This is a genomic window from Paraburkholderia atlantica (genome assembly GCF_009362785.1).
Taxonomy (GTDB): Bacteria; Pseudomonadota; Gammaproteobacteria; order Burkholderiales; family Burkholderiaceae; genus Paraburkholderia; species Paraburkholderia atlantica.
Genome location: NZ_WHNQ01000011.1, coordinates 114,400 through 229,742, shown reverse-complemented (window position 1 = coordinate 229,742; position 115,343 = coordinate 114,400). Strand labels below are relative to the sequence as shown.

Genomic DNA, 115,343 nt, shown 5'->3' with positions numbered 1-115,343 from the left:
TTTGCGGCCGGGCTTCTGACTCGAGGTGCCGGTACTCCACTCGACCTGCACCGACACCATGCGGCGCAGGTGCTCCTTGACGAGCGCGGTGTCATTGGAATCGAACGCGGAATTGGCGACGATGTCGGACAGCAGCGCCCGATAGGTGTCGCCCGATTCGTCCGCTTGCTGGGCCACCGCGAGCAATACGTTAAAGAGCTTACGCGTGAGCAACGTGATCTTGCCGCTCTTGGGCTGGATCGCGATTGCCTCGACGGCTTTGCGCAGCTCGGCCGAGCTCGGGCTGACAACATCGGTCTTTTTCGCGCGCTTCGTGGCCATGCGTCGGGATGAGGGAGGGGATTTCGCGAGAGCATACCGGCTGTGGTGATACGCGTCTATAGCGCCCATCTCACCATTGCCGGTGAAGCGAGTTTACGAAGCGCACCTCACCTCGAGCAAGTCCCGAAAACCCTCACCTCGGCTGCAGTCACCAGGATCGGCCTATCCTTGCCGGTCGCGGCGTTTGCGAATCCGGCCCGTTTCGGTGCGTACGGGAATGGGGAGCAGTTGATCCCGAATCTTCTCACCTCAAAAATTTTCGCGGATTTTTTCGGGACGTCGTGTAAACGGACGGTGTCTGAGGGGACGACTTCGTCGCGCGGCCTCTTCACGGTTTCGTCGATCGTCGCTTGGTGCCGGGTGACGCAAAGTCCGGATCAGTAAATGGAACGCCCGCACGGTATTGGACTCGCGGCGCGGAGCGGGCCATCAGGCTTCAATTACGGGCCTGCCGTTCGACTGGGTTGTGTCGCTACTGACGAGTCAACCTTCACCGCAGAGGACCTGCCCGTCAACCAGCGCTTGCGACTTCGAGCTTCGACCGAACTGCCGTAAAAGGGGAGATCGAGCTCCAGGCAGATCCTCACCACTCCGATGCTCCCGAAAACGCTCACCATAGCACCGCCGAACGGGACAACACGGCACGCGCGCATGCCGCGCCAGTACCGCATTTCCCCAATGTGACCTCCTGAAAAGCCTCACCTTTGTGGTTTCTGGAAGCGCCAACGCTCCCGTCGATAGAGCTCCTGAAAAGCCTCACCTTTGCTGTTAGAAAAACAAAATCGCCATAATTTCAATGACTTGCGACAATCCCACGAAACGTTCGAAGCACGGTTGGCCCCGTAAAATCTCACCTTAAGCCTGTTTTTTCGCAGCGCAGCACTTTCATTGCGTCGCCACGGATTTCCCGAAAAACCTCACCTTTGCGATCCGCGAGGCGGTTTACAGACTCCCGCCAATCGCCATCAGCCGGGCGTCTCCGGCCCGCAGCCTCCATTTTGGTCCCGAATTTCCTCACCTTTCCGGTCAGAACCCTAGCTAGAGCGTCCCGAAAAGCCTCACCTTTGACCGAATCGCCGGCCAAACCACCTCTCGGATCTGGCTCACCGGCCGGCGCCCCGAATCCCCTCACATCTCCCAGCACCAGGGTTCAGGCCGGGGCATTCTTTCGGGTGATCGAGGCGTCGCAATCCTCTTCGCTCCCGTAAAACCTCACCTCAGCGGTGTGGAGGCTCAAAAAGAAAGCAAAATTGGCCGGCGTGCCCCGAAAAATCTCACCTTCGTTTTTCGTTTTCTCCCGCCATGGCTCACCAAAGCGGTTAACCACCCTAAAAAACCCCCAGAAAACCTCGCTCGCGAGCTTCCCGAAAACCCTCACCTTGGCGCAGCCCAAGCCGAACGGGCACTTTCTAGGACTATCGGGCGCTCCGCCGCCACTAGGTCCCGCAAAACCTCACCTTTGCCCGCATCCCACGTATACGTCGTTTCCTGAACCCGCTCACGTTCCTTCCCGGACCCGCTCACCGAGCTCCCCGAACCTCATCACTCGAGTTCCCCGCAGATCCTCACCAAGTCTCCCGTAAAACTTCACCTTGCCAAGCTGGAAGCCCCGTCAGACAAGGGTTTGCCGAGTCGTTAACGTTTTTAACAAGGGTTCAAAGGTGTTTACTTTTATTACTCTCAAGCCTCACACCCCGCGAGTCCCGTGAAACAGGGGTCCTACAACCCGCAGCCATGAGCCATCACTCGTGAAACAGTGCGCGATCGTGTGAAAGTCAAACAAAGCGCTTCTAATACAATGGCTTATTGGCTATTCTTCGTTTTGTTTCACGGAAAAACCCTGCATGGACGTGTTTACGATCACAACTTGGCCACAAAAGCCCCTCTGTAAACGTCAATTCGCTCGCCACTGATAAATCGGTAGCAAACACTACGTAAATTGTTATGATCCATCCAATTCGAGCCATATCGAGGTAAACATGAATCTGGATCAGGAGCGGCAAGCCATTCGCAATGAGCTTGAATCAATGCGTGCGCAGGGCGTGCGCCGCCAGGATCTGTCACTGCATGCATGCAAACGGCTCTTTTTCGATCTCGGCATCCGGCCATCGATGGCGGCCGTGCGAGATCTCACGCAAACCGGCAGCGCGAGCGATATCCCAAAAGACATCGATCATTTCTGGGAGCGCATCCGCAACGTCTCGCGGGTCAAGGTTGGAGCAGGCGCGATACCCAAGGCACTCGAAGATCGCGCCGGCGAACTTCTGGGCGCGCTATTCGAAGAAGCAGTGGTGCAAGCCAAAGCGTCGCTCGATGCCGAACGTGAAGAAATCCGCGCGCAGATCAGCGCCGCCGAACTTCGCGTACGCGACGCCGAAATCCGTCGGGATGCGGCCGACGACTCCATCAGGCGCAGCGAAGCGCGCGCCGAAGCCGCGTGGGAGCGGGTTCGCACGCTTGAAGCTCAATTATCGAGCGCCACTACGCACGGCAGCGTTCACCTCGAAGGTATGCAGGCAACCATGCGCCGGCTCGACCAGGAAAACGAGGCGCTGCGGCAACGGCTCGAAAACGAACAGACCACCAATGCTGCATTGCGCGACCGGATCGACGCATTGCACGTCGAATTGCGGCAAAGCACCGAGCACTATGCGCAGCAGATCAAGGATGCGGTGGCCGAAGCAGAGCGGCGCGTCAAGCCGATGCTCGTCGAACTCGATTCGCTGCGCAGCATGGCCGCGACGTACCAGTCCGGCGTGCGCGACGCGAGCCGCAAGGAATTCGAGTTCATCCAGCAGATCGCCGCGGCCAAGGCGCGCGGCGACCGGCTCGACGCGCAACTGCGCGAGCAGTCCGACGAAGTCGATGCGCTGACTAAAGAAGTCGCCGCCCTGCGTGGCCAGCAGGGCATCGATCCGGCCATCGCCGTCCTGCTGTGCTCGCTGGTCACCGAGGGGCGGCTCACGACCAAAGAGTTGAGCATGATCGGCACCGCTGCCGACGGCCACGTGACGCTGCCCGCGCGATGCCCGAAATGCGAGGAAGGTGAGCCGGAGCTGTCGCAGGTCGATCACCGCTTTGAACTGCTGTGCCCGGAATGTGAGCACTCTTCCGGCCTCGGCGAATCGAGACTCGCGGCGGTGAACCAGTTTTTGTCGAACGATGGGTCCACCGCTCCGTCGTCCCGCTCCGTGCAGACGATGCGCTAACCAGAAGCCGCCAATCGAACGGAAAAAACCTCAAAGGTGAGGAAATTCGGGAGCATGACGGTGAGGTTCTTCAGGACTCGCCGGCGCCCGTTTTCCTCGTCAAACGTCCGTCACGCCGGGGCTCGGCCAACGGCGGCGCCGCCGGATCGGGCTCCTCCGTCGCGGGCGAATCCTGCTGATCGATCCACGTTTGCCACGCGCGATACAGTCGGTTCGCGGACACCGCCTGCACGAAACCGAGCCATTGACCGACCTGTTCGGCCTCCACCCCGCTTTCAAAAAGGTCCGCCGCAAACGTGTTGCGCAAGGTCTGCGGACTCGCGCGCGATTGGCGCGAGGCGGCAATTCCCGCTGCGTCGACGAGCGCATCCACCGCGCGCAGCATCGTCGCCTTGTGCATCGGCCTGCCGGAAGGCGACGCTGGAAACACAAGGTTGCCCGCCAGCTCCGTTAGCCGACGCTCGGCGAGCCAGGCGTCGAGAATCGCCGTTGCGAACGGTGCGAGCCGTGTGCGCCGCGTCAGCATCGGATTCGGCGATTCGATCGTGACCCACGGCGAGCCCTCTCTCACGCAACTAACCGTAAGCGCTCCCGCTTCGCCCGTCTTCAGTCCTCCGCCCAGAAACACCGCGATCAGCGCGCGATCGCGTCGCTCTCTCCAGCGTTGCGCGGTCGACAATGCCGGCAACGGCGCGAACAGCCGCGCGATCAACGCAGTGCGTTCCGCATGCGTGAGAAACCCGGTCGGCTCATTGTCGCGCGCATTGCGCCACGCGGCTTCTCCGTCCTGAGCAATGAAACGAGCCGGGTTGGTCGACGCCGATTCGATCTCGCGCACGTGATCGAGCACGCGCTCGATAAGCCGTAAATAGCGGACCCGTTGCGTTCTGCGGATCTCGAGGCTGGCGACGAATTCGGCGATTGCGGGCGTGTCGACCGTCGCGAGGCTTTGTTGCCGCGCGCCGAGCCAATCGAGAAACTGCCCCCACTGCGCCTGATAGACCAACGCCGAAGAGCGGCGGAATTGCTGCCTCGCGAGCCACGCATCGAACGCGACCTGCGGGTCGCGACGCCAGTCTTCGCGTTGCTGATCGAATAGATCGGTAGAGGGTGCCGGGCGCGGAACGGGGTCGGACAGATGAGGGGGCGACATGAGCATTTCTTCCGTTAGTTGCAGCGTTTGATCCCCGCTATTGTAGGCGCTAACCGGAGCAAGACCGACTTGGACGAACGGATGAGAATCCGGGCGATGCCCACGTGGCGCCCCCCATCAGCCGCCCCACGCGCGGGCGCGCTTCAAAGGCGCATCGACCGGCCTTGGCAGCGCTGCCCGGCGCGCGGCTTCCTCGTACGCATTGACGGCAAACGCAAAAGCGGCGGGCAACGCATTGGACGTGCCGAAATCCACGCCGTCATCGGTTTCGGGATAAGGCAGATCGGACGGGCGCTGGAACAGCCCGAGCATCAGCGCGTCGTGCCGGCTGGCAAAACCGAGGTCGGCCAGCGCCTCGGCTTCGATGGCATGGAGCAGACGCCACGTGAGCGGCACCTGCTTGACGATGTAGCGCGCGGCGATGCTGCGCACGATATGTTCGAGATCGCGCGCGGCGGTCTGATAGCGCAGCGCGGCGAGGGTTTGATCGGTAGGGTCGGTTTTCAGGTTGTTCATTCTCGGCTCCAAACGACACTTGATACTGTACAAACATACAGTATCAAGCGCAACCTGGCCGAACGGCCTAGCCGTGAATCACCACCAGCAGCGCTTTCGCCTCGCTCTTGCCGACGTTGCGGATCGCGTGAGGTTCATCCGCGACGTAGCGCGCGGTGTCCGCGACCTTGAGGCGCTTCGACGCGCCGGCCGCCTCGATTTCGATCGAGCCATGCAGCACGGTCAGGTGCTCGCGCGTGCCAGGCTCGTGCGCGTTCGACACCAGCGCCCCGCCAGGCTGCAACGTCAATTCGTACCACTCGAACTTGCCGGCCAGCTCGATCGGTCCCCACACGCGCAACTGGTATTTCGCTTCATGACCGCTTAGCGTAGGAATATCGTGCGGTCCGGAAACGGCGATCGCCTCGGGCGACTTCGGCGGCGCAAACAGCGAATCGAGGCTCACGCCGAGCGCGTTGGTCAGCCGCCAGGCAACCGCGATCGTCGGATTGGCCTTGTCGCGCTCGATTTCCGACAGCATCGATTTCGACACGCCGGCCGCGCGCGACAGATCGTCGAGCGTCATGCGCCGCTCGGCGCGCAGCCGCTGAATCTGCTCGCCGACGCGCGGCGGCGCCGCAATCGCCGCATTCGGCGGTAATGCCGCGTTAGCGGAGGTGGGCGCCGCAGTGGCCGCGGCGCGGCGGGTACCCGAACTTGCCATTTCCTGACCCATCGTTTAGAGTTGTTCGATATATCGGATTTTAGTTCGGAAAAACGAAATTGTCCGATAAAGCTGACAACCGACTATAACAGGCCGCCCTTCCCGCGCCCATGCGAACGCGGGCGCCGTCACCCTCAGGAGTCCCGTTCATGCGTGACCAATACCTTGCCCATCTGCGCGGCACCCTCGACCAGATCCGCGCCGACGGCTTCTACAAGAGCGAGCGCGTGATCGCGAGCCCGCAGTCGGCCGACGTGCGTCTCGCCGATGGCAGCGATGTGCTGAACTTCTGCGCGAACAACTATCTCGGTCTAGCCGATGACGCGCGGCTGATCGAAGCCGCCAAGCAGGGTCTCGATAACGACGGTTTCGGCATGGCGTCGGTGCGCTTCATCTGCGGCACGCAAACCGTGCACAAGCAACTCGAGGCGGCGCTCGCCGCGTTCCTGCAAACCGACGACTGCATTCTCTACTCGAGCTGCTTCGACGCGAACGGCGGCCTGTTCGAAACGCTGCTCGATGAAAACGACGCGATCATCAGCGACGAGCTGAATCACGCGAGCATCATCGACGGCGTGCGGCTGTCGAAGGCGAAGCGCTTTCGCTACAAGAACAACGACCTCGCCGATCTCGAAGCGCGTCTGCAGGAAGCCGATGCGGCTGGCGCGCGCTTCAAACTGATCGCGACCGACGGCGTGTTCTCGATGGACGGCATCATCGCGAACCTCGCCGGCATCTGCGACCTGGCCGACCGGTACGGCGCACTGGTGATGGTCGACGATTCGCACGCGGTCGGCTTCATCGGCGAACACGGCCGCGGCACGCCCGAGCATTGCGGGGTGCTGGCGCGCATCGACATCATTACCGGCACGCTCGGCAAGGCGCTCGGCGGCGCATCGGGCGGCTATGTCGCAGCGCGCAAGGAGATCGTCGAGCTGTTGCGTCAGCGCTCGCGCCCGTACCTGTTTTCTAACACGCTGACGCCGAGCATCGCCGCGGCGTCACTCAAGGTACTCGAATTGCTCGCCAGTGATGAAGGCGCGCAGCTGCGCGCACGCGTGCGCGAAAACGGCGCGCATTTCCGCCGTGCGATGAGCGCGCTCGGCTTCACGCTCGTGCCGGGCGAACATCCGATCATTCCGGTGATGCTAGGCGACGCGCAACTCGCGGGAAAAATGGCCGATGCGCTGCTCAAGCAAGGCGTCTACGTGATCGGTTTTTCGTTTCCGGTGGTGCCGCGAGGCCGCGCGCGCATCCGCACGCAGATGAGCGCCGCGCATACGCCGGAGCAGATCGATCGCGCCGTCGACGCATTCGCGCGCGTCGGCCGCGAGCTCGGCGTGATCCAGGCATAGTCGCCGCGTGATTGGAACGGAGAAGCAGATGAAAGCATTGGCAAAACTCGAACGGGGGCCGGGCCTCACGCTGACCGACGTGAAGAAGCCGGAAGTCGGCCATAACGACGTGATGATCCGCATCACGCGCACCGCGATCTGCGGCACCGACATTCATATCTGGAAGTGGGACGACTGGGCGCAAAAGACGATTCCGGTGCCGATGCATGTGGGCCATGAATACGTCGGCGAAATCGTCGAGATGGGGCAGGAAGTGCGCGGCTTTGCGATCGGCGATCGCGTGTCGGGCGAAGGACACATCACCTGCGGCTTCTGCCGCAACTGCCGCGCGGGCCGCCGGCATTTGTGCCGCAATACGATCGGCGTCGGGGTGAATCGCGAGGGCGCGTTCGCCGAATACCTGGTGATTCCGGCCTTCAACGCATTCAAGATTCCGCCCGAAATCTCCGACGATCTGGCCGCGATCTTCGATCCGTTCGGCAACGCGACGCATACGGCGCTGTCGTTCAACCTCGTCGGCGAGGACGTGCTGATTACGGGCGCGGGGCCGATCGGCATCATGGCGGTCGCGATCGCGAAGCACGTCGGCGCGCGCAACGTCGTGATCACCGACGTCAACGACTATCGCCTCGACCTCGCGCGCAAGATGGGCGCGACGCGCGCGGTGAATGTGTCGCGCGAATCGTTGCGCGACGTGATGCACGATCTGCACATGGCAGAGGGCTTCGACGTCGGCCTCGAAATGTCGGGCGTGCCGAGCGCGTTTACCGGCATGCTCGAAGCGATGAACCACGGTGGCAAGATTGCGCTGCTCGGCATTCCGCCCGCGCAAACCGCGATCGACTGGACTCAGGTGATTTTCAAGGGGCTCGAAATCAAGGGCATTTATGGGCGCGAGATGTTCGAGACCTGGTACAAGATGGTCGCAATGTTGCAAAGCGGCCTCGATCTGTCGCCGATCCTCACGCACCATTTCAAGGTCGACGACTATCAGGAAGCCTTCGCGACGATGCTCTCCGGCGAAAGCGGCAAGGTGATTCTCGACTGGACCGCTGCCTGAGTCGGCACTTCACCGGCTGAACGCCGACGCCCGCAGCGCGCTTAAGCGCCTGCGGGCGTTTTCACGAACTCGGCCTGGATGCGCACGTGAATATCGTCGCCGACGGCCGGATACCAGGTCGTCAGACCGAACTTCGCGCGGCTGAAATGACCATCGGCGGAAAAACCGAGCGTGTCTTTCTTCGTCAGCGGATCTGGCGCAAAGCCGTTGAACGTGACGTCGAGCGTGACCGGCTGCGTGACGCCGCGGATCGTCAACTCGCCGCTCAGCGTGCCGCGCGCTTCGCCGGTGCGCTCGAAACGCGTGCTCGCGAAGCGGATCTGCGGATAACGCGCGACATCGAGCATGCTGTCGCTTTTCACCATCTTGTCGAGCAGCGGCACGTTCGTGTCGATGCTCGCCGCGTCGATCGCGACTGACGCCGTACTGCGGTCGAGGCCGCCGTCGTTCCAGTCGAGTTCCCCCTGCTTGCGATTGAAACGCATCGTAAAGCGCGTGTATTTGAAGTGATCGATATCGAACGTGATGCTCGTATGGTCCTGATCGATGTCGTAGCGCCCGGGCGGCACGCGCGCCTCGTTCTGACTGACCGAATGCGTGAGCACCTGGATCGGCGTGCAGGCCATCGCGCCCAGCAGCATTGCGCCGAGCAGCGCACGTAGCCATGCGGTGCGAACGGAAGATGATTTCATCGAAGCGATTCCGGTTGAGCGGTGGTCAAGCGATCTCCATCAAGATAGCAGCAAGCGCACCCATCGCGCGGAAGCTCGAAGAAAAACTTGACGAGGGAGAATGATCGTTCTACCTTTTGTCGATGACACGCGATACGAATCCGACTGCGCAAAACGACGCGGCCCAGCCCGGCACGGCTCGCGAGCGGCTGCTCGATGCCGCCGAGGCGCTGATTTACGCCGGCGGCATCCATGCAACCGGCGTCGATGCGATCGTGCGGCAGTCCGGCACCGCGCGCAAAAGCTTCTACACGCATTTCGAATCGAAAGACGCGCTGATCGCGGCCGCGCTCGAACGGCGCGACGAGCGCTGGATGAACTGGTTTATCGCCGGCACGCAACGGCGCGGCAAGGGTGCGCGCAAACGCCTGCTCGGCATGTTCGACGTGCTGCGCGAGTGGTTCGCATCGGCTGACTTTCATGGCTGCGCGTTTCTGAATGCGGCCGGCGAAATCGAATCCGCCGACGATCCGATCCGCGTCGTCGCGCGCAAACACAAGGCACGTCTGCTCGATTTCGTGCGCGCCGAATGCGAAGAGTTCGCGGCGCAAGCGCAAATCGATGCGCGTCGCGCGGCGCCGCTCGCGCGGCAATGGCTCGTGCTGCTCGACGGCGCGATCGCGGTGGCGCTCGTCAGCGGCGAAGCCGCTGCGGCGCTCGACGCGCAGGCGGTCGGCAAGACCTTGCTCGATGCGGCGGCGAAACCCGCCGCCATCAAACGGCCGCCATCCCGGCGCACCGTACAACCTGACTGAGGAACCATCATGGCCGATACGATCGAAACCCGCCCGCCGCTGCCGCCGTTCACGCGCGAAACCGCGATCCAGAAAGTGCGCGCCGCGGAAGACGCGTGGAACACACGCGAACCCGAGCGTGTCTCGCTCGCGTACACGACGGATAGCGTGTGGCGCAACCGCGCCGAATTCGTGCATGGACGCGCGGAGATCGTCGGCTTTCTGCGCCGCAAGTGGGCGAAGGAACTCGACTATCGGTTGATCAAGGAACTGTGGGCGTTCACCGACAACCGCATCGCGGTGCGCTTCGCGTACGAATGGCACGACGATTCGAACAACTGGTTCCGCTCGTACGGCAACGAGAACTGGGAGTTCAACGAGCATGGTCTGATGGCGCGTCGTCACGCAAGCATCAATGACCTGCCGATCCGCGAAGCCGACCGCTTGTATCGCTGGCCGCTCGGCCGGCGGCCCGACGATCATCCCAGCCTGTCCGATCTCGGTCTGTAGACGGTCCCACCAGGTTCATCGCCGCCGGCGCGCCCGCTGCGCGCCGCGAACTTCTTCACGCTTGTTCATCAGGACGCCATCGGTTCTCCGTTATCCTGGCGGTTCGCGCTGCGGGGGCACGTCGCGTGCCCGGCCGGGCCGAGCGAGTCCTCAACATCGACCGCGCGGCTTCAGGTACAGTGCGCGTCGGGCGGCACGCGGATCGCCAGAACACCAAGACACCGGCGCTCGACCGGTGACGGAGAAGAAATGCACTTCAGGCAGATGAACAAGAATATCCGGCGCGCCGCGGTGGCGCTTTTCGCAAGCTTCGCGGCGGTCTCCACGGCACACGCGAGCTGGTGTGACGGCGGCGTATGGGTCGACGCGATGCTCGGCTCGTATCACATCAATCCCGATCCCGATACGCACTTCGAGCAGTTCAACCCCGGGCTTGGCGTCGAATGCTGGTTGAACAACCAGTGGGCGCTGACGGCCGGCGGCTTTCGCAACTCGCTGCGTCGGCCGTCCTACTATGGCGGCGCCGTGTGGGCGCCGGAGTTCGCGCATTGGGGCATCGTGCGGATCGCGGCGATCGGCGGGATCATCTCCGGCTATAACTACGGCAATTGGGGGCTCGGCAGCAATCACACGATCGGCCCGGTGGTCGCGCCGATCGTGATGCTCGAATACAAGCGCGTCGGCGCGAACTTCATCGTCGTTCCGCCGATTCCCTCGGATAATCTGCCCTTTACGATTGGTTTTCAGGTGAAGGTGAAGTTCTGACGGAGTTGTGCGTTGTCAAAAAAGTTGCGACTTTTGGGAAATCACCTAAATCGGACAACAAAGTTGCGACCTTCCGTCTCACACTACGAAAATCTGCTCGCTCTGTCTTACGGGGCGCTGATGTGTGCGATTGGGTGTCAGCGCTCCAACCGCGATCAACTCGGCGAATTTCTTTCTTGCGGCGGCATGTTTTAATTCGTTGTACGCAACTAAAAGTTGCGACCTTGCTTGTCGCATAAATCTCCCGAGGTGATTCGTACGTGACGTTTGGGAGCTCAACCCGACTGCACGTTCGTCTCCATTTCGGTTGGGCGGTCCGGCCGGGATCTATATCGGTAGCCGCACGCCACCCGAAATCGCGCTATCGATTCTCGCTGAAGTGACGGCGGCGAAGAACAGCGTGTTGCTACCGGCAATCCTCAGGGTCGAGCGTGGGAAGACGGAAAAAGAAGTCACGAATGACACAGCAATAACTGCGGGGCATCTCACATGGTTGGATGATGCCTGACTTCCCCGTGTACAGATACGAGGCGGCCGAGCGCAGCTTCCCTGCATGATTTCACGCAGTTCGGAAAGGTCGGTCTGGGAATGGCCAGCCGCTGTCACCGCGGACAGGTCGCATCTTTTTTGTGCTGGGATAGGAGTCGGAAGCAATGAGGGCAATGGCCCTAAGGTGAGGTTTTTCGGGAGCAAAAGGCTCCCGCCTCACCCGGACCGAGCAATTGCCGCGAGCATGAAGCCTCAAATGCGGGGTTGATCTCCTGGAATTCCTCACCTTTGCGAACCCGTGCCGTTCTCCTGACCCCTGGAAATCCTCACCACCTCTGGAAGATCTCACCTTAGCAGGCTCGGTTCGACTTTTAGCCCAGCATTCCAGCGTACTTTTCTCGCACTGAACACCGACGCGCTCCGCGCTGGCTGCTCCGAAACGCCGCTATTCACCACAATGCTGAAGCCAGCGAAGCACGTTTTTGCGCGCTTCGACGCGTCTCCTCTCCATCGCCATTCCGACGCACACGGCGCGAGCCGTCGCACATCCCGCCAGCCGCTCCCGTAAATCCTCACCATAGCGCCACCTCCTGGAACTCCTCACCGTTCGCGAGTCGCCCGATGCGGCCGTGGCCCATGCACGCCGTTCATATCGACCATTTTTGGCCCGAATATGACCGCGTTTATCGTCGCTCATATCGTGCAGCCATGTCGTCCGGATGTGATTCCGGGCACGCCGGGCACATTTTGCGGGCATGACCAGTCTTTCGATGGAGGAGCGCCTCAAGCTGCCCGTGTGGGATCAGGGCGAAAGCGACGTGCCGGTGCTGCGCGGCGCGCTCGGGAGCTTGCAGGGGAAGATCGTGGAAGCGAAGGAAGTCGGTTCGCACTCGGTCATGTTCGTGGAGACCACGCAGATTCGCGTGCGCGCCGACGGCGACAGTCTGATTTACTTCGATCGGAATTTTCACCGGGTGCCGAGGGCGTGGAAGCGGCAATGGGTTATTCGAAGCGCTGCCGGCCATGTCAGGCTCCGGCAGCGCTTGCGTTGTCGACCCGGACATGGCTCCCGTAAACCCTCACCATTGCCAGGACCTCCTGGAACTACTCACCTTTCGCACTACTTCAGCAGCGCCATCTGCACGACCTTGACGATCACGAGCGCGATCGCGAGCAGCAGATAGCCGCGCAGCACGCCCATCCATACGCGTTTGGCCAGCGTCAGACGCGGCGGCGGCAGTTCGTCGAGCGGCGGCATGCGCCACGTGTTGCGCGATTCTTTCGTATAGCGCGGAGCCGCTTCCGCTGCGGACTCGCCGCGCAGCCTGCGAAGCCCGGTGCTCGCCACGTAGCCGACGACCGCGAGCAACGTGCCGCCCGCCAGTACTTCGATGATCGTTTCCGCCGCGATGTCCGGATAGATCACCGACGCGGTCAGGATGATCGACAGCATCACGAGGAGCCAGATCACCGCGCCGGTAAACAGATTGAGCTTCTTCGAATTGGCCCACGGACCAAGCACTGCACGGTCGTTGCACAGCAGCAGCAGGAACACGGTCGCGCTCGGCAGCAGCACGCCGGCGAGCGTTTGCACCGCTTCGGTCAGGAGACCGAGCGGGCTGCCCGGAATCAGCACCAATGCCGCGGCGGCCGCGACGATCGCGAAGTACACGACGTAGAAGCCCTTCGCATCCGACACGCTACGGTGCAGCGAATGGCGAATCTTGAACACGTCGCCGATCGCATAGGCGGTCGATAGCGACACGGCCGCCGCGCCGATCACGCACGCATCGAACAACGCGATCGCGAACAGCACGGCCGAGGTGCGTCCCGCGTATCTCTCGAGACCGGCGATCACACCGCCCGCGTCCGTGAAGTTGCCGAAGCCGGACCGGCCGTCGAACAGCGCCGCGCTGAACGAGATCATCGCGACCGCGCCGATCAGCACGAACACGATGCCGATCCACAGGTCGGCTTTTTCGTAGTTCATGAAGCGGGGCGTGATGCGCTTATCGACCACGTAGCTCTGCTGGAAGAACAGCTGCCACGGAGCGACCGTCGTGCCGACGATGCCGATCACGAGCAGCATCACGTCGGACAGCTTCGAATGCGCGGGCCAGTTCGGAATGAAGAAGTCGCGCGCGATCTGGCCGACTGGCGGATGGATCGACACGAGCACGGGTACGAGCAACAGGCTCAGCACGCACAGCGCCACCGCGAAGCGCTCGAAACGGCGGAAGTCGCCGGTGCTGACGGCGGCCATCGTCAGCGCAGCGGCGATGCACACGCCCGCGATCTTTGAGACGCCGAAGAAGTCGAGCACGAACGTGATGCCGATGAATTCCGTCACGATGGTCAGCGCGTTCAGCAGGAATAGATCGACGACGCTGAACGCGCCCCAGAACTTGCCGAACCGCTCGAAAATGAGCCGTGCGTGGCCCACACCCGTGACCGCGCCGAGCCGCAGCACCATTTCCTGATTGACGAACAACACCGGCACCAGCAACAGCATGGTCCACAACAAGGTGGTGCCGTAGTTCTGGCCGGCCTGCGTGTAGATGCCGAATGCGCCCGCGTCGTTGTCGCCGACCATCACGATCAGACCGGGGCCGAGGATCGCGAGCAGCGTGCGCACGCGCGCCCACCAGCTGGTGCGCGGTGCGATGTCATGGTGAGCGATCGTGCCGAGCGCGCCCTTGATATCGCCTACGTGTGCCGAATCGAGCACGGCGCTGCGCGCGGAGGAAATGTTCGTCGGAGTAGACATGTCGTTCTCTCCTGGTTGTAGTTGTCGGAGGTCGGGTCGCGAAACGCTATGCCAGGCGCGACATCACGCGACGGCAGAAGGCGATGAACGGACGCGATTCGCGCGGGTGCAGCACCAGCAGAGCGTCGTAAAACGCGCGCGATTCCTGTACGCGCGGGAACTTCGAAAGAAGGAGGCCGAATTGCATTGGGTATCTCCGTGCGTCGGTTTCGACGCGCTGGGGGAAAGCCAGCAGACACGGAGGCCGCGAATGTCCGGGCGCGGCGATGGAGGTCTACTCGCTTTCCTCAGTTAATAGAACAGGGAAGCGGCATAAGGGATAACTTTCACTGTCAGGCATGACGGCTCCTTGTTGGTGGGTAGCGGGCACTGCGTACGAGCGCTTGATGCGCTCGCTCCGCACGTTCGCGACGCACGTGTTTATCCACGCGTTCGCGCGCATTGCGTTGAACTGGCTGCGTTGATCGACAACGCGCGCGCAAACGCGACCGCAAGCGCGAGGCTCGCGATGCGACGCCGTATCAGCGCAGGGACGCGTTTGAACGCGGCGTTCCTGTCATGCGGATACGACGTTACGTTAGGTGCACGGGAATAGACTGCGGCGCGCACCGTCTGCCTGCTGGCAAGACGGCGGCTGATGAAGAGAGCGCGGACGTCCTGCCGGTCAGGCAGCGAAACTGTTCGAAAGTCGGCTACTGCAGGTGTCCAAGGCGTGAGCCCCATTGGTGATGATTCTTGAATTCTAGGGTTCGCTTTCCGCCGAGGTCAACCTGTTTCTTAAGCAGAGCGGAGAAAATGTGCGGCGCGCAACGCTTCGCACTGTGAACGACGTGCGGGTCGAGGCTGATAGAGAGGGGAAGTCGAACAGGCGGCATCGATCCATCCGGCCGATGCCACCACGCGTGCTTACTGATTGGCGCGCCGTCGCACGGTCAGCCGGTTATGTACGCTTCTGACGCCGCGAACCGATCGCGCGGCGTTGCCGGCTTGCGCGATTTGCGATTGCCGCGGCACCGTGCCGCTCAGCGTAACGATGCCGTGGCGCGATTCGACACGGATGTTCGCCGAATTGAGGTTGGTGGTGCGCGTGAAAGCGCGGCGGACGTCGCGGACAATCGCGCTGTCGGACCGGTTGGCGTTCCGGTTCGAAGCCGCTTGGGCCGGCTGGCTTTGCATCGACGCGTCGTTCGGCATCTCGCGCGTCTGTGCGTTGGCATAGGTCGCGCAAGTCGCGATGGCTACCGCGAACATTGCGCCGACGATTCTTCTCGCGCCGTTTCTTTTCATTCTTCCTCCTTTGCCGGTTTGTCAGGAACTGCCGTTCGAGCCGCGTGCTGCCAGCGGGGAAGAGGCGGCGCAACGCACTGCCGCCTCGCGACGAGTAATCGACCGTCGGCTCCGATTATATTCTGCGGCGCACGCGTCGATATCGATAGGTGAGAAGATTCGGGAGCCGCGGAGGTGAGAATATGCGCACCTGTACGCGCACTTCAAAACCGAAGGTGAGGGTATTCGGGAGTGGCGTCGATGGTGCGACAAGTTGCGAATGGTTTCTTGGGAAGCATGGTTCCGGTCAGAAGCGCAACGCGGTGAGGCCGTCTCGCAGGAAGCCGGCGGGGGCGCACGTCGGTTACTGGTTGCGCCTGATCGAAGATCGCGGCGCGTGCGGCACGCGAAAGGTGAGAACTTTCGGGAGTCGCGCGCGGGCTCGCTCTTTCGCAACTAACCGGCTGTGCCAGAAGCGAAATAAACCGTGCGGCAAGCGGCGAGCCGGCCATGCACGCATTTGCCAGTCAGCGATAGGTGAGGATTTTCGGGACCCGTCGATGCCGTATCGGTAGGCCGGACGCGTTGTCGACGTGCAAAACAGGCTTCATGCAGTCGCCGATCATCGCATCCATCGCGTTGACCGCTCGGCGGCTGTGTAACGTAAGTCGTTGAATGTCCAGGCGATCTGCCGCTTACAAGGCCGGCATCGGCGACGTGAACCGACTGCGTTCGATCAAAGGTGAGGATTTTCGGGAGCGATGTGTCAGAGCCACGCCGCGCTCGCTGAAATGCCCCCTGGAGCCCTCGCTTCGCCGCAAAGGTGAGGCTTTTCGGGAGCAATGGCGACGCTAGCTGACGCCGATTCACCGCCGCTCCGTGCCAAAGGTGAGGCTTTTCGGGAGCGGCAGCAATCGGCAGCGATCGCTCGTTCAAGCCGATTTCGCGATCTCGCGAATGTCCGCGACCGGCGTCTGCCCGAAAGCATCGCTAAGCGCGTAGTCGATCAGCCGCGCCGCGGATTGCTCGGGCGTCGACAGTTGGCCGTTGCGCTTCAGATCTTCGAAGCGCTGGCGCATCGGGAATTGCTCTTCGCCGCTACCCCGAATTTGCGCCTGCATATCCGTATCGATCACGCCCGGCGCGAGGCTGCAAATGCGCAGCGCGCGAGTCGCGTCGAGCGCGACGGCGCGCGCGTGATGATCGAGCGCGGCCTTGGTCGCGCAGTAGATGCTCCAGCCCGGATACGCGTTGCGCGCCGCGCCGCTCGAAATGTGCACGATGCGCCGGTCGGTTGCGTCGACAGCCGCGGCGGCGAGTGCGCTCGCGAGCATCAGCGGCGTCGCGACGTTCAGGCTCACTGCGTCCGCGACGTTCGCCACGTCCTGAGCTTCGATGGGCCCAATCGGTTCCACCGTGCCCGCATTGTTGATCAGCAGCACCGTCTGCGCGCCGCGCACGAAGTTGCTCAGCGCGTCGGTGGCGATCCATTGCGCGACGCGTGCAGGCTCGGCGAGCGGCAGCTCGATTTCTTCGAGCTGCGCGGCAAAGCGCGCCTTCAGCGCCGCATTGCGCGAGCGCGACAGACCCAGCACCGTGACGTTGCGCGCGAGCAGTTGTTCGGCGAGCGCCGCGCCCAGGCCGCGCGTATGGCCGGTGACGATCGCGCGGATCGGAGAAGAGGAGGGCATGTCGTTTCCTTGTGATCGTTGTCTTGCAGAATCGACGATTTTCTCACGCCGTATTCAGACCGACCGAAAGCGCTCGCGATACTGCATCGGCGTTACGCCGAGCCGCTTCGTAAACACGATGCGCATGCGGTCCGCGGTGCCGAAGCCGCAATCGTACGCGATCGTCTTCAGCGCCGCGGCGCTGCTTTCGAGCAGCTTGCGCGCCGCATCCACGCGTGCGCGTTCGACGAATTCATGCGGCGTCACGCCGGTTTCCTGCACGAACACGCGCGCGAAGTTACGCGCGCTCATGCCGGCGACGTCGGCGAGCTGCTTGACGGTGAAGCTGTCATGGAGACGCGCCATCACGTGCGCCTGCACTTTCGCGGCGGGCGAGGTGTCGTCGGCGGGCGCGGTCAAATACGGGCTGAATTGCGACTGGCCGCCTTGCCGCTGCGCGAACACGACGAGCCGTTTGGCGACCGCGAGCGCAGTATGCGGACCGTGATCCTCGGCCACCAGCGCGAGCGACAGATCGATGCCGGCCGTCACGCCCGCCGACGTGACCAGCGGCCCCTCGCGCAGATAGATGCGATCGAAGTCGACCCGCGCGTGCGGAAACTGCGCGGCGAGTTGCGCCGCGTGCTGCCAGTGCGTGGTCACATGCCGCCCATCGAGCAGGCCCGCGTGACCGAGCGCGAATGCGCCGGTGCAGATCGATCCGTAGCGGGCGCAGCGTGTCGCGACGTTAGCGAGCCAGTCGAGCAGGCGCGCGTCGGGCACTTCGTTGTGTGGCAGAGCGGGGCCGCCGGCGATGAGCGCGAGATCGAACGGTTCGCGCGCCTGCTCGAAGGTCGCGTCCGCCACCAGCGTCATGCCGTTCGACGCGCGCAACGGTGCCGGGTCCGCGGCCAGCAACTTGACCTCGTAGCGCTGCGCGGGCGCGACGAAGCCGTTCGCTTCGGAGAACACGTCGACGGGACCGGCGACGTCGAGTGCCTGCACACCTGGGAACATCGCGATCGCGACGGTGGGCATCGAATGACTTCCTTTGACGGTGGAATATGAAGGACGTGCCGCGGCAGTCAACGCTGTGCGTTTGGCAGTGTTCAACGGCTCGCAGCGATTGTTCACCGCGCCGCGCTAGCCAATACTGGCTTGGCCGGACGCGCGGTCTCACACACAGGCAACAGGCATCCACATCACGGCGCGGCCCAGCATACCAAAACGCGCTTTGAAGCCGCGGCGCGCGTCCTGTTGATCACATTCACTTTCGCATTCGAAGGAGTACGTCGCATGACTACGACGATCGCAGGTATTCAGATTCCAGACAGCATGATGGCGCGCGAAGCCACCGAACTCGTGCGCGACACTGAAACGGAGCTTCTCTATCACCATTCGCGGCGCGTGTTTCTGTTCGGCGCGCTGGCCGGGCAGCGCAAGCAGCTGAAGTACGACCCTGAGCTGCTGTACATCGGCGCGATGTTCCACGACATGGGGCTCGTTGCGCCGTACAGCAGCGAGCACGAGCGTTTCGAAGTGGACGGCGCGAACGCCGCGCGCGAATTTCTGCGGCGGCATCGGATCGGGGAGGATGAGATCGAGCAGGTATGGACCGCAATCGCGCTGCACACGACCCCGGGCATTCCGCAGCATATGAAGCCGGTGATCGCGCTCGTCACCGCGGGCGTCGAAATGGATGTGCTCGGCCTCGCCTACGACGAATTCAGCGAGCAGCAGCGCGAGGAAGTTACGCATGCGCATCCGCGCGGCTCGCACTTCAAGGAAGGCATCATCGATGCGTTCGCGCATGGCACGATCCACAAGCCGCATACGACGTTCGGCAACGTGAAGGCCGACGTGCTCGCGCTGAAAGATCCGCACTATCATCGCGAGAATTTCTGCACGATGATTCTGGGTTCGGCGTGGAAGTCGTGAGCGACCGATTGGCCAACTGAGCGGGCGCGGCCCCCCGTTTCGCGCGACTCGCGTCAAAATAGGCGCATCGCACTTCTGCGTCGCCGCCCCATGGTCATCAAAAACCTTCTCCGCAAACTCGACCTCACCACGCTGCAACTCTTTCTCGCCGTCTTCGAAGAGGGCACGCTCACGCGTGCCGCCGAGCGCGAGGCAATCGCCGTGTCCGCCGCCAGCAAGCGGCTGGTCGAACTCGAACAGGCGGTCGGCGCGTCGCTATTCCAGCGCAACGCGCGCGGCATGACGCTGACGCCGGCCGGCGAAACGCTGCTGCATCACGCGCGCCGGGTGCTGCGCGACATCGAGAGCATCGGCATCGAGCTGGCCGGCCATGCCAGCGGCGTGCTCGGCTATGTGCGGATGATGGCGAACCTGTCGGCGATCGTCGAATTTCTGCCCGAAGATCTGCGCGCGTTCCAGTCGTTGCACGAACGCGTGAAGGTCGATCTCGAGGAGCGGCCGAGCGGCGGCGTCGTCAAGGCCGTCGACGAAAGTCTCGCCGATCTCGGCATCTGTTCCGGCGACGCCGACACGCGCGAGCTGCACGTCGAACACTACCGGCGCGATTCGCTCGTGATCGTGATGCGCGACGATCATCCGCTCGCGGCACGCACCAGCATTGCGTTCGCCGAAACGCTCGACGGCGATCACGTCGGCCTGCATTCGGCGAGCTCGATCAACGCGCGCACGCACCTCGCGGCGCGCCAGGCCGGCAAGCCGCTGCGGCTGCGCATCCACGTGCCGGGTTTCGATGCTGTCTGCCGGATGGTGCAGGCCGGCATGGGCGTCGGCGTGCTGCCGCAAAAGGTGTATCAGCTGATGGGCCGCCCGCTCGGCCTCGTCGGCACGCCGCTCGATGACGAATGGGCCGAGCGCAGCCTCGTGCTCGTCGTGCGTGACGTCGATGCGTTGTCACCGGTGAGCCGGCTGCTGTTCGACCATCTGCGCACGGTCGAGGCACGGGAAACTGCAGCAGAGGTGCAGACCGAACCCGCTCCGACGGCCACCCAACCTGCGCGCCGAGTCCGCAGCCGCCGCTGAGCGTTCGCCGTTCGCGAACGGTCGTTGGCGAATTGCGGTTGGACGCCGCCACCGCGCCGCTTCTAAGCTGTCTCCCAATACGAAACGAGTTCGGAGACAGCAACATGGGTGGACCACTGCAGGGTATTCGCGTCGTCGAGATCGGCACCCTCATCGCCGCGCCGTTCGCCGCGCGCCTGATGGCCGAGTTCGGCGCCGACGTGATCAAGATCGAAGCGCCCGAAACCGGCGACCCCCTTCGCAAATGGCGCAAGCTGCATGAAGGCACGTCGCTGTGGTGGTATCTGCAGTCGCGCAACAAGAAGTCCGTCTGCGTGAATCTGAAATCGGCCGATGGCGTCGAGGTCGTCAAGCGCCTCGCCGCCGATGCCGACGTCGTCATCGAAAATCTGCGCCCCGGTGCGCTCGAAAAGCTCGGCCTCGGCTGGGACGTGCTGCACGCGCTGAACCCGAAACTGACGATGGTGCGCATTTCCGGCTACGGCCAGTCCGGCCCGTATCGCGAACGGCCGGGCTTCGGCGCGATCGGCGAGGCGATGGGTGGCATCCGCTACACGACCGGCGAGGTGGACGGCGCGCCGGCGCGCGTCGGCGTGAGTCTCGGCGATTCGCTCGCGTCGCTGCACGGCGTGATCGGCGCGCTGATGTCGCTGCTGCGCGTGAAGACCGGCCAGGGCGAAGGCCAGGTGGTCGACGTGTCGCTGGTCGAGAGCGTGTTCAATCTGATGGAAAGCCTCGTGCCCGAATACGACCTGCTCGGCCATGTGCGCGAGCGCAGCGGCGGCGCGCTGCCGGGCATCGCGCCGTCGAACACGTATCGCACCGAGGACGACGGCTATGTCGTGATCGCAGGCAACAGCGATCCGATCTTCAAGCGGCTGATGCATCTGATCGGCCGCCCCGATCTCGCCGACGATCCCGCGCTCGCGCACAACGACGGCCGCGTGAAGCAGGTCGCGATGCTCGATCAGGCGATCACGGAGTGGACCTCGCATCACGCGACCGAAGACGTGCTGGCCGGGCTGGAACGGGCCGAAGTGCCGGCGGGGCGCATCTATTCGGTGGCCGACATCGTCGCCGATCCACACTACCAGGCGCGCGACATGTTGCTGCAGGCGCAATTGCCGGGCGGCGCGTCGGTGAAGATGCCGGGCATCGTGCCGAAGCTGTCGGACACGCCGGGCGAAGTGCGCTGGCAAGGACCGACGCTCGGTGAACACACCGGCAGCGTGCTCAGCGAGCTTGGATTCGCGAGCGAAGACATCGAGCGGCTTCGTCGCGAGGGAGCGGTGCAATGAATTCCACGATCTTTTCCACGCGCGAGGCCGCGTCATTCGACCCACTGATCGTGCAGGAAGTCGCCCCGCGCGATGGCCTGCAGATCGAACCTACTTGGGTCGAAACCGCCGACAAGATCGCGCTGATCAACGGGCTATCCACATGCGGATTCACGCGTATCGAAGCGGGCTCGTTCGTGTCGCCGAAAGCGATTCCGGCGTTGCGCGACGGCGAAGCCGTGTTCCAGCAGATCGAGCGCCAAGCCGGCGTGATCTATGTCGCGCTGGTGCCGAACCTGAAGGGCGCCGAGCGCGCTTTGTCCGCGCGCGCCGACGAACTGAACCTCGTGATGTCCGCGAGCCAGACGCATAACCGCGCGAACATGCGCATGAGCTGCGAGTCGTCGCTCGCGGCGTTCGACGACATCGTGCGTCGCGCGTTGGCCGCGGGCGTGCGGCTCAACGCGACCGTGGCGACCGCGTTCGGCTGTCCGTTCGAAGGCCGCATCGACGAAGACCGCGTGATCGGCATCGTCGACGCGTATCGCGAGATGGGCATCGAGGGCATCACGCTCGCCGACACGACCGGCATGGCGAATCCGCGTCAGGTCGCGCGGCTCGTCGCACGCGTGCTCGAAGCCCTGCCGGCCGCGGCGCTCACGCTGCACTTCCATAACACGCGCGGCCTCGGTCTCGCCAACGTGCTCGCCGCGTATGAATCCGGCGCGCGCCGCTTCGATGCGGCGCTCGGCGGCCTCGGCGGCTGCCCGTTCGCGCCGGGCGCCTCGGGCAACATCTGCACCGAAGACCTCGTGAACCTGTGCGACGAAATGGGCATCCCGACCGGGATCGATCTGCCGAAGCTGCTCGCGCTGTCGCGCGGCTTGCCTGCATTGCTCGGCCACGACGTGCCGGGGCAAGTCGCCAAGGCGGGCCGCAATTGCGATTTGCATCCGGTGCCCGACTACGTTCGACAGATCTGAACCGCACCCCGACAAACAACCCCTCAACCGATCAAACGACCGGACGGCACCGCCGAATCCGGCATTGGAGACAAGCATGAGTGACCTGGGCGTAGTGGCGGGCAGTACCCGCGAACATGGCGCGGATGATCTCGCGGCGATCGTCCGCAAAGTCGCGTGGCGGCTGATGCCGCTGATCATGATCTGCTATCTGTTCGCGTTCTTCGACCGCATCAATATCAGCTTCGCGAAGTTCCAGCTGCAAAGTGATCTGGGCTTGTCGGATACCGCGTACGGTCTCGGCGCGAGTCTGTTCGTGATCGGCTACGTGCTGTTCGAGGTGCCCAGCAATCTGTTCCTGTACAAGGTCGGCGCTCGACGCTGGATCGCGCGGATCATGATTTCGTGGGGACTCGCGACCGCGGCGATGGTGTTCGTCAACAACGAATGGCAGTTCTACGGCCTGCGCTTCGTGATCGGCGCAATGGAAGCGGGCTTCGCGCCCGGCGTGCTGTACTACCTGACGCTGTGGTTTCCGACCGAATATCGCGGCCGCATCACGTCGATGCTGTTTCTCGCGTCGGCGTTTTCGGGGCTGGTCGGTGCGCCGCTCGCGGGGCTCGTGATCGGTCATATGGACGGCGTGGCCGGCATGCCGGGTTGGCACTGGCTGTTCCTGGTCGGCGGCTTGCCGTGTGTGGTGCTAGGTTTGCTGGTGCTGAAGCTGCTGAAGGATCGCATCGACGATGCGGGGTGGCTGTCATCGGCGGAGAAGAGCTTGCTCGCCGGGCAGATCGCCCAGCAAAGCCGCCCGGCACCGACCGGCCATTCGCTGCTGGGCGCGCTGAAGACGCCGGGCTTCCTGACGCTCGGGCTCGTGTATTTCCTGATTCAGATCGCGTCCTACGGTCTGAATTTCTGGGCACCGCATCTGATTCACGTGGCGGGCACGAAGAATCCCACCGTGGTCGGCCTGCTGACGGCGGTGCCGTATGTGTGCGGCGCAATCTGCATGGTGGTGGTCGGGCGCTTGTCCGACGCGAGCGGCGAGCGGCGCAAGTTCGTGTTCGGGCTGCTGTTGATGTCCGCGCTCGGCTTCTTCGCAGCGGGCTACTTCGACAAACAGACCGCGTTGCTGGTGGTCGCGCTTGCGGTGATGGGCGCGGGCGTGGTCGCATCGATTCCGGCATTCTGGGCGCTGCCGCCCAAGCTGCTGACGGGCGCGGGCGCCGCGGGCGGTATCGCGTTGATCAACACGCTCGGGCAACTCGGCGGGATCGTGAGCCCGGTGATGGTGGGGCGTGTGAAGGATCTGACCGGCAGCACGACGCCGGCGCTGTATGTGATCGGCGCGATGAGCGTGGTGTGCGCGCTGATCGTGCTGTATGGGTTGCCGGAGTCGCTGCGCAGTCGTGAAACGGCGCGGTGAAATAGAGGTGGACGGCGCGGTCGTTCGCTTGCATCACACGACGTGCCGCGCCGCTGCCCGCTAGCGCATCCGCGAACGATAGGCCTGCCGCATCAATCACTTGGCAGGCCTGTGCGCAGGTTGTCCACAAGCTTGTTCCCAAATTATGTGGACAACTGGACTTCGAGGTGGGTCCGACTGATACGGCGTCCTTGCCAAGCCCGCTCGCCGGTAGCACGCACTCCGTAGCGACGCTCGCTGCCTACGCGTGCACCGCGCGCGGATAGTTCTCACGCTTCAAGCACTTAAGCTCGCTGTGCGAGGGTTGTCCACAGGCTTGCCAACAATTTAGGTGGACAAGTTTTGTTTGCCGACAGGGTACCGTGCCGAAGCGACCACTTCCTCCTGCACTTGCACCTGCAAAACCGCATCCCGTTTATCGAGCAGATGCTGCCGCAAAATCGCGCTGAGCTTCTTGCCGTCGCGAGCCTCGAGCGCCTTCAGCATTTCATCGTGATCGTGAATCGCGCGGTCCCATTTCGGCGTCTGATAGTTCGAGCGAAAGCGCAGCGCCTGCAGCCGCCGGTTGACCGACACATAGGTCTGCCGCAGCGCTGAATTTCTCGCCGCCTCGTTGATCTTGTCGTGAATCGCCTGGTTGCGGCTGTAGTAGCCCGGCAGATCGTTCTGCGCGCGGCACGCGAGCATCGCGTAGTGCAGTGCTTTGATCTCGGCGAGTTCGGCCGCCGTGATGCGCTCGGCCGCGAGTTCGCCCGAGAACGCTTCGAGGCCGCTCATCAATTCGAAGGTTTCGCGCACTTCCGCCTCCGACATTTTCGACACCGATGCGCCCCGGTTCGGCGAAATCTCGATCAAACCTTCGGCGGCCAGCACCTTCAGCGCCTCGCGCAGCGGCGTGCGCGAAATGCCGAGCGTTTCGCACAACTCGCGCTCGTTCAGTTTCTTGCCGGGCTCCAGCACCCCCTCGACGATAAAGCGGCGGATGTGCTCCACCACCGTGTCATGCAGGCGCTGACGCTCGACCTTCGGCATCAGCGGGGCAGCGGTCACACCCGCGTCGACATGCGAATTTTGCATACAAAAACCCCCAGCTTCACATGATTTGGGATTTTATCCGAACCATATCGATTAGTTATCAGCGCGCAAACGCGGGTAAACACGGTGCTCAACGAGCATATTTCGTCTTGGGAACGTCACGATTCTTCTGATACAGTTTTTTGAATGCAAAATTCAATTGGAGGAGTCCGATGCTGAAGCTAGATTTTCATCCCGCCGGCCGTCACTTCCTGCAGATTCCGGGGCCGAGTCCGGTGCCCGATCGCATCCTCCGCGCGATGAGCTATCCGACCATCGACCACCGCGGTCCCGAGTTCGGCGAACTGGGTCTCAAGGTGCTCGACGGCATCAAGAAGATCTTCAAGACGCAGCAACCGGTCGTCATCTATCCGGCGTCCGGCACGGGCGCATGGGAAGCCGCGTTGTCGAATACGCTGAGCCCCGGCGATCACGTGCTGATGTTCGAGACGGGCCACTTCGCGACGCTATGGAAAAAGATGGCCGAGAAGCTCGGCCTGAAGCCCGAGTTCCTGGGTTTGCCAGGCATCGAAGGCTGGCGGCGCGGCGTGCAGCCGCAGATGATCGAAGAGCGTCTGCGCGCCGACACGCAGCATGCGATCAAGGCGGTCTGCGTGGTGCACAACGAAACCTCGACCGGCGTCACGTCCGACATCGCCGCCGTGCGCCGCGCGATCGACGCCGCCGGCCATCCGGCGCTGCTGCTCGTCGACACGATCTCCGGTCTCGCGTGCGCTGACTACCGTCACGACGAATGGGGTGTCGACGTGACCGTGTCGGGCTCGCAAAAGGGCTTGATGCTGCCGCCGGGCATCAGCTTCAACGCGATCTCGCCGAAGGCGATGGCCGCCAACCAGCACGCGAAGCTGCCGCGCAGCTTCTGGGACTGGTCGGAAATCGTCGAAATGAACAAGACCGGTTACTGGCCGTACACGCCGAACACGAACCTGCTGTATGGCCTGCACGAAGCGATCGAGATGATTCTCGGCGAAGGGCTCGACAACGTGTTCGCGCGTCACGAGCGGCTCGCCGAAGCGACGCGCCGCGCGGTGCGCGCGTGGGGGCGCGAAATCCAGTGCGCCGATCCCGCCGTGTATAGCCCGGTGCTGACGGGCGTGATGATGCCCGACGGCGTCGATGCCGACGCGGTGCGCAAGCTGATCTACGAACGCTTCGATATGTCGCTCGGGACGGGCCTCGGCAAGATGAAAGGCCGCATGTTCCGCATCGGTCATCTCGGCGATTGCAACGACCTGACGCTGCTCGCGACCCTGGCCGGCTGCGAAATGGGTCTGCGGCTTGCTGGCGTGCCCCTTAAGGAAAGCGGCATGCCTGCCGCTATGGAGTGGTTGAGCCACGCACCGAAGACGCCGGGTTTGAAGGCCGCGGCATAAGCGCCAACAACAGGAAACAAGCCGTAACACCAGGGAGCGCATTTCTCATCGAGCCGCGCGCAGAACGCGGCCATCACAACATGCAATGCGTCCATAACGGCTATCGCGGCCGACGGGCGACGACGCAGCGCGCCACTTCAGGCGCGCCGTCGACACATGCCACGGAGAGAGAGGATGAAACGGTTTCGTTTGACCAGTGCGACCAGTATCGTTCTAGTGATGCTCTGCATCATGTACTTCATCACGTACCTCGATCGCGTGAACGTCAGCACCGCGGCCGCGGGTTTCGGCAAGGAATTCAATCTCACCCATACGCAGGTCGGCCTCGTGTTCTCGGCCTTCGCGTATCCGTATCTGCTGTTTCAGGTGATCGGCGGCTGGGTCAGCGATCGCTTCGGCGCGCGACGCACGCTGTTGTTCTGCGGCGCGGTCTGGGGTCTCGCGACGGTGTTTACGGGCCTCGCGGGCGGACTCGCTTCGTTGCTCGCCGCGCGGCTCGTGCTCGGTTTCGGTGAAGGCGCGACCTTCCCGGCGGCAACGTCGGCGATGTCGCGCTGGGTCGCGAAAGAAAAACGCGGCTTCGCGCAGGGCATCACGCACGCGGCGTCACGAGTCGGCAATGCGGTCGCGCCGGCCCTCATCGTGCTGGTGATGACCACCTGGGGCTGGCGCGAATCGTTCTATATCTGCGGCGCGCTGAGCCTGGTGTGGGTCGGCCTGTGGGCGATCACGTTCACCGAGCATCCGAAAGATCATCCGCGCATCACGCCCGAGGAACTCGCGGTGCTGCCCGCGGTGAAGCCGAAAGTCGCAGGCCTGCCGTGGGGCAAACTGTTTCGCCGCATGACACCGGTCACGATCGTCTACTTCTGCTACGGCTGGACGCTGTGGCTGTTCCTGAGCTGGATTCCGCTGTACTTCCTGCACAACCATCATCTGCAATTGCAGAAGTCGGCGATCTTCGCGTCGGTCGTGTTTTTTGCCGGCGTGATCGGCGATACGCTCGGCGGCCTCGTCACCGATGCGATCTTCAAGCGCACCGGCAGCCTCAAACGCGCGCGCAGCTGGATGGTGTCGGTGTGCATGCTGTTTTGCCTGCTGTCGCTGATTCCGTTGATGTTCACGCATGACCTGACGCTGTCGATCGCCTGTCTGGCGTCGGGCTTCTTCTTCGCCGAAATGACGATCGGCCCGATGTGGGCGATCCCGATGGACATCGCGCCGGAATTCTCCGGCACCGCGAGCGGCATGATGAACACGGGCTCGGCGCTGGCCGCGATCATCTCGCCGGTGATGGGCGGCTTTCTGATCGACCACTTCGGCAACTGGGATCTGCCGTTCGTCGGCAGCATGTTGCTGATGGGCATCGGCGTCGTGCTCGCGTTCCGCATGCAGCCGGAGAGCCGCTTCGAAGCTGGCGCGTCGGAGAAGGCGCAGGCTTCCAGCCGGGTGGGCGTGTAAAACATGACTTCATCACTGAGCCAGCTTCTTGCCGATGGGCGCCGCAGTCGCACGGTGCTCGATACGTTGCCGCCGGAACAGCTTCCTTCTACTGCTGACGCCGCCTACGCAATCCAGCACGAAATCCTGAGCGCGTGCGGCGCGCGAATCGGCGGCTGGAAGATCGGCGCGAAATCGGCGAGCGGACCGATTCAAGGCGCGCCATTGCCCGACACGGATCTGCACGCCGATGGCGCGCGTCTGTCGCGCGAAGGTCTCGCGCCGCTCGGGCTCGAACTCGAAGTCGCGTTTCGTTTCGGCCGGCGTTTCGAGCCTTCCGCGACACCGTACGGCGAAGATGAAGTGCTTGCGGGCATCGGCTCGATCGGCGCGACCATCGAGATCGTCGCGAGCCGCTATGCCGCGTGGCCCGCCATCGACAAACTCGCGCAGCTCGCGGACCTGCAGAATCACGGCGCGCTGATCGTCGGTGAATTCACGCGGTATCGCGAGGATTTTCCATACGTCGCGCCGTCGCTGCGTTTCGAGTTCAACGGACGCAATGTCGTCGCAACGACGCCCGCGAATCCTGCCGGCGATCCGCGACGGCTGTTGACGTGGCTCGTCAATCACGCGAGTGCGCGCGGCATTGCGGTCACCCCGGAGATGGTGATCACCGCCGGTTCATACACCGGCATGTTCTTTCCGCGCGAGGCGGGCAACGTGAGCGGGCATATCGAAGGACTCGCGCCGGTGCATCTGACGCTGTACTAGGTAATTCGAGCCGCGCGGCTCAGGCGCGCTCCTCACAGGCCGACGAAATGACGAATCCCACTGCGGGCTTGCTCGTCAAGCCGATTCATCTGGTCCCCTCCGCCGCGCGCGCAACGAGTCCGCTCGCGCAGCATCTGCGCAAAGCGCTGCGCGGCGACGTGCTGTTCGATCTCGCGAGCCGCGGCCGCTACTCGACCGATGCGTCGATCTATCAGATCACGCCGGTCGGCGTCGTGGTGCCGCGCGATCAGGACGATCTGCGCATCGCGCTCGAGATCGCGCGCAGCGAGAAGGTACCGCTGCTCGCGCGCGGCGCGGGCACGAGCCAGTGCGGGCAGACGGTCGGCGAAGCGCTGGTGGTCGATACGAGCAAGTGGCTGAACAACATCGTCGCGTTCGATGCCGATGCGCGCACCGTCACGGTCGAGCCCGGCGTCGTGCTCGATCATCTGAATGCGTGGCTGAAGCCGCATGGACTGTGGTTCCCGGTCGATGTTTCGACGGCCGCGCAGTGCACGATCGGCGGCATGGCCGGCAACAACTCGTGCGGCTCACGCTCGATCGAATACGGCAACATGGTTCACAACGTCGACGCGATCGACGCGATTCTCGCCGACGGCAGCGAAGCGCGCTTCGCGTCGCTGCGCGAGGCGCCGCAAGGCGAGCGCTTGCAGCAGATCGTCGCTGGTGTCACGCGGATCGCGCAGCGTGAGCGTGATGAAATCGTCGCGCGCGTGCCGAGGGTGCTGCGCCGCGTGGCGGGCTACAACATCGATCTGTTCGACTGCCAGAATCCGCGCGCCTATACCGATGACGGCAGCGCGAACCTCGCGCATCTGCTGGTCGGCTCGGAAGGCACGCTCGCATTCAGCCGGCAGATCACGCTGAAGCTCGCGCCGCTGCCCGCTCATAAAACGCTTGGCGTGGTCAACTTTCCTACCTTCCGGCAGTCGATGGCGCTCACGCAGCACATCGTCAAGCTGAAGCCGGTCGCGGTCGAACTCGTCGATCGCACGATGATCGATCTCGCGTTGAGCAATCCCGCATTTCGTCCGGTGATCGAGAAGGCGCTGGTCGGCGAGCCCGAGGCGATTCTGCTCGTCGAGTTCGCGGGCGAGGATCGCGACGCGCAGCTTGCGTCGCTGAAGCAGCTGACCGAATTGATGGGCGAGCTGGGCTTGCCCGATGCGGTCGTCGAGATGCCGGACGCGAACGCGCAAAAAGCACTGTGGGAAGTGCGCAAGGCCGGGCTCAACATCATGATGAGCATGAAGGGCGACGGCAAGCCGGTGTCTTTCATCGAAGATTGCGCGGTGCCGCTCGAACATCTGGCCGACTACACGAGCCGGCTGACCGAAGTGTTTCATCGCCACGGCACCGAGGGCACCTGGTACGCGCATGCGAGCGTCGGCACGCTGCACGTGCGGCCCATTCTCGACATGCGCCGCGACGGCGCAACGAAGATGCGCGCGATCGCCGAAGAAGCGGCCGCGCTGGTGCGCGAGTACAAGGGCGCGTATTCCGGCGAGCATGGCGACGGTCTGTGCCGCGGCGAATGGGTCGCGTGGCAATACGGGCCGCGGCTTAACGAAGCGTTCAGCGAGATCAAGGCGCTGTTCGATCCGGACAATCGCTTCAATCCCGACAAGATCGTGCGTCCGCCTAAGATGGACGACACGCGTAATTTCCGCTTCGCGCCGGGCTATCGCGAACAACGCATCGAAACGGTGCTCGACTGGTCGACGTGGAACGTGAAGCGCGATCCGCTGACGGGAGAAGAAAGCGCGCCTGGCAGCGGCGACGATCTGAGCGGCGGCCTCGCGAAAGCGGTCGAGATGTGCAACAACAACGGCCACTGTCGCAAGTTCGACGCGGGCACGATGTGCCCGAGCTATCGCGTGACGAAGGACGAGCAGCATCTGACGCGCGGGCGGGCCAACACCTTGCGGCTCGCGATTTCAGGCCAGCTCGGCGAAAGCGGGCTCGCGAGCGATGACGTGAAGGAAACGCTCGACCTGTGCGTATCGTGCAAGGGCTGCAAGCGCGATTGCCCGACCGGCGTCGATATGGCGAAGTTCAAGATCGAGGCGCGGGCGGCGCGGGTGAAGACGCATGGACTGCGGCTGCGCGACAGGCTCGTCGCGTTCATGCCGCGCTATGCGGGCGCGGCGAGCCGCATGCCGGGACTGATGGCGCTCGCGGACAATGTGCCGGTGCTGTCGGCGTGGTTCAAGCGTTCTGTCGGGTTCGCTGCCGAGCGGAGTCTGCCGCGGTTCAAGAGGGCGTTTCTGGCCGATGCGGTGTCCGCGAAGCCTGCACGCAATGCTGCGCAGCCGTCCGCGCTGAAAGAAGTGCTGCTGTTCGTCGATACCTTCAATAACCACCTGGAGCCAGACAACGCGCGTGCCGCGCAACAGGTGCTCGAAGCGGCGGGATATACGGTCCACTTCAACGCACGGCCGGAAGAGCGCCCCGTGTGTTGCGGCCGCACGTTTCTCGCGGCGGGTCTCGTCGATGAAGCGAAACATGAAGCGCGGCGCATGCTCGATCTGTTCGGGCCGTTCGTCGAACGCGGCGTGCCGGTGGTGGGGCTGGAGCCATCGTGTCTGCTGTCGTTGCGCGACGAATTCCTGCAGTACGGTTTCGGCGACGAAGCGCGGCGCCTCGCGCAGCAAGCGTTTCTATTCGAGGAATTCCTCGTGCGCGAACAAAAGGCCGGGCGTTTGCAGCTCAAATTGAAACCGCTGCCGATGCAACAGGCGCTCGTGCACGGCCATTGCCACCAGAAAGCGTTCGATGCATTCACGCCGGTGCAGACCGTGCTGAAGTGGATTCCCGAATTGAAGGTATCGACGGTCGAATCGTCGTGCTGCGGCATGGCCGGCAGCTTCGGCTATGAAGCGGAGCACTACGCGACGTCGCAGGCGATGGCGGAGCTATCGCTGCTACCCGCGGTGCGCAAACTCGACGCCGCCACCGTGATGGTCGCCGATGGCACCAGCTGCCGGCATCAGATTCACGATGGGGCGGGCGTCGACGCGATTCACGTCGCGCGCGTGCTGGCGATGGCACTGCAATGACGCGGAGCTAACCGGAAGGCGAGACTCAAACCCCGATAGCCTGCCGAAACCCACTCGGCGTCACCCCGACAGCCTCGCGAAACCGGTGGCTAAAGTGACTCGCGTTCGCATAGCCGCATTGCCCGGCGATCTGCGCGAGCGGCAACGTGGTCGTGCGCAGCAGCGTACGCGCGCGATCGAGCCTTTGCCGCGCGATCCAGGCGGCGGGCGGCAACCCGAACGACTCGCGAAACATGCGCGCAAGATGAAACTCCGACATCGCCGCGACACCCGACAACTCACCGAGCGTCAACGGCTGCGCGAGATGACTGTCGATATAGTCGCGCAGCCGGCGCCGCGTCGCGGCCGACAGCCCGCCTTTCAGCGCCACGTTCGCGCGCCGAACGCCTTGTCCGCGCAACAGCAGGCTCAGCACTTCGTGCGCGGTCTCGTTGGTGCGCAGCAGACCGTCGGGACTTTCCCACTCCTCGTTGACGAGCGACTGGCACAGACTCGCAATGCGCGGGTCCTCGAAGTAGGTGCGATCGGCGAGCGTCAATTCGCGTGGCTCGCGGTCGAGCTCCTGTACCGCGCGTCGCGTGAAGTGCTCGGGCAGAAAGTACAGGTGCATGAAGTGCATATGGCCGCGCACCCACCAGCGCGATTCGTGATCGCCGGGCAGTGCGCACAGCCGCGACGGCGCGCCGTAGTGGCCCGGCATTTTCTGGCGCTCGGTGCGATAGCCGCCGTCCAGATAGCACGACAGCGTGTGATGGCCGGGCCGCTCGTAGATGGTCTCGGCTTCCTTCGTGTCGCGGGTCCATAGCGCGATCGCGAGTCCGTCGCCGAGCCACGCGAAGCGGTCCAGATGCGCGTTCGCACTGGCGAGCGTGTGACAGACCGACTGCAGGCCAAAAGGCAAGCCTGCGGTGGATGGCACGGGGACGGACGGGCTGGCGGTCACGGCGGCGAGCGGTGGTTTTCCGGTGATGCGTAGGGTTGAGCGGCCAGTATACGGCGCGGCCCCGCTGGCCGCTCCTTGCCACGAAAAAATGCGCAATTCTGGACAATTGCGGGCGGCGGCGCGGTTCCATAGTCGAGCTATCGTCAATGCTGCGCGTGATGGCAGCCTGTCATTGCAGTCCGAGGCCCGACCATGAATCTTTTGCTCTATGCCGTCACCGTGCTGATCTGGGGCACCACGTGGATCGCGATCAAATGGCAACTCGGCGCGGTGCCGCCGCCGGTATCGATTGCGTGGCGTTTCTGGATCGCCGCGCTGCTGCTGTTCGCGCTGCTGCGCATCATGCGCCGGCCGATCTGGCCGCCGCGCGGCGCCTGGCGCTACCTCGCCGCGCAGGGTCTCGCGCTGTTCTGCCTGAATTTCCTGTGCTTCTACTACGCCGAACAGATCGTGCCGAGCGGGCTCGTCGCGGTGGTGTTCTCGACCGCGCCGCTGCTGAACTCGATCAATGGGCGGCTGTTCATGGGCCGGCCGCTGCAGCCGAGCGCGATTGCGGGCGCCTTGCTCGGGCTCGTCGGCATCGTCTGTTTGTTCGTGCAGCAGATGGCCGGGCATCTCGGCGATCACACCGCGTGGCTCGGACTCGGCATCGCGTTTCTCGGCACGTTGTGCTTCTCGGCCGGCAACCTGCTGTCGAGCCGCATGCAGTCGATGGGCCTGCACCCGTTCGCGACCAATAGCTGGGCGATGCTGATCGGCGCGGCCGTCCTGACGCTCGGTAGTCTGTTCGCCGGCTATTCGTTCGCGGTGGAGCCGTCGGTACGCTATCTCGGCGCGCTCGCGTATCTCGCGGTGTTCGGCTCGGTGATCGGCTTCACGGCGTACCTGATGCTGGTCGGCCGTATGGGCCCGGAGCGCGCCGCCTACTGCACGGTGCTGTTCCCGATCGTCGCGCTCGCGGCGTCGACGCTGTTCGAGGGTTACCGGTGGTCCGCGCTCGCGGTGGTCGGTCTGCTGCTCGTCCTGGCCGGCAATCTGGTCGCGTTCGATCTGACGCGACGGATTTTCGTACGTCGCCGACCGGCTTGAACCTGATGCGCATAGCGCTCAAGGTGAGGATTTACAGGAGCAGAAAAAGCGCCCTGAATCTCTGACCGGTGAGGTTTTACGGGAACCGGTTTTTACCGGGTTCGTGAAGGGAGGATTTTGTTGGAAACGTAAATCGATGCAAATGGAATGAATTGGATGGGTCGGCATTCAATTATCATTTTTTTATCAATAAGTTTGCTATTTTTATATGAGAGCATAAAACACCAACTTTGATGTGCGCGCATCGCCTAGCAAGGATCGACCCCCGTGAAGCTTCTTCCCCGCCTTGGCTTGGCCGTGGTTCTAATCTATAGCCTGATCTCGCCGAATGTCTCCGCGCAATCCCAATTGAATTACACGACCTCATGGATCGGTAATAGTTTCGGATTTGGCGACGGTAAATGGATGCAGCAGGATATTCAGGCCATTAGCGTCGATGCTAATGGCACCGTTTATACGAATGCGCCGTGGGACGAAAGCGGCAGCGAAATCGCCGCCTATCGCGCCGGCGACAAGCTCGCGATCGCCGGTTCGACGCACGGCTGGGGCGCGGCCGGCGGCGACGCGGTGGCGGTGAATCACACGTACCTGTACGCGGCGATGTCGATCGGCAACGAGAACAATGCGCTGGTCGGCGCCGACTATCCGCCGGCCAATCAGACCTGGTACGGCATCACGCGACGCACGCTCGCGAATCTCGCGACCGGCGCGCCGTTTTCCGGCGGCATCGGCAATAGCGCGAATGCGACGAAGAACAGTTTCGTCGCGGTACAAACGGTGAAGACCGGCATCGACGCGGGCATTCGCGGCCTCGCCGCGACCGACAGCGAGCTCTATGTGGCCGACACGTACGGCAACCGGATCGTCGTGCACGACGCGCAATCCATGCAGCCGCTGCGTTCGTGGAGCGTCGCATCGCCCGCGCGCATCGCGATCGACACCGACTCGACGCTGTGGATCATCAGCGGCTTCGGCGCAGGCAGCCTGAGCATCCTGCATTACCGTGCAGACGGCACCGCGCTCGCCGGTCCATTGACTCTACCCGCGGGCACCGTGCCGACCGACCTCACGGTCACGCCATCCGGCCAGCTGCTGGTCGCCGACAACGGCGTTTCACAGCAGATTCTCGTGTTCAACAAAGGCGCGGGCGGCCAGATGCAGGCCGGCACGTCGATCGGCACGCGCAACGGCACCTTCCATCCGGTGCGCGGCGTGCCGGGTGATACGCGTTTCAACGGCATCACTGGCATCGGCGTCGATGCGGCTGGCAATCTGTACGTCGCGCAAAACGGCGAAGGACCGCGTGCGCCGGGCTCGGCATCGGTAGGGCAAGGCGCGGTGCTGGAGAGCTACGTGTACGGCACGCGCGTGCTCAACTGGCGGCTCTACGGCCTGACTTTCGTCGATAGCGGCGCGTTCGATCCGGCCACGCCCGCTTCGATCTACACGGGCTCGAAGCGCTTCACGCTCGATTACAGGCAGCCGGCCGGTCACGAATGGTCATACGCGGCGTTCACGCTCGATCGCTTCGATTACCCCGACGACCCCGCGTTTCACCAGCCGCGCGGCGTGCGCGGCGAACCGATGGTGCGCAGATTCAATGGCCAGCGTTTTCTCTATACGCTCGATCCGGGCGCGCACTATCTGAACGTCTATCGCTTCGGTGCCGCGCACGGCGAGATCGCGATTCCGTCGGGAATGCTCGCGCAGAATCCGCTGCCGGGCACCTGGCCCGCCGCGCAACCGACGTACGGCGAATGGCTGTGGCGCGACGGCAATGGCAATGGCACCGTCGACGCGAGCGAGATCAGCGGCAATCCGTCGACCGGCAGCACGGTCGGCAACGGCTTCTGGTGGGTCGACGAACCCGGCAACGTATGGCTCGCCACGCCATTGAGCGGCGTGCGCGAGATGCCGCTGCAAGGTCTCGACTCCGCCGGCAATCCGAACTACACGTACGCGAGTTCGAGGATGTTCGCGATGCCCGCGCCGTTCACGCGGCTAGCGCGGCTCATCTACGTCGCAGCGACCGACACGATGTATCTGTCCGGTTTCACCAGCGCGATTCCGTGGGACCCGACGCACTGGAAGGAAGCGGGCCCGGTGCTTGCGCGCTACGACAACTGGAGCAGCGGCACGCCGACCCTGACTTATACGATCTCGCTGCCGTGGAACACGCAGAGCGATCCGCAGACCACCACGGTCGGCGTCGCGATGGCGGGCAACTATATCTTCGTCGCCGAGTTGTACACCGATCGCATCGACGTCTACGACGCGCGCAACGGCACGGCAGTCGGTTATATGACGCCGGGCGCGAGCGTCGGCGGTACGAGCGGCTGGGTCGACGTCTATCTCGGCATCAGCGCGGCGCAGCGCGAAAACGGCGAGTACGTGGTGCTGGTCGAAGACGACGCGCGCGCGAAGCTGCTGATGTATCGCTGGACACCTTGACGTGCGTCGCTGTCGCGCCGAACACGAATAGACGGCGGCGCACGATCGGTATATAACAACTTTACCGATGCACTTAAAGGAGCGATGTTCGATCATGACGCAAGACGTTTCTCCCAAGCCGCCCTCCGACGATCGTCCCGAAATCGAGCAGCTCGACGCGGCGCTCAGTCACGTCGATCAGCAGATGTCGTCGGGTGGCATTGCGTCGGGCGCGGCGAAAGGCATTGTGTACAGTCTGATTGAAACGCTCGGCGCGCTGGTCGGTGATCCCGATCTGCCGGAGCACGCGCGTTCGGGGTACGAAGGGCTGCTGGAGGCCGCACGCGAGTTACGCGCGAAGCTGGAGCGCTGAGCGATGCGCTGAGTGGAACAGCTGAACCCGCGGGTCCTGTCCGCTTCGGCGTAGCCATCGTGCTGTCTGTGCTACAAAAGCGCACTGTGTAACTCACCGTGCGCTTTTTTTATGCTCTCTGCGACCGAGATCGCGTTGCTGGCCACCGGCATCATCGTGGTACTGGTGACGCCCGGACCCACCAACACGCTACTGGCGGCGGCCGGTTTGCGCGCCGGATTGCGCCGCGCGCTGCCGCTGATCGCTGCGGAACTGACGGGCTATCTGGTGTCGATCTCCGCGTGGGGACGCTTCTTCGCGCACGCGGCGCAAGCGTGGCCGTGGCTGCCGTCGCTGCTGCGCGTGGCCGCGAGTGTCTATATCGCGTGGCTTGCGCTCGAGATGTGGCGCGCGGCGGTGGCACTGCCCGGCTCGACGCAACGCGCTGGCAACGTGCGCGCGCTGTTCGTCGCGACCTTGCTCAATCCGAAAGGGCTGCTGTTCGGCGGCACGATCTTTCCGGCCGCCGCGTTCATGCATTTGCCCGCTTATCTGCTCGCGATGGGGATGTTCGCGTGCCTCGCCGCGCCGATCGCGCTCGCGTGGATCGGGTTCGGCGCCGCACTCGGCAGCGGGCGGCTCGGCTGGCTTGAACCGGCGAAGGTGCAGCGCGGCGCGTCGATCGTGCTCGGCGTGTTTTCGGTGTCGCTCGCGTGGGCCGCGTTGCACTGAAGACGCATGCGTTAGAGACCGCACCGAGACTCACGCACCGAGCGCCATCTCTTCCCCGTTCATCTGCGCCAGCAACTGGTGAATCTGCGCGACCACGGCCGCGCCTTCGCCGACCGCCGCGGCCACGCGTTTCGTCGACCCGGCGCGCGCATCGCCGATCGCATAGACCCCTTCGACCGTAGTCCCGAGATCGCATGCGGTGGCCGAGCCGTCCGCGCTGATGCCGGTCAGCACGAAGCCTTTCGCGTCGAGTTGCACGCCGCAGGTGCGCAGCCATTCGGTGTTCGGGTCCGCGCCTGTGAAGAGGAACAGATGACGCGTGTCGAAGTGATCGACGCCGTCGGGCAGCGGTCGCTTCAGCGCTACCGATACAAGCCCGTCCTCGTCGCCGTCGAGCCGGCCGACTTCCGAACCCGGATGCACGAACACGTTCGGCAGCGAGCGGATGCGGTCGATCAGATAGCGCGACATCGTCGCCTCGAAACCGCTGCGGCGGATCAGCACGTGAACCTTGGCCGCGTGCGTCGCCAGATAGACGATCGCCTGACCGGCCGAATTGCCGCCGCCCACCAGCACGACCTCCTGGCGCTTGCACAGCTTCGCCTCGACAGGCGACGCCCAGTAGTAGACGCCACGTCCGTCGAAGCGCTCGAGCCCGTCGAGCGCCGGGCGTCGGTACACGGCGCCGCTCGCGATCACGATCGCCCGCGCGCTGATGTGGCCGCCGCATTTCAGCTCCAGCCGATACGGCGACTCTCCGCAATGCAGCGCCTTCACGTTGACCGGGATCGCGACGTGCGCGCCGAACTTCTGCGCCTGCACGAATGCCCGGCCGGCGAGCGCCTGGCCCGAGATGCCGGTCGGAAAGCCGAGGTAGTTTTCGATGCGCGAGCTTGCGCCTGCCTGGCCGCCCGGCGCGCGGCTGTCGAGCACGATCACCGACAGGCCTTCGGAGGCCGCGTACACGGCCGCGGCAAGTCCCGCCGGCCCCGCGCCGACGATCGCGACGTCGTACACGTACGCGTCGTCGAGATCGGGCAGCAGGCCTAAGCGAGTGGCAAGCTCCGGCATGCTCGGATGACGCAGCACCGAGCCGTCCGGGCAGATCACGAGCGGCATGTCCTCGCGCTGCGCGGCGAACTGCTCGATCAGCCGCAGCGCATCTTCGTCTCGTTCGTCGAGCACTGAATGCGGATGGCCGTTGCGCGACAGGAAGCCCTGCAGCATCACGAGCCGCGCGTCATTGCTGTTGCCGACGAGGATCGGCCCGCCCGCGCCCTTTTCGATCAGCGACACGCGCCGCAGAATCAGAGCGCGCATGATGCGCTCGCCGAGTTCCGCTTCGGCAACGATCAGCGCGCGCAGCCGGTCGGGCGGAATCAGCAGCGCTTCGACGTCGCTGGTCGCGAGGCCGTTCACTAGCGAGGGCTTGCCCGACAACTGCCCGACCTCGGCCAGGAAATGTCCGGCGCCGCGCTCGCTGATCACATGCTCGCGGCCGATGCCGTCACGCTGATAAACCTTCACGCGCCCTTCGAGCAGCACGAACATGCCGGGGCCGGTGTGGCCGGTCTCGAACAGCAACTCGCCGGACTTCCAGCGACCAATTTCACCGAAGCGGCGTAGCCGGTCGATCTCGGCGCCAGTGAGCTCCGGAAACATCTGATGCATCCGTGTCGACAGCGACGAAAACGGCGCGTCGGCAATGACTCCCTGCTGTCCTGCTACCTCTTGAGTCGAAACGTCTTGAGTCGAAAGCATTGAACCGCTCCTTCGATGTTCATCGCACGATTGAACGCAAGGCAACGCAATGCGCGCTCGCACGCCGGGACGAGCCGTGCCGCCCGCGTGAGGGGGACGATGCCGCCGCTAATTTCTACTAGACGGCTTTGGGCGCGATATCGTCGACCGTGACTTCCGGCGGCGGCATTTCGGGCAGCGAGTCGACCGGCTTGCCCGAGTCGCGCCAGGCTTCCATGCCGCCGCGCAGCGGCAGCACGTCGGAGAAACCGGCTTCGGTGAGCTGCTTGGCCATCCATGCCGCGGAAATCTCGTTCGGGCAGGAGCAGTAGATCACGAGCTTCTGATCGCGTGGATAGGAGGCGACGATGCCGTCGAGTTGCCGTTCGTCGGCGAATTGCGCGCCTGGAATCACGAACGGATCGAGTTTGCGCTTCTCCTGCGAACGGATGTCGAACACGACCGGTGCCTGACCAGCCTTGAACAGCGTCGCGAGTTCGTCGACTTCGATGCGCGCGGACGCGAGCTTCGCAATCAACTGACGGCGGCGGACCCACCGGTACGCAGCGTACAGCGCCAGTAACGCGACGACGACCACCGCCGCCGTGCGCCCGAGCCGCCCGGCGATTGCGAACAGCATGTCGATCTGCCGCGCGAACAGCGCGCCGATGATCAGGCCGGTGCCGGACCACAGCGCGGCGCCGACGCCGTCGTAGGTGAGGAAGGTGCGGTAGCGCGTGCCCATCGCGCCGGCCATCGGGATCGACACGATCGACAGCCCCGGCACGAACTTCGCGACCGCGAGCACGCGCACGCCCCAGCGGCCGAAGAAGCGCTCGGTCTTTTTCACGCAGGTGTCGCGCGACAGCGACAGCCGGCAGATCGTCTTCAGCGTATTGCCGCCGTAGATGCGGCCCGCGAGGTACCAGGCGCTGTCGCCGATCAGCGTCGCGAAGATCGACAGCACGAGGACCGGCAGCAGCTGCGAGCCGACCGAGCCGGGGTGCATTGCGGCCATCGCGCCGAACAGCACGAGCGACGGCATTGCGGGCACCGGCAGCCCGAGCGCGGCGGCTAGCACGTTCGCGAAGACGAGCGCTGGTCCATATTGCGCGACGAGGTCATGTAGCATCGGTTTAACATCCGCGGCCCTTGCGGGCGCAGCGCGGTAAGGAACGCAAAGGGGAATGCAAGGATTATGGACGTATTTTCAAGACGTGCAACCGACCCGGAAACCGGCAGGCCTTCTGGCTGCGATCAGGTCTGCATATATGGCCGCATGCCCCGATACACAAGCGTGACGACCGCTTGTGACAAGTGGTTGAAGGCCGGGTAAGCATGCTCGACGAGGCGCGCGGAAGCGTTTGCAGAAACCCGTAGGAAAGCGGGGATTGGCGGTTCGAGCGGAACAGACGGAGGCATGGCGACGCGCGCGGGCGCGCCCAATGCGAATCATCCCGCGCTGACGCGTAAAAGGCGCGACGCAACCGGCGCGCGAGGCTGACGAGTCACGCGACGACGGTGATACGCCGCGTGCCTGCTTCACTGACGATGGTTGTGCTGTTCGCCCGGCAACTCGGCGCCATGCGCGCGGATCGCGGCGATCAGCTCCGCAGGCGTGATTTCGTAGCGCACTTCACGGTGTATGCCCGGCTTGCGCTCATCGACCTCGATCAGCAGGATGCCTTTGCCGTCTTCGGTCGATTCGAGGCGCAGCGAGCGAAGTTCGCGCGCCGTTGCGTCGTCGTATTCGGTGAGCAGGGCCATTGACCCGGAAGACCCGGTAATGCGCATCGAAGTTGTCCTTGTTGCGTTGGTGATGGAAACATTGTACGGGGCGGATGGCGTGCCGTCTGCCGCGTCGTCGTGCCGTGTTGCGTCTGCCTCCGTCTCTATCTCGCCCGGGTTTTAGTCGAGTGTGATCGCGCCGCTAGCGCATTCGCGGTTGCGGAGCGAGCAACCAGTTTAACGCGACTCCTCGTTGCGACGGATGCATTTTTCATGCCCCTCGGCGGCGCGACTTGCGTTCCGGTTTTGTCATCCGGGTGACGCGGGCGCGGGCTAGGCGGCGTCCGGCGACAATCTCGCCGTTGTTGGCGTCGCTCCCGGATTCCCTCACCTTTCGCGCACGAATCGCGCGCTGAAAAAAATAGCCCGTCCGGATAAGGACGGGCCGTTAAACGCCGTTGTTACTCGGGTCAGCCTGCCCTTGCAACATTGGGCGCTGACAACTCCATCCTCGTGCTTCGTAGGCGGACTGTCGAGGTGGGACTAATGCGGATCTATCAGATCAAAGTGCTGCTTTCCGGTTCGACGTTCACACGAGGCCGGTCGTGTAATAGACCAGGATCACGAAGAACACGGCGAGCGTCTTGATCACCGTGACCGCGAAGATGTCGCGATACGACTGCCGGTGCGTGAGACCCGTCACCGCTAGCAGCGTAATCACCGCGCCGTTGTGCGGCAGCGTATCCATGCCGCCGCTCGCCATCGCGACCACGCGATGCAGTACTTCGAGCGGAATGTTCGCGGCCTGCGCGCCCTTGATGAACGTATCGGACATCGCGGCGAGCGCAATGCTCATACCGCCCGATGCCGAACCCGTGATACCCGCCAGCGTGCTGACCGACACCGCGGCGTTGACAAGCGGATTCGGAATGCTTTTCAGCGCATTGCTGACAACGAGAAAGCCCGGCAGCGCGGCGATCACACCGCCGAAGCCGTATTCCGACGCGGTATTGAGCGACGCCAGCAGCGCGCCCGCCACCGCTGCCTTCGTGCCGACCGCAAAGCGGTGGCTGACGCGGCGGAACGCCGTCAAGATGACCATGATGATGCCGAGCAGCAGCGCGCCCAGCACGGCCCAGATCCCAACGAGGGCTTTGACGCTCGTTTCGACCGGTGCATGCAGGCCCGGCAGGATCTCCGGCGTGACCGTGAAGGACGGGCCGTACCAGGTCGGAATCCAGCGCGTCAGGAAGAAGTTCGCGACGCCGACCACGATGAGCGGCGCGATCGCCAGCAGCGGATGCGGCAGCTCTTTCGATTCGACGCGCTCCGGCTCGTTGACGAGTTCGGTGCCGTAACCCTCGCCGGTCGCCATCGCGCTGCGGCGCCGCCATTCCAGATATGTCAGACCCACCACGATGATGAACAGCGAGCCGAGCACGCCGAGCGTCGGCGCGGCCCACGAGGTGGTCTTGAAGAACGTCGTCGGGATGATGTTCTGGATCTGCGGCGTGCCGGGCAGCGAGTCCATCGTGAACGAGAACGCGCCGAGGGCGATCGCGCCGGGCATCAGCCGCTTCGGAATGTTGCTCTGGCGATACAGCTCGGCCGCGAACGGATAGACCGCGAACACGACGACGAACAGCGACACGCCGCCGTAGGTAAGCAGCGCGCACACCGCGACGATCACCGCGTTCGCGCGCGAGCGGCCGATATAGCGGATCGCGGCCGCGACGATCGACTCGGAGAAGCCCGAAAGCTCGATCACCTTGCCGAACACGGCGCCGAGTAGAAACACGGGGAAGTACAGCTTCACGAAGCCGACCATCTTGTCCATGAAGATGCTCGTGAAGACCGGCGCGACGGCGGCGGGCTCGGTGAGCAGGACGGCGGCGAGCGCCGCGATCGGCGCGAACAGGATTACGCTGTAGCCGCGATACGCGGCCAACATCAGAAACGCCAGCGCGGCGATAACGATGAGAAAGGTCATTGAGTCTCCATAGCCTGGTTGTTCTACCTTTTTGCCGTCCTGATCAAGCGACGGCGCGGCGCGGTCGATTTGCAGATTCCATGCCATGCCCGGCGTTTTGTCGCTGAAGCGCTGTGGCGCCTGGCGCGGGCGTGCAGCGGTGGCCCGAGGCATCGTTGGCGGATTGTACCCAGGTGTCTCCAAAACGGGACTTCAATCCGGTGAAGATCGCCAGAAACCAGGGTAAGTCATGATGCATAAGGGCTGTCGCCTGTCTCTATTTGGAGATAAATTCGTCTAGCAATTGAGATTGATTAGAAACAAAACGGTAAGCGGAGACAGCGACAGCATGATGACCGACTGGACGGGCCTGCCCGCCACCTATGACGACGTGCTTCGTCGCGCGATGGAATCGCTGTTTCGCACGTTCGAAAACTTCAGTGAAGGCACCTTCATCGTAGACGGGCAAGCGCGCGTTGTCTGGATCAATAAGCGGTATGCGGCGCGCTTCGGCTTTTCGGACCCGCAACAGGCGATCGGCCGCGATTGCGAAGCGGTGATCCCTAACAGTCTGATGCGCGAGGTCGTCAACACCGGCAAGCCGATCCTGCTCGACATCATGGAGACCGATCGCGAGCCGCTGGTCGTCACGCGCCTGCCGCTGAAGGACGATGCCGGCGCGACGATCGGCGCGGTCGGCTTCGCGCTGTTCGACGAGCTGAAAGCGCTGTCGCCGCTGTTTTCGCAGTACTCGCGGCTGCAGCAGGAGCTGATCGCGACGCGCCAGTCGCTCGCGCAGGCGCGCCGCGCGCGCTATACGTTCGGCAGCTTCGTCGGCACGAGCGCGGCATCGCTCGAAGTGAAGCGCCAGGCGCGGCGCGCCGCGCAACTCGAAGCGCCGGTGCTGCTGCTCGGCGAAACCGGCACTGGCAAGGAGCTGCTCGCGCATGCGATTCACGGCGGCTCGGCGCGCGCGCATAGGCCGCTCGTCAGCGTCAACGTAGCGGCGATTCCCGACACGCTGCTCGAAGTCGAATTCTTCGGCGCCGCACCCGGCGCGTACACCGGCGCCGATCGCAAGGGGCGGGTCGGCAAGTTCGAGCTCGCCAACGGCGGCACGCTGTTTCTCGACGAAATCGGCGACATGCCGCTGCCATTGCAGGGCAAGCTGCTGCGGGTGCTGCAGGACAAGGAGTTCGAGCCGCTCGGCTCGAACCGCGTCGTGCGTGCGGATGTGCGGATCATCGCGGCGACCTCGGCCGATCTGCCCGCGCTCGTCGCGGCCGGGCGTTTTCGCGCGGACCTGTTCTACCGGCTCAACGTGCTGACGATCCTTGCGCCCGCGTTGCGCGAGCGTCCGTCCGACATCGAGGCGCTCGCCTACGCGATGCTCGAAGATCTGGCCGCGCAGGCCGGCGGCGGCAGCCACTTCGAATTGCACGACGACGCGTTGCGGCTGCTATGCGCATACGACTGGCCCGGCAACGTGCGCGAACTGCGCAACACGTTGGAGCGCGCCGTGATGCTGTCCGACAGCGAACGCATCGATGCGCGCATCCTCGCGCCGTTCATCGGCTCGGGGCAGGGCGGTGCGGTGCCGCCGACGCGGACCCCGTCTGCCGCGGCCGCCAGCGTGGACGTGGCAGCCACCGCCGAAGCCACTTCGTGGAGCGACGCGATGGCCGCGTTCGAAAAGCGCTTTCTGTGCGACGCGTTGCGCGCGAACGGCGGCCGCGTGATCGACACTGCGAAACAGATCGGCATGGGCCGCGCGACGCTGTACAAGAAGATCGCCGCGCACGGCATCGACGTTTGACGCGCCGACCGCCGGCCGCGCCGCGCGAACTGACGCAGCACGAGGGCAGCGTGGCACAATCGCGAGATCGAAAAACAAGACGTGACCGGGGTCTCCATGAAACGCCTTTCCTTCTTCGCGCGCCGCTCGAGCGTCATGCTGGCCGCCGGCGCGATCGTCGTGCTTGGCGGTTGCAGCAGCAGTGCGCCGCTGTTCCTGCCGGACGGCCGCTCAACCACGCTCGTGCAATGCCCGGTCGGTTCCGACTCGTGCTCGCAACAGGCGGCCGCCAGTTGCAATGGCGCGTTCGACGTCGTGCGCCAGTCGAGCCAGGGCGGCACGTTGAGCCTGATCTACGCCTGCCGCGCGACCGCGAAGTAAGCACCTGGAGCAGCGCCAGTGCAACACCGGCGCACGCGGCTGACCGATTCGTAAGCCGCATTGGTTTTTTTCACCTGTTCCCAGTCATTCCCTGCCAATTCCCGATACGCTCGCGGTTAGCACATGGCTGTCATAAATTCATGCGCCTAATGTGTGTCCGATCCACGATTAGCATGCGAATTGGGTTAAGTAAGCCGCGCGCGGCATTTTTACAACGTTGAGTCGCCGCGCAGCGATTATCCTTTGCGCCCCGACAACGATTTATCTTTACCGTCGGGCTGTCGAACGAAGTTCAGTGCGGCAGGCAACGGAACGTGAAATTTGACGGCAGTATCCTGTTTAAATCGTTGGGAATTTAACTGCAGCGAGAAGAAAATGCCGGTTTTTTCCGGCACAGAAAAAGAAGAGGAAGGTTTTCCCGCCACTGGCGGACATTAGTTCGGGCCGCGCGGGCCAACGCGGCTTCATGCTTTCGATTTTTTTGCTTCAACACTAATTCAATAGAATCCGGGGAAAGCAATGAATCATCAGCAACTCGAAAAAGACATCGAGCATCTCGAACAGATAATTTCCCATATTTCGGCAGAAGACCGTATTCCGTTGTCTTACTGGCGAAACCGCCTCCAGCACGTTTCCGGCGCGGTTATCGTGCCGGCGCAGGCAACCCGCGTCAAACGCCTCGATGCCGCGCTTTGCGCATTGGAAAAACGGCAGAAAGCCTGAATGTCGTCACTGAGTCCGCCAACCGGAATTCGCAATTAGGAAAGCCGTCGTGTGCGCTCTCGCGGGACCGGTTATATCTTGCGGTTTGATCGCCAAAGCGACATGAGCGCGCGCACGCTTCCTTTCACCGACACGGGGCGAACATGCAGATAGCAGGACTTGCCGCGACCCGGCTCGCGATGCTGACCACCGCGATGCAGGGCTACGTGGAGCGCGGCGAAGTGGCGGGGGTGGTGTCGCTCGTATGGCGGCGCGGCGAAATCGGCTACTTCGAACCGATAGGTCTACGCGACGAAGCCGCGCAATTGCCGATGGAGCGCGACACGCTGTTTCGCATCGCGTCGATGACGAAGCCGGTGACGAGTGCCGCGATCATGATGCTGATCGAGGAAGACCGCCTCGCGCTCGATGCGCCCATTTCGCGGTGGCTGCCCGAGCTTGCGGCGCCGCGCGTGCTGCGAGATCCGAGCGGCCCGCTCCACCAGACCGATCCGATTCGCGCGCCGATTACGGTGCTCGACCTGCTCACGCATCGCGCGGGCTTCGCGTATCACTTCACGGCGACGGGTCCGCTTGCCGAAGCCTACACAGCCGCTTTCAACGGCTTCGAGGCGAGCGGCGGCAACAGCGCTTGGCTCGCGCGCATCGCCGCACTGCCGCTGATGTTCCAGCCCGGCTCGCGCTGGCACTACGGCGTGGCGACCGACCTGCTCGGCGTGCTGATCGAACGCGTGAGCGGCATGCCGCTCGGCGAGTTTTTCCGCACGCGCATTTTCGAGCCGCTCGGCATGCGCGACACCGCGTTCTGGGTGCCCGACGCGCAACTCGCACGCCTCGCCACCGCGTACAACATCGATCCGGGAACGCGGCGTCGCGTGGTCGAGGATCATCCGGCGGCGAGCCGCTGGGCCAATCCGCGGCGCTTTCAGAGTGGCGGCGGCGGGTTGATCTCGACCGCCGAGGACTATCTGCAATTCGCGCGACTGCTGCTCGGGCGCGGCCGCGTCGGCGATACGCGGCTGCTGTCGCATCGCTCGGTCGACCTGATGCGCAGCAATTTCCTGAGCCGCGACCAGCGCCGCTTGCCCGCCTTCGGTCACGTGATCTGGGCGGGGCAGGGTTTCGGCCTAGGCCTGTCGATCGTCGATGATCCGGCGCAGCAATTGCCGCTCGGCTATCGCTCGCTCGGCTCGTTCGGTTGGCCCGGCGCGTACGGCACGAGCTGGTTCGCCGATCCGGTCGAGAAGATGATCGGCCTGATGCTGATCCAGCGCCGCTCGATCGACCCGTTCCCGATGGCCATCGACTTCGAACGCCGCGTCTACGATGCGATCGACGATTGAGCGCGGCCGCCGCGCCTGCGCTCGGCCGCCCGATTCACTATCCTGTGGTTTATTCGTCTGATAGTGTCCGCCAAACATTCATCGCGATTCATCGCAGTGCGTCTAATCGAGGGGGAACACCGGCATGGCCTCTTACAAACAGTTGACTGCGCAACTCGAAAAACTCCATAAGGAAGTCGCAGCCGCGCGCGACAAAGAAGTCGCGCAAGCTATCGCCGATATCAAGCAGAAGATTGCCGAATACGACCTGACCGCCGAAGAACTCGGCTTCACGAGCGCCGCAGCGAAGCCGCGCCGCAAGTCGTCGGCGTCGGCGGTCGCCAAGTACCGCAATCCGAAGACCGGCGAAACCTGGAGCGGCCGTGGGCGCTCGCCGGCCTGGCTGGTCGGGAAAAATCGCGAACGGTTTCTGATCGAGGGTTGACTTCCGCCGTGGATGCCAATGCGTCCTTGTTCTCTGAAGTGATGCGTCGTTTGATTCGTTCCGCACCGTTGCGAAGGTCCCGAAAACGCTCACCTTTGCGTGACGCCTGAACGTGTACAGCGAGATTCATCGACGTATTCGCACTTCGCGGCTTGCTTCGGTGAGCCAGGCTTTGCCGAGCAGCGCACCGCGGCGGGTGCGAATCGTCATCGTGTCGCGTCGCCGCGCACCGCTCGCCGAAAACCCGCGCCAGCCTTTGCTGGCGGGCCTTTCCAGGCGTCGAGCCTGAGCCTGTTCGCAGCATTGCGACGCTTTACCGCAGTGTTCCCGCATATCGCGATTGTGGTGCGTGCGCCGCAGCAGGTGCGCGCGTGCGCTTCGCGATCCTCACCTTTGACCGTGAATCGATATCCGCGGCCGCAAGTCCCGAAAACGCTCACCTTTGCCAGCGAGCATGCGCGGCGCGCGCACGCTCGCGCCGTCGCCCTGTCCGACGCCGCAGCCCTTTCCCCCGGCCGTCGCGCCAGACGTGTATCATTCGCACCTTGCGCCGTTTTTGCGCCAGCGATTCCCGCATTGTCGAACGCTGGGTCGTGACCCGTTCGCCACCCGTTTTCGGACGCGGTGCCAGCACCGGCCGATTCCGGCCCGCGCCCGACTCCCGCAACTCGACGCCGCCGCGCCACGCGCGGCATAACCGGCCCGCCCAAAGCCGCCGGGAACCGCCCGAACCCCTTTCCGTGACCGCCAGACCCGATGTCAGTCTCCGAACTCAAACGCCGCCGCACGTTCGCGGTCATTTCCCACCCGGACGCGGGTAAAACCACGCTGACCGAAAAGCTGCTGCTGTTTTCGGGCGCGATCCAGATCGCCGGTACGGTGAAGGGCCGCAAGAGCAACCGCTACGCGACGTCCGACTGGATGGAGATCGAAAAGCAACGCGGCATTTCGGTCGCGAGTTCGGTGATGCAGTTCGAGTACGGCGACTGTGTGATCAACCTGCTCGACACGCCGGGCCACGAGGACTTCTCCGAGGACACCTACCGCGTGCTGACCGCGGTCGACGCCGCCGTGATGGTGATCGACGGCGCGAACGGCGTCGAAGCGCAGACGCTGAAGCTGCTCGAAGTCTGCCGCAGCCGCAAGACGCCGATCGTCACGTTCATCAACAAGCTCGACCGCGAAGTGCGCGAGCCGCTCGAACTGCTCGACGAAATCGAGCAGCACCTAGGCGTGGCGGCGGTGCCGTTCACGTGGCCGATCGGCATGGGCAAGGATTTTCAAGGCGTCTACGACGTACAGCGCGATCAGGTGCGCGTATTCCGTGCCGGTCAGGACACGGCCGGCGGCGCGGTCGAAACGCTGCAGGCACTGAGCAACGAGGAAGGCGAGCGCCGTTTCGGCCACGCGTGGGTCCGTGCGAAGGAAGAAATCGATCTGATCAGCGGCGCGACGCCCGAATTCGACCGTGAGCAGTTCCTCGCCGGGCAGCAGTCGCCGGTGCTGTTCGGCTCGGCGATCAACAACTTCGGTGTTAAGGAAATTCTCGACGCGCTGGTCGACCTCGCGCCGCCGCCGTCGATGCGCATGACCGTGCAGCGTCCGGTGCAGCCGGAAGAGTCGAAGTTCACCGGCGTCGTGTTCAAGGTGCAGGCGAACATGGACCTCGCGCACCGCGACCGCGTCGCGTTCATCCGCGTGTGCTCGGGACGTTTCGAGCGCGGCATGGCGGTGAAGGTCACGCGCTCGAACAAGACGTTCCGTGCGAACAACGTGGTCACGTTCCTGTCGCAGCGTCGCGAGACGGTGAGCGAGGCGTATCCGGGCGACATCATCGGTATTCCGAACCACGGCACGCTGAGTCTCGGCGATACGCTGACAGAAGGCGAGCAGCTTCAGTTCGTCGGCCTGCCGTTCTTCGCGCCGGAAATTTTCCAGACCGTCGAAGTGGTCGATCCGATGCGCGCGAAGCAGCTCGGCGAAGCGCTGAAGCAGCTCGGCGAGGAAGGCGCGATCCAGGTGTTCCGTCCCGAAGCGGGCGGTCTGATGATTCTCGGCGCGGTCGGGCAGCTGCAGTTCGAAGTGGTGTCGCACCGTCTGTCGACTGAATACAAGGTCGACGTGCGGATGGCGCCGGCGCGTTACCGGCTGTCACGCTGGGTGACCTGCGACGATGCGGCCGAGCTGCGCCGCTTCACCGATTCGTACTCGGCGCGGATCGCGCTCGATGCGTCCGATGCGCCGACCTATCTGGCCTCGCACGTGTCGGAGATCGAGGTCGCGCAGAAGGCGTGGCCGAAGATCGTGTTCAACGAGTTGCGCGAGCACTCGGGGGCGCCGTTCAGGAAGGCGATGTAAAGCCGCGAGTCCGCTGGCTTCGAAGCTAAAAAGCCGCGTCGTTCGACGCGGCTTTTTCTTTTCCGTCGCAACAACGTTCCGCGCCGGCGCGCGACTTCGCCTATGCTGACGGAACCACCCGCCCCGCCGCGAAGCCGGCTCCAATTCCTGTCCAACCGCATGGAGCGCCCGTGACCGTTCGCAACCTCGACGCGTTGTTTCGCCCGAAATCCGTCGCCGTGATCGGCGCGTCCGAGCGGCCGGGCAGCATCGGCGCGATGGTCTGGGCGCGTGTGCTCGAAGGCGGCTTCGACGGGCCGCTGTGGCCCGTTAATCCGAAGCACGCGACGCTCGGCGTCCACCCGGTGATTTCCGACGTCAGCGATCTGCCGCAGGCGCCCACCGTCGCGGTGATCTGCACGCCGCCCGCGACGTGGCCCTCGTTGATCCACAAGCTCGGCGGCATGGGCACGCGCGCCGTGATCATCGTCGGCGAGGTGCGCAGCGATGAAGACCGGCTCGAGCTGCGGCACGCGCTATCGGCTGCGCGGCCGCATCTGTTGCGCATCGTCGGGCCCGGTAGTCTCGGCGTGGTGTCGCCGGCGCTGGGCGCGCATCTGGGCGCGCCGTCTTGCACGGTCAAGGCGGGCGGCGTCGCGTGGGTGTCGCAGTCGAATGCGCTGACCAACGCCGTGCTCGGCTGGGCACGCGCGCGCGGGCTCGGTTTTTCGCACGCGGTGGCGCTCGGAGCGGAGGCCGACGTCGACGCCGGCGACGTGCTCGATTACCTCGCGAGCGACCCCGGCACCCGCGCGATCCTGATCGAACTCGACAGCGTGCGGGCGGCGCGCAAGTTCATGTCGGCCGCGCGAGCGGCGGCACGCAACAAGCCGGTGCTCGCGCTGCGCTCCGGCCGCGACGATCCCGCCGACGGTCTCTATACAGCGGCGTTCCGGCGCGCGGGCCTCGTGCGCGTCGACGCGCTCGACGATCTGCTCGACGAAATCGAAACGCTCGGCGTCGGCCGCGTGGCGGCGGGCGCAATCGCTACGCTGATCACCAGCGACCGCGGTCTCGCGACGCTCGCGCGCGATGCGTTCAGCGCCGCCGGCGGACTGCTCGCGCCGTGGCCGGCCGCGGCGTCGGACGCGCTGCGCGAGGCGCTGCCGCTGGCGGTCGGCGGCAATCCGCTACTGCTCGGCGACGGCGCGCGCCCTGAGCACTTCGGCGCCGCGCTGAAGCTGCTCGGCGAGTATCGCGAGACCGGCACCGCCGTCGTGGTGCACGCATCGACGCATGGCGCGCCCGTCGACGACGTCGCGCAGGCGCTGATCGAGCATCAGCGCTTTGCGTATCGCGGGCTGCTCGCGTGCTTCTTCGGCGGCGTGGATGCAGCGAGGCGCGACGCGCTGCATGCGCAGGGCATCCCGGTGCACACGACGCCGCAGCGGCTCGCGCGCGCGTTCGCCCGGCTGGTCGATTACCGGCTGGGCCGCGAACTGCTGATGCAAACGCCGGAAGGCCTGCCAGCGCAGATTCCCGACTCGATCGACGCCGCCCAAGCGCAGGCTCGCGAGGCGTTGGCGGCGGGCGAAAGCGAACTCGCCGGGGACGCGGCGGCGCGGTTCCTGGCGCGATTCGGGTTGCAGGTGGAGGGTGTGGAAGAAGGGGACGCCGCTGCGTCGGGCGCCGCTGCGCCGGACGCCGCTGCGCCGGACGCCGCTGCGCCGGACGCCGACACGCCGTGCGCCGATGCCGACAGCGCGACAAAACCCGTCGTCGACGTCGCCGTCGAACTGCACGACGACGACAACTTCGGCCCCGTGTTCCGCTTCGCCGCGCCGTCGATCGACGGCGTTTCCAGCGGGTTGCACGTGTATGGCCTGCCGCCGCTCAATCCGATGCTCGCGCGCGATATCGTCACGCGTTCGCAATACGCAAGGCTGGTCGCGCCGGAGCCGACGCTCGCCGCGTTGACGGCGTTGTCGCAAGCGGTTTGCGACGTGCGCGAGATCGTCGGCCTGTCGCTGAAGCTCAGGGTCTACCGGGACCGCGTGACGGTGGTCGACCCCGTGTTGCGGGTTGGCGGAAAGCGCAGCCGTCTCGCGATCGTGCCGTATCCGCGCCGCTTCGAGGAAACGATCGACTGGCAAGGTATGCGCATAACGGTGCGGCCGATTCGCCCGGAAGACGAAAACGCGCATCGCGAGTTCGTGAACGCGATGACGCCGGAAGATTTGCGGCTGCGTTTTTTTGGCGCGGTCGGCAGTTTCGAGCACTCGCAACTCGCGCGCATGACGCAGATCGATTACGACCGGGAAATGGCGCTGATCGCGACGGTCGACAACGAAGACGGCGTCGCACAGACGCTCGGCGTTGTGCGCGCGGTGGCCGATCCCGACAACGAGACGGCCGAATTCGCGGTGACCGTGCGCTCGGACCAGAAGGGGCGCCGCCTCGGCCAGTTGCTGATGCAGCGGATCATCGCGTACGCGCGGGCGCGCGATACCCACTGGCTGATCGGTGAAGCGCTGCGCGAGAACACCGCGATGATCGCGCTGGCGAAGGCCAGCGGCTTCACGATCACGCGGACCGAGGACCCCGGCGTGGTCGGCTTCCGGATGGCGCTCGACGAACCGGCGGGGGCGGACCCGAAGTCCGCCGCGAAGAATCAGCCGGGGCATTGAGCGCTGACGTCGCGAGCCGCCCAACGCACGGTTTCATCACATCACGCCGCCAGCTTTTGCGCCGCCTCATCGACCTGCGCGCGCGTGACCGACAGCTCATCGAGCCACGCCTGTGCATACACCGCGCCGGTTTCGCGTTCGAGCCGCGCGATCGTCGCCGCGCAGCGGTTCGCGTCCTTCAGCGTCGAAATGAACGATTTCACCGACTCGCCGCCCTTGAACGCGTCGAACAGCGGCACGCGAATTTCATCGGGCAGCGGGCGGGTGGTCCATTGGTACGGCTTGCCGTTGAACGTCAGCGACGGCGGCAGCATGCGCTCCTTGCGCGCGGCCGGGATCAGGCCATAGGTGCGCGCCGCTTCGCCGATCTGCTCGGGCGAAAACAGCTCGTCGGGCGTGATGTCGAATTGCTGGATGAAGGTCTCGATGCTTTGCATCGCGGCGGCGCGGTCGTCGCGGCGCTTCTGCGCGTGAGCGACGATGTCGCGCAGTTCATCGGCTTCTGCGGCGGTGATCATGAAGCTCGACTGCTTCTGCTGGAGTTCGGAAAAACGCTGGAATTCGGAATCGGTCAGAAGTTTGGCCATTGCTCAATCGATGCGCGCGCATGAGCCCGTCATGCGGCGTTATTTTGGAAGGGCCGCCATTCTAAACCATGTGCGAATGCGTGCCGCCGCGCGAGCCGTCGCCGCGCAAAATACCGCGCGCCTTGCCGATCAGGCGGCTTGCTCGCGGAACATCGACAGCGCCTGCACCGTGTCACGCAGCAGCGTGGTGGCCGCTTCGAGCGTCGGCGCGACGTACTCGTCGATCCGCCGCAGATACGGACAGGTGAGCACCGCGATCGCCTGTCCCGACGGCGCGAGGATCGGGAACGTCACGTCGGTGACGCCGAAGGTCTGCTGGCTGTCCTTCTGCCAGAAACCCGCCGCGCGGATGCGCTCACAGGCCTCCTCCAGCGCGTCGCGATCGAGCGTTACTTCGCCCTTCACCTTGGTGTGCTCGGCAAGCATCTGCTGACGCTGCTCGACGCTCTGGAACGCGAGCATCACGCGCCCCGAGCCGGTGTCGATCAGACCGACCCGCGAGCCGAGCCGCACAGACATACCCCACGAGCCCGGTCCGTCGACCTGGGCGATCACCAGCAAGTTGCCGCGGTCGTAGACGACGAGGTGGCACGACTGCTCGGCCGCGTCGGCGAAGCGCTGCATCAGCGGCAACGCTTCGGCGATCAGCCGGTTCATCGGCGGATGCCGGTGCGCGAGCGCGAACAGCTTCAGGCTCAGCGAGTAGCGGTCGCCGGCCGCCGAGCGCACCACGTATTGACGCGCGACGAGGCGTTCGAGCATCCGGTACATCTCGCTCGCGTTGCGGCCCAGCTGCCGCGTGATTTCGGCGCGCGTGAGTCCTTCCTTCTGCTCGGACAGCAGCTCGAGAATGTCGAGGCCCTTGTCGAGCGCGGGGGCGCGGTAGCGGTCGTCGTCTTTGTCTTCGGCGTCCATCGTGAGGGTCGGGGTCTCGTCCGGAGTTCTTATTATCTGGTGCGAGCGCAGCGTTTCGCGAACTGAATGTCTGCTGTCCAGGGAAAACCCCGGGCATCCGCGTCGCGCAGTTTTCTTGACTTGTAAAAATTCGAATATGAATAATACGTTCATTGGTGAATGAATGCACGCGTGAGCAAGACGCGCCCCTTGCGGCTGCGCGTTGGACCCGGCGCATGGTAAAAACACCACAAATAGGGAGACACGCTCATGTCGGCATCGATCGGATCGAAGATCGGGCAGCGGCGCCGTATCGGCCGGGGCTCGTTGCAGGTGAGCGGACTGGGGCTCGGCACGGCGCCGCTCGGCGGCCTGTACCGCGACCTGTCCGACGAGGAGGCCCATGCGACCATCGCCGCCGCGTGGAACGCGGGCGTGCGCTACTTCGACACCGCGCCGCACTACGGCAACACCAAGGCCGAGCATCGGCTCGGCGCCGCGTTGCGTCACTATCCGCGCAGCGAATATGTGCTGTCGACCAAGGTCGGCCGCCGCTTCGTGCCGCGCACGTCGCCATTCGACGACCGCGAAGGCTGGCAGAATCCGCTGCCGTTCGAAGCGATCTACGACTACACGCACGACGGCATTCTGCGTTCGTTCGAGGACAGCCAGCAGCGCCTCGGCATCATCGATATCGACATCCTGCTCGTGCATGACATCGGCCGCGTCACGCATGGCGACCAGCATCCGCACTACTGGCGGCAACTGACCGAAGGCGGCGGCTTCCGCGCGCTGGAGCGCCTGCGCTCGACGGGCGCGATCAAGGCGGTCGGCCTCGGCGTCAACGAAGGCGCGGTGATCCTCGACGCGATGGCCGAGTGCGATATCGATTGCGCGTTGCTCGCGGGGCGTTATACGCTGCTCGAGCAGACCACCCTCGACGACCTGCTGCCCGCCTGCGAGGCGCGCGGCGTCAGTATTCTGCTCGGCGGCGCGTTCAATTCGGGCATTCTGGCGCGCGGCGTCGAAGGCGATCTGAAGTTCAATTACGGCGCGGCGCCGCCCGAGGTGATCGAGCGCGTCGCGCGTCTGGAGGCGGTATGCCGCGCGCACAATGTGCCGCTCGCCGCCGCCGCATTGCAGTTTCCGTATGCGCATCCGGCGGTCGCCACCGTGCTGACCGGCGCGCGCAGTGCCGACGAATTGCGCGAGAACGTCGCGTCGTTCGAGCAGCCGATCCCCGCGGCCTTGTGGTCCGCATTGCGCGACGCGGGCCTGCTCGACCCCCGCGCGCCCGCGCCCGAGGACTGAACCGACCATGCCGATCGATGCTCACCAGCACTACTGGGACCCCGCGCGGGGTGACTACGAGTGGCTGACGCCGGAGCTGAAAATCCTCTATCGGCCATTCGGTCCTGATGATCTGAAGCCGTTGCGCGAACAGGCCGGCATCGAGCGGACCATGGTCGTGCAGGCCGCGCCGACGCTCGACGAGACCCGCTACCTGCTCGATATCGCGCGACACGAGCCGTCGATCGCGGGCGTGGTCGGCTGGGTGCCGCTGCTGTTGCCGAACGCGCCCGATCTGATCGAGGCGCTCGCGCGCGAGCCGAAGTTCAAGGGCGTGCGGCCGATGCTGCAGGACCTGCCCGACGACGGCTGGATCGCGAACCCCGACCTCACGCCGGCAATCGACGCGCTGATCGCCCACGACCTCGCGTTCGATGCGCTGATCTACGCGCGTCACGTGCAGTACGTCGAGATCTTCGCGCAGCGTTTTCCGGCGTTGCGCATGGTGGTCGATCATGGCGCGAAGCCGCCGATCCGCTTCGGCCAGGCGGGCTACGAGGTATGGCGCGATGCGATTACCCGGCTCGCCGCATTCCCGCAGGTGCATTGCAAGCTGTCGGGTCTCGCGACCGAGGCGTCGCCGGGCTGGACCGAGGACACGCTGCGGCCCTACGTCGAGCATCTGCTGAACACGTTCGGCCCCGCGCGGCTCATGTGGGGCAGCGACTGGCCCGTGCTCGAACTGAACGGCGACTATCTGCTGTGGCATTCGGTGGCGACCACGCTGCTCGCGTCGTTGAGCGATGCCGAGCGCGACGCCGTGTTCGGCGACAACGCCGCCGCGTTTTACCGGCTTTGATTTCGTTAGCAGCCCATTCAACTGGAGTCGTAGATGACACAAAGACTGGCCGGCAAAACGGCCCTGATCACCGCGGCGGGACAAGGTATCGGTCTCGCCACCGCCGAACTTTTCGCGCGCGAAGGCGCGCGCGTGATCGCCACCGATATCCGCATCGACGGACTCGCCGGCAAGCCGGTCGAGGCGCGCAAGCTCGACGTGCTCGACGGCGCGGCGATCAAGGCGCTCGCCGCGGAAGTCGGCACCGTCGACGTGCTGTTCAACTGCGCGGGCTATGTGCATGCGGGCAATATCCTCGAATGCAGCGAGGAGGACTGGGATTTCGCGTTCGATCTCAACGCGAAGGCGATGTACCGTATGATCCGCGCGTTCTTGCCGGCCATGCTGGAACGGGGCGGCGGCTCGATCATCAACATGTCGTCGGCGGCGTCGAGCGTGAAGGGTGTGCCGAACCGCTTCGCGTACGGCGCGTCGAAGGCGGCGGTGGTCGGGTTGACGAAGTCCGTCGCCGCGGATTTCGTCACGCGTGGTGTACGCTGTAACGCGATTTGCCCGGGCACGGTGTCTTCGCCGTCGCTCGAACAGCGAATCGCCGCGCAGGCGCAGGCGCAGGGCGCATCGGTCGATGCGGTGCAGGCCGCGTTCGTCGCGCGTCAGCCGATGGGCCGCATCGGCAAGCCGGAGGAAATCGCCGCGCTCGCGCTGTATCTCGCGTCCGACGAGTCGTCGTTCACGACGGGCCAGCTCCATGTGATCGACGGCGGATGGTCGAACTGATTCTGATTGATTGACGAACCGAACACTACTGAACGTAAAGGAAAGTGCAACGATGAAACTGCTTCGTTATGGGCCGAAGGGCCAGGAAAAGCCGGGCCTGCTGGACGCGCAAGGCAAGATTCGCGATCTGTCGAAGGTGGTGGGCGATATCGACGGCGCTGTGCTCGGCGATGAAAGCCTCGCGAAACTGCGTGCACTCGATCCGGCAACGCTGCCGGTCGTCGAAGGCAATCCGCGCGTGGGCCCGTGCGTCGGCAAGGTCGGCAAGTTCATCTGCATTGGCCTGAACTACGCGGATCACGCGGCGGAATCGAATCTGCCGGTGCCGGCCGAACCGGTCATCTTCAACAAGTGGACGAGCGCGATCAGCGGCCCGAACGACGACATCGAAATCCCGCGCGGTTCGAAGAAGACCGACTGGGAAGTGGAACTCGGCGTCGTGATCGGCAAGGCGGCGAAATACGTCGACGAAGCGAACGCGCTCGAGCACGTGGCCGGCTACTGCGTCGTCAACGACGTGTCGGAGCGCGAATGGCAGATCGAGCGCGGCGGCACGTGGGACAAGGGCAAGGGCTTCGACACGTTCGGCCCGATCGGCCCGTGGGTCGTCACGCGCGATGAAGTCGCCGATCCGCAGAACCTGAGCCTGTGGCTCGAAGTGGACGGCCATCGCTACCAGAACGGCAGCACGAAGACGATGATCTTCAGTGTCGCGAAGCTGGTGTCGTATGTGTCGCAGTGCATGAGCCTGCAGCCGGGCGACGTGATCTCGACCGGCACGCCGCCGGGCGTCGGGATGGGCGTGAAGCCGAACCCGGTATTCCTGAAGCCGGGGCAGACGGTGCGTCTGGGTATCGAAGGGCTGGGCGAGCAGACGCAGAAGACTAACGCGGCTGAGTAACGCGCTTTCTCTTTCTGTCGTATCGCTGTGAAATGAAAGGCCGTTCCTGTTACGCGCAGGAGCGGCCTTTTTCATACCGCGCGGCTTTAATTCCCCGCCTCCTGCTCCCCATTCTCCCCGATCCGATTCACGGTCCCCTGCGCAACCGCCACCAGCTTTTCGCGATTCCCCTCCATCACGAACACGCTGCACTGGCAGGTGGCCTGATGCCGGCCCGCATAGACGACGCTAGCGCGCGCGATCAGCGTGCCCTTCACTGCCGGGCGCAGATAGTTGATCTTGTATTCACCGGTCACGACTCTCGGACCCAGCGACAGCGCGCCCGCGAACGTCAACGCATTGTCGGCGAGATAGCTGATGACGCCGCCATGCACGAAACCATGCTGCTGCCGCAGTTCATCGCGAATCGGCAGACACAGGGTGAGCTCTTCGCTGCTGGCGTGCATCAACTCCGCGCCCAGCAGCATGCTGAACGGCTGGGCGTGCAGTGCGCCGCGCGCCCGGTCGAGTAGGTCTGTCATCGTGGTTCCTTCATGCAGGGTCGGGGTGGTGCATCGGTGCAACGGAGCATCCGCGCGGCGAGCGCCAGGCGGTCCCTACCCACTCTAGGAAGTGCCGCTGCGCTGCGCAAGGTGAATCCTCGCGATGAGCGACGCATTGTTGCGCAAAACAACGTCAATCGCGACGATCGCCGATGAAACCTGCACGTAGAGCGCTTTTTGCGTGAATTGGCCTCAAGCCGTCATTCACCCTGCCGTTAACCCTGGGTGTAGCCCTCGTCATTCTTTGTTCCCAGGTGTCCCCGATGTTTAGCAAGATCAAGGTCGCATCCGGCCTGCTATGTGTTCTGGCCGCGTTCTGCGTCTTCCAGCTCGTCACGGTAGGGTTGGGCTTCTGGTCGCTGACGCGCACGCACGACGACGTCGGCGATCTGTCGAGCATCGCACTGAAGCAGGTCGACGCGGTCAACCAGACGACGCAGCGCCTGATGGATGCGCGCATCAACCTGTCGCGCGCCGGCACGCGCATGGTGCGTGGGGGCACCGAGCCCACGGACATCGTGCAGCACGCTCGCGAACAGCTCGTTGCCGCCGATCAGTCTTTCGCGGCCTTCATGAGCGCCCGGAAGACCAGCGACGAAAACAGCGCGCGCGCCACGGCGCTCGCCGAACGCTACAAGGCGCTGCACGGTGCGCTCGCGGAGCTCGTGCAGTATCTCGACTCGAACAATATCCAGGCCTTCCTCGATCAACCCACGCAATCGTTTCAGGATGCGTATCTGGCGGAAGTGCACAACTTCGAGCAATTCGGCGACGCCGCGAGCCGCGCGTCGCTCGATTCGATCGATGCGCGCATGGCGGCGTTTCGCACAGTCAGCGTGGTGATTCTGCTCGCGCTCGTGGCCGGCACGCTCGCCGTCTATACGGCGCTGCGCCGCGGCGTCGTGGCACCGCTCGAGGAGGCGGGCCGCCACTTCGAGCGCATCGCGCAAGGCCGTCTCGATCAACCGATCGCCGCGCGAGGCAGCAACGAAATTGGCCGCCTGTTCTCGGGCCTCGCCACGATGCAGGCGAGCGTCGCACGCACCGTCAGCAGCGTGCGCGAATCGGCCGACTCGATCCATCTGGGCGCCAACGAAATCGCGACCGGCAACGCCGACCTGTCCGCGCGCACCGAAAACCAGGCGGCATCGCTCGAGGAAACGGCGTCGAGCATGGAAGAACTGACGGCGACCGTGCGCCAGAACGCCGATCGCGCGCGCGAAGCCAACGCGCTCGCCGAGACCGCGCTCGACGCGACGTCGCGCGGCAGCGAAGTCGTCAACCAGGTGGTCGACAAGATGCACGGCATCGCGCAAAGCTCGGACAAGATCGCCGAGATCATCTCAGTGATCGACGGCATCGCGTTCCAGACCAATATCCTCGCGCTCAATGCCGCCGTCGAGGCGGCACGTGCTGGCGAGCAGGGCCGCGGTTTCGCGGTCGTGGCCGGCGAAGTGCGCGGCCTCGCGCAACGCAGCGCGCAATCGGCGAAGGAAATCAAGACGCTGATCAGCGAATCGGTTGCGGAGATTCAGGGCGGCTCGACGCTCGTCGAGCGCGCCGGCGAAGCGATGAACCATGTGTCGGCGTCGATCTCGCGCGTCACGCAGATGATGGCCGAAATCAGCGCGTCGTCGCTCGAGCAGAGCACAGGTATCGAGCAGGTGAACCAGGCGGTCGTGCAGATGGATGAGATGACGCAACAGAACGCGGCGCTCGTCGAGCAGGCCGCGGCTGCTGCGGCTTCGCTGCATCAGCAAACCGAGCAATTGAAACAGGCAGTTTCGGTATTCGAAATTTCTGAAAGTGTGTTGCGCACGCAACAGCGTGGAGCAATCTCCGCGGCAAATACTGAATACGCATTAACCGTGGCACATGACCTTTAAGGCGGCCACGCTTGAAAGCGATGCAGAAATAGAAAATGGCTCGCATATTGCGAGCCATTTGCATTAGACGCGAGGGCCTGTAGAGGCGCCTATCGTGACGTCCAAGTCTGTCTCAAAGTACCTGAGGTACTTAGATCGACTGGATGTTTGCAGCCTGCTTGCCCTTCGGGCCTTGCTTGACTTCGAACGACACTTTCTGGTTTTCCTGCAGGGACTTGAAGCCCGATGCCTGGATTTCCGAGAAGTGTGCAAACAGGTCTTCGCCGCCGTCGTCCGGGGTGATGAAGCCAAAGCCCTTTGCATCGTTAAACCACTTAACAGTACCTGTTGCCATTTTTGATCCAAATAAATGTTGTGTATTGCATCGCGACCGCCATTGCTCGAATGCAACAGCGAGCGCGAGGGGAGAGTTGTATCACGTCTTTGTGACAGACGCCAATCAACATGCATCCGGGTATTCCCCGGTTTTGATGTTTTTTCGCGCTTGCAGAACGTCTGACGAGAACTTTTTTGCGCCAGGGTTTACCAGCGGCATTAAATTTCCTCGCGACGCGGCCGCGGACATTCGTCCATCCGTGCCGCTCGTTATTGAGACGATCGAGCGCCGAATTTCATCTATCGATGTGCAAATTCAGCTAAGTTCCAGCGCCCGATTCGGCAGTCACGGGCAGCGCCGCATAGGCGGTAGCCAGGTGATAGGGCGTGGTTGACGGCATGTCGGCGCGCGCAACTTCACCGCTCGAGGTCTTGCATTCGAACCAGCCTTGGTCATGCAAAAAGCATCGCTGAAAACGCGCGATCTGTTGCGGCAACGCCGCGCGCACGGCCGGATCGTCGTGACAGGCGAGTGCGCGCAGGTATTCCGTCTGCGCCCAGATCCGCTGGGTCGCGTCACTGACGTTGCCGCCCTCGTCTAACGATGCGCACACCCCGCCGTTGTTCGAGTCCACGCCATGCTGCTGCGCGAAGGCGAAAGCGCGCGCCAGCGTTTCGGTTAGCCCCGTGCCGTCGAACAGCGCGCCTGCCTGCCCGACCAGCCAGTACCACTCGAACTGATGTCCCGGCTCCAGGCGATTGCCGCTCGCCCCGATCGGCAATTCGGCGATGCAGCCGCTCGGCGCATGCACGAAGTGCCGCGCGACCGCCTCAGCGAGGCGGCGCAACGCGGCGCCGAAGACGTTATCGCGCGTCGCCTGGCAGGCGGCGAGCCACGCTTCGGTCAGGTGCATCAGCGGATTCTGCAGCGGCGTAGCGGTGACCTTCGAAAAGTCGACGTTCAGCGCGGCGTTGAACAGATCGCCGTCGGCCGCGAAGTTCGACTGGATCAGCGCGGTCGTGCTGTGCACGAGCTTCAGCGCGTCGAGGTTGTCGGAGCGCCGCGCGTATTCCGCGCAAGCGAACACGACGAACGCGTGCGTGTAGAGGTCTTTGGTCGTGTCGAGCGGCGCGCCGAGCGCGTCGACGCTGTAAAACCATCCACCGTGGTCGGTGTCCCGAAAGGTTCGTGTTAGAGAATCGAAAAGCACTTGTGCGTGTTCCATGTCGCCCGCTTGCGCAAACGTGAACAACTGCCGCGCGCAGGCCATCGCTCGATAGCGTTGCGCGGGTAGCGGCTCGCCTCCGGTGGCGTCGAGCGCTTCGTAGGGCAGCTGCAACGCGTGGTTGAAGCCGGGCCCGCGCCACATCGGCAGCACCACGTTCGCGAAGTGCTCGCGCAGCGCGTTCGCGACGGTGATCGTCGAAGCAGGGGGAGGGGTCGTGCTTGGCATGGTCGGTTGGTTCGGGCGCGTAGCGTGCGCAGTGTATCGAGGCGGCGTTCAGGGTGGCGGTTCAGGGTTCCGCTCGGCCAGGTCGCTGTGGTCTGCGGCCTAGCATAAAGCAAACGCCTCGCGCTGACACCTCGAGTCAAGCGTCCGAAATGCTCTGCGAACGAGTGCGACGAAGTGATCATCACGCTGCATCGCGTGTCGAATGCGGAATACGAGTCGATCTGCGCGCGCCTTCGGCAATTGCAGCGCGTGCGGGAATTCCGGGGCGACGACGCGAGGTCGTGAAAGGCGCGAGGGGTCCGAAAGCGCGCAAATCGTCGGGGAATGGCTTCGGCGCGGGCGGAGCGCCATGCGACAATGCTGGCTCTAAATATTCCAACGGCAATGACGAGCGGCATCCGGCGCCCCGTTCCTGGCGACGACCGCTTTTTCCTCTATGGCAGATTCCGTAGCATCCCCGCAGTCCAGGCCCCGGCGCGTCGCTTCGAAGAAGCAGCGGCAGGGCGCCGTCTCCACTGAAACCGAAAACAAGCTGGCGCGCGCGGCGCGCTCGGCGCAACGCCTTGCGCAACTGAGCGGCGTCGGGCGCGACGACAGCACACTCGATCTGTTCCCCGACGATCCAACCCGCGCGACGCTCGAGGCAATGAACATCGACGTCCGCCAGGGCACGCTGCACGGGTTCGAATTGCCCGATGTGGTGCTGCAGGCAGTCGGCGCATTCGATGAACCCACGTCGCTCGACAAGGCCGCGCGTCGCACACCGCGAGCGACGAAGCTGGATGCACCGATGCCGGTGAACGAGCAGTTGAGCGGGTTTGACGTCGAGCCGCTGATGGCGACTGCGGACGCGCCCGCGAGCAAGCCCGCGCACGGCGCGCCCGACGATGCAACGCCGAACGCCGAAGCAGTCACCGACGACAAACCCACTCCGCCTTCGCGCGAATCATCCGCGCCGCTGAGTTCGGCGATGGCCGCAGCGACCGTCGCGCGCAGCGTGACCGCGTTGCGCCAGGCGGCCGAAGCGGAGTCGGCAGCGACGGCGGGCGCTGGCAAGCCGCAGCAGCGTTTCGCCGCGACCTTCGCGAAAGCCGCGACGGCATCGCGCGATGCGTCCGCGGCGGCGGTTCCAGCTTCGTCCGCGACGTCCGCCGCGACCGAAAGCAGCAGCGCGAGCACGCAGCCCACCTCGTCAGAGGCTGTAACGGCGAAACAGGACGACAAGCCCTCGACCACCGCGTCCTCGACGACACCCCGGCCCGCGTCCGCAGACAACCACGCCGGATTCGCCACGTCATGGCGTGACGCGCGCCGCACCGACGCGGCCGCCGCCGCGCTACGCTCGGAACCGGAACTCGACCGCGCGCGTGCCACCGCGTTCGCCGATACAGTCGATGCGCTCTACGGTGTGATCGCCGATCAACGCCGCGCCGCGACCGATCATTCGCGGCGCGTGAAATGGATGCTGTCGATCGTGGTCGGTGCGCTGCTGGTCACGGTGGCGATCGGCATCGCGCAGACACTGCTGCTGATGCGCCTCACGCGCGAGACGACGGCCCAGCAACAGCGCATCGAACAGATGATGCAGACCCAGCAAGCGGCGATGGTGAGCCTGCTCGACGCGCATACCGCGATCGCCGCGTCGGCGACCGCGAATGCCGCGCCGGCGCCCGCCGCCACTCCTGCCACTCCTGCCACTGTCGCGCCCGCCGCGCCCACCCAGCCCAGCGCCACGCCGACCCACGCGAGGCACGCTCGCCCTCAGCACGGCCGCCCGTCCGGTCGCTAAATGGGGGATGTTGTCGGGATGCAACGCATCCCGACCCAATGACATCGCGACAACCCGCCGCACAGAAATTTTGCTGCATTGCACTAGCTTTTCCCCAGGGGAAACCCCTATAATCATGACTAAGGGAAAACCCTAGCAATGCAGTCACTAACCGGGAGTCGCCATGAGCTACATCTTTGCACTGTTCCAAAAGGTCAGCGACCTCTTTGCGTCGCCCCATCTGCCGCTGGATTCGGACTACTCGTACGCAGCGCGTGCCCGTGAAGCCGAGCGTCTGCGCCGCGCGCAGTCCACGCTGTTCGGCATCAAGCTGACGGACTAAGACTAGCCGTACCGTCCTGAGCGCGAGACGACGCGCCGGGACGCGCACCCTCGGTGCGCTGATCATCAAGCCACTAATCGCGAAACGCGAATAGTGGCTTTTTGTTTTTTTTGGATCATTTTTATCGCACCGCACCATTGCGCGGCGGGACTTGCCGCGTCAGCGCCTAGCCTGCTGCATCGGTCCGCATCCTTGCGAAATATTTCGGGGCCGAAATGAATGTAACCGGCTCTCACGCTGATTCAGCGGGTAGAACGACAGCGGCGCCGGGCAAGCCTTGTTGAATGCAGCAAGAAAGCGAAACCGCGCTTCCATCCTCCGTCCCCAACTATGAAATGCACGCTTACAAGTGCTAACGTCTTCATGCGATCCGGGCCGCTAAAGTGGGTCTCAAGCGTACGGCGTCTGGTTCGGAAGCGAATCGCAAGATCCGAACAAACACGGACGCTGGCCTGGAATAAAACTTTGACGGGAGGTCATTATGAAAACCTTTGGCAAGGCATCGCGCTCGCTGATCGCAACGCTGCTCGCGGGCGGCGCACTCGTCGCGGCTGGTAGCGCCTTCGCGCAAGACCGCGTGATCGTCGGGCACGGCCCGGCGCCGGTCGTGTACGGTCAACCGCACATGATGCCGGTGGGCTTGTCGATCAACATCGGCTGGCACGGCGATCGTTACTGGGACGGCCACCGCTACTGGGCGCACGACGACTGGATGCGCCGTCATCCGCACGACTACGATCCGCACCACCGCGGCGGCTATCGCGACGATCACCGCCCGCCGCCCCCGCGCTACTAACGCGCACCTGATCGCGCCGCAACGGGCGGCGCGACTCCACGAAGCCGGTCTTCCCTCCACGGGAAGGGCCGGCTTCGTCGCATTTGGGCCTGCAAGTCCGACCGGGGGAATGCAGCGTGCTGCGCTATGCTTCGGGACTTTCATCGACGGTTGCGGGAGCGCGTGTGGACAAGACGACGCAGGATGTAGCGATAGGAGTGGTGGGCACAGGACTGATGGGTGTCGGCATTGCGACGCAGGCCGCGCTGCATGGATACCGGACGATCGTGCACGACGTCGATCCGGCCCGGCTCGCGAGCGTCGCGCCGAAAGCGCAAGCGGTCCTCGACGAACTGATCGACGCGGGCCGGATCGACGATGCCGCCAAACAGGCGGCGCTCGCGCGCATCGAAACGCATGTGCAACTCGACGCGGTCGCGCAAGCGCGCTTCGTGATCGAGGCGATTCCCGAAGTGCTCGAACTCAAGCATCGCCTTTACACGACACTGACCGGCCTGCTCGCCGATGATGCGATCCTCGCGAGCAACACCAGCGGCTTCCCGCCCGACCAGCTCGCCACACCGCTTCGCGCGAAAGAACGCTTCGTGATCGCGCATTTCTGGAACCCGCCGCACATGATTCCGCTAGTCGAGGTCGTGCCGGGCACCGAGACAGCACCCGAAGTCGTGCAGCAAACCGCTGCGCTGATGAGCGCGATCGGGATGGAGCCGGTCGTGCTCGCGAAGGCGATTCCGGGCTTCGTCGGCAACCGGCTGCAGTTCGCGGTGCTGCGCGAGGCGTTGCACATCGTGCGTTCGGGGGCGGCAACACCCGAGGTCGTCGATCGCGTGATGAAGGCTTCGCTGGGACGCCGCTGGGGCATCGTCGGACCGTTCGAAAGCGCGGATATGGGTGGACTCGATACGTTCGTCGACATCGCGTCGCATCTGATGCCGCAACTCGCAAAGGACGAGGACGTGATCGATCTGCTGCGCGCGCAGGTCGACGCGGGGCGGGTCGGCGTGCGCAGCGGCGCGGGTTTTCATGACTGGGACGAGGCGCGCATCGCGCGGGTCAAGGAGGGGCGCAAGCGCGTGATCGGGCGCGGCTAGTGCTGTATAAATAGCCGTTCCGTACCCGCTTCTGCGCCGCTTTTTGCGCCACCCATCACACGAGTCTCAAGCCAACCCCGGGCCAAGTCATGTCTCACTACTTCTATGACCCCGCCGCCGGTCACGGCCTGCCGCACGATCCTTTCAAGGCGATCGTCGCGCCGCGGCTGATCGGCTGGATTTCGTCGCGCGATGCCGACGGCACGCTCAATCTCGCGCCATACAGCTTTTTCGGCGCGTTCGCGACCTTTCCGCCGATCATCGGTTTCTGCAGCGAGGGCCGCAAGGACAGCGTTGCCAACATCGAGGCGACCGGTGAATTCGTGTGGAATCTCGCCACCCGGCCGCTCGCCGAGCAGATGAACCGCTCGTCGGCGCCGGTCGCACCGCACGTCGACGAGTTCGCACTGGCCGGGCTCACGCCCGCGCCGGGCCGCAACGTCGCGGTGCCGCACGTGGCCGAATCGCCGGCCGCGCTCGAATGCAAGCTGCTGCAGATCGTGCGTCTGCATGACGTCGACGGCAAACCGATGGACAACTATCTGTCGCTCGGCCAGGTGGTCGGCGTGCATATCGACGAGGCGTATCTGAAGGACGGCCTGTTCGACACGCATGCCGCACAGCCGATCATGCGCGCGGGTTATCGCGCCGACTATGCGCAGATCGGTGAAATGTTCCAGATGATCCGGCCGACGTCCTGAACGCTCAGGGCGTCGCGGACGGCGGCTTGCGTGAGGACTGCGCGGACGACTGGGCCGCGCAATCGCTGTTGCCGCTCCCGCTCCCGCCTACGGGCGCATCCACTTCCACCCCGACAACAGAGGCCGCGACCGGCGCGGCCGCCGTGACTTCCGCCGCGGTCGCCGCGGGCACCGGCTGGATCGGACGCGCGCGCGAACTGACGAGCACTGCGCGCGGTTCGTTGTCGTAAATCACGGCCCGCACGCGCGGATAAATGTGCCGCTCCCAGCGACGTCCGCTAAATACGCCGTAGTGTCCGACGCCCGTTTGCACGTGATGCGTCTTCAGATACGGCCGCAGACGATCGCACATGTCCTGCGCGGCGAGCGTCTGACCGACCGCGCAGATATCGTCCTTTTCGCCTTCCACGGTCAGCAATGCGGTGCGGCGAATCTTCGACGGCTCAACCAGCCGCCCCTCCACTTCGAGTGCGCGCAGCGGCAGCGCATGCTGCTGAAAAACCGTGTCGACGGTCTCCAGATAGAAGTCGGCCGTCAGATCCATCGTCGCGAAGTACTCTTCGTAGAACGTGCGAATCGTGTCGGCCTTTTGCGGATCGCCCTTGCCGCGCTCGCAGTACATCGTTTCGAACGAGTCGGCGTGGCGGCCCGGGTTCATCGCCATGAACGAGGCCAACTGAACGAAGCCCGGATACACGCGACGCTGCGCGCCGGCAAAGCCGAACGGCACCGCGCTGATCAGGTTGCGCTCGAACCACTCGATCGGCCGGCTCCTCGCCAGTTCGTTAACACGGGTCGGATTGATGCGCGTGTCGATCGGGCCAGCCATCAGCGTCATGCTGGCCGGCTGCGCGGGATGGTCGTCGGCGGCCATCAGCGCGACGGCCGCGAGCGCCGCGACGGTCGGTTGGCACACCGCGAGCAGATGCGTGCCAGACCCGATCGTCGCGGTGAAGTCGATCACGTGGCGCACGAATTCGTCGAAGCCGAAGCGGCCTTCGCCGAGCGGCACGTCGCGCGGGTTGTGCCAGTCGGTGATATAGACGTCGTGCTCGGGCAGCATCGTGCGCACGGTTGCGCGCAGCAGCGTCGCGAAGTGTCCCGACATCGGCGCGATCATCAGCACGCGCGGCTGCGGCGTCGAAAGCACGGCGTCCTTGCGAAAATGCAGCAACGAGCAGAACGGCGTGCGTGCGACGACTTCCTCGACCACCGCGACCGGCTCACCTTCGGTGACGACGCTGTCGATGCCGAACGGCGGCCGCTTCGGCGTGAGTCCGCCGAGTATCAGCAGTTCGCAGGTCGCGCGCAGCGAGCGTCCGTGGGGCGTAGCCGCGAATGCGGGCCACGCATCGAGCGAGTGGTTCGCCAGCGCCGCGCCGTGTCGCAGCGGTAGCAGCATGTCGGCGCAGGCCTGATAGGCGGGATAGGCGAACAGATTCATACTTTCACTCGAATGCGCCGGAAAAACAGGAACCCGAATAAAAGCAAGTGGTGCGCCAGGCGCTGGCGCGCGTCGCCCGGTGTGCCGCGGTATGTCGCGGCCTGTCCGCGTGCGTCGGCATATCACTTGCATGCGTAGGCGAAACGGGCCGGCCTTGCCGCGCTTTGGTGCGCGCGCGCACCGCGGCGTGCATACCTGCAGGCACGCGCGGCGCGATACCCGATCTGGAGGACACACGCATGGGAAATACTACGCTCACGATTAGCAGCAGGAACTATTCGTCGTGGTCGCTGCGCGGCTGGCTGCTGACGAAGTTCAGCGGCTTGCCGTTCGAAGAGATCGTGGTGCCGATCGACGACCCCGCGACGCGCGCCGAACTTCTGCTGCTCTCGCCGTCGATTCTGGTGCCGTGCCTCGTGCACGACGGCGTCAAGGTCTGGGACACCCTGGCGATCGCCGAATATCTGAACGAGCTGAAGCCGCAAGCCGCGCTGTTGCCGCACGAGATCCGCGCCCGCGCGCATTGCCGCTCGATCTGCGGCGAGATGCATTCGGGGTTTGCGTCGTTGCGCTCGGCGTTGCCGATGAACCTGAAGGCGCATTTCCCGGGCTTCAAGGTCTGGGCCCGTGCGCAGTCGGATATCGAGCGGATCGTGACGATCTGGCGTGAATGCCTGAAGGAGTACGGCGGCCCGTTCCTGTTCGGCGAGCGGACCGCGGCGGACGCGATGTACGCGCCGGTGGTCACGCGTTTCGTGACCTATGACGTGCAACTCGATCCGGATATCGTCGAATACGGGCAGTACATCATGGCGCTGCCCGAAATGCATGAGTGGATCGCGCTCGCGCGGCAGGAGATCGAGGAGATCGACGAGCTGGATGTCGAGTTCTGAGCGCGGCGGGCGGCGTGCGTCGCCGCCCGCAGTAAGCAGATCCGTCAGCCGCGCTCGCCTTCCAGCTTGAACACGCTGACCAGTTGCGCGAGCCGCGCAGCCTGCTCGCGCAACTCGGCCGCCGCGGTTTCCGCATCGACGACGATGGTTGCATTCTGCTGCGTCGCCTCGCCGATCTGCGTGACCGCCCGGTTGACCTGCTCGATGCCGCCCGACTGCTCGCGCGACGCGACGTTGATCTCGCTCATGATCGCGCGGACCTGACCGACCTGAGTGACGATTCCCTGCATCGTCGCGCTCGCTTCTTCGGCAATCCGAAAGCCGCTGTCGACGTTGGCGCTCGACGCCGCAATCACTCCCTCGATCTCTTTCACCGCCGCCGCGCTGCGCTGCGCGAGCGCGCGCACTTCCGACGCGACGACCGCGAAGCCCTTGCCGTGCTCGCCCGCGCGCGCCGCTTCGACGGCCGCATTCAGCGCAAGGATGTTGGTCTGGAAGGCGATGCCCTCGATCACCGTCGTGATCTCGGCGATCTTCTGCGACGAGCGGCCGATCTCGCCCATCGTCGACACCACGCGTTCGACCGCGCGGCCGCCTTCGAGCGCGGCGTCGGAGGCTTGCGTGACGAGCGTATTGGCCTCGGTCGCGTGATCGGCGTTCTGCTGCACGGTCGACGTGATCTGCTCCATGCTCGCCGCGGTTTCCTCGAGGCTGCTTGCCTGGGTCGCGATGCGCATCGCGATGTTGCCGCTGCCGGCGGCGATTTTCTCGGTGCCCGCCGACATGTCAGCCGACGCGTTGCGCACCTGCGCGACGATGCGCGCGAGTCCTTCGCCGATGCCGTCGATCGCCTGCATCAGGCGGCCGATCTCGTCGGCGCGGGCGCGGCCGTGCTGTGCGACGCGTACGCTCAGATCGCCCGCGGCGAGACGCTCGGACGCCCGCGCGGCTTCGTCGAGCGGACGGCTGACGAGCCGCCGCACCGCGATGAGGAACACGATCGCGAACAGGCCGACCAGCGCGAGGCCGAGCAGCAGGAATTGGTTGCGGGTGCGCACGACGTCGGCCATCACTTCGTCGCGCGGCGCGACGCCGCCGACGAGCCACTGCCACTCCGGTACCGTGACGAACGATACGAACTTGTCGCGCGCGTCACTCTCGGCGAGCGTCGCGTCGGCCGAGCGGTAGTCGAGCTCGCCCTGCTTCATGTCGAGCATGCGCTGATAAGGTGCGTTCGCGTCGTCGGCTTTCTGGCCTGCGGCGGCCGGATGCACGAGCAGCTTGCCGCGCTCCGCGCCGCTCGACGCGTCGAGCACGAAGTAATAGCCGCTCGAGCCGATCTTCAGCGCACGGATGCCGTCCTGGACCGACTGGATCTCCTTGTCCACGTCGACGCCGACGAACAGCGCGCCGATCACGCGGCCGCTCGCGTCGGTGATCGGCTTGTACTGGGTGATCATGCGCTTGCCGAACAGCGCGGCGAGGCCGGTGTACGTGCGGTTCGCGAGCAGCGGCGCGTACGCGGGCCCCTTGCGGTCGAGCAGCGTGCCGATCGCGCGGGTGCCGTCCTGCTTCTTCAGCGACGTGGTCACGCGCACGAAGTCGTCGCCGCTGCGCGCAAAGATGGTCGCGATCGCGCCGCTGCGTTGCAGGAACTGGTCGGGAATCGTGAAGTCGAGGTTCAGCACCTTGTCGCCGGCTTTGAAAGTCGGCGTCGCGGTGCCGCCGATGTCGACTTTCTGCGTGTCGTCGAGCGAGAAGTCGGTGGGCAGGAAGCTCGCGAATAGCGTCATCGACCGATCGACCTCGGCCGACAGCGCCTTGTCGAACAGTGCGATCATCGCGGCGATCGAACGGTCTTTTTCGGCGATGCGCGCGAGCACCTGGTCGCGCACCTGGTCGCCGGCGGCGCGTGCGAGCGCCCACGCGAAGGCGCTGAAAATTACCGCGACCAGTACGCACGAGAGCACGGCAAGCCGTACGCCGACGCTGGCGCGGCGCGAGAAGAGTGATTTCATGGGCAGGCGTGAAATGGGGATAGGCGATGCTCGTCGGGTGTGGCCGCGATCGGCATCGATGATTGGTTTACGGCTCGGGAGACGGCGGGCTTGAGGGTGAATGAAAGCCGGCCGCAACAGGCTGAAAGGGGCCGCAACGGGCCCCCCAAAAAAGGACTAGCGGGAAGGTGTTCCTGCGCGGCTCAGCGCGTCTGATCGACCGCGCGACCGGGCGCTGTGCGCCACGTCCGCAGCAGCAGCGCATTCGTGACGACGCTGACGCTCGAAAACGCCATCGCCGCGCCCGCGAGCATCGGATTGAGCAAGCCGAACGCGGCCAGCGGAATGCCGATCAGGTTGTACACGAATGCCCAGAACAGGTTCTGCTGGATCTTGCGCCAGGTTTTGCGCGAGATGTCGATCGCATCGGCGACCAGCGCCGGGTCGCCGCGCATCAGCGTGATGCCGGCGGCGTGCATGGCGACGTCGGTGCCGGTTGCCATCGCGATGCCGATGTCGGCGGCGGCGAGCGCGGGGGCGTCGTTGATGCCGTCGCCCGCCATCGCGACGATGCCGGCGTGGCGCATCTTCAGGTCGCGGATCACGCGGGCCTTGTCGTCGGGCAGCACCTCGGCGTGGAATTCGTCGATGCCGAGCGCCCGCGCGACGCTCGCCGCACTGCCGTGGTTATCGCCGGTCACGAGCACGCTGCGGATGCCCATTTGCGCGAGCCGCGCGACGGCAGCGCGCGCGCTCGGCTTCACCGTGTCGCCGAACGCGATCAGCGCGAGCGCTTCGGGGGAGTCGGGCGCGCGCGTGATCAGCCATGACACCGTGTTGCCCGCCGCTTCGAGTTCCCTTGCGCGGTCGGAGAGCGCGGGCGGCAGAGCAATGTCGAGCTCGCGCAGCCAGCGTGTGCTGCCGAGCGCGAGCGTGCGGCCGTCGACGTCGGCTTCGACACCCCGGCCGGCAACGGCGCGAGCGGCGGTGGCGCTTGGGCCGCCTTTGTGTTCGCCGGCCATGTGCCCGAGTTGAGCCTCGTGCGCGCGCACTACCGCCCGCGCCAGCGGATGGTCGCTGTGCCGCTGAACCGCCGCCGCGAGCGCGAGCGCTTCGTCGCGGTCCATGCCGCCGACCGGCTCGAACGCCGTGACCGATGGCTGGCCGAGCGTCAGCGTGCCGGTTTTGTCGAACGCGACGATCGACACGCGATGCGCGATTTCGAGCGCTTCCGCGTCCTTGATCAGCACGCCGTGGCGCGCGGCGACGCCGGTGCCGGCCATGATCGCGGCGGGTGTCGCGAGTCCGAGCGCGCACGGGCAGGCAATCACCAGCACCGCGACCGCGTTCAGGATCGCGGTTTCCGCGCCCGCGCCGGCGATCAGCCAGCCGATCAGCGTCAGCGCGGCGAGCGCGAGAATCGCCGGCACGAAGACCTCACTGACGCGGTCGACGAGCCGCTGGATCGGCGCCTTCTCGGCCTGCGCGCTTTCGACGAGTCGGATGATGCGCGCGAGCGTCGTCTCTGCGCCGATCGCGGTGGTCGTCACCACGAGCGCGCCTTCGCCGTTGATCGAGCCGGCCGTGACGGCGTCGCCGGTCTGCTTCGGCACCGGCAGGCTTTCGCCGGTGATCAGCGCTTCGTCGATATGTGTGCGGCCTTCGAGCACCGCGCCGTCGACCGGCACGCGCTCGCCCGGCCGCACGATCACGATGGTGCCGACCCGCACCTGTGCGAGCGGCACCTCGCGTTCGCCCGCGCCGTCGCGGATGCGCGCCCGTTCGGGGCGCAGCGCGTTGAGCGCACGGATCGCGTCGGTGGTCTGGCGCTTCGCGCGTGCCTCGAGCCATTTGCCGAAGCGCACCAGCGTGATCACGACCGCCGATGCCTCGAAGTACAGATGCATCGTGTCGCCCGGATGCACCGCGAGTTCGTAGACGCTGACGCCGTACGCCGCCGATGTGCCGAGCGCGACCAGCAGGTCCATGTTGCCCGCGCCGGCGCGCACCGCGCGCCAGGCGGCGCGATAGAAGCGCGCGCCGAACACGAACTGGACGATCGACGCGAGCACGAACTGCGGCCACGCCGGCAACATTGCGTGCAGGCCGAACCATTCGCCGAACATCGGCGCGACGAGCGGCAGCGTCAGCAGCGCGGACGCGACGACGCTCGCGAGGTCGCGGCGGGTTTGAATCTGCTTGCGGTCGACGGCGGGGGTGGGCGTCGTGTCGACGATGTCGCTGACGTCGCCAGTCGAGGCGGCCGTAGCTGCCGTCGTCTCGGCCGGACCGACAGCAGCAGGCGGCGCGCTCAGCGTCGCTTCGTAGCCGGCTTTCCTGACGGCGGCGATCAGCGCGGCGGCATCGGCGGATGCGGTGCCTTGCTGATGAACGATGGCGGTTTCGGTTGCCAGATTGACCGACGCGCGCGCGACGCCAGGCACCTTCGCGAGCGCCTTTTCAACGCGCAACGCGCAGGCGGCGCAAGTCATGCCGCCGATCTCCAGTTCAGTGCTTAGCGGCGTGACGGCGGGTGTCGTGGTTTGCGTCGCGATTGTCTGTTCGGCGACATCGGCGGTCGCGACCGGTGTCGCTTCGTATCCGGCCTTGCGCACGGCATCGGCCAGTTGCTCAGGCGCGAGCGCCGCGTCGCTTTCCACGCGGGCGCGCTCGGTTGCGAGATTCACCGATGCGCGCGCCACTCCCGGCAGCTTGGTCAGCGCTTTTTCGACGCGGCTCGCGCACGACGCGCAAGTCATCCCGCCGATGTCGAGTTCGACGACGCGCGTGGGTGAAGATGAGGCGGCAGCGTCGGCGGGGCGCTGCGGGTTGGCAAGTCCGGTCATGGCAGGCAAGGCTCGTGGCGGCATTGGGCCGCATGGTGAAGCCAGTATCGACCTTCCCATGATGGGAAGGTCAAGACCGGATTATGCGGCCGCCGTCAAAACGCCGGCGGCGCATCGAGCATCGCCTGTCCCACCGCTTTCTGTTGATCGCCGTCGCGCGCGAGCAGCGTTTGCGCCGCGCCGCGCCGGTCTTCGGCCGCCTTGTTCTGGCCGAGCTTCCATTTGCCGACGAGGCGCGTCACCTCGATCTCGATACCGACGATCGCGCCGAGCATCTGTGCGATGTAGTCGGCCGGCGCGTCGCCCATCTTCCACGGCACCGGCTCGCCGGCTTCCATCTTGCGCGTGAGCCGCGCGACGAGGCCGCGCACGAACGATTCATCGTCATGCACCACAATCCTGCCATGTGCATGCACGACCATATAGTTGTAGGTCGGCACCTGCTTGTGCGTTTCGTGTTTGCTGGGGTACCAGCTCGGCGAAATATAGGCGGTGGGCCCCTGGAAGATCACGAGCGCTTCGGGACTAGCCGCGGCTTCCTGCCAGACCGGGTTCGCCCGCGCGACGTGCGCGCGCAGTACCAGTCGTGACGAATCCGCCGCGTCCGCCTGCGCCTCGAACGGCAAATGATTCGCATCGAGCCCATTGGGGCCGTGCGTAATCAGCGCGCCGAACGGGTGCTCGGCGATCAGGCGGTGAAGAACCTCTGGACGGTTCTCTTCGAAATGGGCGGGCATGTACATTGAAACGCTCCGAATGCAGGACGACGAAAGAGTGGGGGCGAATCGGCAAGAAGGCGGTTCGACGGACCCGCAAATCAAAAAGCATGACGCGCTCGCGCGAGCCGTTGGCGCGGGAACATAATGTGGCAACGACGCTGCTTTGTGCTTGCCTGGCTAGGAAGGATACGATACAACGCGAGGTTGTCGGAATCGCAATCCGCGGACTCGCTGCGCAGTGTTTCGGGAGAACCGCGCATGCACGTGGCGCTGCACACCGGCATCTCCTATAGGACTGCATGCTCCGCACTCTGAACGAATGATAAAAAATCTCCGAGAACTGTTTTTGCTGCAACGAACCTGCGTATCGCTCGCGGGTCTCGCACTGCTGGCCAGCTGCGCGTCGACCCCCACTGCCACGCAACAAAGCAACGGCTGGGTCAAGGACGAAGTCGCCGACTCGTACGTATTCGGCTATCCGCTCGTGCTGATGAGTGCCGCGCGCGATGCGGCGGTCGGCACCGAGCCGGGCCAGGCTCCGTTCAACACGCTGCGTCACGCGCAGGCGCTGCCGCCGATCGGCGCGACCAACCCGCCGCAGCCGAGCCTCGACACGCTCGACTCGACCGGCTGGCTCGACCTTGCCACCGAGCCGGTGATCCTCGCGCTACCTGATTCACATGGCCGTTACGTCGATGCGCGCGTGCTCGACATGTGGACCAACGTCGCTTGGTCGACCGGGCCGCAGCTCGCCGCGGGCACGGGCACCGCGAAGGGCCTGCGCGCGCAGACGATCGCGTTCGTCGCACCGGGCTGGAACGGCGAGTTGCCGAAGGGCGCGAAGCGCGTCGAGGTGCCGACCCGCAACGCATGGATCAGCGTGCGCATCCAGTCCGGCGGCGCGCGCGATCTGAACGCGGTGCGCAAGCTGCAGCAAGCGATCCGTCTTGAACCGCTGAGCGTGTTCGTCGGCGACGCGGAGCCGGCGGTGCCGCCGCGCGGTTACGCAAGCGGCGTCGCGGGCCCGAGCCGCACGCCGGCTCAGCAGGTCGCCGCGCTCGACGCGAGCGCCTTTTTCGGCCGTCTTGCCGACGCATTGCCTGACAATCCGCCGACACCGGCCGATCCGCACGCGCTCAAATTCCTCGCCGACCTCGGCGTGACGCCTGGCGATCCCGTGAAGCTGCCGAAGTCGTCCAATGTGCTCGCGGCCGGTCTCGCCGACGGTCGCGAGCGCGTCGCGACGCCGCCGTCGAATCTGCTGAGCGCGAACGGCTGGAGCTGGTTCGGCGACGCCGTCGGCAACTATGGTCCCGACTATGGATTGCGCGCCTATGCGGCGAGCGCGCAGTTGGGGATCGGAACGAAGGATGACGAAGTCCGCGCGGTCGTCACGCAGGACAGCGACGGCAACACGCTGAACGGCGCGAATCGCTACGTGATCCACTTCGCGGCGAACCAGCTGCCACCGGTGCGCGGATTCTGGACGATCACCGCGTACACGAAGGATGGCGCGCTGAGCGAGAACGCGCCGGCGCGGCTCGCGGTTGGCGATCGCAATGGCGCGCGCCGCAATCGCGATGGTTCGCTCGACGTGGTCGTGTCGTCGACGCGCAGCCGCACCGGCAACTGGCTGCCCGCACCGCGCGCGGATATGCAACTGGTGCTGCGCCTGTATGCGCCGAAGCCGCAAGCCGCCGACGGCAGCTGGCAGCCGCCGCCGGTCGTGCGGCAATGATGTGAACGGCGCGCGGGCAAACCGCGCGCCGTCCGGTTTCGTTATTTAACGCTCGCGAGAATTCTTCGCGGGAAAGCCGGTCAGTCAGCAGCACGAATCGTGAAGGCGGGCCTGACATTCCTGTCTAACCATTGATTCAAGACTTATACTGCCGCTTGCGGGATCTCTGTTTTTCGCGGCGGGCTTGCCGCCGCATTCCTCCACATCGAGCATGGCAAGCCTCAATAAAGCATCGTTAGCCTCCTCCATTCAGACTGTGCGCGCAGTCGCGCAGTCGCACCGTACGCGGCGAATTCTCGTCGGTCTGTTGATCTTCGTCGTCGTGATCGGCTTGCTCGGCTTTTTCGCGGCGCCGCCTCTGATTCGCCATATCGCGAGCCAACAACTGAGCAAGCAGCTCGACCGGCCGGCGTCGATCGGCCGTATCGCGCTCAATCCGTACACCCTGCGTTTCGAGGCCGACAACGTGCATATCGGCGAGCGCGGCGGCGCGGGTGACTTCGTCGATATTTCGCGGCTCATCGTGAAGCCGTCGTGGAGTTCGCTGTTTCGCGGCGCGCCGATCGTCGACGAAGTGCAGGTCGATTCGCCTCGCTTTCATCTCGTTCGCCTCGATGCGCAGCACTTCAATTTCAGCGACCTGATCGAGAAGTTCGCGAATCAGCCGGCAACACCGAACAGCAAGCCGACGCAGTTCTCCGTCTCCAACATTCGCGTCGAAAACGGCCAGGTCAAGTTCGACGACCGCGTGCTCGGCACGAGCCACGTGATCGATCAATGGAAGCTCGGCATTCCGTTCATCGCGACGCTGCCGTCGAAGACCGATATCTTCGTCGAGCCGCTGCTGCGCGCACGCATCGACGGCGACAGTCAGCTCGCGATCGACGGCAGGACCAAGCCGTTCGCGGCGTCGCGCGAGTCGGAAGTGTCGCTGCGCTTCGACGATCTCGACGTGCCGAAGCTGGTGTCCTATGCGCCGTCGAAGCTGCCGGTGATCGTGCAGTCGGGCAAGCTGTCCACCGACCTGAAGCTGAACTTCGTGATGGCGAACGATACGCCGTCGCTGCGCGTGGCCGGCACCGTCGACCTGAGCGATGTCGACGTGCAGGATCAGGGCAAGGCGCCGTTTTTCGCCGCGCGCACGGTGCATGTGGCGGCTGCATCGCTCGAACCGTTGAGGAGCGTCTATCACTTCGACGATATCCGCATCGACGCGCCGAGCGCGAGTCTCGCGCGCGACAGGAACGGCGTATTGAGCGTCGAGCATATGTTTGCGCCCGCGCCGGAAAAACCGGCGGCAAAGGAAACCGCGAACGCGAATACCAAACCCGAAACCGCCGCCGCCGAAAAAGCGGCCCCACCGTTCGACGTCGCGATCAAACGTTTCACGCTCAGCGACGGCACCGTGAAAGTACACGACGAGGCTGCGTCTCGTCCGGTCGAAGCCGGTCTGCAAAATCTCGCGGTTACGTTGACCGATTTCTCGACGCTCTCGGCGGCGCCGGCGCACTACACGCTGAACACGAACCTGAAGGAGGGTGGCGGTTCGCTCGCCGCTGATGGCACGGTCGGCCTCGCAGCGAAGACGGCGAGCGCGAAGCTCGATTTGAAGTCGCTGAAGTTGCCGCCGCTGCAGCCGTATCTCGACACCGCGACGTCCGCACAGGTGCTCGACGGTGCGTTGTCCGCCACGACGAAAATCGACGCGAACTGGTCGAAGTCGCCGATGGCGCTGATGGTCGCGGACACGCAGCTGGACATGCAGGCGGTGAAGCTCGCGGCGCGCGGCGACAAGACGCCGGTGATTTCGCTCGCGCAGGGCAACGTGGTAGTCAAGCAGGTCGACGTCGCGGCGCGCACCGCCGACGTGACGAGCGTGGCCGCAACCGGCCTCGCGGTCGACGCGCAGCGCCTGAGGGACGGCACCATCAATCTGAACTCGCTCGCGGGGTCGCATCAACAGGCGACGGAGCGCACGGCGATTCACGCGGCGAAAAAAGCGCAGGCCGAGGGCCCGGCATGGCGCTACAAGATCGGCGAATTGACGCTCAAAGACGCGACCGCCGAGTTCACCGACAACACGACGTCGCAGCCGGTCAAGCTGAGCTTTACGCCGGTGCAATTGAAGGTGCAGCAAATCAGCGACGACCTGAGCCGCCCGCTGCCGGTCGACCTGCAGGCGACGTTGAACAAAAAGGGCTCGCTCGGCGTGAAGGGCGACGTGACCGCGACGCCGCTGAAGCTGGCCGTCAAGGTCAACGCGAACCAGCTCGACGCGGCCGCGTTCGAGCCGTACTTCGGCAGCAAGCTGAACGCGTCGCTCGCGAGCGCGCTGCTGAATGCGAACGGAGATCTCTCGGTCAGCCAGGCGAAGTCGCTGAAGGCGAACTTTCGCGGCGACATGGCGCTCGTGGCCGTGCGGCTGATCGACAAGGCGACGTCCGACCTGTTCGCGGGCTGGGGCTCGCTTGCGCTGACGAACCTGAAGGCCGATTACGACGAGCACGGCGGGACCGCGGTCGATGCGGGGCGCGTGACGTTCTCGAAGTTCTATGGCCGCGTACTGCTCGACGCGCAAGGCAAGCTGAACCTGAAGGATGTGGTCGCGCACGAGGGCGGTACATCACAGTCGCTGACGCGCAGCAAGAGCGGTTCGCACCCGATTCCGCTGACGCCCGAGGCGGTGTCCGAGGCGGTCGCGGCGTCGGCGCCGGCGCCGGTCGCGGCAGCGTCGGCTGCAACGCCGGGCAAGGCAACCACCGCGGCTGCGGCCGCCGCCACGGCCGCAACGCCGTCACAAAACCCGGTCAAGATGCACTTCGGGCAACTGGTGTTGCAACAGGGCCGCGTTACCTACACCGACAACTTCATCAAGCCGAACTACACGGCGAACCTAGTCGACATTCAGGGCACGATTGGCGCGTTCGGTACGGAATCGACCACGTCCGCACCGGTCGACGTCGCCGCAAAACTCGCGGCCAACGGTCCGCTGACGATCCGCGGCACCGTCAATCCCCTGATTGCGAAACCGGCGCTCGATCTGACCGCGACCGCGCACGACATCGAGCTGACCAACCTGACGCCGTATTCGGCGAAATACGCGGGCTATCCGATCACGAAGGGCAAGCTCAACGTTGATCTGCACTATCAGCTTGCGAACGATCAACTGAACGCGAACAACCATCTGTTTATCGATCAGCTGACGTTCGGCGATCACATCGACAACGATACCGCGACCAAGCTGCCGGTGCGTTTCGCGATCTCTCTACTGAAGAACTCGCGTGGCGAGATCGACGTGAACCTGCCGGTGTCGGGCTCGCTGTCGAACCCCGAGTTCAGCATCGGCGGGCTGATCTGGCATGCGGTGCTCAATCTGCTCGAGAAGGCGGTGACCGCGCCGTTCACGCTGATCGCGCATGCGTTCGGCGGCAATGGCGAGGACCTCGGCTACGTCGAATTCGAGGCCGGCTCGGCCACGCTGACCGACGCCGACAAGCAGAAACTCGACACGATCGTGAAGGCGCTCACCGACAAGCCGTCGATCCGTATGGACCTGATCGGCCGCGTCGATCCGAAGGTCGACGAGCCGGCGCTGCGCACGCGGTACGTCGATCAGATGGTCAAGCGGCAGAAGATCAAGGATGCGGTGGGTAATGGCGAGAGCGTCGATCCGTCGACGATCACGGTCGATCAGGAAGACTACGACAAGTATCTGACCAAGGCCTACAAGTCCTCCGACTTCAAGAAGCCGCGCAACTTCATCGGCATGACGAAGACGCTGCCGGACGACGACATGAAGGGCGCGCTCGCGGCCAATGCGCCGATCGACGAAGCGAGCCTGCGGCAGCTTGCGCAGCAGCGCGCGCAGAGCGTGCAACAGTATCTGGAGGGCAAGATCGACAGCAGTCGCGTGTTTATCGTCGCGCCGAAGATGAATGCCGACGATATCAAGGACAAGGGTGCGACGACGCGGGTCGATTTCGGGTTGAAGTGATGGTGGGGCGCACCGAACGCTGCACGTCCTTCGCCGGCTCGGTGCATTCTCGTCGAGTTGGGCACCAGAAAAACAAACGCGCCGGACATCGCGTACCGGCGCGTTTCATACAGGACACGTCTTCAGACGTATCGATCAGGACCGTTCAGTCCTGCGGGATGCTCGCTGGCTCTTACCGAAGCCACGCGAGCGGCTTACATAGCAGTAGTCAGAGTCAGTATTCAAAGGCATTCCCTCCAAGGTGAATTTCATCGGTCAGCTTGCGTTGCATCAGGAGGACACGTCTCACGGGGCGCCGCAGCCAGGCGACGGCGTGCGGCCGTCATATGTGCGCTGTGCACTAGCGCGGCGCTGACGCCCGGGGGTGAGACGCATCCCACACACGTCTTCTCATGATCGAAGACGCCCTCGGCGGCTACTCCAACTACTTCAACTTCTTGCCGCCTCAAGGAAAATGTAAGGTATTTCGCGCGAAGAAGAAATTGGGCAGGTTGTCGCGCGGCACGTTGTCGTGATGCCGAACTTCGCGCCAGGTTCGAGTCCCCTCCGCACGCTGCATGGCACGCCGAGAAGAGCCCAAAAAAAAGCCCGACCTGAGGTCGGGCTCCAAAGTCGGCTGCGCCCTCCACAGGACGCAGCCCCTGCAAAACAGCGAGGCTACATGCGTTGCCGCGGGGCTTAAGCAGCCAGCAGCGAGCGCAGCACGAACGGCAGAATCCCGCCGTGCTTGTAGTAGTCGACTTCGATCGGCGTGTCGATACGCAGCAGCACCGGAACGCGCTTGTCGCCGTCCTTGCCATGGATCACGAGCGTGACTTCCTGTTGCGGCTTGAAGTCGTCGCCGAGGCCTTCGATGTCGTACGTTTCTTCGCCGGTGATGCCGAGCGACTGCACGCTATCCGAGCCCTTGAACTGCAGCGGCAGAACGCCCATGCCGACGAGGTTCGAACGGTGGATCCGCTCGAAGCTGCGTGCGACCACGGCCTTCACGCCCAACAGCTGCGTGCCCTTGGCCGCCCAGTCGCGCGACGAACCCGTGCCGTACTCTTCGCCCGCGAACACGATGGTCGGCGTGCCGGCGTCGATGTACTTCATCGCCGCGTCGTAGATCGACAGCTGTTCGCCGCTCGGCTGGTGAATCGTCAGGCCGCCTTCGACGCGCGTGCCGTCCGCCTTCGCCGGGATCATCAGGTTCTTGATACGGACGTTCGCGAACGTGCCGCGCATCATCACGTCGTGGTTGCCGCGGCGCGAGCCGTAGCTGTTGAAATCGGCCTTCTGCACGCCGTTTTCCTTCAGCCAACGGCCTGCCGGCGAGTCTTCCTTGATCGAGCCTGCCGGGCTGATGTGGTCGGTCGTGACCGAGTCACCGAAGATGCCCAAGGCGCGCGCGCCCTTCACCGGCGCGATGCTCGAAGCCGGCGTCATCGAGAAGTCCTTGCCGAAGAACGGCGGCTCGGCGATGTAGGTCGACTTCGGCCAGTCGTAGACCTGACCCTCTTCGCCCTCGATCTTGCTCCACAGGTCGCCCTTCTTCGTGAGCTGCGAGTAGTTCTTGCGGAACGCGTCGGCATCCATCGCGTACTTCAGCAGCGCGTTGACTTCTTCGCTGGTCGGCCAGATGTCGCCGAGGTAGATGTCCTTACCGCCCTTGCCTTTGCCGACCGGCTCGGTCATCAGGTCGCGCGTGATGTTGCCGGCGATCGCGTATGCGACGACGAGCGGCGGCGACGCGAGGAAGTTCGCGCGGATGTTCGGGTGGATACGCGCTTCGAAGTTACGGTTGCCCGACAGCACCGCTGCCGCGACGATGTCGTTCTTCGTGATCGCGTCGTTCAGTTCCGGCGTCAGGTCGCCCGCGTTGCCGATACAGGTCGTGCAGCCATAAGCGGCCAGCGTGAAGCCGAGCTTGTCGAGGTACTTCAGCAGGTCGGTCTTCGTCAGGTACTCGGTGACGATGCGCGATCCCGGAGCCAGCGAGGTCTTGATGTGCGGAGCGACCGTCAGCCCGGCCTCGACAGCCTTCTTCGCGAGCAGACCGGCGGCGAGCAGCACGCTCGGGTTCGACGTGTTCGTGCACGACGTGATCGCGGCGATCAGCACGTCGCCGTTCTTCACGTTGACGCCGTTGCTCGTCGTGTACTGCGCGTCGAGGTCGGCGGCCTTTTTCGCGAAGCCGTTCTCAGCGACCGGCTTCGAGAACAGGTCGGTGAAGGTCGACTTCACGTGGCCGATCTCGATGCGGTCCTGCGGACGCTTCGGGCCTGCCAGCGACGGCGCGACCGTGGCGAGATCCAGCGTGACGACCTTCGTGTAGTCGATGTCGCCTTCGGCCGGAATGCCGAACAGTTCCTGCGCCTTGAAGTAGTTTTCGAACGCCGAGATTTCCGCGTCCGTGCGGCCCGTGCCGTGGAAGAAGTCGATGGTCTTTTCGTCGACCGGGAAGAAGCCCATCGTCGCGCCGTATTCCGGCGCCATGTTGCCGATCGTCGCGCGGTCCGGCACCGACAGCGAGCGCGTGCCTTCGCCGAAGAACTCGACGAACTTGCCGACGACCTTCTCCTTACGCAGCAGTTCGGTGATCGTCAGCACGAGGTCGGTCGCGGTCACGCCTTCGATCAGCTTGCCCTTCAGATGCACACCGACGACGTCCGGCGTCAGGAAGTACACCGGCTGGCCGAGCATGCCGGCTTCGGCTTCGATACCGCCCACGCCCCAGCCGACCACGCCGATGCCGTTGATCATCGTCGTGTGGCTGTCCGTGCCGACCAGCGAGTCCGGGTAGTACACGGTATCCGCGCCGTCGGCCTTCTTGTGCACGCCGCGCGCGAGATACTCGAGATTCACCTGGTGAACGATGCCGACGCCCGGCGGCACGACCTTGAACGTATCGAACGCCTGCATACCCCACTTCATGAACTGGTAGCGCTCGTTGTTGCGCTGGAATTCCAGCTTCATGTTCAGGTCGAGCGCGTTCTTCTCGCGGAAGTGGTCGATCTGCACCGAGTGGTCGACGACGAGGTCCACCGGCACCAGCGGCTCGATCGACTTCGGGTTCTTGCCGACGGCCTTCGCGACGCCGCGCATTGCGGCGATGTCGGCGAGCAGCGGCACGCCGGTGAAGTCCTGCAGCACGACGCGCGACACGACGAACGGGATTTCATCGACGCGCGCCGCGTTCGGCTTCCAGTTCGCGAGTTGCGTGACATGGTCTTCGGCGATTTTCTTGCCGTCGTAGTTGCGCAGCACCGATTCCAGCACGATACGGATCGAGACCGGCAGACGGTCGATTTTGAGGTTCAGAGCCTTGCCGAGTTGCGGCAGGGAGTAGAACTTGCCTTTGCCGGAACCGCTGTCGAATTCCTTGAGCGTTTTGTGGAGGTTGTGGGCCATGGTGTTTTCCTTGGTTTGGATCGCGGAACTACAGTACTCAGCCTAGATGACGTAAAGATCGACGTATTCATTGACCGGCGTCGCTTCGAGCTTGGCCTGGTCGAGCGATACGTCGAGAATCGCCAGTTGTTGCTTGACCGGGAAGCGCCGCGCGAGGTTGGTCTTGAACTTCTCGACCAGCAACGGAATACCGTCTTCACGACGGCGCTTATGACCGATCGGGTATTCGACTACTACTTCCCCGAACTTCGACCCGTCGTTGAATTCGATCGTCAGTGCATTGGCGATCGAACGCTTCTCGGGGTCGTGATAATCCTTCGTGAACTGTGGGTCTTCTACGCATTCCATTTTCGCGCGCAACGCATCGATACGCGAGTCCTGCGCCACTGAATCTTCGTAATCGGCGGCCGTCAGACGGCCGAAAATCAGCGGCACCGCGATCATGTACTGGATGCAATGATCACGGTCGGCCGGATTGTTCAGCGGGCCTTTTTTATCGATGATGCGGATTGCCGCTTCGTGCGTGCGGATCGTCACGCGGCGAATGTCTTCGACGCCCCGGCCTTCGCGCGCGAGCTGCGCATGCAGCGCGAGCGCGGCTTCCGCGGCGGTTTGCGCGTGGAACTCGGCCGGAAACGAGATCTTGAACAGCACGTTTTCCATCACGTACGAGCCGTACGGACGCTGGAACCGGAACGCGTTGCCGTTGAACAGCACGTCGTAGAAGCCCCAAGTTTTCGCGCTGAGCACCGACGGATAGCCCATCTCGCCGGTCTTCGAGATCAGCGCGAGGCGCACGGCGCGCGAGGTGGCGTCGCCGGCGGCCCACGATTTGCGCGAACCGGTGTTCGGCGCATGGCGGTAGGTGCGCAGCGCCTGCCCATCGACGAGCGCCTGCGATACCGCGTTGATCAGCTCGTCGCGCGTGAGGCCGATCAGCTGGCCGACCACCGCGGTCGACGCGAGCTTGACCAGCAGCACATGATCGAGCCCGACCTTGTTGAACGAGTTCTCGAGCGCGATGCAGCCTTGAATTTCGTGCGCCTTGATCATCGCGATCAGGACGTCTTTCATCGTCAGCGGCGCTTTGCCGGCTGCGATGGCGGTACGCGAGAGCCAGTCGGCCGTCGCGAGAATGCCGCCGAGGTTATCGGACGGATGGCCCCATTCGGCCGCGAGCCAGGTGTCGTTGAAATCCAGCCAGCGGATCATCGCGCCGATGTTGAAGGCGGCCTGAACCGGGTCCAGCTGGAACGACGTGCCCGGCACCTTCGCGCCGTTGGGGACGATCGTGCCTGCCACGATCGGTCCCATCAGCTTGGTGCAGGCCGGGTAGGTAAGCGCCTCGAGTCCGCAACCGAGCGTGTCGATCAGGCAATGACGCGCGGTTTCCAGCGCGAGCGCGCTGTCGATCCGGTAATCCAGCACGTAGTCGACGATATCGACCAGGACGGCGTCCGGGGCGGGTCGTACGTTGGAGATCGGAGCGGACATCGGGGGCTTCCCTGGCGGCGAAAATCAGTTGCCGGTCTTGTTGATCGCGTTCGATTGCGTTGCAGCCGGCGCGCCCTGTTCCATCGCGACCGTCTTGCACTCGTCGGCGAGACGCGAGCTGTCCTTGTCCTGGAACAGCATGGCCTTCGTCGGGATCACGACGAGGTCCATCCCGGTTGCTGCGTCGTGGAAGCGATCGGCGCCCGTCGTGGTCGCTTCGCGCGGCAGGTTGTAGTTTTTGTTCGCCCAGTGAACCGTGACGATCTGGTCACGCTTCATGTCGCCTTTCATTTCGAAAGCCAGACCGTCCTTGCACGACCACTTTTCCGACCCTTCCGGGATCGGATCGACCTTTGCTTCCTTCACCGGATTGGCCTTGCGCTTGACCAGGCGGCGCGGCTCCGGGCGCTTGGCGACGGCCTTCTTCGTGGTGGTGGTGGCCGTGTCCGCAGCAGCGGCGTCAGTCGCGACGGTCAGCATCGTCGTAGACAGGGCGCCAATCATGGCGGCGATCATCAGCTTTTTCATGGAGAAAACCTTTCTATCAAAATCAGTTAAACAGTGCGCGGACGACCGGTCCGGCGGCCGCGCGGGTTGAACTGCACGCGCTGTGGAGCGCACAGCGACCGCTATTTTCTCCTATTTAGCGGCACGTACTTTAAATTCTCGGGTCCGATGTAATTCGCGCTCGGCCGGATGATCTTGTTGTCGATGCGCTGCTCGATGATGTGCGCGCTCCAGCCGGCCGTACGCGAGATCACGAACAGCGGCGTGAACATCGCGGTCGGCACGCCCATCATGTGATAAGACACCGCGCTGAACCAGTCGAGGTTCGGGAACATCTTCTTCGCTTCCCACATCACCGATTCGAGCCGTTCGGCGATCGAGAACAGCTTCATGTTGCCCGCTTCCCTCGACTGCTTCTTCGCGACTTCCTTGATGACCTTGTTACGCGGGTCCGAGATCGTGTACACCGGGTGGCCGAAGCCGATCACGACTTCCTTGTTCTCGACCCGGCGGCGGATGTCGGCTTCGGCTTCGTCGGGTGTCTGGTAGCGCGACTGGATTTCGAACGCGGCTTCGTTGGCGCCGCCGTGCTTCGGGCCGCGCAGCGCGCCGATCGCGCCGGTGATCGCCGAATACATGTCCGAGCCGGTGCCCGCGATCACGCGGCCCGTGAACGTCGACGCATTGAACTCGTGCTCCGCGTACAGGTTCAGCGACACGTGCATCGCGTCGACCCACGCCTTCGACGGCTCGACGCCGTGCAGCAGATGCAGGAAGTGGCCGCCGATCGAATCGTCGTCGGTTTCGACCTCGATGCGCTTGCCGTTGTGCGAGTAGTGATACCAGTACAGCAGCATCGAGCCGAGCGAGGCCATCAGCTTGTCGGCGATGTCGCGCGCGCCCGGCAGGTTGTGATCGTCCTTCTCCGGCAGCACCGTGCCGAGCACCGACACGCCGGTGCGCATCACGTCCATCGGATGCGCGGCGGCCGGAATCCATTCGAGCGCGGCCTTCACGTTGGCGGGCAGGCCGCGCATCGACTTCAGTCTGGTCTTGTAGGCGGTCAACTCGGCCTGCGTGGGCAGCTTGCCGTGGACCAGCAGGTAGGCGACCTCTTCGAATTCGCATGCCTCGGCAATGTCGAGAATGTCGTAGCCGCGATAGTGCAGATCGTTGCCGGTCTTGCCAACCGTGCACAGCGCGGTGTTGCCCGCGGTCACGCCCGACAGCGCGACGGATTTCTTTGGTTTGAAACCGCTTTGCGTTTCGTTGCCGCCTGTTGCGTCAGCGGCTTGCGTCGTCTCGCTCATGTTCCGCCTTCTCCTGTGTGCCGGCTCATCGCTGCTGCCGTTTGAAAAACGCGTCGCTTATGCCACAGACTGTCCGTTAGCGCCCACTTGCGCAAAGAGCGGTGTCGCTTCTTGCGGAACAGCGCGGCCGGTGCTCTGCGCGCGGCGCAGCACCGACCAGTAGTAGCGGTAGCTCGCGCGGTCGTGCAGCGTATCACCATGACGCGTCGGGCCCCAATGCGCGGACTGCGCGGCCAGCAGGATTTCGGTGGCCGTCGCGATTTCTTCGTCGCGCGGCGCGAACGTGGCGACGATCGCCTCGATCTGCGCCGGATGGATGCTCCACATGCGCGTGTAGCCGAATTCATTGCGGGCGCGCTGCGCGTCGTTTGCGACCACGCTCATGTCGCGCACTTCCGTGCTGACGTTGTGCGACGGCACCTTGCCGTACGCATGGCAGGCCGCCGAAATCTCGAGCTTCGCGCGCCGCACGAGCGGATGATCGAATTGGCCCGGCGAGCGCATCGCGGTATCGGGGATCGCGCCATCGTGCGCGGAGACGAAGTCCATCAGGCCGAAGCTCAGCGCCTCGACGCCCGGCAGCGCGGCCAGTTCGAACACGCGCGTGAGCGCGCCGTGGGTTTCGACCAGCAACTGCACCGGCACTGGCTGCGTGATGCCGAGTTCGCGCCGCGTCGCCTCGATGAACGCGATCATTTCGGCGGCATCGTGGACATTGCGGATTTTCGGCAGCGTGATGTAAGCGGGTGCCCGCTTGGCGGCGCGCAGAATGAGGCGGACGTCGTCGCGCCAGTGCGTGTGAGCGAAGTCGTGGATGCGCACGCCGACGCGGCCGAAGCGGTCATGCTCGCTGCCCAGCAGCGATGCGACCAGTTCCGCATGCTCGGCCTCGCGGCCGACTTGCGCGCCGTCTTCGCAATCCAGCGTGATATCGAACGCCGGGCCGAGTTGCTGCTGTAACGCGAGCGACTTCAGCATCAGCTTTTCGCTGCCCGCGTAGTGATCGCAGGCGGGCAGCACAGCGGGCGGCGCTTCGCCCTCAAACAGCACTTCGGCGGGTGTGAGAACGCGCATCTTCGGCGTGTAGGGCGTGGTGAGGATTAGGGATGTCGGATTCGGGCGCGCTCTGCGCGAGCGCTGTCGGGCGACGGCAAAGCACGTTCGAATCAGAGGCGAATGGCGACGATCGCAGCGCCATTCGCACGAAAAAAACCGGAACCCGCCGCGCTGACGCTTCGGAGTTCCGGTTCATCGGCATCAGATGCTTAGCCGAGCAGGTGCTGAACGCCGTCGCGCTCTTCCAGCAGTTCCTGCAGCGTGCCGTCCATCTTTTCGCGCGAGAACGCGTCGATTGCCAGACCTTCGACGCGCTTGTACTCGCCGTTTTCGCAGGTCACGGGCACGCCGTAGATGATGTCTTCGGGGATGCCGTACGAGCCGTCCGACGGGATGCCCATCGTGACCCACTTGCCGTTCGTGCCGAGCACCCAGTCACGCACGTGGTCGATCGCAGCGTTGGCCGCCGATGCCGCCGACGACAGGCCGCGCGCTTCGATGATCGCCGCGCCGCGCTTGCCGACGGTCGGGATGAACGTGTTGCGATTCCATTCTTCGTCGTTGATCAGCTTGGTCAGGTCCTGACCTTCAGCCGTTGCGACGCGGAAGTCCGGGTACATGGTCGGCGAGTGGTTGCCCCACACGGCGAGCTTTTCGATCGACGCGACCGGCTTGCCCGACTTGGCGGCCAGTTGCGACAGCGCGCGGTTGTGGTCCAGACGCAGCATTGCGGTGAAGTTCTTCTTCGGCAGATCCGGCGCCGACTTCATTGCGATGTACGCGTTCGTGTTGGCCGGGTTGCCGACCACCAGAACCTTCACGTCGCGGCTGGCGACTTCGTTCAGCGCCTTGCCCTGAACCGTGAAGATTTCGGCGTTGGCCGACAGCAGATCCTTGCGCTCCATGCCCTTCGAACGCGGACGCGCGCCGACGAGCAGTGCAATGTCAGCGTCCTTGAACGCGACCTTCGGGTCGTCCGTGATCACGACGCCCGACAGCAGCGGGAATGCGCAATCATCCAGTTCCATCACGACGCCTTTGACGGCGGCTTGCGCTTGCGGCAGATCGAGCAGTTGCAGGATCACCGGCTGGTCCTTGCCGAGCAGGTCGCCATTGGCGATGCGGAACAGCAGGGAGTAAGCGATTTGACCTGCGGCGCCAGTGACGGCAACGCGCTTTGCGGGCTTAGCCATTGAGAAATCTCCAGGACGATGCGTTAGACGCTAGGGAAAACGCCATTCTATATGCGCGTTCAGCGAAGCGTTGTGAAACACGGCGGAATTCACTGTTCGCGTGCGGGCTCGGAATGTGCCGAGACCGGGCGGCGCGCTGCGGCAAGACCGCCGTGCCGGAAATCTGTACTACCGAGCGGGGACGGGATGGCCCAGGGCTTACGCCGGGCGGGGCCGCAACTGCACGGTGCGGGCTCCTGCAAACAGCGCGTTTCGGCGAGTGTCGGGCCAACGACTGCAGCACGGATACAGCACGCGAATGCAACGGATGGCGGCGAATCGAAACCTGGACTGCGTAGGGGACGGCATGGTGCAGAGTGGCTGCCGGAGCATCGCGGCGCTGCATCAACAGCTGCCGAAAAATCCCGCAAACCCTTGCTCGACAAGGAGTGTAGGAGTCGAAACCGACAAAGTCAACAGTATCTTATGTCTTATATAAGACACATCTATCGAAGGGAAAACCCTAGACGTGCCCCGGCGCTTTATGATGAAATGCGCGCATGAATTCGAACCCGGCGAATCCTGTAAACCCGAATGGCCAGGGGGCCGCGGGCGAAGGTGTATCCGCTGTTTCCGCTGCTGCGTCGCCTACTTTTAGCCCTTTGTATCAGCAGATCAAAGGCTTGATCACGCAGAGCCTCGAAAGCGGCGAATGGAAGCCGGGCGAGATCATTCCGAGTGAAGTCGAACTGGCCGCGCGTTTCAAGGTGAGCCAGGGTACGGTCCGCAAGGCGATCGACGAACTGGCCGCCGATAACCTGCTGGTGCGCCGTCAGGGCAAGGGCACCTTCGTTGCGACGCACAACGAAGAGCGCGCGCAATTCCGCTTCCTGAGACTGCTCGCCGACGACGGCGTCGAGCATCCGCACGTGAGCCGTCTGCTCGAATGCCGGCGGCTGCGCGCATCGGCGGAAATCGCCCGGCAGCTCGATCTGAAGCCGGCCGATCCGGTCGTGCTGATCAAGCGTTTGCTGCAGTTCGACGGCGAAGCGACCGTGCTCGACGAGATCTGGCTGCCAGGCGCCGTATTCCGCGGGCTCACGCTCGAGCGGCTTTCGGAGTACAAGGGTCCCCTCTACGCGATGTTCGAGACGGAATTCGGCACTCGCATGATTCGCGCGACGGAAAAAATCCGCGCGGTCGCGGCGGAGCCTTCCGTGGCGGACCTGCTGCATGTGCCGGCGGGTTTTCCGTTGCTCTCGGTCGAGCGCGTGTCCTATACCTATGGGGACCGGCCGGTTGAAGTCCGGCGAGGTTGGTATGTCACAACCGGGTATTACTATCAGAACGATCTGAGCTGAATCGGGCTGAAACGAGGCGCGACGTCCCACACGCGTGCCGATCGGAAGGCGCTTTCATTACGCGCGCAGCAAAGGACCTAGCGTGGTTTTCGCTGCAGCGCGTTATAAAAAGGCGCTAAAATTGCGGATTAGTGTGACTACATAGTAGGGGTCTAGCATGGCAGAAGCGGTAAAGAAACCGAGGCCGGAATTCCGGAACATCGGTATTGGGCAAATATTGACGGCATACCGTCTCCCGCTGGCGGGGCGCGTGTCGATTCTGCATCGCGTGAGCGGTGCCTTGTTGTTTCTTTTCCTTCCGTTCCTGCTGTTCCTCTTCGATCAGAGCCTGACTTCCGAACTGAGCTTCGAAGTCTTCAAGGGCTTCCTCTCCAACATCATCGTCAAGCTGATCACGCTGGTTCTCGCGTGGGCTTTCCTGTTCCACTTCTGCGCCGGCATCCGTCACCTCCTGATGGATACGAATCACGATGCCGTGTCGAAGGAAAAGGGCAAGTCGACCTCTATCGTCGTGTTCGTCGTGTCGTCGCTGCTCACTATCGCATTCGCGGCAAAACTGTTCGGAGCATTCTAAAAAATGGCAGCCAATAACCGAATCGGTTCGAAGCGTCTCGTCGTCGGCGCGCATTACGGTCTGCGCGACTGGCTCGCGCAACGCGTCACCGCCGTCGTGATGGCGGTGTACACGGTGATTCTGCTCGCGTGGTTCTTCCTCGCGCGCGACTTCTCGTACGACGGCTGGGCGTCGATCTTCGCGACGCAGTGGATGAAGCTCGCCACGTTCGTCACGCTTCTCTCGCTGTTCTATCACGCGTGGGTTGGTATCCGTGACATCTGGATGGACTACGTGAAGCCCGTTGGCACGCGTCTCGTCCTGCAGGCGCTGACGATCCTCTGGCTGCTCGCATGTGCGGGCTACGCTGCGCAGATTCTCTGGAGAGTATAAAAGCATGGTTGCAATCAAGAATTCTCTGCCGCGTCGCAAGTTTGACGTGGTTATCGTCGGCGCGGGCGGCTCGGGGATGCGCGCGTCGCTGCAACTGGCGCGCGCCGGTCTGTCGGTTTGCGTGCTGTCCAAAGTGTTTCCGACGCGTTCGCACACGGTCGCTGCCCAGGGCGGCATCGGCGCTTCGCTCGGCAACATGAGCGAAGACAACTGGCACTATCACTTCTACGACACGATCAAGGGCTCCGACTGGCTCGGCGACCAGGATGCGATCGAGTTCATGTGCCGTGAAGCACCGAACGCCGTCTACGAACTCGAACACTTCGGCATGCCGTTCGATCGTAACGCCGACGGCACGATCTATCAGCGCCCGTTCGGCGGCCACACCGCGAACTACGGCGAAAAGCCGGTGCAACGCGCCTGCGCGGCGGCTGACCGTACCGGTCACGCGCTGCTGCACACGCTGTACCAGCAGAACGTTGCTGCCAAGACGCAATTCTTCGTCGAATGGATGGCGCTGGACCTGATCCGCGACGCCGACGGCGACGTGCTCGGCGTGACCGCGCTGGAAATGGAAACGGGCGACGTCTACATCCTCGAAGGCAAGACCACGCTGTTCGCCACGGGCGGCGCGGGCCGGATCTTCGCGGCATCGACCAACGCGTTCATCAACACCGGTGACGGCCTCGGCATGGCGGCCCGTTCGGGCATCGCGCTGCAGGACATGGAATTCTGGCAATTCCACCCGACCGGCGTGGCCGGCGCGGGCGTGCTGATCACCGAAGGCGTGCGCGGCGAAGGCGGTATTCTTCGCAACTCGAACGGCGAGCGTTTCATGGAACGCTACGCGCCGACGCTGAAGGATCTGGCGCCGCGCGACTTCGTTTCGCGTTCGATGGACCAGGAAATCAAGGAAGGCCGCGGCGTGGGTCCGAACAAGGATCACGTGCTGCTCGACCTGTCGCATATCGGCGCCGAGACGATCATGAAGCGTCTGCCGTCGATCCGCGAAATCGCGCTGAAGTTCGCGAACGTCGACTGCATCAAGGAGCCGATCCCGGTCGTGCCGACCATCCACTACCAGATGGGCGGTATCCCGACGAACATCAACGGCCAGGTCGTCGGTACGCCGAAGGGCCACGAAGAAGTCGTCAACGGTTTCTACGCAGTGGGCGAATGCTCGTGCGTGTCGGTGCACGGTGCGAACCGTCTCGGCACGAACTCGCTGCTCGACCTCGTGGTGTTCGGCCGTGCTGCCGGCAACCACATCGTCAAGCACGTGAAGGAACTGAAGGAACACAAGCCGCTGCCGGCAGATGCAGCCGACTTCTCACTGTCGCGTCTGGCGAAGCTCGATAGCTCGTCGTCGGGCGAGTACGCACAGTCGGTCGCGAACGACATCCGCGGCACGATGCAGAAGCACGCAGGCGTGTTCCGTACGTCCGCGCTGCTGGCCGAAGGCGTCGAAGCCATCCGCGAAGTGGCGGCACGCGTCGACAACATCCATCTGAAGGACAAGTCGAAGGTCTTCAACACGGCCCGCGTCGAAGCGCTGGAAGTGGCGAACCTGATCGAAGTGGCGCGCGCCACGATGGTCTCCGCCGAAGCGCGCAAGGAAAGCCGTGGCGCGCACGCGCAAAACGACTTCGAACATCGCGACGACGAAAACTGGCTGCGCCATACGTTGTGGTTCAGCGAAGGCGATCGCCTCGACTACAAGCCGGTTCACATGCAGCCGCTGACCGTCGAATCGGTTCCGCCGAAAGCGCGTACCTTCTAAGGCACAAGTCAAAGGAATTCAGAGAAATGGCCAAGCGTACATTTGAAATTTACCGCTACGATCCGGACAAGGACGCCGCTCCGCGCATGCAAACGTACGAGATCGAAATCGACTCGCACGAACGCATGCTGCTCGACGCGCTCGTCAAGCTGAAGGCACTGGATGAAACCCTGTCGTTCCGTCGCTCGTGCCGCGAAGGCGTGTGCGGTTCGGACGCAATGAACATCAACGGCAAGAACGGCCTCGCGTGCCTGACGAACCTGAACGACCTGCCGCAGAAGATCGTGCTGCGTCCGCTGCCGGGCCTGCCCGTCGTGCGTGACCTGATCTGCGACTTCACGCAGTTCTTCAACCAGTATCACTCGATCAAGCCGTACCTGATCAACGATACGCCGCCGCCGGAAAAGGAACGTCTGCAGTCGCCGGAAGAGCGCGACGAGCTCGACGGTCTGTACGAATGTATCCTGTGCGCGAGCTGCTCGACGTCGTGCCCGAGCTTCTGGTGGAACCCGGACAAGTTCGTCGGCCCGGCTGGTCTGCTGCAAGCCTACCGCTTCATCGCGGATAGCCGCGACCAGGCAACCGGTGAGCGCCTCGACAACCTGGAAGACCCGTATCGTCTGTTCCGTTGCCACACGATCATGAACTGCGTCGACGTTTGCCCGAAGGGTCTTAACCCGACCAAGGCAATCGGCAAGATCAAGGAATTGATGGTTCGCCGCGCTGTCTAGTATCAATGAGCCCCGCGCTCCCTGGCGCGTGCTGTCCCCGAGAGGGCAGTCAGTGCGCTTGGGCGCGGTGCGGGGTGTACCGACATGACCGATACATCGCATCAGTCCGACCCTCTCCGCCGCGCGCGTCTTCGCTGGCGCGCACGGCGGGGCCTGCTGGAAAACGACCTGATTTTCGAGCGTTTTTTCAGCCGATATGAGCATGACCTCAGCGATGCCGACGTTGGCGCACTCACGCGCCTGCTCGAGCTGAGCGATAACGACCTGATGGACTTGCTACTCGCACGCAAGGAACCAGAAGGCGATCTAGCCGACCCGGACGTGGTCCGGGTTCTGGAGTTGCTGCGCAATGCTTGAGCGCCGCCAGTCCGTTGTTCCAGGCGTGCAATTATCGAAACCCTGTATCCATACTTCGATTGAGGATGTGCTATGACCCCGTCAGATGTTAAAGCCACGCTATCGTTCAGCGACAATTCGCCGAGCGTTGAAATGCCGATTTACAAGGGCACGATTGGCCCGGATGTAATCGACATTCGCAAACTGTACGGCCAGACCGGCAAATTCACGTACGACCCGGGCTTCATGTCGACGGCGGCGTGCAATTCGGCGATCACCTACATCGACGGCGACAAGGGCGAACTGCTCTACCGCGGGTACGCGATCGACAACCTCGCGCAAAACGCCGACTTCCTCGAAACCTGCTACCTGCTGCTGAACGGCGAGCTGCCGAACGAAAAGCAGAAGACCGAATTCGTCGGCACCGTCACGAAGCACACGATGGTGCACGAGCAGATGCAGTTCTTTTTCCGCGGCTTCCGTCGCGACGCGCACCCGATGGCGATTCTGGTTGCCGCAGTCGGCGCGCTGTCGGCGTTCTATCACGACTCGCTCGACATCAATAACCCGCGTCACCGCGAAGTGTCGGCGATCCGCATGATCGCGAAGCTGCCTACGCTGGTGGCAATGGCGTACAAGTACAGCATCGGCCAGCCGTTCGTTTATCCGAAGAACGACCTGTCGTACAGCGCGAACTTCATGCGCATGATGTTCTCGAACCCGTGCGAAGAGTACGTGGTCAACGACGTGCTGGTGCGCGCGCTCGACCGCATCCTGATCCTGCACGCGGATCACGAGCAGAACGCGTCGACGTCGACCGTGCGTCTCGCCGGTTCGTCGGGCGCGAATCCGTTCGCGTGTATCGCGGCCGGTATCGCGTGTCTGTGGGGCCCGGCGCACGGCGGCGCGAACGAAGCCGCGCTGAACATGCTGGAAGAGATCGGCTCGGTCGACAACATTCCTGAGTTCATCAAGCAGGTGAAGGACAAGAACTCGGGCGTGAAGCTGATGGGCTTCGGCCACCGCGTGTACAAGAACTACGACCCGCGCGCGAAGCTGATGCGCGAAACCTGCCACGAAGTGCTCGAAGAACTGGGCCTGCACGACGACCCGCTGTTCAAGCTCGCGATGGAACTCGAAAAGATCGCGCTCGAAGACGAATACTTCGTGTCGCGCAAGCTGTACCCGAACGTCGACTTCTACTCGGGTATCGTGCAGCGCGCGCTGGGCATTCCGACGTCGATGTTCACGTGTATCTTCGCGATGGCACGCACGGTCGGCTGGATCGCGCAGTGGAACGAAATGATCGCCGATCCTGAGCAGAAGATTGGCCGTCCGCGTCAGCTGTTCATCGGCGAGACGCTGCGTCAAGCGAAGCCGATCGCACAGCGCTAAGCGCTGATCGACCTCGATACGCGCGCTTGGCCGCGGTATTCGTGCCGCGCACAAGCGCGAAGTCGAAGAAACTAAAACGCCTCAACGGGTCTACCGTTGGGGCGTTCCTGTTTCTACGGCCGCCGCGGGTCGCGCATGCGGCGCATTGGCGCCGGCGCTCGCCGACGCTTGCCGGGTAACACCGATACAGGTATTGGCACTACCAGCCAACTCCATGTTTTTTATCGGTTTTTTCGCTGTTTAAGCGGCCCATCGCGGTGCGGCGCGTGGCATAATCGACCGACACAGTCAGCCCGCAGTCATTACTACCCCGCATACCATGGCACAGACTCTCTACGACAAATTGTGGAACACGCACGTGGTCCACACGGAAGACGACGGCACCGCGATTCTTTACATCGACCGTCACCTGCTGCATGAAGTGACCAGCCCGCAGGCGTTCGAAGGCCTGAAAATGGCCCACCGTCCGGTGTGGCGCATCAGCGCGAATCTGGCCGTGTCCGATCACAACGTGCCAACCACGGACCGCAGCCACGGCATTGCCGATCCGGTCTCGAAGCTGCAGGTCGACACGCTCGACGCGAACTGCGACGCCTTCGGCATCACGCAGTTCAAGATGAACGACCAGCGTCAGGGCATCGTCCACATCATCGGGCCGGAACAGGGCGCTACGCTGCCGGGTATGACGATCGTCTGCGGCGACTCGCACACGTCCACGCACGGCGCGTTCGGCGCGCTCGCGCACGGCATCGGCACGTCGGAAGTCGAGCACGTGCTGGCCACGCAAACGCTGCTGCAGAAGAAGAGCAAGAACATGCTCGTGAAGGTCGAGGGCCAACTGCCGCGCGGCTGTACCGCGAAGGACATCGTGCTCGCGATCATCGGCAAAATCGGCACCGCGGGCGGTACCGGTTACGCGATGGAATTCGGCGGCTCGACGATCCGTTCGCTGACGATGGAAGGCCGCATGACGGTCTGCAACATGGCGATCGAAGCGGGCGCGCGCGCCGGCATGGTCGCCGTAGACGACACCACGGTCGAATACCTGAAAGGCCGCCCGTTCTCGCCGCAGGGCGCCGAGTGGGATCACGCGGTCGAGTACTGGAAGCAGTTCAAGTCAGACGAGGGCGCGCACTTCGATCACGTGGTCGAGTTGAACGCCGCCGAAATCGTGCCGCAGGTCACCTGGGGCACGTCGCCGGAAATGGTTACCCCGGTCGACGGCCGCGTGCCGGATCCGGAGCGCGAGAAGGACCCGGTCAAGCGCGACGCGATGGAACGCGCGCTCAAGTACATGGCGCTCGAGCCGAACGCGCCGATCGAGTCGATCAAGCCGGATAAAATCTTCATCGGGTCGTGCACCAACGCGCGCATCGAAGACATTCGCGCCGCGGCTTACGTCGTGAAGAAGCTCGGCCGCCGCGTCGCGCCGAACATCCGTCTGGCGATGGTCGTGCCGGGTTCGGGCCTCGTGAAGGCGCAGGCGGAGCGTGAAGGCCTCGACAAGGTCTTTACCGAAGCCGGGTTCGAATGGCGTGAGCCGGGCTGCTCGATGTGTCTGGCAATGAACGCCGACCGGCTCGAGCCGGGCGAGCGCTGCGCGTCCACGTCGAACCGGAACTTCGAAGGTCGTCAGGGCGCCGGTGGGCGCACGCACCTGGTGAGCCCCGCAATGGCCGCGGCTGCAGCCATCGAAGGGCATTTCGTCGACATTCGCAAGCTTGGATGAATCGCATGATGAAGAACATGAATCGCATCACTCTATTGCGCCGCTTCGCACTCGGCACGCTCGCCGGGCTTCTGCTCGGGCTGGCCGGATGCAACACGGTGCACGGATTTGGCCAGGACATGTCGCACCTCGGCAATTCGATCAGCAATCACGCTGAGAAATAAGCGGTTTTTGATTTTTGCCGGCGATGCGGCGCGGGGGTTTCCAGCCGCCAGTCGCATCGCCCGGTCCTGAACAGGCGCAAGCGTCATGGATAAATTCATCGTACACACCGGCGTCGTGGCGCCGCTCGATCGCGAGAACGTCGACACGGACGCGATCATTCCGAAGCAGTTCCTGAAGTCGATCAAGCGCACGGGCTTCGGTCCGAACGCGTTCGACGAATGGCGCTACCTCGACCACGGCGAACCGGGTCAGGACAACTCGAAGCGTCCGCTGAACCCGGACTTCGTGCTGAACCAGCCGCGTTACCAGGGCGCCTCGGTGCTGCTCGCGCGCAAGAATTTCGGCTGCGGCAGCTCGCGCGAACACGCCCCCTGGGCGTTGCAGCAGTACGGCTTTCGCGCGCTGATCGCGCCGAGCTTCGCCGACATCTTTTACAACAACTGCTTCAAGAACGGCGTGCTGCCGATCGTGCTGACCGAACAGCAGGTCGATCATCTGTTCAACGAGACGTATGCGTTCAACGGCTTCGAGCTGACGATCGACCTCGAAGCGCAAGTCGTGCGCACGGCCGACGGCGGCACCGAATATCCGTTCGAAGTCGCGGCGTTCCGCAAGTACTGCCTGCTGAACGGTTTCGACGACATCGGCCTCACGCTGCGTCACGAGGACAAGATCCGCCAGTTCGAAGCGGAGCGTCTCGCGAAGCAACCGTGGTTGAACAATCGCCTCGTCCGTTAAGCGAACCCGGGAGAGCGTACGCGCGTGAAGTGCGCGCGCCCGCGTCGGTTTGCGCCAGAAAGACTCGAAAAAATCATCAAGGAATTCGCATGAAGATCGCAGTATTGCCGGGCGACGGCATCGGTCCCGAAATCGTTAAGGAGGCTGTCAAGGTCCTGAACGTGCTCGGCGAGAAGTTCGAACTCGAAGAAGCGCCGGTCGGCGGCGCGGGCTACGAAGCGAAGGGCCATCCGCTGCCCGATTCGACGCTCGCACTGGCCAAGGAAGCCGACGCGATCCTGTTCGGCGCGGTCGGCGATTGGAAATACGACAAGCTCGAACGCGCGTTGCGCCCTGAGCAGGCGATCCTCGGTCTGCGCAAGCACCTGGAGCTGTTCGCGAACTTCCGTCCGGCGATCTGCTACCCGCAGCTGACGGGCGCGTCGTCGCTGAAGGAAGAGATCGTTTCGGGTCTCGACATCCTGATCGTGCGCGAACTGAACGGCGACATCTACTTCGGCGCGCCGCGCGGCGTGCGTACGTCGCCGGACGGTCTGTTCGCCGGCGCGAAAGAAGGCTTCGACACGATGCGCTATTCGGAACCGGAAGTGCGCCGCATCGCGCACGTCGCGTTCCAGGCGGCGCAAAAGCGCGGCAAGAAGCTGACCTCGGTCGATAAAGCCAACGTGCTCGAAACGTCGCAGTTCTGGAAGGACGTGATGATCGAGGTGTCGAAGGAATACGCGGACGTCGAGCTGTCGCACATGTACGTCGACAATGCCGCGATGCAACTCGTGAAGGCGCCGAAGTCGTTCGACGTGATCGTGACCGGCAACATGTTCGGCGACATCCTGTCCGACGAAGCAGCGATGCTGACCGGCTCGATCGGCATGCTGCCGTCGGCGTCACTCGACAAGAACAACAAGGGCTTGTACGAGCCGTCGCACGGTTCCGCGCCGGATATCGCCGGCAAGGGTGTTGCGAATCCGCTCGCTACGATTCTCTCCGCCGCGATGATGTTGCGCTATTCGCTGAACAAGGCCGAGCAGGCTGATCGCATCGAAACCGCGGTGAAGAAGGTGCTCGAACAGGGCTATCGCACCGGCGACATTCTCACGCCGGGTTGCAAGCAGGTCGGCACCGCCGCGATGGGCGACGCCGTCGTTGCCGCGCTGTAAAACGCGTGCGGTAGTCAGGTCACCAATATTGACCTTTAAAGCGCGATTCGGCCTTGAAACAGGCCGAATCGCGCGTCGTACGGCGAAGAACGCCGCCAGTTTTCTGTTTTCGTGTATATTGTTGTGATGGCTCAGATCTCCCGAATCTCCTCGATTTCCAAATTGCACGGCACAACGGCCCGTGCAATCGAGTTCGCCATTACCATCAAAACCATTACCCCGAAAACGATCACGAAGCGCTGATCGTCCGTCGTGCCCGCCCATCTTCCCCGCGCGGTCACCGCGGGCAAAGATGCGGGGAAGTTTCCATTCGAAGGGTATGAAGTCATGAACGTAGGTCTCGTAGGTTGGCGCGGCATGGTCGGCAGCGTCCTGATGCAACGCATGCAGCAGGAAGGCGATTTCGACTTGATCGAACCGGTGTTTTTCAGCACCAGCAACGCGGGCGGCAATGCGCCGTCGTTCGCCAAAAACGAGACCAAGCTCAAAGATGCGACAAGCATCGAAGACCTGAAGAAGTGCGACGCGATCATCTCCTGCCAGGGCGGTGACTATACGAACGAAGTGTTCCCGAAGCTGCGCGCAGCGGGCTGGAACGGCTACTGGATCGACGCGGCTTCGTCGCTGCGCATGAAGGACGATGCGGTCATCATTCTCGATCCGGTCAACCTCGACGTAATCAAGAACGCGCTCGTCAAAGGTCAGAAGAACTTCATCGGCGGCAACTGCACGGTCAGCCTGATGCTGATGGCGCTGGGCGGCCTGTTCCGCGAAAACCTCGTCGACTGGATGACGGCCATGACGTACCAGGCCGCATCGGGCGCAGGCGCGCAGAACATGCGCGAATTGCTGTCGCAAATGGGCACGCTGCATGGCGCAGTGAAGAACGAACTCGCAGACCCGGCTTCGGCGATTCTCGACATCGACCGTCGCGTGCTCGAAGCGATGAACAGCGACAGCATGCCGACCGACCATTTCGGCGTGCCGCTCGCGGGCTCGCTGATTCCGTGGATCGACAAGGATCTCGGCAACGGCATGTCGAAGGAAGAATGGAAGGGCGGCGCGGAAACCAACAAGATTCTCGGCAAGCCGGCCATGGGCACGCCGGGCTCGATTCCGGTCGACGGTCTGTGCGTGCGGATCGGCGCAATGCGCTGCCACTCGCAAGCGCTCACGATCAAGCTGAACAAGGACGTGCCGCTCGACGAAGTGAACAGCATCCTCGCGTCGGGCAACGACTGGGTCAAGGTCGTGCCGAATGAGCGCGAAGCGTCGATGCGCGATCTGTCCCCGGCGGTCGTCACCGGTACGCTGACGGTGCCGGTCGGCCGCGTGCGCAAGCTCGCGATGGGTGGCGAATATCTGTCGGCCTTCACGGTCGGCGATCAGTTGCTGTGGGGCGCGGCCGAACCGCTGCGTCGTATGCTTCGCATTGTGCTCGACAAGTAAAGTAAACTACGCGCTCACGACGCGTAGACAACTCAAGAAGCGTCGCGCTTGCGCGGCGCTTTTTTCATTCTGTGCTCCGATTATCTTGTCTCTTTCCACTCGCAAAAAAGGCTGCGCGCTGACGCGCCAGGAGTCCCGATGAACTTTCGACGCTCCGCTCTTCGGGCCATGTTCATTTGTCACGAGAAGGTGCGATTAAGCAGCCGTCCGGCGGCGATGGCCGCTGGTGCCGCTTTCGCCGTTGCGCTGCTCGGCGGTGGCGCGGTCAATGCGCTTGCCGCGCCGGCTAGTGTCACGAGCGCGCCGGATATCGCTTCCGCTGGCAGCTCAACTACCGCTGTCGTTGCTGTTGCCGCGGGCACTCAGTACACGGTACGCGCGGGGCAGTCGCTGAACGATGTCGCGATCGCTATTACGCAGTCGCGTGACCGTGCGGTTCTTGCGCGCGCGACGCGCGCATTGTTCGACACGAATCCGGCTGCCTTCATGAATCATGATCCGAGCCGCATGCGTGTGGGCGCGGTGTTGATCGTGCCGGCGCTCGATGCGTCGGGGGCCTTGTCGGCTTCGTCGACTGGCGCCGCGGCAGGGGCGTCGGAGTTCACGGCGGCTGCGCCCGCTTCCGCGCCGACGGCGGCGCCGGCCGCGGCGGCCGCCAGCACGGCGAGTGCGGCCAGCGCCGCAGCTCAAGCGACGACGCCAGCCGCATCCGAGGTGTCTGGCGCGGCCAGCGCGGCGGTAACGACTGGCGCGTCGGCGGGAGGCGTGGCTTCGTCCGCGCCGGCGGCTGGCTCGGCGCCGGTGGCGGCGAGTGGCACGCAGGAATGGACCGGATCGATTCAACCGGCGGCGAGCGCACCTGCCGGACAAGCGCCGTCGGCGGCAACCGCGACTGCACCGGCGGCCGCAGCCGCGCAGGCGGCTTCGCAGCCGCGTCAGCAGGTATCGAGTCTGCAGCAATTGCTGGCGCTGAAAAACCGTGTGCTGATGGAGTTGCAGAAGCACGGTATCGGCGGAGTGCCGGTCGCTTCGGGCCCCAAGCCTACTAGCAGTGCGCAGCCGGCAGCGGCAGGTTCCGCGGCGACAGCGTCCGCGACGCCGCAGCACGCGAATGCGGCGACGTCGCCGGCGAATGAGGGCGGCCTGTCTCAGCGCGACCTGAGCATTGCGGCGGCGGTGGGCGCGGCACTGATCGTTCTGCTCGCCGCTCTGCGCATGGGTCGCCGCAAGCGCGATAAGGAGGCTTCGGCACGGGCTGCCGAGGCAACCGATGCCGCAGTGGCGGGGTCGGCGCGTGACGTTGATTCAAGCAATGGCAGCGCCGTGGCAGGGCAGGCGGCGGTCACGGAAGCATCGGACGCGCGAGAGCAGGAGCTTGCACGGCAGGCGGCTGCTGCGGCAGCGGCGGAGCATGCGGCTGCGGAGCGTGAGGCAGCCGAGCGTGAGGCAGCCGAGCGGGCAGCGGCAGAAAACGCGGCGGCGGAACGTGCGGCAGCCGAACAGGCCGCCGCGGAAAGAGCCGCAGCCGAACAGGCGGCACAGGAGCGAGCCGCAGCAGAGCGAGCAACGGCCGAGGAACAAGCCGCGGCGGAACGCGCGGCAGCGGAACGCGCAGCCGCCGAACAGGAAGCAGCACGCGTCGCCGCCGAACATGCGGAAGCGGAACGCACAGCAGCAGAACGCATCGCCTCCGAGCGCGCCGCAGAGGAACAGGCAGCACGGCAAGCAGGCACACCCGAACACACCGCACCGACGGCGCCACTCGCCGGCATCCCGCTATCCGGCGAAAGCGAGCCGTCCACTGAACCACCAGCGGTCGCACCGGCCGCTGACGAGACGCTGCGCTCCGCGGCCACGGCCGCCAATCTCGCCGCCGCGGCACAACTCGGCGCCGACGCGTTGCCGCTGGGACCGCTCGCACCGGTCATCGGCGCGACGCAGGACGAGGATGCGCATCGCGTGCAATGGGACGAAGTATCCACGGAAAGCCCGACGGCAGATAAAGCGACAGGCGCGACCACAACCCCAAGCCCAACAGAAACGCCCTCGACCGCACCGCACACCGCGACGGCCGAACCGCAGTCCCCCTTGAACGTTCCACCCCCAGTGATCGATTTCCCGCAACACCAGATCGAACCGCGCGCCACCACGTCGCTCGGTCAGCCGTTCAGCGACATGCCCGTGCCGGCGCAACCCGCGCCGTCCGCGCCGACCGAATTCCCGCGCGACGCCGTCGACGCATTCGGTAGCCTGAACATGCCGCTGCCGCCGCGCATCGAAGTGCCCACCGTCGGCGAAGCGGAGCCTCCCAAGTCGCTGTCGACGCAACCGGTCGCATCGCCCGACACGACCGCGCAGCAGGCCTTCGGCGTCCACGGCGCAGACGACGCGCCGCACATCGCCGACCAGATCGCCGCCGGCACAGCGGGTCACGGCGCCGTTGCGGGTCTCGGCGCGGCTGGCTTCGGCGCGCTGAAGCTCGACTTCGATCTCGAGTTGCCGCCGAGCCCGGCCCAGCCGCTGCCGGCCTTCACGCAGGCCGATCTGGCCCGCATCGCGCGCAACAAGCTGGAGTTGGCCTCCGAGTACATTGAGCTCGGCGACCTGGGGGGCGCCCGCGCGCTCATCAACGAAGTGATCGAAGCGAACGATCCGGCCACGCGCACTGAGGCTCGCGCGTTGCTTTCGACCCTCGCACCGCTGTCGTGAAGCGCATCGCACTAGGCGTGCAGTACGACGGCGCCGCGTTCGCTGGATGGCAGTCGCAGCCGCATGGCAACACGGTTCAGGACGAGCTCGAAAGGGCGCTGCGCGAATTCACCCGCACGCCCGTGCAGACGGTGGTCGCCGGCCGCACTGACCGCGGCGTGCATGGCTTGGGGCAGGTCGTGCATTTCGACACCGAACTCGACCGCGTCGACATTTCCTGGGTGCGCGGCCCGAACGCGTTTCTGCCGAAGACAATCGGCGTGCAATGGGCCAAGCCGATGCCCGACGATTTTCACGCGCGGTTTTCGGCATTCGAGCGGACCTATTACTACGTGCTGTACGTGAGTCCGGTTCGCTCGCCGATGCTCACGACGCGCGCCGGCTGGGTGCACACGCCACTCGACGTCGACGCGATGCGCTCGGCCGCCGAGCACCTGATCGGCGAGCACGACTTTTCGGCGTTTCGTTCGTCGCAATGCCAATCGAAGACGCCGTTCAAGCACCTGTACCAGATCGACGTCAAACGACAAGGTAACTTCGTGCATTTCCGCTTCCGCGCGAACGCGTTCCTGCATCACATGGTGCGCAACGTGATGGGCTGTCTGATCGAAATCGGCAGCGGCCGCCGCCCGGCCGCGTGGATGGCCGACGTGCTCGCGAGCCGTAGCCGCGACTGCGCGGCGCCGACCTTCATGCCCGACGGCCTGTATCTCGCGCAAGTGGGCTATCCTGAGCAATTCGGCGTGCCCGATCCCGCGACGGGCAGCGTGCCGTGGAGCAGCGTATGGACCGAGCAACCAGAAACATGAAAGCAGCAGAGAACCCCGCCAACGAGACCGACGCCACCGCCTTGCAAGGCGTGCCCCATCGCACGCGCATCAAGCTGTGCGGACTGTCGAAGCCCGCCGACATCGCACACGCGATCGACCTCGGCGCCGACGCGATCGGTTTGGTGTTCTACCCGCCGAGCGCGCGCTCGGTGAGCGTCGCGCAAGCGGTCGAACTCGTGCACGATGTGCCGCCGTTCGTGTCGGTCGTCGGGCTGTTCGTCAACGCGACGCCGGAATGGGTCCAGGAAGTCGCGAGCAATGTGAACCTGACACTCTTGCAGTTCCACGGTGACGAGACGCCGCAACAGTGCGAGACGCTCGCCGGCGTAGCGGGTTTGCCTTGGTTGCGTGCGTTGCGAGTCGCGGCGGATACTCGATCGGCCGATTTGGTAAAATCGGCGTTCAACTATTCAGCAGCCAGTGGTCTTCTGTTCGACACCCATGTCGAAGGCTACGGCGGCGGCGGGAAGGTTTTCGATTGGTCACTTATTCCAGCAGAGCTCGCGCGTCGGGCCGTTTTGAGTGGTGGGTTGAACACGCAAAACGTCAGTGATGCGATCCATCGCGTGCGCCCGTACGCGGTCGATGTCTCGAGCGGCATCGAAGTGCCGGGCGCCCGGGGCGTGAAAGATCACGCCCGGATGGCGGCGTTCGTACGCGCGGTGCGCGCCGCGGACGCTGAATGATTCAGGCTCGCGGCGCTTTCCGATGAAAGCCGCGAGCCATCCTGAGAAGAGTGATCACCATGTACAACTTGCCTGACGAAAGAGGCCACTTCGGCCAGTTTGGCGGCGTGTTTGTAGCCGAAACGCTGTTTTCCGCACTCGACGAGCTGCGCGAAGCGTACGAGAAATATCAGAAAGACCCGGAATTCGTCGCCGAATATGAGCGTGAACTGAAGTACTTCGTGGGTCGTCCGTCCCCGATTTATCACGCACAGCGCTGGAGCGAATTGCTCGGCGGCGCGCAGGTTTATCTGAAGCGTGAAGATCTGAATCACACCGGCGCGCACAAGATCAACAACGTGATCGGCCAGGCGCTGCTCGCCAAGCGCATGGGCAAGCCGCGTGTGATTGCGGAAACCGGTGCCGGTCAGCACGGCGTGGCCACGGCGACGATCTGCGCGCGCTTCGGCATGGAGTGCGTGGTTTACATGGGCGCCGAGGACGTACGTCGTCAAGCCGCCAACGTGTACCGCATGAAACTGCTCGGCGCGACCGTCGTGCCGGTCGAATCGGGCTCACGCACGCTGAAGGACGCGCTGAACGAAGCGATGCGCGACTGGGTCACCAACGTCGAAAACACGTTCTACATCATTGGCACGGTTGCGGGTCCGCATCCGTATCCGATGATGGTGCGTGACTTCCAGCGCGTGATCGGCGACGAATGCCGCGTGCAAATGCCCGAGCTCGCCGGTCGACAGCCCGATGCCGTCATCGCATGTGTTGGCGGCGGTTCGAATGCGATGGGTATCTTTTATCCGTATATCGACGATAAATCCGTGCAGTTGATCGGTGTCGAAGCGGCCGGCGACGGCATCGAAACGGGTCGCCACGCGGCTTCGCTGATCGGCGGCAGCCCCGGTGTGTTGCACGGCAACCGTACGTATCTGCTGCAGGACGAAGACGGTCAGATCATCGAGACGCATTCGGTGTCGGCAGGCCTCGACTATCCGGGCGTCGGGCCCGAGCATGCGTGGCTAAAAGAGAGCAATCGCGCGCAATATGTCGGCATCACCGACGAAGAGGCCCTGAAGGCGTTCCACGATTGCTGTCGTATCGAGGGCATTATTCCTGCACTGGAGTCGAGCCACGCGCTCGCCTACGCCACGAAGCTCGCGCCGACCTTGTCAAAAGACAAGATTCTGCTGGTCAACCTGTCGGGCCGCGGCGACAAGGACATGCACACGGTCGCCGAGCGATCGGGTATCCAGTTCTGAGCCGCGACGATGCGCGACGAGTTCGACGAGCCGCAGCCGGCGATTGAAACTACGAATCCGGCCGCCGAAGTACCGGCGACCGCGGCATCTGCACCCCTGCTAGCGCAAGTGCCGGCCGGCATTCAGCTGTTGAACCGCGATTTTCTGACCGATGTAGCGAACATTCCCGATGGGTCGATCGACCTGATTGTCTGCGATCCGCCGTATGGGCTGGGGAAGGACTATGGCAACGACTCGGACATGCGTACAGGCGAGGAATTTCTCGTCTGGACGCGTGGCTGGCTCGAGCTGGCTGTCCCGAAGCTCAAGCCGTCGGGTTCGCTCTATATTTTCTGCACCTGGCAATATGCGCCGGAAATCTTCAGTTTCCTGAAGACGAAGCTCGTGATGGTTAACGAAATCATCTGGGACCGGCGCGTGCCGAGTATGGGTGGCACTACGCGCCGCTTCACGTCGGTGCACGACAACATCGGTTTTTTCGCGGTGTCGAAGGACTACTTCTTCGATCTGGATCCCGTCCGCATCCCGTACGATGCAGTCACGAAGAAGGCGCGTTCGCGAAAGTTGTTCGAAGGAAGCAAGTGGTTGGAGCTTGGCTATAATCCGAAGGATGTCTGGTCGGTCTCGCGTCTGCATCGGCAGCATGCCGAGCGCGTCGCGCACCCGACCCAGAAACCTCTGGAAATCGTCGAGCGGATGGTGTTGTCCAGTTGCCCGAAGGGCGGTCGCGTGCTCGACCCGTTCATGGGCAGCGGCACCACCGCAGTCGCTTGCGTCCGTCATCAGCGCGAATTCGTCGGCTATGAGATCAACGAAAGCTATTGCGCGATAGCGCGTGAGCGCGTCAGCGCCGCCGCTACACCTGCTGCGCCGCGTCGGGCCCGAGCGAAGCCGAAAGTGCAGCCTTCGACCGAAGTGCAGTGAAATGCGCGAAATGCGCCGCTAATTTCGCCTAATGGCGCGCGACGATGAGCGCGCAGTAGCCCTAATTCGAGAATACTTCCATGTCCCGTATCAAGAACACGTTTGCCGCGCTGGCCGCCCAGGGTAAGAAAGGCTTGATCCCGTTCATGACCGCTGGCGACCCGGACCCGGCTCGCACGGTCGAATTCATGCACGCGCTCGCCGCCGGCGGCGCCGATGTCATCGAACTTGGCGTGCCGTTCTCCGACCCGATGGCCGACGGTCCGGTGATCCAACAGTCGTCCGAACGCGCGCTCGCGAAGGGCGTGTCGCTGCGTCACGTGCTGGCCGATGTCAAACACTTCCGTGAAACCGACGATAAAACCCCGGTCGTGCTGATGGGCTATGCGAACCCGATCGAGCGGATGGGCGCCGAGGCCTTTGCGAAAGCCGCGAAAGAAGCCGGGGTCGACGGTGTGCTGGTGGTCGATTATCCGCCTGAAGAATGCGCTAACTTCGCGCAACAGATGCAATCTGCCGGTATCGATCCGATCTTTTTGCTCGCACCGACTTCAACCGACGAACGTATCGCCGAAGTCGGCCGGATCGCCAGCGGCTATGTCTACTATGTGTCGCTGAAAGGGGTCACTGGCGCAGCAAATCTGGACGTTTCCAGCATCGCGAGTAAAATCCCGGCCATCAAGTCGCGCGTCCCCCTGCCAGTGGGCGTCGGTTTCGGCATTCGCGACGCGCAAACGGCGCGTGCGGTGGGCGAGGTGGCCGATGCCGTCGTGATCGGCAGCCGTATCGTTCAATTGCTCGAACAGGCAGCGCCCGACGCCGCTGCCGAGACCCTCACGCGTTTCGTTGCCGAAGTGCGCGAGGCGCTCGATAGCGTCGCGACTGCCCGATAACAGTTATTTTTGTCGCGGTAACGTGAGCGGCGGGTTCGTCCCACCGTTTGCGCGACTGCTGACCCAGAAGGATTCCCTATGAGCTGGCTCGATAAGCTGCTGCCGCCAAAAATCAAACAAACCGACCCGAAGAACCGCAAGGGAATTCCGGAAGGCCTGTGGATCAAGTGCCCGTCGTGCGAAGCCGTGCTGTATCGCAACGACGTCGAGGCCAATCTGCATGTTTGCCCGAAGTGCGACCATCACATGCGCATCGGCGCACGTGAGCGGCTGGACAGCCTGCTCGATCCGGAAGGCCGCTACGAAATCGGCCAGGAAATCGTTCCGGTCGACGCGCTGAAGTTCAAAGATAGCCGCAAGTATCCCGAGCGCATCAAAGAGGCGATGGACGAAACCGACGAGACCGATGCAATGGTCGTGATGGGCGGCGCGATTCACACGCTGCCGGTCGTCGTGGCGAACTTCGAGTTCTCGTTCATGGGCGGCTCGATGGGTTCGGTGGTCGGCGAACGTTTCGCGCGCGGCGCACAGAACGCGCTCGAACAGAAAGTGCCGTTCATCTGCTTCACCGCTTCGGGCGGTGCGCGGATGCAGGAAAGCCTGCTGTCGCTGATGCAGATGGCGAAGACCACCGCGATGCTCACGAAGCTGGCCGAAGCCAAGCTGCCGTTCATCTCGGTGCTGACCGACCCGACGATGGGCGGCGTGTCCGCGAGTTTCGCGTTCCTCGGCGACGTCGTGATCGCCGAGCCGAAGGCGCTGATCGGCTTTGCCGGCCCGCGCGTGATCGAACAGACGGTGCGCGAGAAGCTGCCGGAAGGATTCCAACGCGCCGAGTTTCTGCTGCAAAAGGGTGCGATCGACATGATCGTCGATCGTCGCAAACTGCGCGAAGAGATCGCGCAATTGCTGGCGCTGTTGAGCCATCAGCCGGCGGACGCGGTCGCGTAAGAACCGGGCACCGAAGCAATCAAAAATAGCGCGCCGCGTGAGCAATCAAGCGGCGCGCTGTCATTTCCAGGATAATTACGGTCGCCTGCGATGCCGTTGCGCGGTTTATGCGCACAAACCCGGCCTCCGCCGATGACCGGCGACCCGCGATCCCGACCGCAACCGCCTGACCAGCACCCTTCGCAGCACTGCAGAACTGAACTACCGCGACTCACTCAAGATTCACCCGATGACGACATTCCCCACTCTCGAAGCGTGGCTCACGCACCTTGAATCCGCGCATCCGGTCGGCATCGACATGGGTTTGAGCCGCATCTCCCAGGTACGCGATGCGATGCAGCTGTCGTTCGCCTGCCCGATCATCACGGTCGGTGGCACGAACGGCAAAGGCTCGACCTGCGCGATTCTCGAAGCGATTCTGCTGCGCGCGGGCTATACGGTCGGTTGTCACACGTCGCCGCATCTGCTGTCGTTCAACGAGCGCGCGCGCATCAACGGCGCAATGGCAAGCGACGCAGATCTGCTGCCGCATTTCGAAGCGGTCGAAGCCGCGCGCCAGAGCCTGGCCAAACCGGTTTCGCTGACCTACTTCGAATTCACGACGCTGGCGATCATGAGTCTGTTTGCGTCGCGCGGCCTCGACGCGGTGATTTTCGAAGTCGGCCTCGGCGGGCGTCTCGACGCGGTCAATATCCTCGATACCGACTGCGCGATCATCACGAGCATCGATATCGATCACACCGACTATCTCGGCGACACGCGCGAAAAAATCGCCTTCGAAAAAGCCGGTATCTTCCGCCCCGGCAAGCCGGCAATCTGCGCGGACCCGGTGCCGCCGCAATCGCTGATTGATCACGCGGAAAACATCGGCGCGCAATTGTGGCTGTTCGGGCGCGACTTCCGATACGAAGGCCAGGCCGGCAGCGAGCGCCAGCAGTGGAGCTACGTCGGTCCGACGCTGCGGCGCTCGGCGCTCGCGTATCCGTCGCTGCGCGGCGCGAATCAGCTGATCAACACGTCGGCGGCGCTGGCCGGGCTCGAAGCGTTGCGCGACCGTCTGCCGGTGTCGGCGCAGGACATCCGGCTCGGCATCGCCAACGTGGATCTGCCGGGCCGCTTCCAGGTGCTGCCGGGCAAGCCGTCCATCGTGCTCGACGTCGGACACAATCCGCATGCCGCCGCCGTGCTTGGGCAGAATCTCGGCAACATGGGCTTTTTCCCGTACACGTACGCGGTGTTCGGCGCGATGCGCGACAAGGACATCGCCGGCGTGCTCAGTCATCTGAAAGGCGAGATCGATCACTGGTGCGTGACCGATTTGCCGACCCCGCGCGCCGCGTCCGCGCAAGAGCTGGAAACCGTGTTGCGCGAGCTCGGCGTGGAAGACAGCGCCGACAGCAGCGTCACGCGTTACGCGACGCCGGCAGAGGCTTTCCAGGACGCGCTAAAACGTGCGTCAGAGAATGATAGAATCGTGGTTTTCGGCAGTTTCTATACGGTAGCGGGTGTGATGGCCTACCGGAAATCGCAGCAACACTGAGCGGGCGCCAAGCTCGAACCAAGCGATTCATGGGAATTTTCTCGTTCGGCAAGAAAGACGACGCGCCCAGCCGGCGCGGCGCAAACACCAGTTCCAATCGGGTCGCCCGGGGTGAGCGCGTCGAGCGGCGCACCCGCCGCACCGAGCGCCCCGTCGATGCAGATGCAATGCTGCTCGACCCCACGCTGCCGGAAAAGCAGCGCGCGCGCCGCCGGCTCGTCGGTGCAATCGCACTGGTCGTCGCGGCGGTGATCATTCTGCCGATGGTGCTGGATTCGCACCCGAAGCCCGTCACCGACGACATCTCGATCGACATTCCTAGCCGGCCCGCGCCGAGGCTCTCCAGATCCACCGCCAACGAAGACGTGCAAGCCGGCGTCGCGCCGGACAATCCGCCGGCCGCCGATAGCGGCATCGCCGCGTCCAGCCTCGCACCGGCAGCGACCGCGGCATCCGCGGCGACTACGACTACGGCGGCGGCCCCGGCCTCTGCCGCGAAACCAACCCAATCGACTCAAGCGTCCGCAGCGAAACAGGGCACGACCTCGTCCGTCGCAACCGGCACCGTCACCGCCGCAACGCCGAAGCCCGCCGCGAAGCCGCAAACGCAGTCGCTTGCCGCCAACCCCAGTCCCGCCGCGCCCGCCAAACAGACGAAAGCACCCGCCGCCGCACCGTCGGCATCGACCGACGACGACGCGAACCCGGCCACCGCCAGCGCCGACGCGAACTCCGGCACGCCGGCCTCGCCGCCGGGCAACCGCTTTGCGGTGCAGCTCGGCGCGTTCTCGAACGAAGCGAATGCGCGCAATTGGGCCGCGAAGTTGAAAGCGGCAGGCGTGCCCACATATATCGAGCACAGGAAGCAAGCCGACGGTTCGACGCTGACCTTGCTGCGTGCGGGCCCGTTCGCCGACCGCGCGGCGGCCACCGCCGCTGTCGCGAAGGTCCGCGAGGCGGGCCTCGTGTCGGGCTCGAACGGCGGCAGCGCACAGTAAGCGAGCGATGTTCACTGCCTTCGACTACGCTGTAATGGCGGTGATCGGTTTGTCGGCGCTGCGAGGCGCCTGGCGCGGTTTGCTGTCGGAAGTGTTTGGTTTGATCGGCTGGATCGCGGCGTTTTTCATCGCTTGCGAGTTCGTCGGCTATGTGGTCCCGTATATCCCGTCCACGTGGCCGGGCGGCGCGTTGACGCAGTGGCTGCTGGCTTTTGCGCTCGTGGTGATCGGCGTAGTGCTGGTCACGAGCGTGGTGAGTGCGCTGCTCAGCCGCCTCGTGCAGGTCACGGGCCTGGGCGGTGCGGACCGCTCGCTCGGTTTGATGTTCGGCCTCGTCCGCGGGGTCGTTCTGGTGCTGATTCTGGTCGCCCTCGCAGGCTTGACCGAACTGCCCAAAGAGGAATTCTGGCGCAACGCGCTGCTTCGTCCGTATGCGGTTGCGGGCGTACGCGCAATGAAACCGCTGCTCCCCGAGGCGCTCGCCGCTTACGTCCATGTGGACGATCCGGGCGCCCCGAGCAACGCGCAACAGGACTCCGGCGCATACCGGTTGCCTTGACGGCGTAGCGCGTCCCGTCGCATCAAAGCGCGGGCGTGATCGCAGGCACCGGTCGCCATTACGAATTTTGTACCTTTGAAGGACATGCCATGTGCGGCATCGTAGGCGTAGTTTCCCACTCCCCGGTCAACCAGCTGATCTATGACAGCCTGCTGCTGCTGCAGCATCGCGGTCAGGACGCCGCCGGCATCGCGACGGCGAACGGCAGCAATTTCCACATGCACAAGGCCAACGGCATGGTGCGCGACGTGTTCCGCACGCGCAACATGCGTAGCCTGCCGGGCACGACCGGCATCGGCCAGGTCCGTTACCCGACCGCCGGTTCGGCGTCGAGCGAAGAAGAAGCGCAGCCGTTCTACGTGAACGCGCCGTTCGGCATCATCCTCGCGCACAACGGCAACCTGACCAACTGGCAGCAGCTGAAAGATGAGATGTTCCGCATCGATCGCCGCCACGTGAACACAAATTCCGATACCGAAGTGCTGCTCAACGTGTTCGCGCACGAGCTGCAACTGTCGAGTTCGGGTCTGCAACTCGATCCGGCCGCGCTGTTCAAGGCGGTATCGGGCGTGCATCGGCGGGTGCGCGGTTCTTACGCGATCGTCGCGCTGATCGCCGGCTACGGTCTGCTCGGCGTCCGCGACCCGTTCGGTATCCGTCCGCTGTGCCTCGGCAAGCTGGAAACGGCTGAAGGCGTCGAGTGGATGCTGGCGTCGGAATCGGTGGCGATCGAAGGCATTGGTTTCGAATTCGTGCGCGACGTGCAGCCGGGCGAGGCGGTTTTCATCGACGCCGAAGGCCAGTTGCATTCGCAGCAGTGCGCGACGACTCCGAGCCTGAACCCCTGCATCTTCGAACTCGTGTATCTGGCGCGACCGGATTCGGTGCTCGACGGCGTGCCGGTCTACAACGTCCGTCTGCGCATGGGCGACTACCTTGCCGAGAAAATCAAGCGCGAGCTGCCCGACGTCGCGATCGACGTCGTGATGCCGATTCCCGATTCGTCACGCCCGGCCGCGATGCAGGTCGCGAAAAAGCTCGGCGTCGAGTATCGCGAGGGCTTCTTCAAGAACCGCTATGTAGGCCGTACCTTCATCATGCCGGGCCAGGCGGTGCGCAAGAAGTCGGTGCGCCAGAAGCTGAACGCGATGAACATCGAGTTCAAGGGCAAGAACGTGCTGATCGTCGACGACTCGATCGTGCGCGGCACGACGTCGCACGAGATCGTGCAGATGGCGCGCGATGCGGGCGCGAACAAGGTGATTTTCGCGTCGGCGGCGCCGCCGGTGAAGTTCCCGAACGTCTACGGCATCGATATGCCGACGCGCGGCGAACTGGTCGCGCACGGCCGCTCGGACGAGGAAGTCGCGCGGATGATCGGCGCGGATCACCTCGTGTATCAAGACGTCGATGCGCTGAAGCAGGCGGTGCGCGATATCAACCCGGCGCTGAAGGCGTTCGAGGCTTCGTGCTTCGACGGCAACTACGTGACCGGCGACATCACGACCGAGTACCTGGACCGCATCGAAAGCGCGCGTCTCGCACCGTCGTCGCAATCGGATCGCGACGCCGCGAGCGAAGCGATCGACGGCGGCGGCCCGGCGCGTTCGCAACTGCATCTGCAACTGTCGGTGGGTTGAGCGTACACACCCACACCGCGCCTCTCCGCAGATGAAGCCCGCTTATGCCGACGCAAAAGCGGGCTTTTTTGTTGCTGCCTCAGGCGCACGACGATCACGCATCCGGCGATGACCACGCACGGCCGCATCACGCCCGAAGCGCGCGCGGTGGCGGACATCAGCGAAGTTCTGATCCGGCTTGCGGTGGGGCTCGAAAACGTGAGCGATATCCGTGCGGATCTGCAGCGCGGGCTAGAAGGCTGACAGGACCGCTGCCGCTCTCAGTGTCGCAACGCGCGCCACTGCCCGGGCGCGAGCCCAAAACGCCGCGTGAACGCGTGCGTGTAAGCGCTCTGATCGCCGAAGCCTATGTCGAGCGCGATATCGGTCAACGAAAGACGCGGGTCCGCGAGCAGCGTGATCGACGTGTCGAGCCGCAGCCGCTGCAGATAGCGATGCGGCGTCTCGCCGAACGCATCGATGAACAGTTGATGAAAGCGCCGCATGCCGAAGCCGCAGTGCGCGGCGAGGTCCGCGATCTTTAGCGGCTCGGACAGATGCGCGCGCAGCCAGCGGTCGATGCGCGCGAAATCGAGCCGAACGCCTTCGCTCTGCGCACCGGCGAGCGCCCCGGAATCGACGACCAGCGCGGCGCCCAACCGTGCCGCGGCATCCCAATGGAAGCGACGGTGAGCGGAGGCATCATCTTGCGCTTCGCCCGCCCCGCCCGCCGCATGTGCGGCAATCGTGTGCACGAGCTGCGCGAGCGCTGGATCGACGGCCACGGCTCGCGCGCGCTCGAACAGCCGCTCGGGCACCGCCAGCGACGTCGCAGGCAAATCGAGTACGAGCTGCCGGTTCGTGCCGACCCCCGAGTAGTCGTGCCGCGCGCCGGCCGGGATCAGCCATGCGGAGCCGGCGTCGATCTGCTCCGCGACGCCGTCCACCGCCATCACCATCGCGCCGTCGAGCCCGAGCACGACCTGATGGAAGTCGTGCACGTCCGACGCTTCGATCGCGCCATAGCAGCGCAGCGAAACGTTGGGGGCGGTGACGGCGGCGTGGCTCATGACAATACTTAGATGTAGCTCAGACCGCGAGCAGTTCGACTTCGAACACGAGCGTCGCGTTGGGCGGAATCACGCCGCCCGCGCCGCGCACGCCGTAGCCGAGTTGCGGCGGAATGGTCAGCTTGCGCTTGCCGCCGACCTTCATGCCTTGCACGCCTTCGTCCCAGCCCTTGATGACCATGCCGCCGCCCAACACGAACGCGAACGGGTCATTGCGGTCTTTGCTCGAATCGAACTTCTGCCCGTCGGTCAGCCAGCCCGTGTAGTGCACGGTCACGCTCTTGCCGGCGACGGCTTCGGCGCCGGTGCCTTCCACGAGGTCTTCGTACTTCAGGCCGGATTCGGTCGTCACAGTCGACATGCGTTGCTCCTCAGATCAAAACGTAA

The 115,343-nt window shown here is 64.2% G+C and carries 96 protein-coding genes and 4 pseudogenes (1 of these 100 running past the window's edge); 66 read left to right on the top strand and 34 right to left on the bottom strand.

Annotated elements, in window-relative coordinates; genetic code table 11:
* Positions 1-321: the 5' portion of a replication initiation protein gene (locus GCT19_RS18360; RefSeq protein ID WP_013092842.1), read on the bottom strand. Its footprint begins 1,029 nt before the window's first position; 321 of the gene's 1,350 nt are visible here — the first part of the coding sequence; it begins with the start codon at positions 319-321; its stop codon lies beyond the left edge, outside the window.
* A 1,979-nt stretch (positions 322-2,300) separates the two neighbouring features.
* On the opposite strand from GCT19_RS18360, the gene GCT19_RS18355 reads away from it, so the two are divergent.
* Positions 2,301-3,530 (top strand): DNA-binding protein, encoded by a 1,230-nt coding sequence (locus GCT19_RS18355; protein ID WP_152852701.1) that lies wholly within the window; start codon positions 2,301-2,303, stop codon positions 3,528-3,530.
* A 70-nt stretch (positions 3,531-3,600) separates the two neighbouring features.
* Here GCT19_RS18355 and GCT19_RS18350 read toward each other — a convergent pair whose 3' ends face one another.
* The 3 genes from GCT19_RS18350 to GCT19_RS18340 form a co-directional block, all read right to left on the bottom strand.
* A complete protein-coding gene (locus GCT19_RS18350) occupies positions 3,601-4,683 on the bottom strand; it encodes a tyrosine-type recombinase/integrase (protein ID WP_152852700.1) in 1,083 nt (360 codons plus the stop codon).
* 117 nt (positions 4,684-4,800) lie between these two features.
* On the bottom strand, positions 4,801-5,199 hold the full coding sequence (locus tag GCT19_RS18345) for a DUF2471 family protein (protein WP_013092845.1): 399 nt from the start codon (positions 5,197-5,199) through the stop codon (positions 4,801-4,803).
* A 67-nt stretch (positions 5,200-5,266) separates the two neighbouring features.
* Positions 5,267-5,914 (bottom strand): helix-turn-helix domain-containing protein, encoded by a 648-nt coding sequence (locus GCT19_RS18340; RefSeq protein WP_018438410.1) that lies wholly within the window; start codon positions 5,912-5,914, stop codon positions 5,267-5,269.
* A gap of 137 nt (positions 5,915-6,051) precedes the next feature.
* On the opposite strand from GCT19_RS18340, the gene GCT19_RS18335 reads away from it, so the two are divergent.
* Both GCT19_RS18335 and tdh read left to right on the top strand, forming a co-directional pair.
* Entirely contained in the window at positions 6,052-7,257 is a 1,206-nt protein-coding gene (locus tag GCT19_RS18335; RefSeq protein ID WP_013092847.1) for a glycine C-acetyltransferase, read from the top strand.
* Positions 7,258-7,285: 28 nt separating this feature from the next.
* Positions 7,286-8,317 carry an L-threonine 3-dehydrogenase gene (gene tdh / locus GCT19_RS18330; protein WP_018438411.1) on the top strand — a complete coding sequence of 344 codons (1,032 nt, stop codon included), beginning with the start codon at positions 7,286-7,288 and terminating at the stop codon, positions 8,315-8,317.
* Positions 8,318-8,358: 41 nt separating this feature from the next.
* Here the strand turns inward: tdh and GCT19_RS18325 are convergent, their stop codons facing one another.
* Complete coding sequence (locus GCT19_RS18325; RefSeq protein ID WP_018438412.1) at positions 8,359-9,009, bottom strand: YceI family protein; 651 nt, start codon at positions 9,007-9,009, stop codon at positions 8,359-8,361.
* A 122-nt stretch (positions 9,010-9,131) separates the two neighbouring features.
* Here GCT19_RS18325 and GCT19_RS18320 point away from each other — a divergent pair, with 122 nt between their 5' ends.
* From GCT19_RS18320 to GCT19_RS18300, 5 genes and pseudogenes are all read left to right on the top strand, one after another.
* On the top strand, positions 9,132-9,803 hold the full coding sequence (locus GCT19_RS18320) for a TetR/AcrR family transcriptional regulator (RefSeq protein ID WP_018438413.1): 672 nt from the start codon (positions 9,132-9,134) through the stop codon (positions 9,801-9,803).
* 9 nt (positions 9,804-9,812) lie between these two features.
* A complete protein-coding gene (locus tag GCT19_RS18315) occupies positions 9,813-10,292 on the top strand; it encodes a nuclear transport factor 2 family protein (protein ID WP_018438414.1) in 480 nt (159 codons plus the stop codon).
* A 249-nt stretch (positions 10,293-10,541) separates the two neighbouring features.
* The gene (locus GCT19_RS18310) at positions 10,542-11,057 is read left to right on the top strand and encodes a hypothetical protein (RefSeq protein ID WP_152852699.1); all 516 of its coding nucleotides are present in this window, start codon (positions 10,542-10,544) and stop codon (positions 11,055-11,057) included.
* 304 nt (positions 11,058-11,361) lie between these two features.
* Positions 11,362-11,565: pseudogene (locus tag GCT19_RS43370) on the top strand (hypothetical protein); the annotation flags it as partial.
* A gap of 724 nt (positions 11,566-12,289) precedes the next feature.
* Positions 12,290-12,529 (top strand): annotated as a pseudogene (locus GCT19_RS18300) (flavin reductase); the annotation flags it as partial.
* A 137-nt stretch (positions 12,530-12,666) separates the two neighbouring features.
* Here the strand turns inward: GCT19_RS18300 and GCT19_RS18295 are convergent.
* From GCT19_RS18295 to GCT19_RS18280, 5 genes are all read right to left on the bottom strand, one after another.
* Complete coding sequence (locus GCT19_RS18295) at positions 12,667-14,313, bottom strand: NRAMP family divalent metal transporter (protein ID WP_152852698.1); 1,647 nt, start codon at positions 14,311-14,313, stop codon at positions 12,667-12,669.
* 46 nt (positions 14,314-14,359) lie between these two features.
* Complete coding sequence (locus GCT19_RS42785) at positions 14,360-14,500, bottom strand: hypothetical protein (protein ID WP_013092869.1); 141 nt, start codon at positions 14,498-14,500, stop codon at positions 14,360-14,362.
* A gap of 719 nt (positions 14,501-15,219) precedes the next feature.
* Positions 15,220-15,600: a BON domain-containing protein gene (locus tag GCT19_RS18290; protein ID WP_152852697.1), complete on the bottom strand. Its 381-nt coding sequence runs from the start codon at positions 15,598-15,600 to the stop codon at positions 15,220-15,222.
* Between the two features lie 911 nt (positions 15,601-16,511).
* Positions 16,512-17,270 carry an SDR family oxidoreductase gene (locus tag GCT19_RS18285; RefSeq protein WP_152852696.1) on the bottom strand — a complete coding sequence of 253 codons (759 nt, stop codon included), beginning with the start codon at positions 17,268-17,270 and terminating at the stop codon, positions 16,512-16,514.
* A 54-nt stretch (positions 17,271-17,324) separates the two neighbouring features.
* Positions 17,325-18,287 carry a GlxA family transcriptional regulator gene (locus GCT19_RS18280; RefSeq protein ID WP_152852695.1) on the bottom strand — a complete coding sequence of 321 codons (963 nt, stop codon included), beginning with the start codon at positions 18,285-18,287 and terminating at the stop codon, positions 17,325-17,327.
* Between the two features lie 258 nt (positions 18,288-18,545).
* On the opposite strand from GCT19_RS18280, the gene GCT19_RS18275 reads away from it, so the two are divergent.
* The 5 genes from GCT19_RS18275 (at position 18,546) to GCT19_RS18255 (ending at position 23,935) form a co-directional block, all read left to right on the top strand.
* Positions 18,546-19,187 carry an HD domain-containing protein gene (locus tag GCT19_RS18275; protein ID WP_152852694.1) on the top strand — a complete coding sequence of 214 codons (642 nt, stop codon included), beginning with the start codon at positions 18,546-18,548 and terminating at the stop codon, positions 19,185-19,187.
* A gap of 90 nt (positions 19,188-19,277) precedes the next feature.
* The gene (locus tag GCT19_RS18270) at positions 19,278-20,267 is read left to right on the top strand and encodes a LysR family transcriptional regulator (RefSeq protein WP_152852693.1); all 990 of its coding nucleotides are present in this window, start codon (positions 19,278-19,280) and stop codon (positions 20,265-20,267) included.
* Positions 20,268-20,371: 104 nt separating this feature from the next.
* Positions 20,372-21,565, top strand: coding sequence for a CaiB/BaiF CoA transferase family protein (locus tag GCT19_RS18265; RefSeq protein ID WP_152852692.1), 1,194 nt, complete (start codon positions 20,372-20,374; stop codon positions 21,563-21,565).
* The gene (locus GCT19_RS18260; protein WP_152852691.1) at positions 21,562-22,527 is read left to right on the top strand and encodes a hydroxymethylglutaryl-CoA lyase; all 966 of its coding nucleotides are present in this window, start codon (positions 21,562-21,564) and stop codon (positions 22,525-22,527) included. The genes GCT19_RS18265 and GCT19_RS18260 overlap by 4 nt, the downstream gene beginning before the upstream one ends.
* Positions 22,528-22,603: 76 nt before the next feature.
* On the top strand, positions 22,604-23,935 hold the full coding sequence (locus GCT19_RS18255) for an MFS transporter (protein WP_018438426.1): 1,332 nt from the start codon (positions 22,604-22,606) through the stop codon (positions 23,933-23,935).
* Positions 23,936-24,262: 327 nt separating this feature from the next.
* On the opposite strand, the gene GCT19_RS18250 is transcribed toward GCT19_RS18255, so the two are convergent.
* Positions 24,263-25,012: a GntR family transcriptional regulator gene (locus GCT19_RS18250; protein WP_013092879.1), complete on the bottom strand. Its 750-nt coding sequence runs from the start codon at positions 25,010-25,012 to the stop codon at positions 24,263-24,265.
* 170 nt (positions 25,013-25,182) lie between these two features.
* On the opposite strand from GCT19_RS18250, the gene GCT19_RS18245 reads away from it, so the two are divergent.
* From GCT19_RS18245 to GCT19_RS18230, 4 genes are all read left to right on the top strand, one after another.
* A complete protein-coding gene (locus GCT19_RS18245) occupies positions 25,183-26,403 on the top strand; it encodes a pyridoxal-phosphate-dependent aminotransferase family protein (RefSeq protein ID WP_152852690.1) in 1,221 nt (406 codons plus the stop codon).
* A gap of 174 nt (positions 26,404-26,577) precedes the next feature.
* A complete protein-coding gene (locus GCT19_RS18240) occupies positions 26,578-27,864 on the top strand; it encodes an MFS transporter (RefSeq protein ID WP_152852689.1) in 1,287 nt (428 codons plus the stop codon).
* A 3-nt stretch (positions 27,865-27,867) separates the two neighbouring features.
* Positions 27,868-28,617 (top strand): 2-keto-4-pentenoate hydratase, encoded by a 750-nt coding sequence (locus GCT19_RS18235; RefSeq protein WP_152852688.1) that lies wholly within the window; start codon positions 27,868-27,870, stop codon positions 28,615-28,617.
* A 47-nt stretch (positions 28,618-28,664) separates the two neighbouring features.
* A complete protein-coding gene (locus GCT19_RS18230; protein ID WP_152852687.1) occupies positions 28,665-31,697 on the top strand; it encodes an FAD-binding and (Fe-S)-binding domain-containing protein in 3,033 nt (1,010 codons plus the stop codon).
* Between the two features lie 25 nt (positions 31,698-31,722).
* Here the strand turns inward: GCT19_RS18230 and GCT19_RS18225 are convergent, their stop codons facing one another.
* Positions 31,723-32,616 (bottom strand): AraC family transcriptional regulator, encoded by an 894-nt coding sequence (locus tag GCT19_RS18225; RefSeq protein WP_321576824.1) that lies wholly within the window; start codon positions 32,614-32,616, stop codon positions 31,723-31,725.
* 216 nt (positions 32,617-32,832) lie between these two features.
* Here GCT19_RS18225 and GCT19_RS18220 point away from each other — a divergent pair, with 216 nt between their 5' ends.
* From GCT19_RS18220 to GCT19_RS18205, 4 genes are all read left to right on the top strand, one after another.
* On the top strand, positions 32,833-33,729 hold the full coding sequence (locus tag GCT19_RS18220; protein ID WP_018438433.1) for a DMT family transporter: 897 nt from the start codon (positions 32,833-32,835) through the stop codon (positions 33,727-33,729).
* 267 nt (positions 33,730-33,996) lie between these two features.
* Positions 33,997-36,180: an NHL repeat-containing protein gene (locus GCT19_RS18215; protein WP_321576823.1), complete on the top strand. Its 2,184-nt coding sequence runs from the start codon at positions 33,997-33,999 to the stop codon at positions 36,178-36,180.
* Between the two features lie 94 nt (positions 36,181-36,274).
* The gene (locus tag GCT19_RS18210) at positions 36,275-36,532 is read left to right on the top strand and encodes a hypothetical protein (RefSeq protein WP_013092887.1); all 258 of its coding nucleotides are present in this window, start codon (positions 36,275-36,277) and stop codon (positions 36,530-36,532) included.
* A gap of 111 nt (positions 36,533-36,643) precedes the next feature.
* Positions 36,644-37,243 (top strand): LysE family translocator, encoded by a 600-nt coding sequence (locus tag GCT19_RS18205; RefSeq protein WP_013092888.1) that lies wholly within the window; start codon positions 36,644-36,646, stop codon positions 37,241-37,243.
* A 30-nt stretch (positions 37,244-37,273) separates the two neighbouring features.
* On the opposite strand, the gene GCT19_RS18200 is transcribed toward GCT19_RS18205, so the two are convergent.
* The 4 genes from GCT19_RS18200 to GCT19_RS18185 form a co-directional block, all read right to left on the bottom strand.
* The gene (locus tag GCT19_RS18200) at positions 37,274-39,004 is read right to left on the bottom strand and encodes an FAD-dependent oxidoreductase (RefSeq protein ID WP_152852686.1); all 1,731 of its coding nucleotides are present in this window, start codon (positions 39,002-39,004) and stop codon (positions 37,274-37,276) included.
* 118 nt (positions 39,005-39,122) lie between these two features.
* On the bottom strand, positions 39,123-40,115 hold the full coding sequence (locus GCT19_RS18195; protein WP_018438435.1) for a DedA family protein/thiosulfate sulfurtransferase GlpE: 993 nt from the start codon (positions 40,113-40,115) through the stop codon (positions 39,123-39,125).
* 410 nt (positions 40,116-40,525) lie between these two features.
* A complete protein-coding gene (locus tag GCT19_RS18190; RefSeq protein WP_008921056.1) occupies positions 40,526-40,777 on the bottom strand; it encodes a hypothetical protein in 252 nt (83 codons plus the stop codon).
* Positions 40,778-41,300: 523 nt separating this feature from the next.
* On the bottom strand, positions 41,301-42,701 hold the full coding sequence (locus tag GCT19_RS18185; protein ID WP_026229258.1) for a GntP family permease: 1,401 nt from the start codon (positions 42,699-42,701) through the stop codon (positions 41,301-41,303).
* Positions 42,702-43,029: 328 nt separating this feature from the next.
* Here GCT19_RS18185 and GCT19_RS18180 point away from each other — a divergent pair, with 328 nt between their 5' ends.
* The 7 genes from GCT19_RS18180 to GCT19_RS18150 all read left to right on the top strand — a co-directional run bounded on the left by GCT19_RS18180 (position 43,030) and on the right by GCT19_RS18150 (position 52,370).
* Positions 43,030-44,496 (top strand): sigma-54 interaction domain-containing protein, encoded by a 1,467-nt coding sequence (locus tag GCT19_RS18180; protein ID WP_152852685.1) that lies wholly within the window; start codon positions 43,030-43,032, stop codon positions 44,494-44,496.
* Positions 44,497-44,592: 96 nt separating this feature from the next.
* Entirely contained in the window at positions 44,593-44,856 is a 264-nt protein-coding gene (locus GCT19_RS18175; RefSeq protein WP_018438438.1) for a hypothetical protein, read from the top strand.
* Between the two features lie 519 nt (positions 44,857-45,375).
* Entirely contained in the window at positions 45,376-45,579 is a 204-nt protein-coding gene (locus GCT19_RS18170) for a hypothetical protein (RefSeq protein ID WP_018438439.1), read from the top strand.
* 143 nt (positions 45,580-45,722) lie between these two features.
* Positions 45,723-46,922 carry a serine hydrolase domain-containing protein gene (locus tag GCT19_RS18165; RefSeq protein ID WP_152852684.1) on the top strand — a complete coding sequence of 400 codons (1,200 nt, stop codon included), beginning with the start codon at positions 45,723-45,725 and terminating at the stop codon, positions 46,920-46,922.
* A 124-nt stretch (positions 46,923-47,046) separates the two neighbouring features.
* Complete coding sequence (locus GCT19_RS18160) at positions 47,047-47,346, top strand: H-NS histone family protein (RefSeq protein ID WP_013092896.1); 300 nt, start codon at positions 47,047-47,049, stop codon at positions 47,344-47,346.
* Positions 47,347-48,102: 756 nt separating this feature from the next.
* A complete protein-coding gene (locus tag GCT19_RS18155) occupies positions 48,103-49,704 on the top strand; it encodes a peptide chain release factor 3 (RefSeq protein ID WP_013092897.1) in 1,602 nt (533 codons plus the stop codon).
* 170 nt (positions 49,705-49,874) lie between these two features.
* Positions 49,875-52,370, top strand: coding sequence for a GNAT family N-acetyltransferase (locus GCT19_RS18150; RefSeq protein WP_321576822.1), 2,496 nt, complete (start codon positions 49,875-49,877; stop codon positions 52,368-52,370).
* 41 nt (positions 52,371-52,411) lie between these two features.
* Here GCT19_RS18150 and GCT19_RS18145 read toward each other — a convergent pair whose 3' ends face one another.
* Together GCT19_RS18145 and GCT19_RS18140 are read right to left on the bottom strand one after the other, a co-directional pair.
* The gene (locus GCT19_RS18145; protein WP_018438442.1) at positions 52,412-52,957 is read right to left on the bottom strand and encodes a hypothetical protein; all 546 of its coding nucleotides are present in this window, start codon (positions 52,955-52,957) and stop codon (positions 52,412-52,414) included.
* A gap of 129 nt (positions 52,958-53,086) precedes the next feature.
* On the bottom strand, positions 53,087-53,872 hold the full coding sequence (locus GCT19_RS18140; RefSeq protein WP_013092900.1) for an IclR family transcriptional regulator: 786 nt from the start codon (positions 53,870-53,872) through the stop codon (positions 53,087-53,089).
* 249 nt (positions 53,873-54,121) lie between these two features.
* Between GCT19_RS18140 and GCT19_RS18135 the strand changes: the two genes are divergently transcribed.
* The 4 genes from GCT19_RS18135 to GCT19_RS18120 are packed head-to-tail and all read left to right on the top strand — an operon-like array spanning position 54,122 to position 57,678.
* On the top strand, positions 54,122-55,162 hold the full coding sequence (locus GCT19_RS18135) for an aldo/keto reductase (RefSeq protein ID WP_152852683.1): 1,041 nt from the start codon (positions 54,122-54,124) through the stop codon (positions 55,160-55,162).
* 7 nt (positions 55,163-55,169) lie between these two features.
* Positions 55,170-56,000 carry an amidohydrolase family protein gene (locus GCT19_RS18130; RefSeq protein ID WP_152852682.1) on the top strand — a complete coding sequence of 277 codons (831 nt, stop codon included), beginning with the start codon at positions 55,170-55,172 and terminating at the stop codon, positions 55,998-56,000.
* Between the two features lie 33 nt (positions 56,001-56,033).
* Positions 56,034-56,777 (top strand): SDR family oxidoreductase, encoded by a 744-nt coding sequence (locus GCT19_RS18125; RefSeq protein ID WP_018438445.1) that lies wholly within the window; start codon positions 56,034-56,036, stop codon positions 56,775-56,777.
* Positions 56,778-56,829: 52 nt separating this feature from the next.
* On the top strand, positions 56,830-57,678 hold the full coding sequence (locus GCT19_RS18120; protein ID WP_152852681.1) for an ureidoglycolate lyase: 849 nt from the start codon (positions 56,830-56,832) through the stop codon (positions 57,676-57,678).
* Positions 57,679-57,764: 86 nt separating this feature from the next.
* Here GCT19_RS18120 and GCT19_RS18115 read toward each other — a convergent pair whose 3' ends face one another.
* Positions 57,765-58,199, bottom strand: coding sequence for a PaaI family thioesterase (locus tag GCT19_RS18115; protein ID WP_013092905.1), 435 nt, complete (start codon positions 58,197-58,199; stop codon positions 57,765-57,767).
* A 284-nt stretch (positions 58,200-58,483) separates the two neighbouring features.
* Between GCT19_RS18115 and GCT19_RS18110 the strand changes: the two genes are divergently transcribed.
* Entirely contained in the window at positions 58,484-60,106 is a 1,623-nt protein-coding gene (locus GCT19_RS18110; protein ID WP_152852680.1) for a methyl-accepting chemotaxis protein, read from the top strand.
* 130 nt (positions 60,107-60,236) lie between these two features.
* Here the strand turns inward: GCT19_RS18110 and GCT19_RS18105 are convergent, their stop codons facing one another.
* Positions 60,237-60,440 carry a cold-shock protein gene (locus GCT19_RS18105; RefSeq protein WP_013092907.1) on the bottom strand — a complete coding sequence of 68 codons (204 nt, stop codon included), beginning with the start codon at positions 60,438-60,440 and terminating at the stop codon, positions 60,237-60,239.
* Positions 60,441-60,741: 301 nt separating this feature from the next.
* Positions 60,742-61,875, bottom strand: a complete 1,134-nt coding sequence (locus GCT19_RS18100; protein WP_152852679.1) for an AGE family epimerase/isomerase — start codon at positions 61,873-61,875, stop codon at positions 60,742-60,744.
* 156 nt (positions 61,876-62,031) lie between these two features.
* Here GCT19_RS18100 and GCT19_RS43365 point away from each other — a divergent pair.
* The 6 genes and pseudogenes from GCT19_RS43365 to GCT19_RS18080 form a co-directional block, all read left to right on the top strand.
* Positions 62,032-62,160: pseudogene (locus tag GCT19_RS43365) on the top strand (MgtC/SapB family protein); the annotation flags it as partial.
* Between the two features lie 151 nt (positions 62,161-62,311).
* Positions 62,312-63,664: a hypothetical protein gene (locus GCT19_RS18095; protein WP_152852678.1), complete on the top strand. Its 1,353-nt coding sequence runs from the start codon at positions 62,312-62,314 to the stop codon at positions 63,662-63,664.
* Positions 63,665-63,827: 163 nt separating this feature from the next.
* Entirely contained in the window at positions 63,828-63,986 is a 159-nt protein-coding gene (locus tag GCT19_RS42780; protein ID WP_013092910.1) for a hypothetical protein, read from the top strand.
* A gap of 481 nt (positions 63,987-64,467) precedes the next feature.
* Complete coding sequence (locus GCT19_RS18090; protein WP_013092912.1) at positions 64,468-64,782, top strand: hypothetical protein; 315 nt, start codon at positions 64,468-64,470, stop codon at positions 64,780-64,782.
* Between the two features lie 215 nt (positions 64,783-64,997).
* On the top strand, positions 64,998-65,873 hold the full coding sequence (locus GCT19_RS18085) for a 3-hydroxyacyl-CoA dehydrogenase family protein (RefSeq protein WP_254898514.1): 876 nt from the start codon (positions 64,998-65,000) through the stop codon (positions 65,871-65,873).
* 89 nt (positions 65,874-65,962) lie between these two features.
* Positions 65,963-66,574 (top strand): flavin reductase family protein, encoded by a 612-nt coding sequence (locus GCT19_RS18080; protein WP_152852677.1) that lies wholly within the window; start codon positions 65,963-65,965, stop codon positions 66,572-66,574.
* Positions 66,575-66,578: 4 nt separating this feature from the next.
* Here the strand turns inward: GCT19_RS18080 and GCT19_RS18075 are convergent, their stop codons facing one another.
* The gene (locus GCT19_RS18075; protein ID WP_152852676.1) at positions 66,579-68,018 is read right to left on the bottom strand and encodes a polyhydroxyalkanoate depolymerase; all 1,440 of its coding nucleotides are present in this window, start codon (positions 68,016-68,018) and stop codon (positions 66,579-66,581) included.
* A gap of 239 nt (positions 68,019-68,257) precedes the next feature.
* Between GCT19_RS18075 and GCT19_RS18070 the strand changes: the two genes are divergently transcribed.
* Positions 68,258-68,911 (top strand): glutathione S-transferase family protein, encoded by a 654-nt coding sequence (locus tag GCT19_RS18070; protein WP_152852675.1) that lies wholly within the window; start codon positions 68,258-68,260, stop codon positions 68,909-68,911.
* Between the two features lie 44 nt (positions 68,912-68,955).
* Here the strand turns inward: GCT19_RS18070 and GCT19_RS18065 are convergent, their stop codons facing one another.
* From GCT19_RS18065 to GCT19_RS18055, 3 genes are all read right to left on the bottom strand, one after another.
* Positions 68,956-70,929, bottom strand: a complete 1,974-nt coding sequence (locus tag GCT19_RS18065; RefSeq protein ID WP_152852674.1) for a methyl-accepting chemotaxis protein — start codon at positions 70,927-70,929, stop codon at positions 68,956-68,958.
* Positions 70,930-71,111: 182 nt separating this feature from the next.
* Positions 71,112-73,754: a heavy metal translocating P-type ATPase gene (locus GCT19_RS18060; RefSeq protein ID WP_152852673.1), complete on the bottom strand. Its 2,643-nt coding sequence runs from the start codon at positions 73,752-73,754 to the stop codon at positions 71,112-71,114.
* Between the two features lie 95 nt (positions 73,755-73,849).
* Complete coding sequence (locus GCT19_RS18055) at positions 73,850-74,497, bottom strand: FMN-binding negative transcriptional regulator (RefSeq protein ID WP_013092919.1); 648 nt, start codon at positions 74,495-74,497, stop codon at positions 73,850-73,852.
* Positions 74,498-74,792: 295 nt separating this feature from the next.
* Between GCT19_RS18055 and GCT19_RS18050 the strand changes: the two genes are divergently transcribed.
* The gene (locus GCT19_RS18050) at positions 74,793-76,211 is read left to right on the top strand and encodes a DUF1254 domain-containing protein (protein WP_193727414.1); all 1,419 of its coding nucleotides are present in this window, start codon (positions 74,793-74,795) and stop codon (positions 76,209-76,211) included.
* Between the two features lie 211 nt (positions 76,212-76,422).
* On the top strand, positions 76,423-80,205 hold the full coding sequence (locus GCT19_RS18045) for a DUF748 domain-containing protein (protein WP_152852671.1): 3,783 nt from the start codon (positions 76,423-76,425) through the stop codon (positions 80,203-80,205).
* 678 nt (positions 80,206-80,883) lie between these two features.
* Here the strand turns inward: GCT19_RS18045 and acnA are convergent.
* The 6 genes from acnA to GCT19_RS18015 form a co-directional block, all read right to left on the bottom strand.
* Entirely contained in the window at positions 80,884-83,598 is a 2,715-nt protein-coding gene (gene acnA / locus GCT19_RS18040; protein ID WP_018438460.1) for an aconitate hydratase AcnA, read from the bottom strand.
* Between the two features lie 42 nt (positions 83,599-83,640).
* Entirely contained in the window at positions 83,641-85,092 is a 1,452-nt protein-coding gene (locus tag GCT19_RS18035) for a bifunctional 2-methylcitrate dehydratase/aconitate hydratase (protein ID WP_152852670.1), read from the bottom strand.
* Between the two features lie 24 nt (positions 85,093-85,116).
* Positions 85,117-85,620, bottom strand: a complete 504-nt coding sequence (locus GCT19_RS18030) for a hypothetical protein (protein ID WP_013092926.1) — start codon at positions 85,618-85,620, stop codon at positions 85,117-85,119.
* Between the two features lie 101 nt (positions 85,621-85,721).
* Positions 85,722-86,909, bottom strand: a complete 1,188-nt coding sequence (prpC, locus tag GCT19_RS18025) for a bifunctional 2-methylcitrate synthase/citrate synthase (RefSeq protein ID WP_152852669.1) — start codon at positions 86,907-86,909, stop codon at positions 85,722-85,724.
* Between the two features lie 57 nt (positions 86,910-86,966).
* Entirely contained in the window at positions 86,967-87,983 is a 1,017-nt protein-coding gene (locus tag GCT19_RS18020) for an HpcH/HpaI aldolase/citrate lyase family protein (protein ID WP_152852668.1), read from the bottom strand.
* Between the two features lie 191 nt (positions 87,984-88,174).
* The gene (locus GCT19_RS18015) at positions 88,175-89,158 is read right to left on the bottom strand and encodes a malate dehydrogenase (protein ID WP_018438465.1); all 984 of its coding nucleotides are present in this window, start codon (positions 89,156-89,158) and stop codon (positions 88,175-88,177) included.
* 539 nt (positions 89,159-89,697) lie between these two features.
* Here GCT19_RS18015 and GCT19_RS18010 point away from each other — a divergent pair.
* From GCT19_RS18010 to leuB, 11 genes are all read left to right on the top strand, one after another.
* Positions 89,698-90,498: a GntR family transcriptional regulator gene (locus tag GCT19_RS18010; protein WP_026229263.1), complete on the top strand. Its 801-nt coding sequence runs from the start codon at positions 89,698-89,700 to the stop codon at positions 90,496-90,498.
* A gap of 157 nt (positions 90,499-90,655) precedes the next feature.
* On the top strand, positions 90,656-91,072 hold the full coding sequence (sdhC, locus tag GCT19_RS18005) for a succinate dehydrogenase, cytochrome b556 subunit (RefSeq protein WP_013092931.1): 417 nt from the start codon (positions 90,656-90,658) through the stop codon (positions 91,070-91,072).
* 3 nt (positions 91,073-91,075) lie between these two features.
* Positions 91,076-91,444 (top strand): succinate dehydrogenase, hydrophobic membrane anchor protein, encoded by a 369-nt coding sequence (sdhD, locus tag GCT19_RS18000; RefSeq protein ID WP_018438468.1) that lies wholly within the window; start codon positions 91,076-91,078, stop codon positions 91,442-91,444.
* A gap of 4 nt (positions 91,445-91,448) precedes the next feature.
* Positions 91,449-93,224, top strand: coding sequence for a succinate dehydrogenase flavoprotein subunit (gene sdhA / locus GCT19_RS17995; RefSeq protein WP_018438469.1), 1,776 nt, complete (start codon positions 91,449-91,451; stop codon positions 93,222-93,224).
* A gap of 26 nt (positions 93,225-93,250) precedes the next feature.
* Positions 93,251-93,955, top strand: coding sequence for a succinate dehydrogenase iron-sulfur subunit (locus tag GCT19_RS17990; protein WP_008924387.1), 705 nt, complete (start codon positions 93,251-93,253; stop codon positions 93,953-93,955).
* A gap of 84 nt (positions 93,956-94,039) precedes the next feature.
* Complete coding sequence (locus GCT19_RS17985; RefSeq protein WP_008924386.1) at positions 94,040-94,312, top strand: FAD assembly factor SdhE; 273 nt, start codon at positions 94,040-94,042, stop codon at positions 94,310-94,312.
* 72 nt (positions 94,313-94,384) lie between these two features.
* Positions 94,385-95,686, top strand: a complete 1,302-nt coding sequence (gene gltA, locus GCT19_RS17980) for a citrate synthase (RefSeq protein ID WP_013092934.1) — start codon at positions 94,385-94,387, stop codon at positions 95,684-95,686.
* Positions 95,687-96,005: 319 nt separating this feature from the next.
* Positions 96,006-97,415: a 3-isopropylmalate dehydratase large subunit gene (gene leuC / locus GCT19_RS17975; RefSeq protein WP_152852667.1), complete on the top strand. Its 1,410-nt coding sequence runs from the start codon at positions 96,006-96,008 to the stop codon at positions 97,413-97,415.
* A 5-nt stretch (positions 97,416-97,420) separates the two neighbouring features.
* Positions 97,421-97,579: an entericidin A/B family lipoprotein gene (locus GCT19_RS17970; protein WP_013092936.1), complete on the top strand. Its 159-nt coding sequence runs from the start codon at positions 97,421-97,423 to the stop codon at positions 97,577-97,579.
* 85 nt (positions 97,580-97,664) lie between these two features.
* Positions 97,665-98,318 (top strand): 3-isopropylmalate dehydratase small subunit, encoded by a 654-nt coding sequence (gene leuD / locus GCT19_RS17965; protein ID WP_013092937.1) that lies wholly within the window; start codon positions 97,665-97,667, stop codon positions 98,316-98,318.
* A gap of 89 nt (positions 98,319-98,407) precedes the next feature.
* A complete protein-coding gene (gene leuB / locus GCT19_RS17960) occupies positions 98,408-99,475 on the top strand; it encodes a 3-isopropylmalate dehydrogenase (RefSeq protein ID WP_152852666.1) in 1,068 nt (355 codons plus the stop codon).
* A 131-nt stretch (positions 99,476-99,606) separates the two neighbouring features.
* Here leuB and GCT19_RS42775 read toward each other — a convergent pair whose 3' ends face one another.
* Positions 99,607-99,804, bottom strand: coding sequence for a hypothetical protein (locus GCT19_RS42775; RefSeq protein WP_193727413.1), 198 nt, complete (start codon positions 99,802-99,804; stop codon positions 99,607-99,609).
* Between GCT19_RS42775 and asd the strand changes: the two genes are divergently transcribed.
* The 13 genes and pseudogenes from asd to GCT19_RS17895 form a co-directional block, all read left to right on the top strand.
* Complete coding sequence (gene asd, locus GCT19_RS17955; RefSeq protein WP_026228392.1) at positions 99,803-100,924, top strand: aspartate-semialdehyde dehydrogenase; 1,122 nt, start codon at positions 99,803-99,805, stop codon at positions 100,922-100,924. The two genes, GCT19_RS42775 and asd, sit on opposite strands and share 2 nt — an antisense overlap.
* A gap of 138 nt (positions 100,925-101,062) precedes the next feature.
* Positions 101,063-103,633 carry a FimV/HubP family polar landmark protein gene (locus GCT19_RS17950; RefSeq protein WP_193727412.1) on the top strand — a complete coding sequence of 857 codons (2,571 nt, stop codon included), beginning with the start codon at positions 101,063-101,065 and terminating at the stop codon, positions 103,631-103,633.
* The gene (gene truA, locus GCT19_RS17945; protein ID WP_018433946.1) at positions 103,630-104,442 is read left to right on the top strand and encodes a tRNA pseudouridine(38-40) synthase TruA; all 813 of its coding nucleotides are present in this window, start codon (positions 103,630-103,632) and stop codon (positions 104,440-104,442) included. Before GCT19_RS17950 ends, truA begins: the two co-directional genes overlap by 4 nt.
* Positions 104,439-105,149, top strand: coding sequence for a phosphoribosylanthranilate isomerase (locus GCT19_RS17940; protein WP_152852708.1), 711 nt, complete (start codon positions 104,439-104,441; stop codon positions 105,147-105,149). The genes truA and GCT19_RS17940 overlap by 4 nt, the downstream gene beginning before the upstream one ends.
* 59 nt (positions 105,150-105,208) lie before the next feature.
* Positions 105,209-106,402, top strand: a complete 1,194-nt coding sequence (trpB, locus tag GCT19_RS17935; protein WP_013092943.1) for a tryptophan synthase subunit beta — start codon at positions 105,209-105,211, stop codon at positions 106,400-106,402.
* A gap of 9 nt (positions 106,403-106,411) precedes the next feature.
* Entirely contained in the window at positions 106,412-107,326 is a 915-nt protein-coding gene (locus tag GCT19_RS17930) for a DNA-methyltransferase (protein WP_018433944.1), read from the top strand.
* Between the two features lie 80 nt (positions 107,327-107,406).
* A complete protein-coding gene (trpA, locus tag GCT19_RS17925) occupies positions 107,407-108,219 on the top strand; it encodes a tryptophan synthase subunit alpha (RefSeq protein ID WP_152852665.1) in 813 nt (270 codons plus the stop codon).
* A gap of 78 nt (positions 108,220-108,297) precedes the next feature.
* Positions 108,298-109,170: an acetyl-CoA carboxylase, carboxyltransferase subunit beta gene (accD, locus tag GCT19_RS17920; RefSeq protein WP_013092946.1), complete on the top strand. Its 873-nt coding sequence runs from the start codon at positions 108,298-108,300 to the stop codon at positions 109,168-109,170.
* 229 nt (positions 109,171-109,399) lie between these two features.
* Positions 109,400-110,710 carry a bifunctional tetrahydrofolate synthase/dihydrofolate synthase gene (gene folC / locus GCT19_RS17915; protein WP_152852664.1) on the top strand — a complete coding sequence of 437 codons (1,311 nt, stop codon included), beginning with the start codon at positions 109,400-109,402 and terminating at the stop codon, positions 110,708-110,710.
* Between the two features lie 29 nt (positions 110,711-110,739).
* Positions 110,740-111,708 carry an SPOR domain-containing protein gene (locus GCT19_RS17910; RefSeq protein ID WP_152852663.1) on the top strand — a complete coding sequence of 323 codons (969 nt, stop codon included), beginning with the start codon at positions 110,740-110,742 and terminating at the stop codon, positions 111,706-111,708.
* 7 nt (positions 111,709-111,715) lie between these two features.
* Positions 111,716-112,267: a CvpA family protein gene (locus GCT19_RS17905; protein WP_018433940.1), complete on the top strand. Its 552-nt coding sequence runs from the start codon at positions 111,716-111,718 to the stop codon at positions 112,265-112,267.
* A gap of 89 nt (positions 112,268-112,356) precedes the next feature.
* The gene (purF, locus tag GCT19_RS17900; protein WP_013092950.1) at positions 112,357-113,907 is read left to right on the top strand and encodes an amidophosphoribosyltransferase; all 1,551 of its coding nucleotides are present in this window, start codon (positions 112,357-112,359) and stop codon (positions 113,905-113,907) included.
* A gap of 84 nt (positions 113,908-113,991) precedes the next feature.
* A pseudogene (locus tag GCT19_RS17895) lies at positions 113,992-114,150 on the top strand (PLP-dependent transferase); the annotation flags it as partial.
* A 17-nt stretch (positions 114,151-114,167) separates the two neighbouring features.
* Here the strand turns inward: GCT19_RS17895 and GCT19_RS17890 are convergent.
* Together GCT19_RS17890 and GCT19_RS17885 are read right to left on the bottom strand one after the other, a co-directional pair.
* Positions 114,168-114,956, bottom strand: a complete 789-nt coding sequence (locus GCT19_RS17890) for an AraC family transcriptional regulator (protein WP_152852662.1) — start codon at positions 114,954-114,956, stop codon at positions 114,168-114,170.
* A 19-nt stretch (positions 114,957-114,975) separates the two neighbouring features.
* Complete coding sequence (locus GCT19_RS17885; protein ID WP_013092952.1) at positions 114,976-115,317, bottom strand: FKBP-type peptidyl-prolyl cis-trans isomerase; 342 nt, start codon at positions 115,315-115,317, stop codon at positions 114,976-114,978.
* Positions 115,318-115,343: the final 26 nt, after the last annotated feature.

What these genes read in the sequence shown, in the direction of transcription:
- GCT19_RS17950 (WP_193727412.1), top strand. Translation starts at nt 101,063, where the DNA reads ATGAACTTTCGACGCTCCGCTCTTCGGGCCATGTTCATTTGTCACGAG.
- tdh (WP_018438411.1), top strand. Translation starts at nt 7,286, where the DNA reads ATGAAAGCATTGGCAAAACTCGAACGGGGGCCGGGCCTCACGCTGACC.
- prpC (WP_152852669.1), bottom strand. Translation starts at nt 86,909, where the DNA reads ATGAGCGAGACGACGCAAGCCGCTGACGCAACAGGCGGCAACGAAACG.
- GCT19_RS18355 (WP_152852701.1), top strand. Translation starts at nt 2,301, where the DNA reads ATGAATCTGGATCAGGAGCGGCAAGCCATTCGCAATGAGCTTGAATCA.
- folC (WP_152852664.1), top strand. Translation starts at nt 109,400, where the DNA reads ATGACGACATTCCCCACTCTCGAAGCGTGGCTCACGCACCTTGAATCC.
- GCT19_RS18090 (WP_013092912.1), top strand. Translation starts at nt 64,468, where the DNA reads ATGAAAACCTTTGGCAAGGCATCGCGCTCGCTGATCGCAACGCTGCTC.
- GCT19_RS18170 (WP_018438439.1), top strand. Translation starts at nt 45,376, where the DNA reads ATGAATCATCAGCAACTCGAAAAAGACATCGAGCATCTCGAACAGATA.
- GCT19_RS18250 (WP_013092879.1), bottom strand. Translation starts at nt 25,012, where the DNA reads ATGCAAAATTCGCATGTCGACGCGGGTGTGACCGCTGCCCCGCTGATG.
- GCT19_RS18235 (WP_152852688.1), top strand. Translation starts at nt 27,868, where the DNA reads ATGACTTCATCACTGAGCCAGCTTCTTGCCGATGGGCGCCGCAGTCGC.
- trpB (WP_013092943.1), top strand. Translation starts at nt 105,209, where the DNA reads ATGTACAACTTGCCTGACGAAAGAGGCCACTTCGGCCAGTTTGGCGGC.
- trpA (WP_152852665.1), top strand. Translation starts at nt 107,407, where the DNA reads ATGTCCCGTATCAAGAACACGTTTGCCGCGCTGGCCGCCCAGGGTAAG.
- GCT19_RS18140 (WP_013092900.1), bottom strand. Translation starts at nt 53,872, where the DNA reads ATGGACGCCGAAGACAAAGACGACGACCGCTACCGCGCCCCCGCGCTC.
- GCT19_RS18295 (WP_152852698.1), bottom strand. Translation starts at nt 14,313, where the DNA reads ATGTCTACTCCGACGAACATTTCCTCCGCGCGCAGCGCCGTGCTCGAT.
- GCT19_RS18260 (WP_152852691.1), top strand. Translation starts at nt 21,562, where the DNA reads ATGAATTCCACGATCTTTTCCACGCGCGAGGCCGCGTCATTCGACCCA.
- GCT19_RS18325 (WP_018438412.1), bottom strand. Translation starts at nt 9,009, where the DNA reads ATGAAATCATCTTCCGTTCGCACCGCATGGCTACGTGCGCTGCTCGGC.
- asd (WP_026228392.1), top strand. Translation starts at nt 99,803, where the DNA reads ATGAACGTAGGTCTCGTAGGTTGGCGCGGCATGGTCGGCAGCGTCCTG.
- GCT19_RS18115 (WP_013092905.1), bottom strand. Translation starts at nt 58,199, where the DNA reads ATGACAGACCTACTCGACCGGGCGCGCGGCGCACTGCACGCCCAGCCG.
- GCT19_RS42785 (WP_013092869.1), bottom strand. Translation starts at nt 14,500, where the DNA reads ATGCAATTCGGCCTCCTTCTTTCGAAGTTCCCGCGCGTACAGGAATCG.
- GCT19_RS18230 (WP_152852687.1), top strand. Translation starts at nt 28,665, where the DNA reads ATGACGAATCCCACTGCGGGCTTGCTCGTCAAGCCGATTCATCTGGTC.
- GCT19_RS17940 (WP_152852708.1), top strand. Translation starts at nt 104,439, where the DNA reads ATGAAAGCAGCAGAGAACCCCGCCAACGAGACCGACGCCACCGCCTTG.
- GCT19_RS18335 (WP_013092847.1), top strand. Translation starts at nt 6,052, where the DNA reads ATGCGTGACCAATACCTTGCCCATCTGCGCGGCACCCTCGACCAGATC.
- GCT19_RS18200 (WP_152852686.1), bottom strand. Translation starts at nt 39,004, where the DNA reads ATGCTTTCGACTCAAGACGTTTCGACTCAAGAGGTAGCAGGACAGCAG.
- GCT19_RS18135 (WP_152852683.1), top strand. Translation starts at nt 54,122, where the DNA reads ATGTCGGCATCGATCGGATCGAAGATCGGGCAGCGGCGCCGTATCGGC.
- GCT19_RS18165 (WP_152852684.1), top strand. Translation starts at nt 45,723, where the DNA reads ATGCAGATAGCAGGACTTGCCGCGACCCGGCTCGCGATGCTGACCACC.
- leuC (WP_152852667.1), top strand. Translation starts at nt 96,006, where the DNA reads ATGGCACAGACTCTCTACGACAAATTGTGGAACACGCACGTGGTCCAC.
- GCT19_RS18160 (WP_013092896.1), top strand. Translation starts at nt 47,047, where the DNA reads ATGGCCTCTTACAAACAGTTGACTGCGCAACTCGAAAAACTCCATAAG.
- GCT19_RS18210 (WP_013092887.1), top strand. Translation starts at nt 36,275, where the DNA reads ATGACGCAAGACGTTTCTCCCAAGCCGCCCTCCGACGATCGTCCCGAA.
- GCT19_RS18175 (WP_018438438.1), top strand. Translation starts at nt 44,593, where the DNA reads ATGAAACGCCTTTCCTTCTTCGCGCGCCGCTCGAGCGTCATGCTGGCC.
- GCT19_RS18345 (WP_013092845.1), bottom strand. Translation starts at nt 5,199, where the DNA reads ATGAACAACCTGAAAACCGACCCTACCGATCAAACCCTCGCCGCGCTG.
- acnA (WP_018438460.1), bottom strand. Translation starts at nt 83,598, where the DNA reads ATGGCCCACAACCTCCACAAAACGCTCAAGGAATTCGACAGCGGTTCC.
- GCT19_RS18105 (WP_013092907.1), bottom strand. Translation starts at nt 60,440, where the DNA reads ATGGCAACAGGTACTGTTAAGTGGTTTAACGATGCAAAGGGCTTTGGC.
- GCT19_RS18030 (WP_013092926.1), bottom strand. Translation starts at nt 85,620, where the DNA reads ATGAAAAAGCTGATGATCGCCGCCATGATTGGCGCCCTGTCTACGACG.
- GCT19_RS17910 (WP_152852663.1), top strand. Translation starts at nt 110,740, where the DNA reads ATGGGAATTTTCTCGTTCGGCAAGAAAGACGACGCGCCCAGCCGGCGC.
- GCT19_RS18125 (WP_018438445.1), top strand. Translation starts at nt 56,034, where the DNA reads ATGACACAAAGACTGGCCGGCAAAACGGCCCTGATCACCGCGGCGGGA.
- GCT19_RS18280 (WP_152852695.1), bottom strand. Translation starts at nt 18,287, where the DNA reads ATGCCCACCGTCGCGATCGCGATGTTCCCAGGTGTGCAGGCACTCGAC.
- GCT19_RS18240 (WP_152852689.1), top strand. Translation starts at nt 26,578, where the DNA reads ATGAAACGGTTTCGTTTGACCAGTGCGACCAGTATCGTTCTAGTGATG.
- GCT19_RS42775 (WP_193727413.1), bottom strand. Translation starts at nt 99,804, where the DNA reads ATGACTTCATACCCTTCGAATGGAAACTTCCCCGCATCTTTGCCCGCG.
- GCT19_RS18145 (WP_018438442.1), bottom strand. Translation starts at nt 52,957, where the DNA reads ATGGCCAAACTTCTGACCGATTCCGAATTCCAGCGTTTTTCCGAACTC.
- GCT19_RS17905 (WP_018433940.1), top strand. Translation starts at nt 111,716, where the DNA reads ATGTTCACTGCCTTCGACTACGCTGTAATGGCGGTGATCGGTTTGTCG.
- GCT19_RS18020 (WP_152852668.1), bottom strand. Translation starts at nt 87,983, where the DNA reads ATGCGCGTTCTCACACCCGCCGAAGTGCTGTTTGAGGGCGAAGCGCCG.
- GCT19_RS18270 (WP_152852693.1), top strand. Translation starts at nt 19,278, where the DNA reads ATGGTCATCAAAAACCTTCTCCGCAAACTCGACCTCACCACGCTGCAA.
- GCT19_RS18055 (WP_013092919.1), bottom strand. Translation starts at nt 74,497, where the DNA reads ATGTACATGCCCGCCCATTTCGAAGAGAACCGTCCAGAGGTTCTTCAC.
- GCT19_RS18190 (WP_008921056.1), bottom strand. Translation starts at nt 40,777, where the DNA reads ATGCGCATTACCGGGTCTTCCGGGTCAATGGCCCTGCTCACCGAATAC.
- GCT19_RS18070 (WP_152852675.1), top strand. Translation starts at nt 68,258, where the DNA reads ATGGGAAATACTACGCTCACGATTAGCAGCAGGAACTATTCGTCGTGG.
- GCT19_RS18275 (WP_152852694.1), top strand. Translation starts at nt 18,546, where the DNA reads ATGACTACGACGATCGCAGGTATTCAGATTCCAGACAGCATGATGGCG.
- GCT19_RS17885 (WP_013092952.1), bottom strand. Translation starts at nt 115,317, where the DNA reads ATGTCGACTGTGACGACCGAATCCGGCCTGAAGTACGAAGACCTCGTG.
- accD (WP_013092946.1), top strand. Translation starts at nt 108,298, where the DNA reads ATGAGCTGGCTCGATAAGCTGCTGCCGCCAAAAATCAAACAAACCGAC.
- GCT19_RS17890 (WP_152852662.1), bottom strand. Translation starts at nt 114,956, where the DNA reads ATGAGCCACGCCGCCGTCACCGCCCCCAACGTTTCGCTGCGCTGCTAT.
- GCT19_RS18080 (WP_152852677.1), top strand. Translation starts at nt 65,963, where the DNA reads ATGTCTCACTACTTCTATGACCCCGCCGCCGGTCACGGCCTGCCGCAC.
- GCT19_RS18205 (WP_013092888.1), top strand. Translation starts at nt 36,644, where the DNA reads ATGCTCTCTGCGACCGAGATCGCGTTGCTGGCCACCGGCATCATCGTG.
- leuD (WP_013092937.1), top strand. Translation starts at nt 97,665, where the DNA reads ATGGATAAATTCATCGTACACACCGGCGTCGTGGCGCCGCTCGATCGC.
- GCT19_RS18100 (WP_152852679.1), bottom strand. Translation starts at nt 61,875, where the DNA reads ATGCCAAGCACGACCCCTCCCCCTGCTTCGACGATCACCGTCGCGAAC.
- GCT19_RS18245 (WP_152852690.1), top strand. Translation starts at nt 25,183, where the DNA reads ATGCTGAAGCTAGATTTTCATCCCGCCGGCCGTCACTTCCTGCAGATT.
- GCT19_RS17970 (WP_013092936.1), top strand. Translation starts at nt 97,421, where the DNA reads ATGATGAAGAACATGAATCGCATCACTCTATTGCGCCGCTTCGCACTC.
- GCT19_RS18220 (WP_018438433.1), top strand. Translation starts at nt 32,833, where the DNA reads ATGAATCTTTTGCTCTATGCCGTCACCGTGCTGATCTGGGGCACCACG.
- GCT19_RS18045 (WP_152852671.1), top strand. Translation starts at nt 76,423, where the DNA reads ATGGCAAGCCTCAATAAAGCATCGTTAGCCTCCTCCATTCAGACTGTG.
- GCT19_RS18195 (WP_018438435.1), bottom strand. Translation starts at nt 40,115, where the DNA reads ATGCTACATGACCTCGTCGCGCAATATGGACCAGCGCTCGTCTTCGCG.
- GCT19_RS17930 (WP_018433944.1), top strand. Translation starts at nt 106,412, where the DNA reads ATGCGCGACGAGTTCGACGAGCCGCAGCCGGCGATTGAAACTACGAAT.
- GCT19_RS18155 (WP_013092897.1), top strand. Translation starts at nt 48,103, where the DNA reads ATGTCAGTCTCCGAACTCAAACGCCGCCGCACGTTCGCGGTCATTTCC.
- GCT19_RS18320 (WP_018438413.1), top strand. Translation starts at nt 9,132, where the DNA reads ATGACACGCGATACGAATCCGACTGCGCAAAACGACGCGGCCCAGCCC.
- GCT19_RS18255 (WP_018438426.1), top strand. Translation starts at nt 22,604, where the DNA reads ATGAGTGACCTGGGCGTAGTGGCGGGCAGTACCCGCGAACATGGCGCG.
- GCT19_RS18075 (WP_152852676.1), bottom strand. Translation starts at nt 68,018, where the DNA reads ATGAATCTGTTCGCCTATCCCGCCTATCAGGCCTGCGCCGACATGCTG.
- GCT19_RS18130 (WP_152852682.1), top strand. Translation starts at nt 55,170, where the DNA reads ATGCCGATCGATGCTCACCAGCACTACTGGGACCCCGCGCGGGGTGAC.
- GCT19_RS18340 (WP_018438410.1), bottom strand. Translation starts at nt 5,914, where the DNA reads ATGGGTCAGGAAATGGCAAGTTCGGGTACCCGCCGCGCCGCGGCCACT.
- GCT19_RS18085 (WP_254898514.1), top strand. Translation starts at nt 64,998, where the DNA reads ATGGGTGTCGGCATTGCGACGCAGGCCGCGCTGCATGGATACCGGACG.
- GCT19_RS18185 (WP_026229258.1), bottom strand. Translation starts at nt 42,701, where the DNA reads ATGACCTTTCTCATCGTTATCGCCGCGCTGGCGTTTCTGATGTTGGCC.
- GCT19_RS18050 (WP_193727414.1), top strand. Translation starts at nt 74,793, where the DNA reads ATGATAAAAAATCTCCGAGAACTGTTTTTGCTGCAACGAACCTGCGTA.
- GCT19_RS18060 (WP_152852673.1), bottom strand. Translation starts at nt 73,754, where the DNA reads ATGACCGGACTTGCCAACCCGCAGCGCCCCGCCGACGCTGCCGCCTCA.
- GCT19_RS18315 (WP_018438414.1), top strand. Translation starts at nt 9,813, where the DNA reads ATGGCCGATACGATCGAAACCCGCCCGCCGCTGCCGCCGTTCACGCGC.
- leuB (WP_152852666.1), top strand. Translation starts at nt 98,408, where the DNA reads ATGAAGATCGCAGTATTGCCGGGCGACGGCATCGGTCCCGAAATCGTT.
- sdhC (WP_013092931.1), top strand. Translation starts at nt 90,656, where the DNA reads ATGGCAGAAGCGGTAAAGAAACCGAGGCCGGAATTCCGGAACATCGGT.
- GCT19_RS18350 (WP_152852700.1), bottom strand. Translation starts at nt 4,683, where the DNA reads ATGTCGCCCCCTCATCTGTCCGACCCCGTTCCGCGCCCGGCACCCTCT.
- purF (WP_013092950.1), top strand. Translation starts at nt 112,357, where the DNA reads ATGTGCGGCATCGTAGGCGTAGTTTCCCACTCCCCGGTCAACCAGCTG.
- GCT19_RS18180 (WP_152852685.1), top strand. Translation starts at nt 43,030, where the DNA reads ATGATGACCGACTGGACGGGCCTGCCCGCCACCTATGACGACGTGCTT.
- GCT19_RS18110 (WP_152852680.1), top strand. Translation starts at nt 58,484, where the DNA reads ATGTTTAGCAAGATCAAGGTCGCATCCGGCCTGCTATGTGTTCTGGCC.
- GCT19_RS18065 (WP_152852674.1), bottom strand. Translation starts at nt 70,929, where the DNA reads ATGAAATCACTCTTCTCGCGCCGCGCCAGCGTCGGCGTACGGCTTGCC.
- GCT19_RS18285 (WP_152852696.1), bottom strand. Translation starts at nt 17,270, where the DNA reads ATGCCCTCCTCTTCTCCGATCCGCGCGATCGTCACCGGCCATACGCGC.
- GCT19_RS18310 (WP_152852699.1), top strand. Translation starts at nt 10,542, where the DNA reads ATGCACTTCAGGCAGATGAACAAGAATATCCGGCGCGCCGCGGTGGCG.
- GCT19_RS18265 (WP_152852692.1), top strand. Translation starts at nt 20,372, where the DNA reads ATGGGTGGACCACTGCAGGGTATTCGCGTCGTCGAGATCGGCACCCTC.
- GCT19_RS18035 (WP_152852670.1), bottom strand. Translation starts at nt 85,092, where the DNA reads ATGTCCGCTCCGATCTCCAACGTACGACCCGCCCCGGACGCCGTCCTG.
- GCT19_RS42780 (WP_013092910.1), top strand. Translation starts at nt 63,828, where the DNA reads ATGAGCTACATCTTTGCACTGTTCCAAAAGGTCAGCGACCTCTTTGCG.
- GCT19_RS17990 (WP_008924387.1), top strand. Translation starts at nt 93,251, where the DNA reads ATGGCCAAGCGTACATTTGAAATTTACCGCTACGATCCGGACAAGGAC.
- GCT19_RS18290 (WP_152852697.1), bottom strand. Translation starts at nt 15,600, where the DNA reads ATGAAAAGAAACGGCGCGAGAAGAATCGTCGGCGCAATGTTCGCGGTA.
- sdhD (WP_018438468.1), top strand. Translation starts at nt 91,076, where the DNA reads ATGGCAGCCAATAACCGAATCGGTTCGAAGCGTCTCGTCGTCGGCGCG.
- gltA (WP_013092934.1), top strand. Translation starts at nt 94,385, where the DNA reads ATGACCCCGTCAGATGTTAAAGCCACGCTATCGTTCAGCGACAATTCG.
- GCT19_RS18095 (WP_152852678.1), top strand. Translation starts at nt 62,312, where the DNA reads ATGGCAGATTCCGTAGCATCCCCGCAGTCCAGGCCCCGGCGCGTCGCT.
- sdhA (WP_018438469.1), top strand. Translation starts at nt 91,449, where the DNA reads ATGGTTGCAATCAAGAATTCTCTGCCGCGTCGCAAGTTTGACGTGGTT.
- GCT19_RS17985 (WP_008924386.1), top strand. Translation starts at nt 94,040, where the DNA reads ATGACCGATACATCGCATCAGTCCGACCCTCTCCGCCGCGCGCGTCTT.
- GCT19_RS18010 (WP_026229263.1), top strand. Translation starts at nt 89,698, where the DNA reads ATGAATTCGAACCCGGCGAATCCTGTAAACCCGAATGGCCAGGGGGCC.
- GCT19_RS18015 (WP_018438465.1), bottom strand. Translation starts at nt 89,158, where the DNA reads ATGGCTAAGCCCGCAAAGCGCGTTGCCGTCACTGGCGCCGCAGGTCAA.
- GCT19_RS18120 (WP_152852681.1), top strand. Translation starts at nt 56,830, where the DNA reads ATGAAACTGCTTCGTTATGGGCCGAAGGGCCAGGAAAAGCCGGGCCTG.